This is a genomic window from Bradyrhizobium sp. WSM4872, assembly GCF_055811715.1.
Window position 1 is genome coordinate 1 of the sequence record NZ_JBVVPT010000020.1, and the last position, 112,466, is coordinate 112,466.

General features: G+C 63.9%; 103 protein-coding genes and 2 pseudogenes (1 of these 105 running past the window's edge). 49 read left to right on the forward strand and 56 right to left on the reverse strand.

All coding sequences use genetic code 11. The features are described from left to right. Nucleotides 1–151: 151 nt before the first annotated feature. The 9 genes from AC0L3C_RS24000 to AC0L3C_RS24040 form a co-directional block, all read right to left on the reverse strand. Nucleotides 152–1,303, reverse strand: a complete 1,152-nt coding sequence (locus AC0L3C_RS24000) for an ABC transporter substrate-binding protein (RefSeq protein ID WP_473264499.1) — start codon at nt 1,301–1,303, stop codon at nt 152–154. A 78-nt stretch (nt 1,304–1,381) separates the two neighbouring features. Beyond that, nucleotides 1,382–1,813, reverse strand: a complete 432-nt coding sequence (locus tag AC0L3C_RS24005) for an acyl-CoA thioesterase (protein ID WP_473279425.1) — start codon at nt 1,811–1,813, stop codon at nt 1,382–1,384. A 10-nt stretch (nt 1,814–1,823) separates the two neighbouring features. Beyond that, complete coding sequence (locus AC0L3C_RS24010; RefSeq protein WP_473264500.1) at nt 1,824–2,585, reverse strand: SDR family NAD(P)-dependent oxidoreductase; 762 nt, start codon at nt 2,583–2,585, stop codon at nt 1,824–1,826. A gap of 26 nt (nt 2,586–2,611) precedes the next feature. Further along, nucleotides 2,612–4,498, reverse strand: a complete 1,887-nt coding sequence (locus AC0L3C_RS24015; RefSeq protein ID WP_473409130.1) for a feruloyl-CoA synthase — start codon at nt 4,496–4,498, stop codon at nt 2,612–2,614. Continuing rightward, nucleotides 4,495–5,304 carry a crotonase/enoyl-CoA hydratase family protein gene (locus AC0L3C_RS24020; protein ID WP_007605285.1) on the reverse strand — a complete coding sequence of 270 codons (810 nt, stop codon included), beginning with the start codon at nt 5,302–5,304 and terminating at the stop codon, nt 4,495–4,497. Before AC0L3C_RS24020 ends, AC0L3C_RS24015 begins: the two co-directional genes overlap by 4 nt. A gap of 258 nt (nt 5,305–5,562) precedes the next feature. Further along, nucleotides 5,563–6,024, reverse strand: coding sequence for a DUF3237 domain-containing protein (locus AC0L3C_RS24025; RefSeq protein WP_473264502.1), 462 nt, complete (start codon nt 6,022–6,024; stop codon nt 5,563–5,565). A gap of 12 nt (nt 6,025–6,036) precedes the next feature. Then, nucleotides 6,037–7,356: a TRAP transporter large permease gene (locus tag AC0L3C_RS24030; RefSeq protein WP_473264503.1), complete on the reverse strand. Its 1,320-nt coding sequence runs from the start codon at nt 7,354–7,356 to the stop codon at nt 6,037–6,039. 2 nt (nt 7,357–7,358) lie between these two features. Next, nucleotides 7,359–7,868 carry a TRAP transporter small permease gene (locus tag AC0L3C_RS24035; protein WP_007599673.1) on the reverse strand — a complete coding sequence of 170 codons (510 nt, stop codon included), beginning with the start codon at nt 7,866–7,868 and terminating at the stop codon, nt 7,359–7,361. 222 nt (nt 7,869–8,090) lie between these two features. Beyond that, the gene (locus AC0L3C_RS24040; protein ID WP_473264504.1) at nt 8,091–9,107 is read right to left on the reverse strand and encodes a TRAP transporter substrate-binding protein; all 1,017 of its coding nucleotides are present in this window, start codon (nt 9,105–9,107) and stop codon (nt 8,091–8,093) included. 215 nt (nt 9,108–9,322) lie between these two features. Between AC0L3C_RS24040 and pobA the strand changes: the two genes are divergently transcribed. Together pobA and AC0L3C_RS24050 are read left to right on the forward strand one after the other, a co-directional pair. Further along, the gene (pobA, locus tag AC0L3C_RS24045) at nt 9,323–10,492 is read left to right on the forward strand and encodes a 4-hydroxybenzoate 3-monooxygenase (RefSeq protein WP_473264505.1); all 1,170 of its coding nucleotides are present in this window, start codon (nt 9,323–9,325) and stop codon (nt 10,490–10,492) included. A 220-nt stretch (nt 10,493–10,712) separates the two neighbouring features. Continuing rightward, nucleotides 10,713–11,132 (forward strand): PaaI family thioesterase, encoded by a 420-nt coding sequence (locus AC0L3C_RS24050; RefSeq protein WP_007599679.1) that lies wholly within the window; start codon nt 10,713–10,715, stop codon nt 11,130–11,132. Nucleotides 11,133–11,137: 5 nt separating this feature from the next. Here AC0L3C_RS24050 and AC0L3C_RS24055 read toward each other — a convergent pair whose 3' ends face one another. Continuing rightward, the gene (locus AC0L3C_RS24055) at nt 11,138–12,022 is read right to left on the reverse strand and encodes a LysR family transcriptional regulator (protein ID WP_473409131.1); all 885 of its coding nucleotides are present in this window, start codon (nt 12,020–12,022) and stop codon (nt 11,138–11,140) included. 120 nt (nt 12,023–12,142) lie between these two features. Here AC0L3C_RS24055 and AC0L3C_RS24060 point away from each other — a divergent pair. Both AC0L3C_RS24060 and AC0L3C_RS24065 read left to right on the forward strand, forming a co-directional pair. Next, a pseudogene (locus AC0L3C_RS24060) lies at nt 12,143–12,754 on the forward strand (pyridoxamine 5'-phosphate oxidase family protein); the annotation flags it as partial. A gap of 136 nt (nt 12,755–12,890) precedes the next feature. Beyond that, complete coding sequence (locus tag AC0L3C_RS24065) at nt 12,891–14,594, forward strand: AIPR family protein (protein WP_473409132.1); 1,704 nt, start codon at nt 12,891–12,893, stop codon at nt 14,592–14,594. A 132-nt stretch (nt 14,595–14,726) separates the two neighbouring features. On the opposite strand, the gene AC0L3C_RS24070 is transcribed toward AC0L3C_RS24065, so the two are convergent. From AC0L3C_RS24070 to AC0L3C_RS24080, 3 genes are read right to left on the reverse strand one after another with little or no spacing between them, the layout of a single operon-like run. After that, nucleotides 14,727–15,458 carry an ABC transporter ATP-binding protein gene (locus AC0L3C_RS24070; protein ID WP_473409133.1) on the reverse strand — a complete coding sequence of 244 codons (732 nt, stop codon included), beginning with the start codon at nt 15,456–15,458 and terminating at the stop codon, nt 14,727–14,729. Continuing rightward, nucleotides 15,455–17,224: a branched-chain amino acid ABC transporter ATP-binding protein/permease gene (locus AC0L3C_RS24075; protein WP_473409134.1), complete on the reverse strand. Its 1,770-nt coding sequence runs from the start codon at nt 17,222–17,224 to the stop codon at nt 15,455–15,457. The genes AC0L3C_RS24070 and AC0L3C_RS24075 overlap by 4 nt, the downstream gene beginning before the upstream one ends. Nucleotides 17,225–17,231: 7 nt before the next feature. Then, a complete protein-coding gene (locus tag AC0L3C_RS24080; protein WP_473264514.1) occupies nt 17,232–18,272 on the reverse strand; it encodes a branched-chain amino acid ABC transporter permease in 1,041 nt (346 codons plus the stop codon). Between the two features lie 176 nt (nt 18,273–18,448). Between AC0L3C_RS24080 and AC0L3C_RS24085 the strand changes: the two genes are divergently transcribed. Next, complete coding sequence (locus tag AC0L3C_RS24085) at nt 18,449–18,970, forward strand: MarR family winged helix-turn-helix transcriptional regulator (RefSeq protein ID WP_473264515.1); 522 nt, start codon at nt 18,449–18,451, stop codon at nt 18,968–18,970. Nucleotides 18,971–19,027: 57 nt separating this feature from the next. Here AC0L3C_RS24085 and AC0L3C_RS24090 read toward each other — a convergent pair whose 3' ends face one another. From AC0L3C_RS24090 to AC0L3C_RS24135, 10 genes are all read right to left on the reverse strand, one after another. Continuing rightward, the gene (locus tag AC0L3C_RS24090; RefSeq protein ID WP_473409135.1) at nt 19,028–21,124 is read right to left on the reverse strand and encodes a putative bifunctional diguanylate cyclase/phosphodiesterase; all 2,097 of its coding nucleotides are present in this window, start codon (nt 21,122–21,124) and stop codon (nt 19,028–19,030) included. 219 nt (nt 21,125–21,343) lie between these two features. Continuing rightward, nucleotides 21,344–22,627: a glycerate kinase type-2 family protein gene (locus AC0L3C_RS24095; protein ID WP_473409136.1), complete on the reverse strand. Its 1,284-nt coding sequence runs from the start codon at nt 22,625–22,627 to the stop codon at nt 21,344–21,346. A 196-nt stretch (nt 22,628–22,823) separates the two neighbouring features. After that, entirely contained in the window at nt 22,824–24,053 is a 1,230-nt protein-coding gene (locus AC0L3C_RS24100; RefSeq protein WP_007599704.1) for an ABC transporter substrate-binding protein, read from the reverse strand. A gap of 239 nt (nt 24,054–24,292) precedes the next feature. Then, nucleotides 24,293–25,519, reverse strand: a complete 1,227-nt coding sequence (locus AC0L3C_RS24105; RefSeq protein WP_473264520.1) for an ABC transporter substrate-binding protein — start codon at nt 25,517–25,519, stop codon at nt 24,293–24,295. A gap of 120 nt (nt 25,520–25,639) precedes the next feature. Next, nucleotides 25,640–26,875 carry an ABC transporter substrate-binding protein gene (locus AC0L3C_RS24110; RefSeq protein WP_473279411.1) on the reverse strand — a complete coding sequence of 412 codons (1,236 nt, stop codon included), beginning with the start codon at nt 26,873–26,875 and terminating at the stop codon, nt 25,640–25,642. 31 nt (nt 26,876–26,906) lie between these two features. Continuing rightward, a complete protein-coding gene (locus tag AC0L3C_RS24115; RefSeq protein ID WP_473264522.1) occupies nt 26,907–27,923 on the reverse strand; it encodes a branched-chain amino acid ABC transporter permease in 1,017 nt (338 codons plus the stop codon). 2 nt (nt 27,924–27,925) lie between these two features. Next, the gene (locus AC0L3C_RS24120) at nt 27,926–28,804 is read right to left on the reverse strand and encodes a branched-chain amino acid ABC transporter permease (RefSeq protein ID WP_007599708.1); all 879 of its coding nucleotides are present in this window, start codon (nt 28,802–28,804) and stop codon (nt 27,926–27,928) included. 11 nt (nt 28,805–28,815) lie between these two features. Beyond that, on the reverse strand, nt 28,816–29,529 hold the full coding sequence (locus AC0L3C_RS24125) for an ABC transporter ATP-binding protein (protein ID WP_007599709.1): 714 nt from the start codon (nt 29,527–29,529) through the stop codon (nt 28,816–28,818). Further along, the gene (locus AC0L3C_RS24130) at nt 29,526–30,323 is read right to left on the reverse strand and encodes an ABC transporter ATP-binding protein (protein WP_473264524.1); all 798 of its coding nucleotides are present in this window, start codon (nt 30,321–30,323) and stop codon (nt 29,526–29,528) included. Before AC0L3C_RS24130 ends, AC0L3C_RS24125 begins: the two co-directional genes overlap by 4 nt. Before the next feature lie 66 nt (nt 30,324–30,389). Continuing rightward, on the reverse strand, nt 30,390–31,256 hold the full coding sequence (locus AC0L3C_RS24135) for an IclR family transcriptional regulator (protein ID WP_473409172.1): 867 nt from the start codon (nt 31,254–31,256) through the stop codon (nt 30,390–30,392). Nucleotides 31,257–31,384: 128 nt separating this feature from the next. Between AC0L3C_RS24135 and AC0L3C_RS24140 the strand changes: the two genes are divergently transcribed. The 6 genes from AC0L3C_RS24140 (at nt 31,385) to AC0L3C_RS24165 (ending at nt 39,407) form a co-directional block, all read left to right on the forward strand. Then, nucleotides 31,385–33,481: a 3-hydroxyacyl-CoA dehydrogenase NAD-binding domain-containing protein gene (locus AC0L3C_RS24140; RefSeq protein WP_473279409.1), complete on the forward strand. Its 2,097-nt coding sequence runs from the start codon at nt 31,385–31,387 to the stop codon at nt 33,479–33,481. Between the two features lie 198 nt (nt 33,482–33,679). Next, entirely contained in the window at nt 33,680–35,374 is a 1,695-nt protein-coding gene (gene pimA, locus AC0L3C_RS24145; protein ID WP_473409137.1) for a dicarboxylate--CoA ligase PimA, read from the forward strand. Beyond that, the gene (locus AC0L3C_RS24150) at nt 35,371–35,853 is read left to right on the forward strand and encodes a thiolase family protein (RefSeq protein WP_473409138.1); all 483 of its coding nucleotides are present in this window, start codon (nt 35,371–35,373) and stop codon (nt 35,851–35,853) included. Before pimA ends, AC0L3C_RS24150 begins: the two co-directional genes overlap by 4 nt. A gap of 153 nt (nt 35,854–36,006) precedes the next feature. Further along, nucleotides 36,007–37,197: a pimeloyl-CoA dehydrogenase large subunit gene (gene pimC, locus AC0L3C_RS24155; protein ID WP_473409139.1), complete on the forward strand. Its 1,191-nt coding sequence runs from the start codon at nt 36,007–36,009 to the stop codon at nt 37,195–37,197. A 132-nt stretch (nt 37,198–37,329) separates the two neighbouring features. Further along, the gene (gene pimD / locus AC0L3C_RS24160; protein WP_473409140.1) at nt 37,330–38,472 is read left to right on the forward strand and encodes a pimeloyl-CoA dehydrogenase small subunit; all 1,143 of its coding nucleotides are present in this window, start codon (nt 37,330–37,332) and stop codon (nt 38,470–38,472) included. A gap of 161 nt (nt 38,473–38,633) precedes the next feature. Further along, the gene (locus AC0L3C_RS24165; protein WP_473264530.1) at nt 38,634–39,407 is read left to right on the forward strand and encodes an SDR family NAD(P)-dependent oxidoreductase; all 774 of its coding nucleotides are present in this window, start codon (nt 38,634–38,636) and stop codon (nt 39,405–39,407) included. 14 nt (nt 39,408–39,421) lie between these two features. Here the strand turns inward: AC0L3C_RS24165 and AC0L3C_RS24170 are convergent, their stop codons facing one another. Further along, entirely contained in the window at nt 39,422–40,315 is an 894-nt protein-coding gene (locus AC0L3C_RS24170; RefSeq protein WP_473409141.1) for a hypothetical protein, read from the reverse strand. After that, a complete protein-coding gene (locus AC0L3C_RS24175) occupies nt 40,300–41,676 on the reverse strand; it encodes an MBOAT family O-acyltransferase (protein ID WP_473409142.1) in 1,377 nt (458 codons plus the stop codon). Before AC0L3C_RS24175 ends, AC0L3C_RS24170 begins: the two co-directional genes overlap by 16 nt. Before the next feature lie 183 nt (nt 41,677–41,859). Here AC0L3C_RS24175 and glpK point away from each other — a divergent pair, with 183 nt between their 5' ends. Beyond that, on the forward strand, nt 41,860–43,365 hold the full coding sequence (gene glpK, locus AC0L3C_RS24180; protein ID WP_473264535.1) for a glycerol kinase GlpK: 1,506 nt from the start codon (nt 41,860–41,862) through the stop codon (nt 43,363–43,365). 266 nt (nt 43,366–43,631) lie between these two features. Beyond that, complete coding sequence (locus AC0L3C_RS24185; protein ID WP_473409143.1) at nt 43,632–44,225, forward strand: GNAT family N-acetyltransferase; 594 nt, start codon at nt 43,632–43,634, stop codon at nt 44,223–44,225. 193 nt (nt 44,226–44,418) lie between these two features. Here AC0L3C_RS24185 and AC0L3C_RS24190 read toward each other — a convergent pair. Next, a pseudogene (locus AC0L3C_RS24190) lies at nt 44,419–44,624 on the reverse strand (threonine/serine dehydratase); the annotation flags it as partial. A 153-nt stretch (nt 44,625–44,777) separates the two neighbouring features. On the opposite strand from AC0L3C_RS24190, the gene AC0L3C_RS24195 reads away from it, so the two are divergent. After that, complete coding sequence (locus tag AC0L3C_RS24195; protein WP_473409144.1) at nt 44,778–45,407, forward strand: glutathione S-transferase family protein; 630 nt, start codon at nt 44,778–44,780, stop codon at nt 45,405–45,407. Between the two features lie 261 nt (nt 45,408–45,668). Here AC0L3C_RS24195 and AC0L3C_RS24200 read toward each other — a convergent pair whose 3' ends face one another. From AC0L3C_RS24200 to metF, 3 genes are all read right to left on the reverse strand, one after another. Then, the gene (locus AC0L3C_RS24200) at nt 45,669–46,676 is read right to left on the reverse strand and encodes a DUF3592 domain-containing protein (RefSeq protein WP_473279398.1); all 1,008 of its coding nucleotides are present in this window, start codon (nt 46,674–46,676) and stop codon (nt 45,669–45,671) included. 428 nt (nt 46,677–47,104) lie between these two features. Next, nucleotides 47,105–50,968 (reverse strand): methionine synthase, encoded by a 3,864-nt coding sequence (metH, locus tag AC0L3C_RS24205; protein ID WP_473409145.1) that lies wholly within the window; start codon nt 50,966–50,968, stop codon nt 47,105–47,107. Between the two features lie 6 nt (nt 50,969–50,974). Further along, complete coding sequence (gene metF / locus AC0L3C_RS24210) at nt 50,975–51,895, reverse strand: methylenetetrahydrofolate reductase [NAD(P)H] (protein WP_473409146.1); 921 nt, start codon at nt 51,893–51,895, stop codon at nt 50,975–50,977. 392 nt (nt 51,896–52,287) lie between these two features. On the opposite strand from metF, the gene AC0L3C_RS24215 reads away from it, so the two are divergent. Further along, nucleotides 52,288–53,301, forward strand: coding sequence for an LLM class flavin-dependent oxidoreductase (locus tag AC0L3C_RS24215; RefSeq protein ID WP_473409147.1), 1,014 nt, complete (start codon nt 52,288–52,290; stop codon nt 53,299–53,301). 69 nt (nt 53,302–53,370) lie between these two features. On the opposite strand, the gene AC0L3C_RS24220 is transcribed toward AC0L3C_RS24215, so the two are convergent. Further along, nucleotides 53,371–54,216, reverse strand: a complete 846-nt coding sequence (locus AC0L3C_RS24220) for a prephenate dehydratase (RefSeq protein ID WP_473409148.1) — start codon at nt 54,214–54,216, stop codon at nt 53,371–53,373. A 21-nt stretch (nt 54,217–54,237) separates the two neighbouring features. Next, a complete protein-coding gene (locus AC0L3C_RS24225) occupies nt 54,238–54,978 on the reverse strand; it encodes a 3-deoxy-manno-octulosonate cytidylyltransferase (RefSeq protein ID WP_473264543.1) in 741 nt (246 codons plus the stop codon). Nucleotides 54,979–55,196: 218 nt separating this feature from the next. Between AC0L3C_RS24225 and AC0L3C_RS24230 the strand changes: the two genes are divergently transcribed. The 6 genes from AC0L3C_RS24230 to AC0L3C_RS24255 all read left to right on the forward strand — a co-directional run bounded on the left by AC0L3C_RS24230 (nt 55,197) and on the right by AC0L3C_RS24255 (nt 63,686). Then, nucleotides 55,197–55,751 carry a c-type cytochrome gene (locus AC0L3C_RS24230; protein ID WP_007599749.1) on the forward strand — a complete coding sequence of 185 codons (555 nt, stop codon included), beginning with the start codon at nt 55,197–55,199 and terminating at the stop codon, nt 55,749–55,751. 209 nt (nt 55,752–55,960) lie between these two features. Next, on the forward strand, nt 55,961–57,862 hold the full coding sequence (locus AC0L3C_RS24235; RefSeq protein WP_473409149.1) for an extracellular solute-binding protein: 1,902 nt from the start codon (nt 55,961–55,963) through the stop codon (nt 57,860–57,862). 14 nt (nt 57,863–57,876) lie between these two features. Then, a complete protein-coding gene (locus AC0L3C_RS24240; protein WP_473409150.1) occupies nt 57,877–59,757 on the forward strand; it encodes an extracellular solute-binding protein in 1,881 nt (626 codons plus the stop codon). Beyond that, nucleotides 59,754–60,863, forward strand: a complete 1,110-nt coding sequence (locus AC0L3C_RS24245) for a microcin C ABC transporter permease YejB (protein ID WP_473264547.1) — start codon at nt 59,754–59,756, stop codon at nt 60,861–60,863. Before AC0L3C_RS24240 ends, AC0L3C_RS24245 begins: the two co-directional genes overlap by 4 nt. Next, entirely contained in the window at nt 60,863–62,044 is a 1,182-nt protein-coding gene (locus AC0L3C_RS24250; RefSeq protein ID WP_473264548.1) for an ABC transporter permease, read from the forward strand. Before AC0L3C_RS24245 ends, AC0L3C_RS24250 begins: the two co-directional genes overlap by 1 nt. Before the next feature lie 4 nt (nt 62,045–62,048). Further along, complete coding sequence (locus AC0L3C_RS24255; protein ID WP_473409151.1) at nt 62,049–63,686, forward strand: ABC transporter ATP-binding protein; 1,638 nt, start codon at nt 62,049–62,051, stop codon at nt 63,684–63,686. Nucleotides 63,687–63,692: 6 nt separating this feature from the next. On the opposite strand, the gene AC0L3C_RS24260 is transcribed toward AC0L3C_RS24255, so the two are convergent. Further along, entirely contained in the window at nt 63,693–64,547 is an 855-nt protein-coding gene (locus AC0L3C_RS24260) for a C40 family peptidase (protein WP_473409152.1), read from the reverse strand. Next, complete coding sequence (locus AC0L3C_RS24265; protein ID WP_473409153.1) at nt 64,540–65,913, reverse strand: leucyl aminopeptidase family protein; 1,374 nt, start codon at nt 65,911–65,913, stop codon at nt 64,540–64,542. Before AC0L3C_RS24265 ends, AC0L3C_RS24260 begins: the two co-directional genes overlap by 8 nt. Nucleotides 65,914–66,107: 194 nt before the next feature. Between AC0L3C_RS24265 and AC0L3C_RS24270 the strand changes: the two genes are divergently transcribed. From AC0L3C_RS24270 to AC0L3C_RS24280, 3 genes are all read left to right on the forward strand, one after another. Further along, nucleotides 66,108–66,311 carry a hypothetical protein gene (locus AC0L3C_RS24270; RefSeq protein WP_018454690.1) on the forward strand — a complete coding sequence of 68 codons (204 nt, stop codon included), beginning with the start codon at nt 66,108–66,110 and terminating at the stop codon, nt 66,309–66,311. A gap of 267 nt (nt 66,312–66,578) precedes the next feature. Then, nucleotides 66,579–67,049: a metallophosphoesterase family protein gene (locus AC0L3C_RS24275; protein WP_473409154.1), complete on the forward strand. Its 471-nt coding sequence runs from the start codon at nt 66,579–66,581 to the stop codon at nt 67,047–67,049. After that, complete coding sequence (locus AC0L3C_RS24280) at nt 67,025–67,210, forward strand: hypothetical protein (RefSeq protein ID WP_473409156.1); 186 nt, start codon at nt 67,025–67,027, stop codon at nt 67,208–67,210. Before AC0L3C_RS24275 ends, AC0L3C_RS24280 begins: the two co-directional genes overlap by 25 nt. Before the next feature lie 331 nt (nt 67,211–67,541). Here AC0L3C_RS24280 and AC0L3C_RS24285 read toward each other — a convergent pair whose 3' ends face one another. After that, on the reverse strand, nt 67,542–67,736 hold the full coding sequence (locus tag AC0L3C_RS24285) for a hypothetical protein (protein ID WP_473409157.1): 195 nt from the start codon (nt 67,734–67,736) through the stop codon (nt 67,542–67,544). 55 nt (nt 67,737–67,791) lie between these two features. On the opposite strand from AC0L3C_RS24285, the gene AC0L3C_RS24290 reads away from it, so the two are divergent. Next, nucleotides 67,792–68,010, forward strand: coding sequence for a hypothetical protein (locus AC0L3C_RS24290; protein ID WP_473409158.1), 219 nt, complete (start codon nt 67,792–67,794; stop codon nt 68,008–68,010). A 201-nt stretch (nt 68,011–68,211) separates the two neighbouring features. Then, a complete protein-coding gene (locus AC0L3C_RS24295; protein WP_473279474.1) occupies nt 68,212–68,961 on the forward strand; it encodes a tetratricopeptide repeat protein in 750 nt (249 codons plus the stop codon). Between the two features lie 60 nt (nt 68,962–69,021). Here the strand turns inward: AC0L3C_RS24295 and AC0L3C_RS24300 are convergent, their stop codons facing one another. The 10 genes from AC0L3C_RS24300 to AC0L3C_RS24345 form a co-directional block, all read right to left on the reverse strand. After that, on the reverse strand, nt 69,022–69,996 hold the full coding sequence (locus AC0L3C_RS24300; RefSeq protein ID WP_473264558.1) for a type II secretion system F family protein: 975 nt from the start codon (nt 69,994–69,996) through the stop codon (nt 69,022–69,024). A 10-nt stretch (nt 69,997–70,006) separates the two neighbouring features. Beyond that, nucleotides 70,007–70,984, reverse strand: coding sequence for a type II secretion system F family protein (locus tag AC0L3C_RS24305; protein WP_473409159.1), 978 nt, complete (start codon nt 70,982–70,984; stop codon nt 70,007–70,009). A gap of 16 nt (nt 70,985–71,000) precedes the next feature. Continuing rightward, the gene (locus tag AC0L3C_RS24310; RefSeq protein ID WP_473264559.1) at nt 71,001–72,464 is read right to left on the reverse strand and encodes a CpaF family protein; all 1,464 of its coding nucleotides are present in this window, start codon (nt 72,462–72,464) and stop codon (nt 71,001–71,003) included. Nucleotides 72,465–72,485: 21 nt separating this feature from the next. After that, nucleotides 72,486–73,754 carry a CpaE/TadZ family protein gene (locus tag AC0L3C_RS24315; RefSeq protein WP_007605389.1) on the reverse strand — a complete coding sequence of 423 codons (1,269 nt, stop codon included), beginning with the start codon at nt 73,752–73,754 and terminating at the stop codon, nt 72,486–72,488. Next, nucleotides 73,751–74,488, reverse strand: a complete 738-nt coding sequence (locus AC0L3C_RS24320; RefSeq protein WP_473264560.1) for a CpaD family pilus assembly protein — start codon at nt 74,486–74,488, stop codon at nt 73,751–73,753. The genes AC0L3C_RS24315 and AC0L3C_RS24320 overlap by 4 nt, the downstream gene beginning before the upstream one ends. Nucleotides 74,489–74,505: 17 nt before the next feature. Next, the gene (locus AC0L3C_RS24325; RefSeq protein WP_473264611.1) at nt 74,506–75,981 is read right to left on the reverse strand and encodes a type II and III secretion system protein family protein; all 1,476 of its coding nucleotides are present in this window, start codon (nt 75,979–75,981) and stop codon (nt 74,506–74,508) included. A gap of 11 nt (nt 75,982–75,992) precedes the next feature. Continuing rightward, the gene (gene cpaB / locus AC0L3C_RS24330; protein ID WP_473264561.1) at nt 75,993–76,790 is read right to left on the reverse strand and encodes a Flp pilus assembly protein CpaB; all 798 of its coding nucleotides are present in this window, start codon (nt 76,788–76,790) and stop codon (nt 75,993–75,995) included. Nucleotides 76,791–76,918: 128 nt separating this feature from the next. Further along, entirely contained in the window at nt 76,919–77,443 is a 525-nt protein-coding gene (locus tag AC0L3C_RS24335) for an A24 family peptidase (protein WP_473264562.1), read from the reverse strand. A gap of 116 nt (nt 77,444–77,559) precedes the next feature. Beyond that, a complete protein-coding gene (locus tag AC0L3C_RS24340) occupies nt 77,560–77,706 on the reverse strand; it encodes a hypothetical protein (RefSeq protein WP_473264564.1) in 147 nt (48 codons plus the stop codon). Nucleotides 77,707–77,773: 67 nt separating this feature from the next. Continuing rightward, entirely contained in the window at nt 77,774–77,938 is a 165-nt protein-coding gene (locus AC0L3C_RS24345) for a Flp family type IVb pilin (protein WP_007599783.1), read from the reverse strand. A gap of 258 nt (nt 77,939–78,196) precedes the next feature. Between AC0L3C_RS24345 and AC0L3C_RS24350 the strand changes: the two genes are divergently transcribed. The 4 genes from AC0L3C_RS24350 (at nt 78,197) to AC0L3C_RS24365 (ending at nt 81,172) form a co-directional block, all read left to right on the forward strand. Then, nucleotides 78,197–79,024, forward strand: a complete 828-nt coding sequence (locus AC0L3C_RS24350) for a sterol desaturase family protein (protein ID WP_473264565.1) — start codon at nt 78,197–78,199, stop codon at nt 79,022–79,024. A 153-nt stretch (nt 79,025–79,177) separates the two neighbouring features. Beyond that, the gene (locus AC0L3C_RS24355; protein WP_473264566.1) at nt 79,178–79,672 is read left to right on the forward strand and encodes a pilus assembly protein N-terminal domain-containing protein; all 495 of its coding nucleotides are present in this window, start codon (nt 79,178–79,180) and stop codon (nt 79,670–79,672) included. 289 nt (nt 79,673–79,961) lie between these two features. Next, complete coding sequence (locus AC0L3C_RS24360; protein ID WP_473264568.1) at nt 79,962–80,534, forward strand: TadE/TadG family type IV pilus assembly protein; 573 nt, start codon at nt 79,962–79,964, stop codon at nt 80,532–80,534. A 23-nt stretch (nt 80,535–80,557) separates the two neighbouring features. Further along, nucleotides 80,558–81,172 (forward strand): TadE/TadG family type IV pilus assembly protein, encoded by a 615-nt coding sequence (locus tag AC0L3C_RS24365; RefSeq protein WP_473264569.1) that lies wholly within the window; start codon nt 80,558–80,560, stop codon nt 81,170–81,172. Nucleotides 81,173–81,271: 99 nt separating this feature from the next. Here the strand turns inward: AC0L3C_RS24365 and AC0L3C_RS24370 are convergent, their stop codons facing one another. The 3 genes from AC0L3C_RS24370 to AC0L3C_RS24380 all read right to left on the reverse strand — a co-directional run bounded on the left by AC0L3C_RS24370 (nt 81,272) and on the right by AC0L3C_RS24380 (nt 83,606). Then, nucleotides 81,272–81,484 (reverse strand): cold-shock protein, encoded by a 213-nt coding sequence (locus tag AC0L3C_RS24370; protein ID WP_007599788.1) that lies wholly within the window; start codon nt 81,482–81,484, stop codon nt 81,272–81,274. A 269-nt stretch (nt 81,485–81,753) separates the two neighbouring features. Next, the gene (gene infA / locus AC0L3C_RS24375) at nt 81,754–82,041 is read right to left on the reverse strand and encodes a translation initiation factor IF-1 (RefSeq protein WP_007599789.1); all 288 of its coding nucleotides are present in this window, start codon (nt 82,039–82,041) and stop codon (nt 81,754–81,756) included. Nucleotides 82,042–82,064: 23 nt separating this feature from the next. After that, nucleotides 82,065–83,606: a DEAD/DEAH box helicase gene (locus AC0L3C_RS24380; protein WP_473264570.1), complete on the reverse strand. Its 1,542-nt coding sequence runs from the start codon at nt 83,604–83,606 to the stop codon at nt 82,065–82,067. 480 nt (nt 83,607–84,086) lie between these two features. On the opposite strand from AC0L3C_RS24380, the gene urtA reads away from it, so the two are divergent. The 15 genes from urtA (at nt 84,087) to AC0L3C_RS24455 (ending at nt 98,104) form a co-directional block, all read left to right on the forward strand. After that, nucleotides 84,087–85,409 (forward strand): urea ABC transporter substrate-binding protein, encoded by a 1,323-nt coding sequence (gene urtA / locus AC0L3C_RS24385; protein ID WP_007599797.1) that lies wholly within the window; start codon nt 84,087–84,089, stop codon nt 85,407–85,409. Nucleotides 85,410–85,493: 84 nt separating this feature from the next. Continuing rightward, complete coding sequence (urtB, locus tag AC0L3C_RS24390) at nt 85,494–87,101, forward strand: urea ABC transporter permease subunit UrtB (RefSeq protein ID WP_473279383.1); 1,608 nt, start codon at nt 85,494–85,496, stop codon at nt 87,099–87,101. Then, a complete protein-coding gene (gene urtC, locus AC0L3C_RS24395; protein WP_473264572.1) occupies nt 87,098–88,276 on the forward strand; it encodes an urea ABC transporter permease subunit UrtC in 1,179 nt (392 codons plus the stop codon). Before urtB ends, urtC begins: the two co-directional genes overlap by 4 nt. Next, nucleotides 88,273–89,034: an urea ABC transporter ATP-binding protein UrtD gene (gene urtD / locus AC0L3C_RS24400; protein WP_473264573.1), complete on the forward strand. Its 762-nt coding sequence runs from the start codon at nt 88,273–88,275 to the stop codon at nt 89,032–89,034. Before urtC ends, urtD begins: the two co-directional genes overlap by 4 nt. A gap of 3 nt (nt 89,035–89,037) precedes the next feature. After that, entirely contained in the window at nt 89,038–89,733 is a 696-nt protein-coding gene (gene urtE / locus AC0L3C_RS24405) for an urea ABC transporter ATP-binding subunit UrtE (RefSeq protein WP_473264576.1), read from the forward strand. Between the two features lie 31 nt (nt 89,734–89,764). Next, the gene (locus AC0L3C_RS24410) at nt 89,765–90,595 is read left to right on the forward strand and encodes an urease accessory protein UreD (protein WP_473264577.1); all 831 of its coding nucleotides are present in this window, start codon (nt 89,765–89,767) and stop codon (nt 90,593–90,595) included. A gap of 24 nt (nt 90,596–90,619) precedes the next feature. Continuing rightward, entirely contained in the window at nt 90,620–90,922 is a 303-nt protein-coding gene (locus AC0L3C_RS24415; protein ID WP_473264578.1) for an urease subunit gamma, read from the forward strand. A 9-nt stretch (nt 90,923–90,931) separates the two neighbouring features. Further along, complete coding sequence (locus tag AC0L3C_RS24420) at nt 90,932–91,237, forward strand: urease subunit beta (RefSeq protein WP_007599812.1); 306 nt, start codon at nt 90,932–90,934, stop codon at nt 91,235–91,237. 57 nt (nt 91,238–91,294) lie between these two features. Then, nucleotides 91,295–91,834 carry an HD domain-containing protein gene (locus AC0L3C_RS24425; RefSeq protein WP_473264579.1) on the forward strand — a complete coding sequence of 180 codons (540 nt, stop codon included), beginning with the start codon at nt 91,295–91,297 and terminating at the stop codon, nt 91,832–91,834. A 37-nt stretch (nt 91,835–91,871) separates the two neighbouring features. Then, the gene (gene ureC, locus AC0L3C_RS24430) at nt 91,872–93,587 is read left to right on the forward strand and encodes an urease subunit alpha (protein ID WP_473264580.1); all 1,716 of its coding nucleotides are present in this window, start codon (nt 91,872–91,874) and stop codon (nt 93,585–93,587) included. 140 nt (nt 93,588–93,727) lie between these two features. Further along, nucleotides 93,728–94,027, forward strand: a complete 300-nt coding sequence (locus tag AC0L3C_RS24435; protein WP_007599815.1) for a putative quinol monooxygenase — start codon at nt 93,728–93,730, stop codon at nt 94,025–94,027. 15 nt (nt 94,028–94,042) lie between these two features. After that, a complete protein-coding gene (locus tag AC0L3C_RS24440) occupies nt 94,043–94,666 on the forward strand; it encodes an urease accessory protein UreE (RefSeq protein ID WP_473279381.1) in 624 nt (207 codons plus the stop codon). Next, entirely contained in the window at nt 94,647–95,375 is a 729-nt protein-coding gene (locus AC0L3C_RS24445) for an urease accessory protein UreF (protein WP_473279473.1), read from the forward strand. Before AC0L3C_RS24440 ends, AC0L3C_RS24445 begins: the two co-directional genes overlap by 20 nt. Nucleotides 95,376–95,526: 151 nt before the next feature. Then, nucleotides 95,527–96,150 carry an urease accessory protein UreG gene (gene ureG, locus AC0L3C_RS24450; protein ID WP_473409160.1) on the forward strand — a complete coding sequence of 208 codons (624 nt, stop codon included), beginning with the start codon at nt 95,527–95,529 and terminating at the stop codon, nt 96,148–96,150. A gap of 295 nt (nt 96,151–96,445) precedes the next feature. Then, a complete protein-coding gene (locus tag AC0L3C_RS24455) occupies nt 96,446–98,104 on the forward strand; it encodes a CHASE domain-containing protein (protein WP_473264583.1) in 1,659 nt (552 codons plus the stop codon). A gap of 28 nt (nt 98,105–98,132) precedes the next feature. On the opposite strand, the gene AC0L3C_RS24460 is transcribed toward AC0L3C_RS24455, so the two are convergent. The 5 genes from AC0L3C_RS24460 to AC0L3C_RS24480 all read right to left on the reverse strand — a co-directional run bounded on the left by AC0L3C_RS24460 (nt 98,133) and on the right by AC0L3C_RS24480 (nt 102,254). Continuing rightward, nucleotides 98,133–98,741 carry a TetR/AcrR family transcriptional regulator gene (locus AC0L3C_RS24460; protein ID WP_473279472.1) on the reverse strand — a complete coding sequence of 203 codons (609 nt, stop codon included), beginning with the start codon at nt 98,739–98,741 and terminating at the stop codon, nt 98,133–98,135. Between the two features lie 88 nt (nt 98,742–98,829). Continuing rightward, nucleotides 98,830–99,972 (reverse strand): OpgC domain-containing protein, encoded by a 1,143-nt coding sequence (locus tag AC0L3C_RS24465; protein WP_473264584.1) that lies wholly within the window; start codon nt 99,970–99,972, stop codon nt 98,830–98,832. Between the two features lie 187 nt (nt 99,973–100,159). Then, a complete protein-coding gene (locus tag AC0L3C_RS24470; RefSeq protein ID WP_473279379.1) occupies nt 100,160–100,615 on the reverse strand; it encodes a hypothetical protein in 456 nt (151 codons plus the stop codon). 76 nt (nt 100,616–100,691) lie between these two features. Next, nucleotides 100,692–101,063, reverse strand: coding sequence for an ElaB/YgaM/YqjD family protein (locus tag AC0L3C_RS24475; protein ID WP_473264586.1), 372 nt, complete (start codon nt 101,061–101,063; stop codon nt 100,692–100,694). A 78-nt stretch (nt 101,064–101,141) separates the two neighbouring features. Continuing rightward, the gene (locus tag AC0L3C_RS24480; protein ID WP_473279378.1) at nt 101,142–102,254 is read right to left on the reverse strand and encodes an AI-2E family transporter; all 1,113 of its coding nucleotides are present in this window, start codon (nt 102,252–102,254) and stop codon (nt 101,142–101,144) included. A gap of 209 nt (nt 102,255–102,463) precedes the next feature. Here AC0L3C_RS24480 and AC0L3C_RS24485 point away from each other — a divergent pair, with 209 nt between their 5' ends. Together AC0L3C_RS24485 and AC0L3C_RS24490 are read left to right on the forward strand one after the other, a co-directional pair. Further along, nucleotides 102,464–103,267, forward strand: a complete 804-nt coding sequence (locus AC0L3C_RS24485) for a L,D-transpeptidase (RefSeq protein ID WP_473264589.1) — start codon at nt 102,464–102,466, stop codon at nt 103,265–103,267. Between the two features lie 15 nt (nt 103,268–103,282). Beyond that, nucleotides 103,283–103,936: a DUF2865 domain-containing protein gene (locus AC0L3C_RS24490; RefSeq protein ID WP_473409161.1), complete on the forward strand. Its 654-nt coding sequence runs from the start codon at nt 103,283–103,285 to the stop codon at nt 103,934–103,936. A 160-nt stretch (nt 103,937–104,096) separates the two neighbouring features. On the opposite strand, the gene AC0L3C_RS24495 is transcribed toward AC0L3C_RS24490, so the two are convergent. Continuing rightward, nucleotides 104,097–106,190: a methyl-accepting chemotaxis protein gene (locus tag AC0L3C_RS24495; protein ID WP_473409162.1), complete on the reverse strand. Its 2,094-nt coding sequence runs from the start codon at nt 106,188–106,190 to the stop codon at nt 104,097–104,099. A 272-nt stretch (nt 106,191–106,462) separates the two neighbouring features. On the opposite strand from AC0L3C_RS24495, the gene AC0L3C_RS24500 reads away from it, so the two are divergent. After that, nucleotides 106,463–106,618, forward strand: a complete 156-nt coding sequence (locus AC0L3C_RS24500; protein ID WP_007599832.1) for a Thivi_2564 family membrane protein — start codon at nt 106,463–106,465, stop codon at nt 106,616–106,618. Nucleotides 106,619–106,783: 165 nt separating this feature from the next. On the opposite strand, the gene AC0L3C_RS24505 is transcribed toward AC0L3C_RS24500, so the two are convergent. The 3 genes from AC0L3C_RS24505 to cysD all read right to left on the reverse strand — a co-directional run bounded on the left by AC0L3C_RS24505 (nt 106,784) and on the right by cysD (nt 111,973). Then, nucleotides 106,784–108,949 carry a malate synthase G gene (locus tag AC0L3C_RS24505; protein WP_473264592.1) on the reverse strand — a complete coding sequence of 722 codons (2,166 nt, stop codon included), beginning with the start codon at nt 108,947–108,949 and terminating at the stop codon, nt 106,784–106,786. A gap of 293 nt (nt 108,950–109,242) precedes the next feature. Then, nucleotides 109,243–111,159: an adenylyl-sulfate kinase gene (gene cysC / locus AC0L3C_RS24510; protein ID WP_473264593.1), complete on the reverse strand. Its 1,917-nt coding sequence runs from the start codon at nt 111,157–111,159 to the stop codon at nt 109,243–109,245. Between the two features lie 19 nt (nt 111,160–111,178). Continuing rightward, nucleotides 111,179–111,973, reverse strand: coding sequence for a sulfate adenylyltransferase subunit CysD (gene cysD, locus AC0L3C_RS24515; protein WP_026232781.1), 795 nt, complete (start codon nt 111,971–111,973; stop codon nt 111,179–111,181). A gap of 245 nt (nt 111,974–112,218) precedes the next feature. On the opposite strand from cysD, the gene cysG reads away from it, so the two are divergent. Next, nucleotides 112,219–112,466, forward strand: the start of a protein-coding gene (gene cysG / locus AC0L3C_RS24520) for a siroheme synthase CysG (protein ID WP_473409163.1). It continues 1,177 nt past the right edge of the window; only the first 248 of its 1,425 coding nucleotides appear in the window; its start codon is at nt 112,219–112,221; its stop codon lies beyond the right edge, outside the window.

Below are 112,466 nucleotides of genomic sequence, written 5' to 3' on the forward strand. Positions count from 1 at the left end.
TCCCTGCCCCTCCCCCACAAGGGGGAAGGGAACGGAGAGAGTGCTGCTGCTGGCCGAACTCTATTTGACGCCACGCTCGCCAATCACAAACCCAAAACAAAAGAGCCGGCCCATCGGGCCGGCTCTCGTCGTCTCAATCCTGCCGCTGCGTCTATTTCACCAGCACGTACTTGCCGTTCTTCACGGTGAGGAGGATGCGCGAGCGGTCGTCGAGGCCGTAGCGATCCTTTTCGGTGAAATTGTAGACGCCCTGGCTGGCGGCTAGCTCCTTCTCCGACAGCAGCGCCTGGCGAATCGCCTCGCGGAATTCCGGCGTGCCGGGCTTCGCCGTCTTGAGTGCCGCCGGGATGACGCGCTTGAGGATCTCGAAGGCGTCGTAGGAATGGCCGGCGAACTGGCTGCGGCTGCTCGGCCCGTATTTGCCTTCATAGGCGGCGTTGAGCGCGAGGCCGGGCTTCTTGGTGGCGGCCTCGTCCGGCTGGTCTTCCGGATCCATCACGGGACCGGCGGCCATCAACACGCCCTCGGCGGCCTTACCCGCGATGCGGATGAAGTCCATGCTGGCGGCACCATGGGTCTGGTAGATCAGGCCTTGGTAGCCACGTTCCCGCAGCTCGGTCTGCGGCAGTGCGGCCGCAGTGCCGGAAGCGCCGATCAGGATGGCGTCCGGATTGGCGGCGACGAGCTTGAGCACTTGACCGGTCACCGACGTGTCGGGGCGAGCGAAGCGCTCCTCGTCGGCGATGGTCATTCCCATCGGCACGCCCTGGGCCTTGAAGTCGTTGAACCAGAGGTCGCCATAGGAGTCGGAATAGCCGATATAGCCGACCGTCTTCACGCCCTTCGACTTCATGTGCTCGTAGAGCACCTTGCCCATGATCGGAATCGGCTGCGGCATCGCCACCGACCACTTCATGCGCTCCGGCGTGATCGGGAAGGGCGCCAGGCCGAAATGTGGAATGCCGACTTCGTTGGCGACGTTGGACACCGCGATGGTCGGCGGCGTCAGCGCCGAGCCCATGATGATATCGGCCTTGGATTCGGTCACGAAGCGGCGGGCGTTGGTGGTCGCAGTGGTGGGATCGCCGCCGTCGTCGAGCACGATCACCTTCAGCGGCACGCCGCCGATCTCCTTCGGCACGAACTCCAGCGCATTGCGCTCGGGAATGCCCAGCGCTGCGCCCGGGCCGGTCGTGGTCGTGGTGATGCCGATGGTGATCTCGGCGGTCTGGGCCAGCGCGGGCACGGCCGGCAGCGCAAGCGCGGCCGCGGTCACGGCGGCAGTCAGGTAAAAGCGTTTCATCTATTCCTCCCTTTATGTGTTTCTTTGAAAGCAGAAATCGGGGGGTAATTCAGCCCCCTCTTTTGGTGATGTGGCGATTTAGCTTCGGGCCTCGCTCCCGGTGAATTTGGCTACCATTTCCGCGGGAAATGGTGCCGATTTCAGTTTGTCGGGGTTAACGGGGTCGCGGCCGACAAGGACGCGGGTCTCGAAACCCTCGATCGCCAGCGCCTCGCCCTTGTAGACGTTGTGCTTCACCTCGAAGCTCGAGCGCTTGATGCTCTCGACCTTCGTTTCGATGGTGATCCAGTCGCCGTAAGTCGAGGGGATGTAGAACTTGGCACGGGTGTCGACCATGGGAATGCCGACCAGGCCGTATTTGCGGACCAGGTCCTGCTTTGAGAAGCCGGCGACTTCGAACAGGGTCGACGTCGAATCGTCGAACATCGCGAAATAGCGCGGGTAATAGACGATGTTGGCGGGGTCGCAGTCACCCCACTGGATCTGGACGTCGCGCCGGTTCACGAACATATGTCGCGCCCTATTTCGGCGCCATGCGCAGCGAGCCGTCGAGGCGCACCACTTCGCCGTTGAGGTAGGAATTCTCGACCATGTGCAGGGCGAGTGCCGCGAACTCGTCGGCGTGGCCGAGCCGGCGCGGGAACGGGATTGCGGCGGCTAGCGAGTCCTGGGCTTCCTGCGGCAGGTTGGCGAGCAGCGGGGTGAGGAACAGGCCGGGCGCGATCGTCAGCACGCGGACGCCGAACTGCGCCAGCTCGCGCGCGATCGGCAGCGTCATGCCGACGATGCCGCCCTTCGAGGCCGAATAGGCCGATTGCCCGATCTGGCCGTCATAAGCGGCAACGGAAGCCGTGTTGATGATGACGCCGCGCTCGCCGGTGGCCTGCGGCTCGAGCTTGGACATCTCGTTTGCGGCAAGGCGGAGCATGTTGAAGGTGCCGATCAGGTTGACCTTGATCACCTTGTCGAAATCCGCGAGCGCCATCGGGCCGTCGCGGCCGACGACGCGCTTGGCAACGCCGATGCCGGCGCAATTGACCAGCACGCGCGCAGGTCCATGGGACTTCGTCGCCTGGGCGATCGCAGCCTCAGCGGAAGCCGCATCGGAAACATCGCAGGTCACGGCGACGCCCTTGATCTCGGCGGCCACGGTTTCCGCGAGCTTGGCATTGAGATCGAACACCGCGACCCTGGCGCCCTGCGCCGCCAGCTTTCGCGCGGTCGCCGCGCCCAGTCCCGACGCGCCGCCCGTGACGATGACAGCCTGATCCTTCAACAACATGGCGTTCTCCCTGGTGCGACGTTTTCTTACCCGACCGATATCACACGGTCCGATGGATTGGCAGCGTAGAGCTCCTCGATCAGCAGGCTGCGATGCTCGAGCACCGCGCGCTGGTTGATCGAGCCCTTGTCGGTGACCTCGCCCTTGTCGATCGAGAGTGGCGTGTCCAAGAGGATCGCGCGCGTGATCCGCGTCGAGGATCCGGTGGCCGCGCCGAGAAAGCGGGTCAGCCGTTCGCGAAAGGCCTCGCGCACCAACCGGTCGCGGGTCGCGACGACGAGGTCGTCGGTCGGCAGCGTCGGGTTGATCAGCCGGCAGCCGTCGAGATCGAGCACGACGAGCGCGGAGACCTCGTCACGGTTGATGCCGGCGATGACGACGTCGCGCACCAGCGGTGCGCAGGCCGCAACGAAGCGCGCGCGCAACGGGCCGACGCTGACCCAGGTGCCGCTGCCGAGCTTGAAATCCTCACCGATGCGGCCGTCGAAATCGAAGCCGCTATTGAGATCATCGGGATCGACGGGCTTGAGTGCATCGCCGAGCTTGTAGAAGCCTTCTTCGTCGAACGAACTTGCGGTGATGTCGGGCTGGCGCCAGTAGCCGGGCATCACGTTCGGCCCCTTGCAACGAACTTCCATCTTGCCGTTGTTCGGCACCAGCTTGGCGTCGTTGCCGGATACGGGAAGCCCGACATGGCCGGAGCGGCTGGTCCGCGGGTTGACCGACATGAAGAACGGCGCGGTCTCGGTTGCACCGAGGCCGGTCAGCATCGGCACGCGGTAGCCTTTTTCCTTCACCGCGAGCTCGTCGAGGCTGTTCCAGACGAACGGCGACAGGGCCGCGCCCGAGAAGAACATCGCGTGCAGCCGGTCGAAGAATTTTGCGCGCAGCCCTTGGTCGTCGCGCAGATAAGGCAGCAGCGACTCGTAGCCCTTGGGCACGTTGAAATAGACCGTCGGCGAAATCTCCTGGAGATTGCGCACGGTCTCCTCGATGCCTCCCGGCACCGGCTTGCCGGCGTCGAGATACATCGAGCCGCCATTGTAAAGCGTCAGCCCGATGTTGTGGTTGCCGCCAAAAGTGTGATTCCAGGGCAGCCAGTCGATGATGACGGGCGGCTCGTCCTTGAGGAAGGCGAGCGTCTCGCGCAGCATCACCTGGTTGGCGCAGATCATGCGCTGGGTGTTGATGACCGCCTTGGGGTTGCCGGTCGAGCCCGAGGTCAGCAGGAATTTCGCGATGGTGTCGGGGCCGATCTTGCCGTGGACCTCGTCCAGATCGCCGCGGATTGGCGTTGCCATGAGGTCGGCGAGCAAGGTGACGTCGCGGCCCGGCACATGGCCGTAGGACGCGGCGATCTCGGTGCCGAGCGAGACGTTGGCCGCGAGCGCGTCGGCGAACTTGTCGGCGTCCTCGGCGAAGACGAGGCCGGGCGTCAGCAGCTTCATCAGGTAGGAGAGTTTGCCGTAATCCTTGGATACCAGCGAATAGGCCGGCGACACCGGGCAGAACGGAATGCCGGCATAGAACGCGCCGAACGCCAGCAATGCGTGGTCGATCGAATTGCCGGAGAGGATGACGACCGGCCGCTCCGCCGACAGCCCGCGCGCAATGAGCCCTGAGGCGATGTGCCGGCTCGCGGCGAGCAGCTCGGCATAGCTGATCTTGCGCCAGAAGCGGCCACCTTCGCGCTCGGCCATGAAGACGCGATCCGGCGTCGCGCTCGCCCAGTGATGCAGGCGGTCGGTGATGCGGGCCGGATAGTCGCCGAGCGGCTGTTGGGGCCGCAGGTAAATCGTGCCGTCGTCGCGCCGCTCGATGTTGACGACGGGATCGCCGAACGAAATGGGCCGCAGCGGGGAAGTGCTCGCGCCGCGCTCCATGCTGGAAGAGGACGACGGCTGCGCGCTCATGATTTCGGCTTCACCTTTGCGGTCTTGTGTTCGAGGAACTCGCGGATCCTGCGCTTGGCTTCCTTGTCGCTCTGCGCCACCGTTGCCATCAGCGATTCCATCAACAGGCCGGTCTGCGGATTGGCCTCCGCGATCATCGGCAGTGCCTGCAGGACGGCGAAATTCGTCAGCGGCGCGTTGGAGGCGACCTTGGTCGCAAGCTCCATCGCCTTGCCGAGGCCGTTGCCGGCTTCCGTGACATATTGCGCAAAGCCGTAGGAGGTGCCTTCGGTCGCGGAATAGACGCGGCCGGTCAGCATCATGTCCATCATTCTGGCAACGCCGATCAGCCGCGGCAGGCGCACCGAACCGCCGCCACCGACGAAGATGCCGCGCTGCCCCTCCGGCAGCGCGAAATAGGTCGAGGGCTCGGCGACACGGATATGGGCCGCGCAGGCGAGCTCCAGTCCGCCGCCGATCACGGCGCCCCTGAGCGCCGCGATCACGGGCACGCGGCTGTACTGGATACGGTCGAACACCCGGTGCCACATCTGGGAATGGAGAAGGCCGCCGGTGGCGTCATGGTCGGTCAGTTCGGAAAGATCGAGACCGCTGGAGAAGTGGTCGCCGATGCCGTGGATGACGACCGCGCCGATATCCTCGGGCAGGGACGCAAAACACTCGCCGATTTCCAGGATGATGCCGTCGTTGAGCGCATTGCGCTTGGCCGGCCGATTCAGGCCGACGGTCAAAACCCGGTCCGCCCGCTCGATCTTCAAAAGCCCGGAGGCGCCCGCGTCAGCGGTCTCGGCGTTTCCCTGTGTCATTTGCGTCCTTGTCAGAATAGTTATGTTGTATAACGAATTCCGGGGGAGTCAACAAGGGGCTGGGCGCCTCTTGGGCCAGTCAGGCGGGCAAAAGGCGCCTTCCGAACGCGGTGTCGTCCCGGCGAAGGCCGGGATCCATAACCACAGGGAGAAGTTTGGCGAAGACAAGTCGTTCGGTACTCCGACTATCCGCGATCGACAGATCACGCGGTATGGGTCCCGGCCTTCGCCGGAACGACGCGAAGGGCACTGAAGCGTTCACATCACCTGATGCACGTCGATCACCACGCGATCCGCATGCCGCGCTGCTGAACCGACGAAGATGTGCTCCATCAGCCAGCGATACTTCTCATGCCCGGTCTCGAACTTCGGCACGGTGCGGAAATAGATCAGCTTCGGGTCCACCGGCTCGCCGCGCTTGAGTTTTTGCAACAGCTCGACCGGGCCGAAGCGCATGCCCTTGTTCTCGACATAGACGATAGCACCGTCGTCGGTTTCGAACGCGTACTTCGCTTCGAGATCGATCAGCTCATTCGGGCGGATGGTCTGGAAGTCCGCGCCGAACGGCAGCACCTTGCCGGTGATCGCGCCCGTCACCTCGCCGCCGATGATCGGGATGATGCGGCGAATGCCGATGCCGGTCTCGCCGGCGGTGACGACGTCGCCGATGCGTGCGGTAACGGTAAAGACGTATCTGGTTTCCAGCGTCGGCGTGGTCATCGCTTCACCTCATCAATGCGCCATCATCCGCGTCGGCAGCCATGTCGCCAGCAGCGGGAAGGCGATCAGGATCACCAGGCGCACCAGGTCTGTCGCCACGAACGGGATCACGCCCCTGAAGATGGTGGAGAAGGAGACGTCCTTCACCACGCTCTTGATGACAAAGACGTTCATGCCCACCGGCGGATGGATCAGGCCGAGCTCGACCGTCATGACGATGATGACGCCGAACCAGATCGGGTCGAAACCGAGATGCATGATCACGGGGAAGATGATCGGCACGGTGAGGATGATCATCGCCATGGCGTCCATCAGGCAGCCGAGCACGAGATACATCACCATGATCAGCGCCAGCACGCCGTAGGGGCCGAGGCCGAGGCCGGTGAGGAATTCCGTCACCTTCTGCGGGGTCTGCGTCACCGTGAGGAAATAGCCGAAGATCAAGGCGCCGATCAGCACGGTGAACACGGCGGCCGCCGTGCGCGTGGCCTGGAGCAACGAGGCCAGAATCTTCTCGCGGTCGAGCCGGCCGGTCGCCACGCCGATGATGAAGGCGCCGGCAGCGCCGACGCCGCCCGCTTCCGTCGGCGTGAAGCGCGGCAAATAGGGCAGGCCGTAAAGGCCGCCGATCACGAACACGAACAGCAGCACCGGCGCCCAGATGTCCTTCAGGCCGGCGAAGCGCTCGCGCCACGGCAGCACTTGGCCCTTGGGCAAAAAGTCGGGCCGGAAATAGCCGATCAGGAAGATCGTGATCATGTACATGGTCATCGCCAGGATGCCCGGGATGATGCCGGCGATGAACAGCTTGCCGATGTCCTGCTCGGTGATGATGCCGTAGACGGCGAGCACGGTGGACGGCGGCAGCATCGCGCCCAGCGTGCCGCCGGCCGCGATCACGCCGGTCGCAAACGATTGCGGATAGCCGAAGCGGCGCATCTCGGGGTAAGCGACCGCGGAGAAGGTCGCTGCGGTTGCGACCGAAGAGCCGCAGATCGCGGCAAAGCCGCCGCAGGCACCGACGGTGGCGATGCCGAGCCCGCCGCGCAAATGGCCGACAAAGCCGTTGGCGGCGCGGAACAGCTCGCGGCTCATGCCGGAATTGCTGACGAAGGAGCCCATCAGAAGAAACATCGGAATGACGCCGAAGGTGTAGTCGGTCACCGTGCGCATCGAGGTCTGGCCGACCAGCTTCAGCGCCGGCGTGGCGCCGACGAGATAGGAGAAGCCGGAGACGCCGACAAGGCCCATGGCCATGCCGACCGGCACGCGCAGCAGCATCAGGGCAAACAGGGAAACAAAGCCGATAACGGCGACGGCATCGGTGCTCATGATCACTCCGTCGCCTTCAGCTTGGGGTCGTGCATTTCTTCGGGATGGAAGATCAACCGGTAGGTGCGGATCGCGATCAGGAGCACGGCCGAGACGTCGCCGATCCAGGCGATCGCGAAGAACGGCCAGGTCGGCATGTGCATGTCGAAGGTCTGGACGTTGTCGTTGTAGGTGCCGCGCACCTTGTCGAACAGCGTCCAGGTCTGCACCGTCACCACGAACAGCAGCACCAGTGTCGCGAACACGTCGATCCAGCGCTGGTAGCGCGGCCCGACATTGCCCCAGACCAAATCGACCGTGATGTGGGTGCCGCGATAGGAGGTCGCGGCGATGCCCCAGAAGATGAGGATGCCGAGCAGCATGCGGCCGATGTCGAAGCTATCCGGGATCGCGTAGTTCAGCGTGTTGCGCAGCAGCACCGACAGGAAGATGTCGAGCGCGACGATGCCGACGAAAGCCGCGGCGATCCATTCGATCGAATCGATAACGCGATCCATCCAGCTGCGCTTCATGGAGTGGTCCTAAGTGATGTCATTCTCGTTCCCGACCCGGCTGCTGCTCTTCGCCTCTCCCCGCGTGCGGGGAGAGGCCGCATCGCATCGTAGATGCGATGCGGGTGAGGGGGACTCTCCACGAGTCCATCTCTCACTATTTTTGCGGAAGCAGCCCCTCACCCCAACCCTCTCCCCGTAAGGACGGGGAGAGGGGGAGGAGAGACCGATCGCGTCGCAGCGTCACTCCGCCAGCGCGTTGTACTTCTTCAGCGACGCCTTCAGCTCGCTAAGCGCCGCGTCCGGATCCGCGCCGGCCTTCTTCGCGCCGTCAGTCCAGGTCTTCACCAGCGGCTCGGCGGCCTTCTTCCAGGCGGCGGTCTGCTCGGGCGTCAGCTTGTAGACCTCGTGGCTGGACTCCGCCTTGACCTTGTCGATGCCGGCATCCTCGAACTTGCCCCAATGCTCGCCGACCACACCGGCCATCTCGACCGTGCAATTCTTGTCGATCGCGGCCTTCTGCTTGTCGGACATCGCGTTGTACTTGTCCTTGTTCATGACGAACACGAACGTCGTGGTGTAGAGCGGCGCCTCCATGTCGTATTTGGTCACCTTGTCGATGCCGAACAGCACCAGCGATCCCCAGGGGAAGGTGACGCCGTCGGCGACGCCGCGCTCGATGATGTCGCGCACTTCCGGCGCGGAGGATTGCACATTGGTGCCGCCCAACGAGGTGACGAAATTCGCCATGGTGGCGTGGGCGGGGCGGATCTTGAGGCCCTTCACGTCCTCCGGCATTACGATCTTCTTGGTGCGGGAGTGAAAGGAGGAGGGCGAATGGACGAAGGCGAGGCAGTATTTGACGTCCTTCATCTCCTTCTCGGCGTATTTGCGATACCAGGCGTCCAGCCCCATCGAGCCGCCCTTGGCGTCCGAGATCAGGAACGGCAGCTCGCCGGCGCCGATGATCGGGAAACGGCCGGGCTGGTAGCCGGGATTGACGTAGGTGACGTCGGCGATGCCGTCGCGCGCCATGTCGTAATGGTCGAAGGCCTTGCCCATCTGCTGGGCCGGGAACACCTTGCCCTTGATGGTGCCGCCGGAATCCTTCTCGACCGCGGCTGCCCAGTCCTCGAGCGATTTCTGCAGCGGATGCGAGGCCGGCACCCAGTGCGAGATCTTCAAATCGAAGGTCTTGTCCTGCGCGAACGCAGGGCTCACGCTTGCGGCCAGCAGCAACGCCAGACAGGCTTTCCTCATCACGCGTCTCTCCCTCTTTTGACGGCGGGCTTCGATGGCCCGGTCTCGTTAATTAACATGTTATCTAATTGGCCGGCGCGTTCAAGCCGGAACTGGCGCGGCGTGCCGCCGCGCACTCCCCTTTTGCCCAACCGTTATATGATATAATTATCGTGCGCGGACGGCTGCGACAAGCGAGCCGCGACGAAAGCCTACAGGATCGGGAGGAGCAAGTATTGCGGACAAAAGTCGCAATCATCGGGGCCGGGCCGGCTGGATTGTTGCTTGGGCAACTGCTGCACCGTTACGGCATCGACAATGTCATTCTGGAGCGGCAGAGCCCGGACTATGTGCTCGGCCGCATCCGTGCCGGGCTGCTGGAGGAGGGGACTGTCGGGCTGCTCGACCAGATCGGCGCCGGCGCGCGGGCGCATGCCGAAGGCCTGGTGCATGAAGGGATCGAGCTCGCCTTCTCGGGGCGCCGGCACCGCATCGACATGAAGGCTGCGACCGGCAAGACGGTCATGATCTACGGCCAGACCGAGGTCACGCTCGACCTGATGAATGCGCGCAACGCCGCCGGTCTCACCTCGGTCTACGAGGCCAGGGACGTGCAGCCGCATGATTTCGACGGCAGTCACCCGCGCGTAACCTACGTGAAGGATGGCGTCACCCACACCATCGATTGCGATTTTATCGCCGGCTGCGACGGCTTTCACGGCGTCAGCCGCGCCAGCGTTCCGGCTTCGGCGATCGAGGAGTTCGAGCGCATCTATCCGTTCGGCTGGCTCGGCATCCTCTCCGAGACGCCGCCGGTCAGCCACGAGTTGATCTATTCCAACCACGCCCGCGGCTTTGCGCTCTGCACCATGCGTTCGACCAAACGCAGCCGTTACTATGTACAGTGTGCGCTCGACGACCATGTCGACCAATGGCCCGACGACCGCTTCTGGGACGAGCTCAAGCGCCGCCTCGACCAGGACGCCGCCGATAGCCTGATCACGGGACCCTCGATCGAGAAGAGCATTGCGCCGCTGCGCAGCTTCGTCGCCGAGCCGATGCGCTTCGGCAGGATGTTTCTGTGCGGCGATGCCGCCCATATCGTGCCGCCGACCGGCGCCAAGGGGCTGAACCTGGCCGCGAGCGACGCGCATTATCTGTCGAGCGCGTTCCGCGAGTTCTACGATGAAAAATCCAGCGCCGGCATTGACGGCTATTCGGCGAAGGCACTGGCGCGGGTCTGGAAGGCCGTGCGCTTCTCCTGGTGGATGACCTCGATGCTGCACAAATTCCCCGACACCGGCACGATCGGCGCGCGCATCCAGCTCGCCGAGCTCGACTATGTCACGCAGTCGCAGGCCGCGATGACATCGCTGTCGGAGAATTATGTGGGGCTGCCGTTTTAGGACGGAGCCGTAGGGTGGGTAAAGCGAAGCGTGCCCACCACCGTAGTCTTTCGCGCGAGATGGTGGGCACGGCGCTGCGCACCTTTGCCCACCCCCACGAGTGCTCGCGTCGGCGCCACTCCTTTCAAACACCCGCGCAAATGCCGTTTAAAACTTTGTAGGTGATGCAACCGTCACGTCCCTCGCGTTCAATGGTCGCAGCCACCAATGCGAGACAGACATGACCAGCACCGACATTCCCGCCGGCTTCGAGCCGCATTTCCGCAAAGCCCCGCTCACCGACCCCTGGGAGCCGCTTTACTCCAGGAAGACCGACAACGGCGTCACCGTGGGATTGCGGCTGGCAACACCGCACACCAACGCGCGCGGGCTGATCCATGGCGGCCTGATCGCGGCGCTGGCCGATGCCGCCATGGGCTATAGCTGCGCGCAGGCGACGGGCTGGACCACCTCGTTGGTGACGATCTCGCTGTCGGTCGACTATGTCGGCGCCGGCGAGATCGGCCAATGGCTCGCTGTCGAGGGCGAGGCGATCAAGACCGGGAGCACGATCTGCTTCGCGCAGTGCCTCGCGAAGGCCGACGGCGCCGTGATCGCGCGCGCCAGCGGCACCTTTCGCGTCGTGCCGAAGAAGGGGTGAGGGCGTCACCCGAATTTCCACTCCGCGGTCTCCACCACGAGATCGACGAAGGCGCGCACCTTGGCGGAGAGCAGGCGCGAGGTCGGGTACACGATGTGGATCGGCAGCGCCGGCTGCTCGTATTTCGCCAACACGATTCTGAGCCGCCCGCGCCGCAAGCCTTCGGCGGCCTGATAGGCCAGCACCCGGGTCACGCCGCCGCCGGCCTCGGCATATTGCAGGGCGGCGTCGGCGCTGTTGCTGGCGAAGCGGGGATTCGGCGCCACCTCGATGTCGCGGCCGTTCTGCACGAAGCGCCAGTTCGCGGATGGACCGAAGGCGATGGTCTCGTGTGTAAGCAGTGCCTCCGGCGTCTTCGGCTCGCCGTGGCGCTTGAGATAGCCTGGCGTCGCCACCACGATCCGCCGCATCTCGCCGACCTGGCGCGCGACGAGGGAGGAGTCGGCGAGATGGCCGATCCGCACCGCGACGTCGACGGCATCTTCCACGAGATTGACGAGGTTGTCCGACAGACGCAATTCGCAGGCGACCTCGGGATAGCGCTTGAGGTAGGCGGTCATGACAGGCCCGACATGGAGCCGACCGAAGCCGACCGGCGCCGACACCACCAGCCGCCCGCTCGGCCGGTTGCGCTCCTCCCGTGCCGAGCCGTCGGCTTCCTCGACATCGGCGAGGATGCGACGCGCACGCTCCAGATAACGCGTGCCGACGTCGGTCAGGGTCACTTGGCGGGTGGTCCGCTGCAACAGCCGCGCGCCGAGATGCTCCTCCAGCGCCGCGATCAGCCGCGTTACCGCGGAGGGCGACAGCCGCAGCTTTCGTGCCGCCGGCGCGAAGCCGCGCAAATCGGCGACGGTGACGAAAACATGCATGGCTTCAAGGCGGTCCATGGCATTATTGCATATAACGCAATGATGAAGTGTCAAGTGGCCTGATTGTTTTAGCCGGCGGGAGGTCCATCTTAGGTCGCGAAGACGCAAGGACGCGCCGGGATTTCAGGAGATGGTCCGATGACGGCAACTCACACCTACGCCAGCGACGTGGCATTCACGCCGGCGGTGAAGTCGATCCAGACCCGAAAGGGATCACGCGAAGGCTATGCGCATGCCGAGCAGCGCGGCTGGCGCACCGAGGTCGATGAAAACCTCGCGGCGTTCCTTACCGACGCCAACAGTTTTTATCTCGCCACGGCCTCGGCCGACGGCCAGCCCTACATCCAGCATCGTGGCGGCCCGAAGGGCTTCTTGAAGGTGCTGGACAAGCAAACGCTGGCTTTCACTGACTATGCCGGCAATCGTCAATATATCACCCAGGGAAACCTGTCCGAAAATCCCAAGGCCTACATCTTCGTGATGGACTACGCCCATCGCCGCCGGGTGAAGATCTGGGGCGAGGCGCGGGTGGTCGAGGACGACGAGGCGCTGACGACATCGCTGATGCCGAAAGGCTATCGCGCGCGGCCGGAGCAGGTGATCCTGTTCAAGATCGAAGCGTGGGACACAAACTGCCCGCAGCACATCCCGCAGAAGTTCGATGCTGGCGATGTGGCCGCGGCGTTGGCGGCAAGGGATACGAGGATTGCGGAGCTGGAGGCGGAGGTCGCGGCGCTGAAGGGGAGAAGGCGGCTGGAGTGTCGTAACGAGCCGCTCGCCTACCCTCCCCTGGAGAGGAGTTATAATTTTGTTGCACTGGATGAAGTGCTATCTTCCCCACAACGCAGGGTGGCAATCGCCGCCAATGACCAGGGGAAACCGTCCGATGAGCCAGTTGGAAATTAGAGCGCTTGAGACTCACTTTGAGGGCTTCAAACAAGACCGTTATCCGGCCTTACCCGTGTCTGAGGCGTTTGAGCGATTTACGACTGTACAAATCCTCAAGGACGAGGACCTAAACGACGACGAACTCGAGTCGGGGATTCTGGGAGGCGGCGACGATGGCGGCATCGATGGGATGTACTTCTTTGTAAACAGGAATCTCGTTCAAGATGAAGCCGACCTGCCAACTGACGCGATTTCAGCGCGCCTCGTTATCGTGCAGGCTAAGTATGAAAGCGGATTTGGAGAGAATGCGATTGTAAAAATGGAGGCGTTTGCTCGCGATTTGCTTGATTACTCTCGGAACGTGGATGGCATGACTTATCTCAGCGCTGGCGTTCGCGACACAATTCGCAACTTTCGCACCAGCTACGACAAAATCTTGGGCAAGAAGCACTCTATGGCGGTTGCGTTTGCGTATGCCAGCAAGAGTGACCAACTACCAAATCCTAAAGTCGTCTTGCGCGTAGAGAATCTAAAGGCATACGTGCGCGATCAGATTTCCTATGCCAAGTTTGAGTTTGAATTCTGGGATTGCCGCAGGCTGTTGATAGCCGCGCGACGCAGTCCAGCTACGACTGAAACCATCGACTATGTGAAAGAGTTTACGACTAACGACGGATCAGCGGTCTGTCTGGTCAAGCTCGGGAGCTTGGCCTCCCTGCTGCGGGACGAAAACGGCGAGATTCGTCGCCCGCTATTGGAGCCAAACGTTAGGGATTACCAGGGCGAGAAGAATCCAACGAACACTGCAATTCGCGAAACTCTCGGTGAGCAGAACCAACCCGAATTCTGGTGGCTGAACAATGGCGTTACCGTTCTTGCGAAGAACTGTGCGGTTACAGGCGGTAAGCTAATTGTTGAGCGTCCAGAAGTGGTAAATGGATTGCAGACTTCCTACGAGATTTTTCAACATTTTAAGAGCCAGCCCGATAAGGCTGATAATCGCACTGTTCTGATCCGCGTGATTGTTCCTCCTAACGAACAGATGCGGACAAAAATCATTCGAGCAACAAACTTGCAGACACCCACTAGCGACGTTTCGTTGCACGCAACAGACCCCATACACTTCGACATTGAGGAAAAATTGCGCCTTTATCAACTCTTCTATGAACGTCGGAAGGGTGAATACCGCGAGGCGAAAAAGCCCGCAGACTCGATTATCAGCATGCAAACGCTAGCGCGGGCTGTCATTGCAGTTGTGCTTCAGCAACCGAATAACGCATACGCAACACCATCGCGCGTACTCAAAAACAAGAACAGCTTTGGTCAGATTTTCAACCATGCATACAATCGCGATCTTTATGTTGTCTGCATGCTGATCCAGAGACAGGTTGAAAAGTATCTGGTCGCGCGCGGCGCTGAACTGAAAGATGTCCGGTCTATTATACGCTACTACGTAACGATGGCGGTGATTTGCACATTGCTAAATAAAATTGACCCTCCCACCGACAAGGAGTTGGCCGACTTACTTCCAACGGCGCAGAAGGGGGTTGGCGAGAAGGTGCTTGAAGAAAACACCGACCTCGTTTTGAAGGTCTATGAGAAGGAGGGCGGTACTGAGACTATCGCCAAGGGACCTGAGATGACCGCAACTCTCAAAAAATGGATAGGAGACAAGTTCACTGGTCAGGGAGTGTTCGCGTGAGGCCGGATGATAAAGATCAGTATGACGAAGGACAGGCGGCGTAGGGCCGCGATGAGGTAATCCGCCGCATGGCGAACATCCCACCGCAGCCGAAAACTATTCCTCAACCCTCCCCTCCAGAGGAGGGTAAGATCACAACCCGCTCGCGGCTTCGTGCTGGAAGCCGAGATAGCTGGCGGCAACGCGCTCGTTTGCCGCGATGTCGCTGGCCTTGCCACTGAGCACGAACTCGCCGAGCTCCATGACATAGGCCTGATCCGCGATCTTGAGCGCGGCCTGCGCGTTCTGCTCGACCAGCAGCACGGAGACGCCGGCGGCGCGCAGTTCGGTGACGATGCGGAAAATGTCGGCGACGATGATCGGGGCGAGGCCGAGGCTCGGCTCGTCCAGCATCAGAAGCTTGGGCTCGCCCATCAGTGCGCGGCCCATCGCGAGCATCTGCTGCTCGCCCCCGGAGAGCGTGCCGGCGAGCTGCTTGCGCCGCTCCTTGAGCCGCGGAAACAGCGTGTAGACCCGCTCCACCGAGGTTTTCGCCTTGCTTCTCTCGATGCGGAAGGCCCCCAACTCGAGATTGTCCTCGACATTCATGGTCACGAACAATTCGCGGTGCTCGGGAACGAGGCCAAGTCCCATGGCGACGCGGTCCTCGATGTCGAGCCGCGACAGATCCTGACCTGCGAATGAAACGCGCCCCTTCAGCGGCAAGATGCCCATGATGGCGGAGAGCAGCGTGGTCTTGCCGGCGCCGTTGGCGCCTACGATGGTGACGATCTGGTTCTGGCCAACTTCGAGCGAGACCGAGCGCACGGCCTCGACCTTGCCATAGGCGACATGGGCGTCGGCGACGGACAACAGCGCGCTCATGCCGCCACTCCGAGATAGGCCTTGATCACTTCGGGATTGGTCTTGATCGTGGCCGGCGTTCCTTCCGCGATCTTGGTGCCGAAATCGAGCACCACGATGCGGTCGGCAAGGTTCATGACGAAGCCCATGTCGTGCTCGACCAGCAAGACGCTCATGCCGCCGTCGCGCAGCTCCCGCAGCAGGCTCGCGAGCCGCTGCTTCTCCATGTGGCGCAGGCCGGCGGCCGGCTCGTCGAGCAGCAGCAGCATCGGATCGACGCACAACGCACGAGCGATCTCGACGATCCGTTGCTGTCCCAGCGAGAGCGAGCCCGCGAGCTGATGCATCTGCTCGCCCAGTCCGACGCGCTCGATCTGGCGAGCGGCTTCGGCGAGCAGCTTTGCCTCATCAGTGCGGTCGAGCCGCAGCATCGAGGAGATCGGCCCGGAATGGCCGCGCAGATGCGCGCCGATTGCGACGTTTTCCAGCACGGTCATGTCAGGCACCAGCTTGACGTGCTGGAAGGTGCGGGAGATGCCGAGCTTGACGATCTCCTGCGGCGGCGCCCTGTCCACCTTGTTGCCGAGCACGGAGATCGAGCCCGAGCTGGCCGACAGCACGCCGGTGATCAGGTTGAAGGTGGTGCTCTTGCCTGCGCCGTTGGGGCCGATCAGCGCGACGATCTCGCGAGCCTGAACGTCGAAGGAGACGTTGTTCACCGCGACCACGCCGCCAAATTGCTTCCGCGCCTTCTCGACCTGAAGCAGGACGCTGGATTGGCCGGGGGAGCGGGTGCGCTGCTCCAGTTTCAACGAAGTGTCCGGCTTCTTGCCATTGGTGCGCTGGGGCAGGAACGACATCAGCCAGGGCCAGACGCCGCCGGGTGCGAGCTGGAGCAGCGCCACCAGCATGATGCCGAACACGATGGTTTCGACCTGGCCGGAGCCGGGCAGGATCAGCGGCAGGTAACTCTGCAGCACTTCCTTCAGGACCACGACGAGCGCTGCGCCCAGGACACCGCCCCAGACATAGCCGGCGCCGCCGACCACGGCGATGAAGAGATACTCGATGCCGGCCTGAGCACCGAACGGCGTCGGGTTCACCGCGCGCTGAAGATGGGCGTAGAGCCAGCCGGAGAGGCCGGCGAGCACGGCGGCATGGATGAACACCAGCATTTTTGCCCGCGGCGTGTGCACGCCGAACGCCTCGGCCGCGACATGGCCGCGCCGGAGCGCGCGGATGGCGCGGCCGGTGCGGGAGTCCAGCAGGTTCATCGTGAGCAGCGCCGAGAGGATCACGGCGACCCAGATCGCGTAGTAGATAGAGCCGGGGGAGAGCATTTTGAACGAGCCGATCGACAGCGGCGGGATCGCCGAGATGCCGTCGTTTCTTCCCAAAAATTCCAGCTTGCTGAAGAGATAGAACAAGCCGAGTCCCCAGGCCAGCGTGCCGAGCGGCAGATAGTGGCCGGAGAGACGGACGGTGACGAGGCCGAGCAGCACCGCCAGCAATCCGCTGACCACCAGCGACAGCGGCAGTGTCAGCCAGGGCGACATGCCGTAGGCCGTCGACAGCACCGCGGTGGTGTAGGCGCCGAAGCCGACAAAGGCCGCTTGTCCAAACGAGGTCAGGCCGCCGACGCCGGTGAGCAACACGAGACCCATCGCGACGAGGGCCGCGAGGCCGATATTGTCGAGCAGCACGATCCAGAACGGGGGCATGCCCGGAACAAACGGGATCGCCGCCATGACAGCTGCGAAGATGAGGATGGGGAGCCGGCTCTGCATCTTGGCGTCAGTCCTTTTCTTCCTCGACCGCAGGCGCCGCGAGCGAGCGCAGCAGCAGCACGGGAATCAAGAGCATGAAAACGATCACCTCCTTGTAGTTGGAGGCATAGAAGGACGAGAACGCCTCGACGATGCCGACGACCAGCGCCGCGACGGCGGTGAGGGGATAGCTGACAAGCCCGCCGATGATGGCGGCGACAAAGCCCTTGAGGCCGATCAGGAAGCCGGAGTCGTAATAGAGCGTCGTGATCGGCACGATCATGATGCCCGACAGTGCGCCGATGACGGACGCCAGCAGGAAGGCGATCTGCCCGGACAGCGTGGTGCGGATGCCGACGAGCCGGGCACCGAGCCGGTTCACGGCGGTCGCGCGCAGCGCCTTGCCGTAAAGTGTCAGCCCGAAGAACAGCCACAGCCCGACGATGAAGGCGATGGTAATGCCATAGACCGTGATGCTCTGGCCTGTGAAGCGCAGCGCGCCGGCGGTGAAAGAGCCGGACAGCACGGCAGGTCCGCGCTGGCCTTCGGCGCCGAAGAACAAAAGGCCCAAACCCTGAAGTGCGAGGTGGACGCCCACCGAGGCGATCAGCAGCACCAGCACCGAAGTGTGCGCCAGCGGCTGGAATGCGATGCGGTAGAGAAACAGGCCGATCATCGCCACGATCGCCAGCGACAGCGCGATGCAGACCGCAACCGGCGGCTTCTGAGCGGCGTAGTAGACGGTCAGCGCCAGCACGACGGCCGGCAGCACGATGTTGGTCAGGATGCTGCGCAGGACCAGGCGCCCGTGCAACGCCTTGCGCGCGGCGAACAGGTCGAACGCGAAGGCGCCAATGCCGAGGGCGAGCGCGAGTTTCGCGGTCCCTGGCATCTGGCCCGCGGCCAGCGAGGCATAGGTCAGCGCGCCATAGGTGACGAATTCGCCTTGGGGGATGAGGATGACGCGGGTGACGGCGAACACCAGCACCAGCGCCAGGCCGAGCAGCGCATAGATCGCGCCATTGGTAATGCCGTCCTGCAGCAGGAACAGCATGATGGTGGTATTCAAGACCGGACGCTCCCCCTCAAAGATTCAGGACCGGTCCCCTGATTATGGTGGACGGTCCGCTCACAGCCATTGAACAGCGCTGACGATATTTGATATGGTCCATAACAATTATCAAATATAACATCAAGAGTGGCGAACGATCCTCCCGAACTTAACGGGATTGCGAGCATGAGGCGATGACCGTTTCCAAAACCGCTGAAAAGTCCTCTGAAAAACCCGCCGAGACCGCCAAGGGCCGCAAGGACGCGCCCGACGGGCCTGGCGAAGCCCTCCAGCTCGGCGAGCTCTCGGAGCAGCTCGGCTATGTCCTGAAGCGGGCACAGCTCAAGGTGTTCGAGAATTTCCTCCGCTGCGTGGCCTCGCTCCAGCTCACGCCGGCGCAGTTCTCCGTGCTGCTGCTGGTCGAGAAAAACCCCGGCCGTAACCAGACCGAGATCGCCTCCACCCTCGGTATCCTGCGCCCGAACTTCGTCGCCATGCTCGACAATCTCGAGAGCCGCGACCTTTGCGCGCGGATCCGCTCCACCAACGACCGCCGCTCGCACATCCTGGTGCTGACCGACAAGGGCAAGGCCGTGCTGGCCCGCGCCAAGAAGCTCGTCGCCACCAAGCACGAGGCCCGGCTGAACGAGCTGCTCGGGCCGTCCAACCGCGAAGCCCTGCTCGGGATGCTCTCGAAGATCGCCAACGAGTTTTGACGCTTTCATTGCCCCGGCGACCGGGCATCAAATCCTGAATCGCGGGCGAGCTGGCGGTTACGCCGCAGCGAACCGGTCGGGCATGGCAGGTGTTTTCGCCGACAGGAAGCGGCGCTCGATTTCCAGGGCGGGCAAGGGAGGGCTGAACAGATAGCCCTGCATTTCCGTGCAGCCCTCCGCTGCGATCCGGTCCCGTTGCTCCGCGGTCTCCACCCCCTCCGCCGTCGTCGTCATGCCCATTCCGCGCGCCAGTGCCGCCACCGCCCGCACGATGCTGAGGGATGCCGCATTGTTTTCCACGCCGCTGACGAAAGACCGGTCGATCTTGATCTTGTCGAAGGGGAAGCATTGCAGATAGGTCAGTGACGAATAGCCGGTGCCGAAATCGTCCATGGCAACCTTGATGCCCAGCGCGCGAAGCTGGTGCAGGGTCGTCAGCGTCCCGTTCCCGTCCTGCAGCAGAACGCTTTCCGTGATTTCGATCTCCAGCCGCCGCGGATCGAGGCCGGAGGCCGCCAGCGCGCCGACGATCACCTCCGTCAGGCCCGGCTGGCGGAATTGCACCGCCGAGATGTTGACGGCGACGTGCAGATGGTCCGGCCACCGGCTTGCAGTGGCACAGGCCTGCCGGATCACCCATTCGCCGATCGGCACGATCAGGCCGATCTCTTCCGCAAGCGGGATAAAGCTGTTCGGCGCGACCAGTCCGCGCCCTGGATGTCGCCAACGGATCAAGGCTTCGAAGCCGCTGATGTCGCCGCCGTCGGTCTTCACGACCGGCTGGTAGTGCAGTTCGAACTCGCCGGCGGCAAGTCCGTTGCGCAGGTCCTGCTCCAGCGCGCGACGGCTTTGGGCCGCTTCGCCCATGGCCGGTTCGAAGAAGCAGTGCATGCCGCGGCCGTCGCTTTTGGCGCGATACAGTGCCAGATCGGCATTGTGCAGGAGTTGCTCGGGCGTCGAGCCGTCGCCGGGCGCGATGGCGATTCCGATGCTCGCGCCCACAAGAGCCTGATGTCCGTCGAGCCCGAACGGAGCACTCAGGGTGCTGACAACATCACGCGCCAGCGTATCCGCTTCGCTCGAATCGGAAATCGGCAATTGGAGGATGACGAATTCATCGCCACCCATGCGCGCGATCGTATCGCTGTCGCGGGCGAGCTGCTTGAGGCGGCGGCTGACATCCTGCAGCAGCATGTCGCCGGCCTGGTGGCCCAGGGTGTCGTTGATGGCCTTGAACTTGTCGAGATCGATGTGGTGGATCGCGAACATCCCGCCCTGTGCGAGCGCCTGCTTGAGGCGCTGACCGAGCAGGGCGCGATTGGCGAGATCCGTCAGCGCGTCGTGGTGCGCCATATGCGCGATCTGCAATTCCGCCTTGCGCTGCTCGGTGATGTCTTCGTGGGTCGCGACCCATCCGAGATCGGGCATCGGTCGGTGCCTGATCTTGAAGGTTCGCCCGTTCCGCATCTCGACGATGCTGTCCATGGCCTCGGCCGACGTGGCGACATCGGTCCGCCATGTGGCGTATTCCTCCCGCGTCATCGCCGGCACGCTGCCGGCTTCGAAGCGCAGGTCGAGGATCTCCTGGAGCGGCGTGCCCGGACGAACGCGGTCGGGCGGCAGGCCGTACATTTCGATATAATGCGTGTTGCAGACCAGCAGCCGATGGTCGGCGCTGAAGAAGCAAAGTCCCTGCGACATGTTGTTGATCGCAATGTCGAACTGAAAATTACGTTCCTGTAGCCGCGCACTGAGCTCTTCGCGCTCTGTAATGTCCTCGTGCGTCGCCATGCCGCCGCCGTCGGGCAGGGGATGGATAGTGTAGGCGATGATTCGTCCGTCGGCGAACTGCTGGACCGTCTGCTCGCTGACGACCGAACCCTCGGTGCGGGCACGGACATAGGCGCCGGCTTCTCCGCCGACGTTCAGGCCCAGTTTGAGCCGATGCTCGATCAGGTCCTTGATCGGCGTGCCCGGGTGCACCTGGTCGGGCGAGAGCGCGTACATCTCGCGGTAGCGCGGATTGCAGAAAATGACCCTGCGGTCACTGCCAAAGAGGATGATCCCGAGCCACAGATTATTGGCGGCGCACTTGAGCAGCTCGCCGAGCACGAGCGGATCAATGCTTGCGACCTCCTGATCACTTTCCGCCATGCACGTTGCCCCCGGGACGACGCGATTAGAGCAGGCGGTGGTGAATGAGCCCAACAATTCGCCCAATTTGGGACATGTTCCTGAAACTGCGGCGAACGCGAGGTTAAGGGCGGCGATGCCCGCCCGTGGAAAAGAGGAAGCCGGCGAGAATTCAGAGATCGTTAACCATGCCGTCCCGCGAACCGCACGTGGCGCCGGCGGGACGGCGATGCCGCCGGATCAGTCGACCAGGATCACCCTGATATCGTTCACATTGGTCAGCGTGGGACCCGGCAGCAACAGGTCGCCCGTCGCCTCGAAGAACGCCGTCGCGTCGTTGTTGTCGAGATAGACCTGCGGCTGCAGCCCCTGCGCCGCCATCTTCGCGAACGTCGCCGCGTCAACCAGCGCGCCGGCGGGGTCGGTGGGATTGCCGGCACCGCCATCGGCGCCGTCGGTGTCGCCAGCGAGCGCGGAGATGTCAGGCGTGCCCTTCAAGAGGCCGGCGAGCGCCAGCGCATATTCCTGGTTCGGGCCGCCGCGGCCATTGCCGCGCACGGTGACCGTGAGCTCGCCGCCGGAGAGGATCGCGACGCGCTTGCCCTGCGCGCGAGCCTGAAGCGCCAGCCTGGCGTGATCGGCGGCAATTTCGCGGGCTTCGCCTTCGAGGTCGGCGCCGAGATCGATCGTCTCGTAACCGGCCTCATGCGCCAGCTTCACCGCAGCGTCGAGCGATTGCTTCGGACGCGCGATCAATTCGAAATGCGCGCGCGCGAACGCGGCATCACCGGGCTTGCAGCTCTCGTTGGCGGGGTCGTCCAGCGCGCGGCGGACGGCATCGTCGATGTCGAGCTTGTACCTGGCGACGATCGCGCGCGCATCATTGAGCGTGGTCGGATCAGGCACGGTCGGACCGGAGGCGATCGCGGAGGGGTCGTCATGCGGCACGTCGGAGATCGCAAGCGTCACGATCTCGGCGGCATTCTTGCCCGCGCGCGCCAGCCGGCCGCCCTTGATCCGCGACAGATGCTTGCGCACGACATTCATCTCGCCGATCGGCGCGCCGGAGCGGAGCAGCGCCTTGTTGACCGCCTGCTTCTGCGCGAAGCTGATGCCGTTGACGGGCGCGATCCAGTTCGCCGAGCCGCCGCCGGTGAGCAGCACCAGGAGCAAATCGTCTGGCCTAGCCTCGGCCGCGAGCGCGAGCGTATCGGCCGCGCCCTTCAGGCCGGCTTCGTCAGGCACGGGATGACCGGCCTCGACCACGCGGATGCGGCGGGTCGGTACGCCGTAGCCGTGACGCGTGGTGGCGATGCCGACGAGGCGCTCCGGGGCGAGCCCGAGCGTGTCGAGATAATGCCGCTCGGCGGCGGCGGCCATCGCGGCCGCGCCCTTGCCGGCGGCGAGGCAGATCACGCGTCCCCTTGGCGCGGGCCGCAGGTGCGGCGCCAGAATCGTGCTCGGATGAGCGGCGGCAACGGCGGCGTCGTAGAGCGCACGGAGCAGGGGGCGTCGGTCGGTCATGACGAAAGGCCTTGAGCGGACAGAAAAGACTGGCGGCAAACGCGCGCCGCTCACCTGCCTACCGCATCATGCGCCAAAGCGTAAGCCGGCTTTGCCGTCATTCGATTGTGCAATCGCGTGATCATAATCGCTGCGCAAGCAAAAACCCCCTGCGCGGCCAGCGCAGGGGGTTTTCATCGTCGCGGGTATCAGGCGGCTAGCCGCCGACGTCGGCGCTGATCACGTCGCCGAACAGCTCCCACTTGTCGCCCTTGAACTTCTCGAGCTGGAGCTGGCTGATCGGCGCGAAGTCGGTCGGGGAGGTGTTGATCTGCACGCCCGGCAGCAGCACTTCGGTGCGGAAGTTCTTCAGGCTGGCGGCCTGCTTCATGACGTTCGCGCGCGTGAGATCGTCACCGCACTGCTTGAGCACTTGGACCAGGGTCTGCGCCACGCCATAGCCGACGATGGTGCCGTGGTCGAGCTTGTCGCCGTCGGGAAAGTACTTGTTCATGAACGCAACGAAGTCTTTCATGCCGGGGTCGCTGTTCCACGCCGGATCCGAAATGTCCTTCAGGTAGTCGGCGGAGATGATGTCCTGCGAGTTCTCGAACCCGGCGGGCTTGAGCACGCTGCCGACGGAGGCCGAGACGTTGTTGAGGAAGTGCAGCGGCTTCCAGCCGATCTCGGCATTCTTCTTGATCGCCTGCGCCGCGAATTTCGGCGTCGTGATGTTCATGAAGACGTCGGCGCCCGTCGACTTCAGCTTGACGATGTGGTTGTCGATGGTCGGCTCGGAGGTCTCATAGCTCTCCTCCATGACGATCATCGACGCAGCCTTGGCGCCGAGGCCGTCCTTCAGGCCCTTGAGATAATCCTTGCCGTAATCGTCGTTCTGGAACAGCACGGCGATCTTGGCATCCGGCTTGTTCTTGAGCAGCCATTTCGCGTAGATCTGCGTCTCGCTCTGGTAGTTGGGCTGCCAGCCCATGGTCCAGGGGAAATCCTTCGGGTCATTCCACTTGGTGGCGCCGGTGGCGACGAACAGCTGCGGCACCTTCTTCGAGTTCATGTATTTGTGGATCGCCGAGTTCGGCGGCGTGCCGAGCGAGTTGAAGATAAACAGCACCTCGTCGCTCTCGACCAGCTTGCGCGCCTGCTCCACCGTCTTCGGCGGCGAGTAAGCGTCGTCATAGGAGATGAAGTTGATCTTGCGGCCGTTGATGCCGCCTTCGTCGTTGATCTTCTTGAAATAGGCGGCTTCGGTCCGCCCGATGATGCCGTAGGCGGAGGCCGGTCCGCTGTAGGGCATGATGTTGCCGATCTTGATCTCGGTATCGGTCGCGCCGGTATCGTATTTCTTCTGGGCCGATGCCGTGGAGGCCGAGGCCGCAATGAGCGCGAGCGCAAGTGACGCGGCCGCAAGTTTGCCGGTGACAGCGGGCATTCCTATCTCCCTATTTTCTTGGTGTGTGTGCGTCCCTTTTCTTGTGTTGCTCGTTTTTGGTGACGCGGCCGCAATTCAATACGATTTACCTGATGCCTACAACAGAAAGCCCCTGCGGCGGGGTCGCAGGGGCTGCTTCTTTAGTAGTCAGGGACGGGCGTGCGTTCGTGTGCGACTGCGAGAAGGTGCATCCGTCTGAGTTGATGAACCCATCGGGAGCGAGTTTGAGTTGCGCGGCTTCAGTGGCCGAGCTCGCTCGAGATGACGTCGCCGAACAGCTCCCATTTCCGGCCCTTGAACCGCATCATCTGGAGCTGCTCGATCGGGGCGAAATTATCGGCCGCGGTGTTGATCTTGATGCCGGGCAACAGGGTGTCGGGCTCGAAATCCTTCAGGCTTGCCGCCTGCTTCATGACGTTCTCGCGGGTGAGATCGTCGCCGCACATCTGCAGCACCTTCACCATGGTTTGGGCTGCGGCGTAGCCGAACACTACGCCGGCATCGAGCTTGTTGGCCTTGGGATCGTATTTGGCGAGGAAGTTGTAGAACTTCTTCATGCCGTCATCGGCATTCCATTGCGGGTCGGAGCCGTCCTTGGTGTAGCTCGCCGACAGGATGCCTTGCGAGATCTCGAGCCCGGCCGGCTCGAGCACGCCGCCGACCGAGGCCGAGACGTTGGAGATGATGTGGACCGGATGCCAACCGATCTCGGCCGCCTTCTTGATCGCTTGCGCTGCAAATTTCGGCGTGGTGATGCTGACGAAGATGTCGGCGCCGGAGGCTTTCAATTTCACGACGTGCTCGTCAATTGCCGGCTCCGAAGTGTCGTAGCCGTCTTCCAGCACGATCATCGAGGCCTTTGGCCCAAGGCCGTCCTTCAGCCCCTTGAGATAGTCCTTGCCGAAATCGTCGTTCTGATAGAGCACGCCGATCCTGCCGTCCGGCTTCTCCTTCATGATGTACTTGGCGTAGATGCGCGCCTCGCTGGCGTAGCTCGGCTGCCAGCCCATGGTCCAGGGATATTGCTTTGGATCGTTCCACTTCGAAGCGCCGCTCGCCACGAACAATTGCGGCACCTTCTTCTCGTTCATGTATTTGCGAATGGCGCCGTTGGTGGAGGTGCCGAGCGAGCCGAAGATCAGCAGCACCCCGTCGCTCTCGACCAGCTTGCGGGCCTGCTCCACCGTCTTCGGCGGCGAATAGCCGTCGTCGTAGGAGATGAACTTGATCTTGCGGCCGCCGATGCCGCCCTCGGCATTGATCTTGTTGAAATAGGCTTCCTCGGCCTTGCCGATCGCCGCATAGGCGGAGGCCGGGCCGCTATAGGGCATGATGTTGCCGATCTTGATCTCGGTATCGGAGGCGCCGCTGTCGTATTTCTTTTGCGCCAGTGCCGGGCTGCCCATCGCAGTGCACAACGCGAGTGCGGCCAGAACGCCCGCAACCTGAAATCGAACGGCAGTCATCTTTCTCCACCCGGAACGGATCGCCGCCGCATTGAACAAGATTGATGCGGGACGTCAACAAAAAGCCCCCGCGATCGTCCGCGGGGGCTTCTCGATGTGTCGGACTATTGCGTCAGGGTGTCACTCGGTGGCGATGTCGCCGCTGATGATCTCGCCGAAGAGTTCCCACTTCTCGCCCTTGAAGCGCTGCATCTGAAGCTGCGCGATCGGGGCGAAGTCGGTGGGTCCGGTGTTGATCTTGACGCCGGGCAGCAAGGTGTCCGGTGCAAAATCCTTCAACGAGGCCGCCTGCTTCATGATGTTGGCCCGGGTCAGATCGTCGCCGCACATCTCCAGGACCTTGGCGAGCGTCGACGCGGCGCCGTAGCCGTAGACCATGCTGGTGTCGGACTTGTCGGCACCCGGCATGTACTTGTCGACGAACTCGTTCCACTTCTTCATGCCGGGGTCGTTGGCCCACTGCGGGTCCGTGGAGTCCTTGGCATAGGCGGCCGACAGCACGCCCTGCGCGGCCTCGAAGCCGGCCGGCTTCATCACGCTGCCGACCGAGATCGACACGTTGGTGAGGATCTGCAGCGGCTTCCAGCTCAGCTCGGCGGTCTTCTTGATGGTCTGGGCCGCGAACTTCGGCGTCGCGTAGATCAGCAGGACGTCGGGATTGGCCGCCTTGATCTTGACGATGTGACCGTCGATCGAGGGCTCGGACACCTCGTAGCTTTCTTCCATGATGATCATGGACGCGCCCTTGGCGCCCAGGCCGTCCTTGGTGCCCTTGAGGTAGTCTTTGCCGAAATCGTCGTTCTGATAAAGGATCGCGACCTTGGCGTCCGGCTTCTCCTTCAACAGCCATTTCGCGTAGATCTGCGCTTCGCTCTGGTAGGAGGGCTGCCAGCCCATGGTCCAGGGGAAGTTCTTCGGGTCGTTCCACTTGGTGGCGCCGGTGGCGACGAACAGCTGCGGGATCTTCTTGGCGTTCAAATACTTCTGGATCGCGCTGTTCGAGGGCGTGCCCAGCGGGTTGAACACGACGATCACCTCGTCGCTCTCGACCAGCTTGCGGACCTGCTCGACGGCCTTCGGCGGCGAATAGCCGTCGTCATAGGTGACGAAGTTGATCTTGCGGCCGTTGATGCCGCCCTTGTCGTTGATCATCTTGAAATAGGCTTCTTCGGTCTTGCCGATGATGCCATAGGCCGAGGCCGGACCGCTGTACGGCATGATGTTGCCGATCTTGATCTCGGTATCGGATGCGCCGGTGTCGTATTTCTTCTGGGCGAATGCGGCGCCGGAGGTGAGAGTGATGACCGCCGTTGCCGTTACCAGCGCAGCGGTTCGCAGTGTTCTTTCAAAAAGCAATTCGGGTCTCCTTGGCTTAATCAACGGGTTGTCAGTTCTTTCTGAGCCGGCCGACGAGTTGCTGGCCCATGATCGCGATCTGCCTCGCGCCGTGCGGCACGAGATAGATGACGGCGAACAGGAGTACGCCGAATACGGCGCCGGAGAGGCCCTTGGAGATGCCCTCCGCCATGTTCGGCACGAAGATGATGAAGGCTGCGCCGACGAACGAGCCGGGCAGCCAGCCGACGCCACCGACGACCATGCCGAGGAACAGCGAGATCGCCAGCGTGATCGTGTAGCTGTCGGGCGCGACGAACTGCACGGCGATGGCGCCAAGCGAGCCGGCAACGCCGGTGATGCCGGCGGACACGCCGAAGGCCAGCGTCTTGTACAGTGCGACGTTGACGCCCATCGAGGAGGCCGCGATCTCGTTGTCGCGGATCGCCATGAAGGCGCGGCCCGAGCGGGAGCGCAGCAGATTGACCGAGAAGATGTAGATCGCGAGCACGACGGCGAGCGAGAAGTAGTAGAGCCACGTGTCCTGCGACATCGGCAGCCCGAACGGCGCGTCGGGCTTGGTGACGACGAGGCCCTGCACGCCGCCCGTCCAGTGCTCGAGGAAGTTCAGCTTCAGCAGCTGCGGCATCGCGGTGGCAAGCGCAAAGGTCGCGAGCGCGAGATAGACGCCCGACAGCCGCAGCGCCGGCTTGCCGAACAGGTAGCCGAATGCGAAGCAGACCGCCGCGGAAACCGGAATTGTCAGCGCATAGTTGACGTTGAAGTACTCCATCAGCACCGCCGACGTATAAGCGCCCACGGCGTAGAAGGCGCTCTGGCCCAGCGAGAACTGGCCGGAGCCGCCCGTCAGGATGTTCAAGGCCAGCACCGCGAGCCCGTAGATCAGGAGCATCGTCATCTGGAAGATGATGAAGTTCTTGACGAACACCGGCACGACCAACAGCACCGCCAGCACCAACAGGGAGGTGCCCGTGCCCAGCGTCATCGCCCGCTTCGGAACCGCCTCGACGGCCGGGGCTTCCGTGACGACGTCTTCTGCAGCGCTCATGATCAAACTCGCTTGACGATTTGCCGGCCGAACAGGCCAGCGGGTTTGACGACCAGGACGGAAATGATCAGCGCGAGCGCGATCGGGAGCTTCAGCTCGTTGCCGACGCCGGGAATGTAGGTGCCGGCGAGGTTTTCGAAGACACCGACCAGGAAGCCGCCGACCACGGCGCCGAACGGGCTGGTCAGTCCGCCGAGCACCGCCGCGGCGAAGCCGTAGATCAGCACGCCGCCCATCATGTTGGGCTCGAGGAACACGACCGGTGCGATCAGCATGCCGGCGATCGCACCGATCGCGGACGCCATGCCCCAGCCCAGCGCGATCATCCAGCTGGTGTTGATGCCGACCAGCCGGGCCGATTCAGGCACGGAGGCGGCCGCGCGCATGGCGAGGCCGATCTTGGTGTACTGGAAGAAGAAGTAGAGGCCGAGCAGCAGCAGCACCGTGACGCCGATCATGCCGGCCTGGTGGGTCGAGATCAGCTGGCTGCCGAGGAACGGCGAGGAGCCGAACGGGGTCGGATACTGCTTGATGGTGAAGTCCCAGATCAGGCCGGCGGAGGAGTTGATGATCGCGAACAGCGCGATGAAGCCGGCGACGTTGGTCAGCACCGGCGCCTTGGCGAGCGGCTTGAACAGGATGCGCTCGATCGCGATGCCGCCGACGAAGGACAATGCCAGCGTGATCACGAAGGCGGCCCAATAGGGGATGCCCCATTGCATCAGCTGCCAGGAGATGAAGGTCGAGAACATCGCCATCTCGCCCTGCGCGAAGTTGAGATGGTCGATCGCCTGGTAGATCATGACCACGGCGAGCGCCATGCAGGCGTAGATCGCGCCCGTGGCGATGCCGGCCAGCACTTGGTTGGTGAACAGCTCCATCTGCCGGCTCCTCAGTAACCCAGATAGGATTTGCGGATTTCTTCGTTGTTCGCGATGTCCTTGGCGTTGCCCGACATCACGATGCGTCCGGTCTCGATCACATAGGCCTGGTCGGCGAGCTCGAGCGCGAGCTGGGCGTTCTGCTCGACCACCAGGATCGACACCTTGTCCTCGCGATTGATCTTGCCGAGGATGCCGAACAGGTCGCGCACGACCAGCGGCGCCAGGCCGAACGAAGGTTCGTCCAGCAGCATCAGCCGCGGCCGCAGCATCAGGGCGCGGGCGACCGCGAGCATCTGCTGCTCGCCGCCCGAGAGCGTGCCGGCCTGCTGGGTATGGCGCTGCTTGAGCACCGGGAAATGCGCATACATGCGCTCGATGTCGGAGACGATGCCGGCGCTGTCCTTGCGGGTGATGGCGCCGAGCTGGAGGTTTTCCTCCACCGTCATGGTGGTGAAGGTGCCGCGGCCCTGCGGCACATGGGCGATGCCGAACCGCACGATGCTTTCGGTGGAGCGGTTGTTCAGCGGCTTGCCGTCGAACTCGATGCCGCCGGTCGAGCGCACCATGTTGCAGATCGCGCGCAGCGTGGTGGTCTTGCCGGCGCCGTTGGCCCCGAGCAGCGTGGTCAGCGATCCCTCGCTAAGCGAGAAGGACAGGCCGTGGAGCGCCTGGACCTGGCCGTAATAGGCGCGCAGGTCCTTGACGTTGAGCAGTGTCGTCATTGGTCCTTGCTCCCGAGATAGGCCTTGATGACGTCGGGATCCGCCTGCACCTGGGCGGGCGTGCCTTCCGCGAGCTTCTTGCCGAAATTCAGCGCGACGACGTGGTCGGCGATCGACATCACGAGGCCCATGTGATGCTCGACCAGCAGCACGGTCATGTGGCGTTCGTCGCGGATACGGCGGATGAGGTCGCCGAGCACGTAGACTTCCTCGTGGTTGAGGCCGCCGGCGGGCTCGTCGAGCAGCAGGATCTTCGGATCGGCAGCGAGCGCGCGCGCCAGCTCGACGCGCTTCTGCGTGCCGAACGGCAGGCCCGACACGACGGTGTGGGCGACGTCCTCGAGGTCGAGATAGGCGAGTATCTCATGCACCTTCTTGTTGACGTCGCTCTCGCTGCGGCGAACCCAGGCCAGCCGCAGCGAGTCGCTGATGATGTCGCTGGAGGTGCGGGCATGGGTGCCGACGCGGACATTGTCCATCACCGACAAGTTCGGAAACAGCGCCACGTTCTGGAAGGTGCGGCCGATGCCGATCTCCGCGATCCGGTGCGGCGGGCGCGTCAGGATGCTCGCGCCCTCCATCAGGATGTCGCCGGACGACGGCTGGTACAGCCGCGAGAGGCAGTTGAAGAGCGTGGTCTTGCCGGCGCCGTTGGGGCCGATCAAACCGAGGATCTGGCCCTTGTGCATGTCAAAGGACACGCCGTTGAGCGCAATGATGCCGCCGAACACGACGCTGACGTCGCGAACCGCGAGCAGGGGCGATGTCCCCTGCGCGAGCTGTGCCTGCGTCATCTCGTCTCGCCCACTCTGTTCGGTGAGCGAAGGAGCGATGTGAACCACTCCCGATGATGACAAAGGCTATCTGATCCCCTCGGCCACACGCGCAACTTTCCCTCCTGATTTCAGCTTTTTGCTGACGTCTTTTTTGGAATGCGGCATCAGACCCCCAAGTGCCGCTTCGATGTTCCTTACCATCGCAAGCAGACGCGGTCCAATGTCGTTGATCAAACGCTCTTCCGTGAAGCGGAATGCCGGCGCGCCGCAATTGAATGCGTAAGGGCCGGTTCCGTCGTTGAGCCTGAGCGCGACGCCGGCGGCGCCGATGTCGTCGTGCCAGTCGCCGACCGAAATCGCAAATCCGTATTTCGCGACGATCTCGCCGGAACGTTCCAGCCCGTCGCGCATCTTGGGCCAACGGCTGCCGTAATGTTCGCGCAAGACACGAGACAGTTCCGCCCGATCGTTTTCCTCCAGCGCCCAGAAATAGGCGCGCCCCATCGCGCTGGTTGCAATCGGCACGCGGGAGCCGACGTCAAGTTGAACGCCGACCGTCTCGCTGCCGCGGCTTTGCCCGAAATAGATCATGCTGTGACGGTCGCGGCCGCCGACAGCAACGGCTCCGCCGGTCGCGCGCATCATTTCCTCGCGGAACGGTTCGGACAAATGCCGAACGCCGAGATTGGATAACGCGGCGTAGCCGAGCGCCATCGCGGCTGGCGCAAGCTGATATTTCTCGAAGCGGGGAACCGGCGTCAGATAGCCGAGCTTGGTCAAGGTATAGGTCAGCCGCGAAACCGTCGGCTTGGGCAAGTTGGTACGGGCTGCGATTTCCTGATTGCCAAGAAGTCCGTCGCTGGGCTGGAATGCGCGCAATACGTCTAGTCCGCGGGAAAGCGCGACGACGAAATTCCGATCGGTCGCGGTCTTCTTTCCTGTACGCTTCATCCCGGATCTGCTTCTTGCGCGGAGTCGTTGACAAGCCACGTGCTTCAAAATAACCCTGCCGTCAAGATGCGGAATTAAATTCCGCAGTGCGAAATTGAACAAAAGTTACCCCACCAAGGAGGGACACCGTGAGCGAAGTGGTCAAGCTTGAGCGTCATGACGAAGTCGGGATCGTCACGGTCGACAGCCCTCCGGTCAACGCGCTGAGCGCCGCGGTTCGCGGCGGAATTCTGGAATGCATCAAGGCCGCGGTCGCCGATCCCGCCATCAAGGGCATCGTGCTGACCTGTGCCGGCCGGACCTTCATCGCAGGCGCCGACATCACTGAATTCGGCAAGCCGCCGAAGGCACCCGGCCTTAACGATGTGCTTTCCGAGATCGAGAATTCACCAAAGCCGGTCGTGGCCGCGATCCACGGCACCGCGCTCGGCGGCGGCCTCGAGGTCGCGCTCGCCTGTCATTTCCGCGTCGCGGTGAAGGAAGCCAAGCTCGGCCTGCCCGAGGTGAAGCTCGGCCTGCTGCCGGGCGCCGGCGGCACCCAGCGCCTGCCGCGCGCGGTCGGACCGGAGCTCGCGGTCAAGATGATCGTCGGCGGTGATCCGATCGGTGCGGCGGAAGCGCTGAAGAACGGCCTGATCGAGGAGATCGTCGAGGGCCCGGCCGCCGGAGGCGAAGCCTTCGTACGAAAGTTGCTGGCTGAAAAGCGTCCGCTGCGCCGCCTGCGTGACGACGACTCCAAGATCGCGGCGGCCAAGGCCGATCGCTCGATCTTCACCAATGCGGTTGCCGCCATGACCAAGAAGGCGCGCGGCCTGGAAGCGCCGTTCGCGGCGGCCGACGCCGTCGGCTACGCCATCGACCTGCCGTTCGACGAGGGCCTCAAGAAGGAGCGCGAGGGCTTCCTGAAGCTCGTCGCCAGCGATCAGTCCAAGGCGCAGCGTTATGCCTTCTTCGCCGAGCGCGAGGCCAGCAAGATCGCCGGCGTTCCTGAAGGGACCAAGCCGCGGCCCGTGAACCGCGTCGCCATCCTCGGCGCCGGCACGATGGGCGGCGGCATCGCGATGTCCTTTGCCAATGCCGGCGTTCCCGTCACCCTGATCGAGACCGGCGAGGAGCAGCTCAAGCGCGGCATGGGCATCATGCAGAAGAACTGGGAAGCGACCGCGGCGCGCGGGGGCATCCCGGCGGATGCGCCCGCCAAGCGCATGGCGCTGATCAACGGCGTCGTGGGCATCGAGAACGTCGGCGATGCCGACCTCGTCATCGAAGCCGTGTTCGAGACCATGGCAGTGAAGAAGGAAGTGTTCGGCAAGCTCGACCAATACGTCAAGCCGGGCGCCGTGCTCGCCTCCAACACCTCCTACCTGAACATCGACGAGATCGCGAAGTCGACCAAGCGTCCGCAGGACGTGCTCGGCATGCACTTCTTCTCGCCCGCCAACGTCATGAAACTGTGTGAGATCGTGCGCGCCGACAAGACCGCGCCGGATGCCCTCGTGACCGCGGTCAACATCGCACGGAAAATCGCAAAAGTGCCGGCCGTGGTCGGCGTCTGCGACGGCTTTGTCGGCAACCGCATGCTGGCCCAGCGCGGCAAGCAGTCGGAGAAGTTGCTGTTCGAAGGTGCCTTGCCCCAGCAGGTCGACGCCGTCGTGACGAAATTCGGCATGCCGATGGGGCCGTTCGCGATGGGTGACCTCGCCGGCCTCGACATCGGCTGGCGCTCGCGCAAGGACCGCGGCATCAAGTCGGAGATCGCGGACGCGCTCTGCGAAGCCGGCCGCTTCGGCCAGAAGACCGGCAAGGGCTATTACAAATACGAAGCCGGCTCCCGTTCGGCGCTACCGGATCCGGAAGTCGAGAAGCTGATCGACGAGACCCTGCTTCGTTTGGGCCGCAAGAAGCGCGTCGTCAGCGACGACGAGATCCTCGAACGCATGATGTATCCGATGATCAACGAGGGCGCGAAGATCCTGGAAGAAGGTATCGCCGCGCGCCCGTCCGATATCGACGTGGTCTGGCTCTATGGCTATGGCTGGCCGATCTACCGCGGCGGCCCGATGTTCTGGGCCGACACCGTCGGCCTCAAGCACATCGCCGATCGACTCTCCTTCTATGCGAAGGAGACCAATGACCCCAGCCTCGAGCCCGCGCCACTGCTGAAGAAGCTCGCGGAGGAGGGCAAGACCTTCGCCTCGCTCGCGGCGGGCTCGAAAGCGGCGTGATGGTATTGGGGTGGCTGTGATGTCTCGCCCCGAGCAACGCTCTCTCCGTTCCCTCCCCCCTTGTGGGGGAGGGTCAGGGAGGGGGGTAGCCCCGGGCGCCGGCGCTTGTGGCCACCGCCTTCCCCAACCCTTCCCCACAAGGGGGAAGGGAGCCCGTCTGTCCGTGCCCGCCTCACGTTTGCAGAGTAACGACCCTTAATGACCCATCCCGGCGAACAGTTTTATCCCGAGGGCGTGCGCTGGGACGACACCATCGTCCAGGGCACGCTGCCTGACCTGCTGGCAAAAGCCGCCGCGGAGTACGGCCCACGCACCGCGCTGGAATTCCGGGATCGTCCGATCACCTACACCGAACTCGCCGCGATGGCGGAGCGTGCGGCTGCCGCGTTCCTGCGCGCCGGCTGCGGCAAGAACACTTCCATCGCCCTGTTCCTCGGCAACACGCCCGATCATCCCGTCAATTTCTTCGGCGCACTGAAGGCAGGCGCCCGTGTCGCGCATCTGTCGCCGCTCGACGGCGAGATCGCGCTGACGCACAAGGTCTCCGATTCCGGTTCGCGCCTGCTCGTCACCACCAACCTCGCGGCGCTGCTGCCGACCGCGCTGAAATTCCTGGAGAAGGGCCTGATCGATCGCCTGGTCGTCTGCGAGGACGACAACTGGGGCAAGGTCGGCACACCGCAGGCTGCGATCCCCAGCGATCCCCGGATCGTCACCTTCAAGGCATTTGTCGAGGGCGCAACCGCGCCGGCAGAGTGGCCGCAAGTGAACGCCGACGATGTCGCGCTGCTGCAATATACCGGCGGCACCACCGGCCTGCCCAAAGGCGCGATGCTGACCCACGGCAACCTCACCTCGGCCGTGTCGATCTACGACGTCTGGGGCAAGCCGTCGCGCGCGACGCGCGGCGACGTCGTCGAGCGCGTGATCTGCGTGCTGCCACTGTTCCACATTTATGCGCTCACTGTCGTGCTGCTGTCCTCGCTCAGCCGCGGCTATCTGATCTCGCTGCATCAGCGTTTTGACGTCGAAGCGGTGATGCGCGACATCGAAATCAAGCGCGCGACTTATTTCCCCGGCGTGCCGACGATGTGGATCGCGATCGCCGCGCTCCCAGATCTCGACAAGCGCGACTTCTCCTCGCTCGCCACCATCGGCTCCGGCGGTGCGCCGCTGCCGGTGGAGGTCGCAAATTTCTTCGAACGCAAGGTCGGCAAGAAGCTCCGCAGCGGCTGGGGCATGACCGAGACCTGCTCGCCCGGCACCGGCCATCCGCCCACCGGTCCCGACAAGCCGGGCTCGATCGGCCTGATGCTGCCCGGCATCGAACTCGACGTCGTCGCGCTGGACGATCCGAGACGCGTATTGCCGCCGGGCGAAGTCGGCGAGATCCGGATCAAGGGCCCGAACGTCACCAGGGGCTACTGGAACAGGCCCGAGGGGTCCGCGGAGGCCTTCGTCGACGGCCGCTTCGTCACCGGCGACATCGGCTATGTCGACACCGACGGCTATTTCTTCCTGGTCGACCGCAAGAAGGACATGATTATCTCCGGCGGCTTCAACGTCTACCCGCAGATGATCGAGCAGGCGATCTACACCCTACCAGGCGTGCACGAGGTGATCGTGCTCGGCATTCCCGACTCCTATCGCGGCGAGGCCGCAAAAGCCTTCATCAAGCTCAGGCCCGGCGCAAATCCGTTCTCGCTCGACGAACTGCGCGCGCAGCTCGCCGGCAAGCTCGGCAAGCACGAATTGCCGGCGGAGGTCGACTTCGTCGACGATCTGCCGCGCACGCCGGTCGGAAAGCTGTCGCGCCATGAGTTGCGCCAGCAGCAGAAACCATCACAATCCGCCCAACTTGCCACCCGACTTGCATCAGGAGATCGCTCTTGACCGACGCCGTCATCGTTTCCACCGCTCGCACCCCGATTGGCAAGGCCTATCGCGGCGCGCTCAACGCCACCGAGGGCGCAACCCTGCTCGGCCACGCCATCGGCGAAGCCGTCGCGCGCGCCAAGGTCGACCCCAAGGAGGTCGAGGACGTCGTGATGGGCGCTGCGCTGCAACAGGGCGCGACCGGCGGCAACATCGCGCGCAAGGCGCTGCTCCGTGCCGGTCTCCCCGTCACCGTCGCCGGCACCACCATCGACCGGCAATGCGCCTCGGGCCTGCAGGCGATCGCGCTCGCCGCACGTTCGGTGATTTTCGACGGCGTCGAGATCGCGGTGGGCCATCCCTACGGCATGTCGGGCGCGCGTCTCACCGGCCACGCTCTGATCGAAGGCCGCCGCCGCAAGGCGAAGTACGCGGTCGTCACCATGTGCGTCGGTGGCGGCATGGGCGCGGCGGGGCTTTTCGAGGTGTTGCAGTAGTTCTGGTCCAGTAGCCGTCGTCCCGGCGAAAGCCGGGACCCATACTCCGCAGCAGGAGTTTGGCGCACGAACAACAATGGCCTTCGCAAGACAACGAAGGTCGGTGGTTATGGGTCCCGGCCTTCGCCGGGACGACATTCACAGGAGGATCCGATGGATCTCGCATTCACGAAAGAAGAGCAGGCGTTTCGCGAGGAAGTGCGATCATTCTTCCGCGACAACGTGCCGCCGGATACGCGGCGCAAGCTGGTCGAGGGCCGCCACCTCTCGAAGGACGAGATGGTGACGTGGTGGCGCATCCTCAACAAGAAGGGCTGGGGCGTCAGCCACTGGCCCAAGCAATATGGCGGCACCGGCTGGACCTCCGTGCAGCACTACATCTTCAACGAGGAGCTGCAGTCCTACCCGGCGCCGCAGCCGCTCGCCTTCGGCGTCAGCATGGTCGGCCCCGTCATCTACACCTTCGGCAATGAAGAGCAGAAGAAGCAGTATCTGCCCCGCATCGCCAATGTCGACGATTGGTGGTGCCAGGGCTTCTCCGAGCCCGGCTCCGGCTCCGACCTCGCCTCGCTCAAGACCAAGGCCGAGCGCAAGGGCGACAAATGGATCATCAACGGCCAGAAGACCTGGACCACGCTCGCCCAGCACGCCGACATGATCTTCTGCCTCTGCCGCACCGACCCCTCCGCCAAGAAGCAGATGGGCATCTCCTTCATCGTGTTCTCGATGAAGTCCAAGGGCGTCACTGTGCGCCCGATCCAGACCATCGACGGCGGCGCCGAGGTCAACGAGGTGTTCTTCGACGACGTCGAAGTGCCCATCGAGAACCTGATCGGCGAGGAGAACAAGGGCTGGGACTACGCGAAATTCCTGCTCGGCAATGAGCGCACCGGGATTGCCCGGGTCGGCGTCTCCAAGGAGCGGCTCCGCCGCATCCGCGATCTCGCCGGCAAGGTCGAATCCGGCGGCAAGCCGATCATCCAGGACGCGGGCTTCCGCGACAAGCTCGCGGCCTGCGAGATCGAGCTCAAGGCGCTCGAGCTGACGCAGCTCCGCGTCGTCGCCGACGAAGGCAAGCATGGCAAGGGCAAGCCCAATCCGGCATCCTCCGTGCTGAAGATCAAGGGCTCCGAGATTCAGCAGACCACCACCGAGCTGCTGATGGAAGTGATCGGCCCGTTCGCGGCACCCTACGATGTCCACGGCGATGACGGCTCGAACGAAGCCATGGACTGGACCGCCCAGATCGCGCCGAGCTACTTCAACAACCGCAAGGTCTCGATCTACGGCGGCTCCAACGAGATCCAGCGCAACATCATCGCCAAGGCGGTGCTGGGGCTTTGATCGTACACTATCAACACGCACTCACCGTCATGGCCGGGCTTGACCCGGCCATCCACGCCTAGCGCTACGAAAGAACGTGGATGCCCGGCACAAGGCCGGGCATGACGACATCGATACCGGAGAGCAAAGAACATGGATTTTGATCTGAACGAGGAGCAACGGCTTCTCAAGGAAAGCATCGACGGCCTCTTGACCGATTCCTACGATTTCGAGAGCCGCAAGAAGTACATGAAGGAGAAGGGCGGCTGGAGCAAAACCGTCTGGGGCAAGCTCGCCGAGCAGGGCCTGCTCGGTCTGCCCTTCGCGGAGGCCGATGGCGGCTTTGGCGGCGGCGGCGTCGAGACCATGATCGTGATGGAGGCGCTCGGCAAGGCGCTGGTGCTCGAGCCTTATCTCGCAACCGTCGTGATCGGCGGCGGCTTCCTGCGCCATGCGGGCAGCGATGCGCAGAAGGCCGCGCATGTGCCCGGCATCGTCGACGGCAGCAAGACGCTCGCCTTTGCCCAGCTCGAGAAGAACTCGCGCTACGATCTCTTCGACGTCACCACGACGGCGAAGAAGAAGGGCGACGGTTGGGTCATCGACGGCGAGAAGTTCGTCGTGCTCAACGGCGAGAACGCCGACACCCTCATCGTGACCGCGCGCACCAAGGGCGAGCGCCGCGACAAGAGCGGCATCGGTTTGTTCCTGGTGCCGGCCGACGCCAAGGGCGTCGCCAAGAAGTCGTACCCGACCCAGGACGGCCTGCATGCCGCCGACATCACCTTCACCGGCGTCGAAATCGGTGCCGATGCGGCGCTCGGCAATCCCGACGAATCGCTCGCGCTGATCGAGCGTGTGGTCGACGAAGCTCGCATCGCGCTTTGCGCCGAAGCGGTCGGCCTGATGGACGAGTCGCTGAAGACCACGGTCGAGTACATTAAGACGCGCAAGCAGTTCGGCGTGCCGATCGGTTCGTTCCAGTCGCTGCAGCACCGCGCCTCCGACATGTTCGTCGCCGCCGAGCAGGCGCGATCGATGTCGATGTTCGCGACCATGGCTGCTGATTTCGAGGACGCCAAGGAGCGCAGCAACGCCGTTGCGGCGGCCAAGGTGCAGATCGGCAAATCGCTGAAGTTCGTCGGACAGCAGGCGATCCAGCTCCACGGCGGCATCGGCATGACCATGGAGGCGAAGATCGGCCACTATTTCAAACGCCTGACCATGATTGAGAACTCGTTCGGTGACACCGACTACCACCAGCGCCGCGTGGCGGATGGTGGCGGGTTGATCTGAACTGAGCCGGCCACACGAAGACTGTCATGCCCCGGCTTGACCGGGGCATCCAGTACTCCGCGGCGGCTGTTCGTTCACACAGCTTCAGCCGCGGCGTACGGGATCGCCCGGTCAAGCCGGGCGATGACACCGAACAAGTGGACGCAGGGACCCCGACACCAATGAAAAACACCCCGTTCGATCTCACCGGCAAGGTCGCCGTGGTCACCGGCTCCAGCCGCGGCATCGGCCGCTCCTCCGCCGAGCTGCTCGCAAAACTCGGCGCCAAAGTGGTGGTCTCCTCGCGCAAGGCCGACGCGTGCCAGGAGGTCGTCGATGGCATCAAGGCGGCCGGTGGTGACGCCACCGTCATCCCCTGCAACATCGCGCGCAAGCAGGAGGTCGAGGCGCTGATCGCGGGCGCGACCAAGCATTACGGCAAGATCGACATCCTGGTCTGCAACGCCGCCGTCAACCCGTATTACGGCCCGCTGCTCGACATCACCGACGAAGCCTTCGACAAGATCATGGGCAGCAACGTCAAGAGCAACATCTGGCTCTCCGCGCTGGCGATCCCGCAGATGGCCGAGCGCGGCAACGGCTCCGTCGTCATCATCTCCTCGATCGGCGGCCTGCGCGGTTCGACCGTGATCGGCGCCTACGGCATCTCGAAAGCCGCCGACTTCGCGCTGTGTCGTTCGCTCGCCGGCGAATGGGGCCCGAAAGGCGTCCGCGTCAACTGCATCGCGCCCGGCCTGGTCAAGACCGACTTCGCCCGCGCGCTGTGGGAAGACGAAGCGAATCTGAAGCGCCGCACCGCCACCACGCCGCTTCGCCGCATCGGCGAACCCGACGAAATCGCGGGCGCAGTCGCCTACCTCGCCTCGGATGCGTCGAGCTTCATGACCGGACAGACCATCGTCATCGACGGGGGCGTGACCACGGCGGCGCCGTAGTCGCCGCTCGTCCGCTACGGGCGGCGCTCGGCCAAGGTGCGTTCGATGGCGCTTTCGATGGCGCGGACGACGATCAGGGCCGAACGTTCGTCGAGATGCACGCCGTCGTCCCAACGCAGCTCGCGTCGCGGCGGATCGATCGGCAGCCAAAGCGCGCGATCCGGGAAGGCTTCGTTGACGATCTCGTTGGTGATCCGGACCATGCGGGAGCCTTCGATCTCCGGCGCAAACGGAACGTGGATCAGAAACACGCGGGTGCCGCGCCGCTGCAGCTCGTCGATGAGCTGCCTGACGCGGACCACATTCGCGCGTACCGGCACGGTCGGGTCAGCTTCGTTCATCTGCTCCAGCGCACGGTCGAGATAGACCTTGTTGTCGAACGTGCCCGGCGGCTGGCTGAGCAGGCGATCCCGCTCGGCGCGCGCCCGGGCGGGATCGGGTTCACCGTGCTTCCACGTTTCATAGCCCGCGACCGCTGTTCGCACCGGGCGCAACAGCAGCGCTTCCGTGCCCGCGCCGCCGGAAAATTTCTCGATCAGCGCGCTGTCCGACTCGCGCGTCAGGACATTCGTCTCGATCAGCACGATCTTCGGCGGGTTCGGCCGGTTCGCGACGATCTCGAGACCTGTCACCGGCGAGCCGCCCGCCAACGAAAGATTGCGGACGCGCGGCGGCGAGAAATACTCCTCCTTGAGGCGCCAGGCGACCGAGCTGCCGACCACCACGACTTCAGGCGTGGGATCCCGCACATAGCGGTTGAGACTGATCAGGCTGCCGCCGCGGGTCGTGACCGCCGGCTGCTGCAGGGCCGAGCCGAAGCGCGCCGTCGTGAAGGCGCAGGCCAGCAGCAGCGCGGCTGCAGCCGCCGCGCACTTGATCAGCCATGAAAGCGTTAAATTCTGCTGCATGTCAGAACTGGAAGTAGATGAAGGTGCTGTCGGGCCCCGCCTCGAGACAGGCGAGCGCCGCGAGCGCGCCATAGAGATACGGCTCCCATCGCCGCAACCGGCCTTCGACCAGCGCGCCGATGCCGACATGCTGGATGATAACCGGCAAGGCATAGAGCAAAGCGAGGTTGGTGAACAGTTTTGGCGGATTGGGCGTGTCCGTCGCGATGAACATTCCCTTGAGGTAGCTGAGCGCGTGGTCGAAGTTCGGCAGCTTGAAGAAGATCCAGAGCATCGTGACGCAGAAGAAACACGATGCCCATCCGGATCACCCGCACCGCCGGGCTTCGATCGCCCAGGAGCTTCAGGAACGGTCGTTCGATCACGAGCAGGATTCCGTGCGCCATGCCCCACAGGGCGTAGCTCAGGCTGGCACCATGCCAGAGTCCACCAAGCGTCATCACGATCATGAGGTTGAGGCAGGTTCGAGCCGGTCCATGACGGTTGCCGCCGAGCGGAATGTACAAATAGGTCTTGAGCCAGCTCGACAACGAGATGTGCCAACGTGTCCAGAACTCCGAGAACGAGGTCGAGATGTAGGGCAGGTTGAAGTTCACGGGCAGGCGATAGCCGAACAGCAGGCCGAGGCCGAGCGCGATCGCCGAGTAGCCGAAGAAGTCGGCGTAGATCTGGTAGCTGTAGAGGAACACCAGCAGCCAGCGGTCCTGCGTGCGCAGCGTCTCGTAGAGCGGGAAGTCCATATAGGACGTCATCTCGTTGAGATTGTTCGCCACATACAGCTTGAAGAAATAGCCGACCAGGATCCATTTCGCGGCCTCGACGAAGGCAACGTCACCGATCCGCTTGGGAACGATCTGCGGCATGAACTGGGCCGCGCGCGTGATCGGGCCGGACACCAGCTGCGGAAAGAAGATGATGTAGAGGAACACCTCGCGCAAGCGCACGGTGCGCTTCTCGCGCATCAGGTCGACCAGCAGGCTGATGTTGTGGAACACGAAGAACGAGATGCCGATCGGCAGCGGCAGCCGCAGCAGGAAGTCGATCGGCGCGGTGCCGGTGAGATGGGTCGCGGCGGCGTCAACGAACAGGAACTTGTATTTGAAGAACGCCAGCAGGCCGAGATTGAAGACGATGCCGGCCGGCATCCAGAAAGTTCGATTATCGAACGCAAGCACCAGGCAGAGATGGGTGCCGAGCACCGCGACGAGCAGCAGCGGCAGCAGCTCCGGCTGGCCGAAGCCATAGAAGAACACGCTTGCGAGGACGAGCAACGGGACCTGGAAGCCGCGCAGGGAAGGCAGGTAATAGACGCCGAACACGATCGCGACGAAGATGCCGAACTGAAAAGAAGTGAAGGTCATGCCGCCCCATTTGCCCGCCCGGCATGTAGCATTTTCGCATTCTCTGTCCTAGCCCCTCCGCACGCCTCGCTTGCCCAGACGAGCGCGGCGGGCTTGACCTTCCGCCTCCAATCCGCTCCTTTTTGGGCCGACACAATCATCCCCTCAGGGACAACGTCAAAGACAACGCCAAGGTTTGCTTCCATGTCTTTCGTCCTCGCCATCGACCAGGGCACCACCTCCTCGCGCGCGATCGTGTTTCGCGGCGACATTTCCATTGCGGCGAAGGCGCAGGCCGAGTTTCCGCAGCATTTCCCCGCCTCGGGCTGGGTCGAGCACGAGCCTGAGGACATCTGGACCTCGACCGTGACGGTCTGCCGCGACGCGATCGCGCAGGCCGGCATCAGCGCAAAGGACATCGCCGCGATCGGGATCACCAACCAGCGCGAGACCACCGTGGTGTGGGACCGCGCGACCGGGCAGGCCGTGCACCGCGCCATCGTCTGGCAGGACCGCCGCACCGCCGACATCTGCGCCAAGCTGAAAGCCGACGGCCGCGAGCCCGTGATCTCGCAGAAGACCGGCCTGATCATCGATCCCTATTTCTCCGGCACCAAGGTCGCCTGGATTCTCGACCACGTCCCCGGCGCACGGGCGCGCGCCGCCCGCGGCGAGCTGATGTTCGGCACCGTCGATTGCTATCTGCTGTGGCGCCTCACCGGCGGCAAGGTGCATGCCACCGACGCCACCAACGCCTCGCGCACGCTGCTGTTCAACATCCACACCGGCGAGTGGGACGACGAGCTCTTGGAGATCATCGGCGTGCCGCGCTCGATGCTGCCCGAGGTGAAGGATTCCTCCGCCCGTTTCGGCGAGAGCACGCCGGACCTGTTCGGCGGCGCGATTGCGATCTCCGGCATCGCCGGCGACCAGCAGGCCGCGACCATCGGCCAGGCCTGCTTCCGCCCGGGCATGATGAAGTCGACCTACGGCACCGGCTGCTTCGCCCTGCTCAACACCGGCACCACGCCCGTGGCCTCGAAGAACAAGCTGCTCACCACCATCGCCTACCAGCTCGGCGGCAAGCGCACCTACGCGCTCGAAGGCTCGATCTTCGTCGCAGGCAGCGCGGTGCAATGGCTGCGCGACGGCCTCGGCATCATCAAGCATGCCGCCGAGACTGGACCTCTTGCTGATCAGTCCGACTCGATGCAGAGCGTCTATCTCGTCCCGGCCTTCGTCGGCATGGGCGCGCCGTACTGGAATCCGCGCGTGCGCGGCGCGCTGTTCGGCCTCACCCGCAACACCGGCCCGGCCGAGCTTGCCCATGCGGCGCTCGAAAGCGTCTGCTACCAGACGTTTGACCTCTGGGCCGCGATGCGCGCCGACTGGCCAAGCTCGGAAACCGCAAGCGTCGTGCTCCGCGTCGATGGCGGCATGACCGCATCCGACTGGACCATGCAGCGCCTCGCCGACCTGCTCGACGCGCCCGTCGATCGCCCCGTGATCCAGGAGACGACGGCACTGGGCGCCGCCTATCTCGCGGGCCTCCAGGCCGGCGTCTATCCCGAGCCGACGAAGTTCGCCGACAACTGGCGCCTCGAGCATCGCTTCAAGCCGAACATGAGCCAGGCCACGCGCGAGCGGAAGCTCGCGGGCTGGGCGAGGGCGGTGAAGGGCGTGCTGGCAAGCGACGAGGGCGAGGGTTAGGCCGGTCTCGTAGCCCGGATGGAGCGCAGCGAAATCCGGGGGTCTCCAGAAGCGACTACCCTGACGCCGCGGTGAATGAGGCGTATCCACAAACTCCGCCGTCGTCCTGGCGAAAGCCAGGACCCATAACCACCGAGCTAAGTTGCCTTGGACCGCTGGTCGCCCCAACCTGCCGCAACCGCGACCAGCTGTGGTATTGGGTCCTGGCTTTCGCCAGGACGACACGGAAGGTGTGGCCGGCGTTCAGCTTCAAAGGGACGCATCCCATGATCCTCCCCGACGGCTATTCCGACGTTCCCGCCGGCAAGATCGCTGCCGTCGTCACGCATCTCGAGATGACCGCGCGCCCGGCGCTGCGTGACGATCCTCCCGGCGCCTGGACCCTTCGCAAGGTCGATACCCCCGCGCTTCATTGGTATAGCGACCTCCATCGCCGCGTGGGCGAAGAGTGGTTGTGGTTCTCGCGCGCGCGCATGAACGACGCCGAGCTCGCCGCAATCGTCCACGCACCGGGCATCGAGGTCTATGCGCTTGGCGTGGATGGCCACGATGAAAGCCTGCTGGAGCTGGACTTTCGCGAGGCCGGCCAGTGCGAGCTCGTGTATTTCGGTGTCACCGCGAAACTGATCGGCAGCGGTGCCGCCCGCTTTATGATGAACCGCGCGCTTGAGGTCGCATGGTCACACGATCTGTCCCGCGTCTGGGTGCACACCTGCACCTTCGATCATCCGTCGGCCGTCGCATTCTACCAGCGCTCAGGCTTCCGTGCATTTCGGCGCCAGATCGAGGTCGCCGACGACCCGCGTCTCAATGGCACCGCGCCGCGGACGGCGGCAAAGCATGTGCCGATTATCGGCTAGTGCGCAGCTGCCTCCCCACCCTCATTGCGAGGAGCCCTTGCGACGAAGCAATCCAGACTGTCTCCGCCGAGAGATCCTGGATTGCTTCGCTGTGCTCGCAATGACGGAGTGCCGGCATCACGACCCTCGTTAGCCGTTGAAATTCACCGCATTGGTGTTGGCGCCGCAAACCAGCACCGTGACCCGCTCGCCGCTGGCGCAACAGCAGATTGGCAAAGGCACCGCGCGCCTTGAACGATCCGGAATGCTGCAACAGCTCGAGCTTGAAAATGACCGGTGCGGACGGCAGGCCAAAATCAGCGAGATCGGCTGGACGAGCGGCGTGCGCCGTATGTGCGGGCGGATGACGGCCTCAGTCGCCGCGATCCGCTCCCGATTGATGTCCATTGTTGCTGTCATGATACCGTCCTTGACAGCGCATCCGGCGGACGCTGTCGCGGTGCCGTTGCATCCGGCGCAATGCTCCACTTCCGTGATTTTGCTTGCGCCACTGCGGCCTTGCCGTGGAAACTGATTGGCCCTGCCTTGTCCAAAGCCAGAAGAGCGCAAAACATGTTCCTGATCGGCCAATATGATTCCCCCTTTGTCCGCCGTGTCGCGATCGCGCTGCGGCTTTACGGCCTCGCCTTCGAGCACAAGCCGTGGTCGACCTTCGGCGATGCCGAGAAGATCGCGCCCTATAACCCGCTGCGACGCGTGCCGACGCTGGTGCTCGACGACGGCGAGGCGCTGATCGAGAGCACGGTCATCCTCGATTATCTCGACGAGTTGGTCGGGCCGGAGAAGGCGATGCTGCCGCGCTCCGGCGCCGAGCGCCGGCGTCATTTGCGCATCTGCGCGCTCGCCTCCGGTCTCGGCGACAAGGCGGTGAGCCTGCTCTACGAGCGCGTGTTGCGGAAGGAGCAGCTTGCGCTGTGGGTGCAGCGTTGCGAAGCGCAGATCGCGGACGTGCTGAAAGCGCTGGAGGCCGAGCGCGCCAAGGTGACCACGCCGTACTGGTTAGGTGATCGCATCGGTCACGCCGACATCGCGGTGGCCTGCGTCGTCCGCTTCACCCGCGAGGCGCACCCTCAATTGTTCGAGCCGTCGCGGTATCCGGCGCTGTCGGCGCATGCCGCCGCTTGCGAGGCGCTGGCGCCGTTCAAGGAGATCGTGCAGCCGCTGGCACCGCCGAAGGGGTGAGCCGTTTTCAGGCTCTCCCGCAATTGCAGGGGATTTCACGAGGACGGCGCGGCTTGCTCCGGGCGATGCGAAGCATCGTCCCGCGCGCGGCGGGTGAGGGCTCTCACCACACGGGGGACATCCTCCGTAATTCTCGACAACGCCAACGCGGAGACCCCCCACCCCAGCCCTCCCCGCAAGTGGGAGAGGGAGCCCACTGCCGATGCTGTTGCATCGTGCACGCCATATGCGATCGTGCTGCGCAGGCGAGGAGAAGCGTCGCTACGCAAACCCGATTTTGATCAGGATCATCAGGAACAGGCCGCCGACGACCGCGCAGACCGCGGCACCGATCAGCGGCCCCAGCGCGCCTTTCCGGCTTGCGGGCTCCAGCACAGCCTGCCCCGGCTGGTCCGGATCGTAATAGACCTGGACGCTCTTCCCGGGCCGATATTTCGCCGCGGCCTCTTCGGCGACCTCGCGCAGGCCGGAGATCATGGTGCCGTTCCAATCGACTTCGGTGCCGATGAAGTCGCGCTTGCCGACCCTGTAGGCGTAGCGCAGGTCGACCTGATAGCGGTGGACGAGCTTTGACGTCGTCGGTCGATTGTCGTGCTCGGTCTTCTCTTCGATGATTTCCTCGATCACGTCGCAATGGATGACCCTGCCCGACGCGGTCGGCCAGCGCAGGCTGGCGCTCGCCAGCCGGCGCGTCCGGACATAATCGGCGGCGAGGAACACCCCGCCCACGAGCACGATGATCGGCACCGCGAACGCGAATAGCGGGACGCCCTTGTCGGCGTAGAGCACGTGGCCTGCGAACGAATGCGCGGTCAGGGTGGCGGCGATGATGCCGAACACCATTGTGAACGCCACCAGTGCCGCGACGTTCTGCGCGGCGGCGGGCTCCAGCAGCGCCTCGGTCGGCTGCTTGGGATCGACATGGACGTCGACATGGGCGCCGACCGGATAACGTCCGGTCAGTTTTGCGGCCAGGACCCTCGTGGTGATGACGGTGCCGCCGACAAAGACCTTGTCGCCTTCCAGCTCCTGGCCGCCGGCCTGATAGCGGTAGCGGATGATGGGCTTGGCGTCGTTCCGGTCGTCCGAGGAATGCGCCGCCGGCTGGTCGACCCGCGAGACCGTGATGATGCCCTCGACCTTGTCCCAGCTCCGCGCCGCCACCATCCGGCCGCGCATGCGGACCAGGTTGAACAGCGTCAATCCAAACAGCAGCACGGCGATGCCGGCGGCAATCTGGGTCCACATCAATTGTTGGGCGTTCAGCATCCGATTCCCCTGCGCTTCGGCGGCGACCGGCATTGGTCGCAGCGAACACGCGTTGCGTTCGATGCTGCGCGTTGCCCGGCACACGCCGGGCGTTGCTTCACCAATGTCGTCCTGGCGAAAGCCAGGACCCATGACCCCAGCGGGTCATTTGGCGAGGATTGGTCGTTCGGGAGTGCCAGCGATGGTCACCGATGGACGCGGTATGAATCCTGGCTTTCGCCAGGACGACATCGAACGTCTGGCATGCGCCCATGATCGCGGCGGACGGGGCAGCGAGTATCAAACGGACACGGTCGGCGATGATGGAATGTTACAGGTGTTTTGCCCGACGCCGCAAGCAATTTCGGTTAGGCCGAATTTATCGTGCTTTTTCAACCCCATGCCTACTGTGCATGGGGTTGATTTCTCGTTTTGTGTTTGGAGGGCGCCTAGCCCGCGCCCGCGCGCTTCTTCTGCCAGACCAGGTGCACGGCGCAGGTGCAGCCCGGCGGATGCGAGGCAAGCTCCTCCGACGTTTCGTCGTTGGCCGGTGTTGCCACGAAGGTCGCCTTGTCGCTCGCGCTCTCTCGCGCCGGGATGTAGTTCAGGATCGGTGCGAGCCAGCGCTCGGTCTCGGCGACGCTCATGCCCTTGCGCGCGGCATAATCCTCGACCTGATCGCGCTCGATCTTGCCAACGCCGAAATAATAGCTCTCGGCATTCGCGAGATAGAGCCCCGACACGGAAGAGCCCGGCCACATCGCAAAGCTCTCGGTCAGCTTCACGCCGGCAGTGTTCTCGGCGTCGAGCAGGTCGAACAGCGTGGCCTTCTCGGTGTGATCGGGCTGCGCGGGATAGCCGGGGGCGGGACGGATGCCCTGGTATTTTTCGAGGATCAGATCGTCGGTCGAGAGCGCCTCATCCGGCGCATAGGCCCAGAACTCGCGGCGGACGCGGGCATGCATGCGCTCGGCGAAGGCCTCCGCAAGGCGGTCGGCCAGCGCCTTGCACAGGATCGAGGAGTAGTCGTCATTGGCCATCTTGAAGCGGTCGGCGACCACATCCTCGCCGATGCCGGCGGTGACGACGAACCCGCCGACATAATCGGGCACGCCGGTGCCTACAGGCGCGACGAAGTCGGACAGCGCCGCGTTGAAACGGCCCTCGCGCTTCTCGAGCTGCTGGCGCAGCGTGTGCAGCGTCGCGATCGTCCTGGTCCGGCTCTCGTCGGCATAGAGCACGATGTCGTCGCCCTGCGCATTGGCCGGCCAGAAGCCGACGGTGGCTCGCGCGCGGAACCATTTCTCCTTGACGATCAGGTCGAGCATCTTGCGCGCGTCCTCGTAGAGCGAGCGCGCGACTTCGCCGACCTTGGCATCGTCGAGGATGGCGGGGAAGCGCCCGGCGAGCTCCCAGGTCTGGAAGAACGGCGTCCAGTCGATATAGGGCACCAGCTCGGCGAGATCGTAGTCGTCAAAGCTCCTGGTGCCGAGGAAGGTCGGCTTCACCGGTTTGTTCGCGGCAAAGTCGACCGGCACGCGGTTGGCGCGGGCGGTCGCCAGCTTCAGCCGCTTCTTGTCGGCCTGGGCGCGCATATGCGCATCCGAGATCTTTGCGTATTCGGCCCGGACTTCGGCGGCATAGGCCTCGCGCCTCTCGGGCGACAACAGAGCAGATGCAACACCCACCGCGCGACTGGCGTCGTTGACATGCACCACGGGGCCGGCGCGATAGCTCGGGTCGATCTTCACCGCCGTATGCACGCGGCTCGTGGTGGCGCCGCCGATCAGCAGCGGCAGCTTGAGGCCTTCGCGCTGCAATTCGCCGGCGAAGAATGCCATCTCGTCGAGCGAGGGCGTGATCAGGCCGGACAGCCCGACGATGTCGGCCTTCTCCGCCTTCACGGTCTCGACGATCTTGGCCGCGGGCACCATGACGCCGAGGTCGATCACGTCGTAGTTGTTGCACTGGAGCACGATGCCGACGATGTTCTTGCCGATGTCGTGGACGTCGCCCTTGACGGTCGCGAGCACGATCTTGCCGGCGGACGAGGAGCCTTCCGTGCCGATGCCGTTGGCGAGGTTGCGCGCCTTCTCCTCTTCCATGAACGGCATCAGCCAGGCGACAGCCTGCTTCATCACGCGTGCCGACTTCACCACCTGCGGCAGGAACATCTTGCCGTCGCCGAAGAGATCGCCGACCACGTTCATGCCCGCCATCAGCGGTCCCTCGATCACGTCGAGCGGCCGCTTCGAAGCCTTGCGGGCCTCCTCGGTATCCTGCTCGATGAACTCGGTGATCCCATGCACCAGCGAATGCGACAGCCGCTTCGCCACCGGCCATTCGCGCCAGGCGAGATCGGCTTCCTTGGTCTGGGTCTTGTTACCGCGGAATCTTTCCGCTAGCGCCAGCAGACGCTCGGACGCACCGGGGTCGCGGTTGAGGATGACGTCCTCGCACACCTGGCGCAATTCGGGATCGATGTCGTCATAGACGATCATCTGCCCGGCATTGACGATGCCCATGTCCATGCCGGCCTTGATGGCGTGATACAGGAACACCGAGTGCATGGCCTCTCGCACCGGCTCGTTGCCGCGGAACGAGAACGACAAATTGGATACACCACCGGAAATGTGCGCGCCCGGCAGGTTCTTGCGTATCCAGCGCGTCGCCTCGATGAAGTCGACGCCGTAATTGTTGTGTTCCTCGATGCCGGTTGCGATCGCGAAAATATTCGGATCGAAGATGATGTCTTCCGGCGGGAAGCCGACGCGGTTCACCAAAATGTCGTAGGCGCGCTTGCAGATCTCGGTCTTGCGGGCGAACGTGTCGGCCTGGCCGACCTCGTCGAACGCCATCACCACGACGGCCGCGCCGTGGCGGCGGGCGATCTTGGCCTCGTGAATGAACTTGTCCTCGCCTTCCTTCATCGAGATCGAATTGACGACGGGCTTGCCCTGCACGCATTTCAGGCCGGCCTCGATCACGGAGAATTTCGAGCTGTCGACCATCACGGGTACGCGGGCGATGTCGGGCTCGGCGGCGACGAGGTTGAGGAAGGTCACCATCGCGGCTTCCGAGTCCAGGAGACCCTCGTCCATGTTGACGTCGATGATCTGCGCGCCGTTCTCGACCTGGTCGCGCGCGACCTGCAACGCGGCGGTGTAGTCGCCGGCGGTGACCAGCTTGCGGAAGCGGGCGGAGCCGGTGACGTTGGTGCGCTCGCCGACGTTCACGAAAGGAATGGCGTCGGTCAGGATGAACGGCTCGAGGCCGGAGAGCCGCAGGCGAGGTTCGATCTCCGGCACGATGCGCGGCTTGTGCGGCGCGACCGCAGCCGCAATCGCCGCGATATGGTCCGGCGTGGTGCCGCAGCAGCCGCCGACGATGTTGACGAGGCCATCGCGGGCGAACTCTCCAACCAGGCGCGCCATGTATTCCGGCGTCTCGTCATATTGGCCGAACTCGTTGGGCAGGCCGGCATTGGGATAGGCACAAACAAGCGTATCGGCGACGCGGCCGATGTCGGCGATATGCGCGCGCAGATCTTCCGCGCCGAGCGCGCAGTTGAAGCCGATGGTGACGGGCTTCGCATGCTGTACCGAATGCCAGAACGCTTCCGGCAACTGGCCGGACAGCAGGCGGCCGGACTTGTCGGTGATGGTGCCCGACACCATCACGGGCATGTCGATGCCGCGCTCCTCGGTGATCTCGGCGATCGCGTAGAGCGCAGCCTTGGCGTTCAGCGTGTCGAAGATGGTCTCGACCAGCAGCAGATCGACGCCGCCGTCGAGCATGCCGTTGATCTGCTCGCCATAGGATTTGCGCAGATCGTCGAACGTGACGGCGCGGTAGCCGGGATTGGACACGTCGGGCGAGATCGAGGCGGTGCGGTTGGTCGGTCCGATCGCGCCGGCCACGAAGCGCGGCTTGCCGTCCTCGGCCTCGACGCGGCGTGCGGCGTTGCCGGCGAGGCGGGCGCCTTCGCGCGCCATCTCATAGACGATGTCGGCGAGATCGTAATCGGCCTGGGCAATCGAGGTCGTGGAGAAGGTGTTGGTGGCGACGATGTCGGCGCCGGCACGCAAATAGGCGGCGTGGATGTCCTCGATCGCCTGCGGCTGGGTCAGGATCAGGAGGTCGTTGTTGCCGCGCAAATCGCGATGGAAGGTCTTGAAGCGCTCGCCGCGGAAGGCGGCCTCGTCGAACTGGAGGTTCTGGATCATCGTGCCCATGGCGCCGTCGAGCACGAGAATGCGCTCGCGCGCGGCGTCGAGCAGGGCGGTTCGCTTGGGAGAAGTGGATACGATCATGGTGTCTCAAGCCGCCTTCTGCGCGCTCTTGGCGCGGATGCCGAGCAAATGGCTGATCGCGAACACGAGATCGGCGCGGTTCATGGTGTAGAAATGGAAGGTGTCGACGCCGTGCTTGGCGAGCTTCTGCACCTGGCCCGCGGCGACCGTCGCCGCCACCAGCTTGCGGGTCTCGGCGTCTTCATCGAGGCCCTCGAACTTCGCGGCGATCCAGTCCGGCACGGAGGTGCCGTTGCGGGTGACGAAATTGCGAGCCTGCTTGAAATTATGCATGGGCATGATGCCCGGCACGATCGGGATGTTGATCCCCCGCGCGCGCACGCGGTCGAGATAACGGAAGTAGAGGTCGTTATCAAAGAACACCTGCGTGATCGCGCGGGTCGCGCCCGCATCGACCTTGGCCTGCAGCGTGTCGATGTCATCATCGAAGTCGCGCGCCTCGGGGTGCTTCTCGGGGTACGCCGAGACCGACACTTCGATATCGCCGTGCCGCTTCTTGATGCCGGCGACGAGGTCGGCGGAACTCTGGTAGCCGTCGGGATGGCTGGAATAGGCCGTGCCGATGCCGCCGGCGGGATCGCCGCGCAAGGCCACGATGTGGCGGACGCCGACCTCGTGATAGCGGTCGACGATCTCGTCGATCTCCCCGCGCGAGGCGCCGACGCAGGTCAGGTGCGCGGCCGGCAGCAGCGCGGTCTCCTTGAGGATGCGCGCGATGGTCGAATGGGTCCGCTCACGGGTCGAGCCGCCGGCGCCATAGGTCACCGAGACGAATTTCGGGTCGAGCGGGGCCAGCCGGTTGATGGTATCCCAGAGATTGCGCTCCATATCTTCCGTCTTGGGCGGAAAGAACTCGAATGAGATCGCAGGCCGCTTCAGGTACCCGTCTTGCCCGTTGGTATGGGCAGGCGTCGTCACGTCAGTCATGGGCACCACTCACTCCAAGGGCTCGCCGAGTCGTTGGCGGTTCGGCGGTCAGGTCTAGATTGGGAGAGGCTAAGATAAGCCAAAACGGCCGCACTCGACAGCCCATCAGAGATGGGAAATTGCCCACTTTCTGCACATCGATTAAAAATCGTGTGAGGTCAGAGGTCGAGGTGGGAAGACGATCTAGGATAAATCATATGTTACATCAGTTAGATAACAGAAGATGGAGACTTGTTCGGTGCAAATTTGTCCGTGGGCAATATGAAAGTCATACTATCAGCGCGGTAACTGTCCCAACGCCGCGGTGAAGTCGCGCGAGGCGGCGGCCTGCACGTCAGACCTGCGCGCCCTGCCCATTGCCGCTGCGCCGCCCTCCGCTACGTTAGCGCGCCATGATCCCGCTCTCAGTCCTCGACCTCTCCGTCGTCACAACTGGCACAAAGCCCGCCGCGGCGCTGCGCAACAGCATCGACCTGGCGCGCCATGTCGACGGGCTCGGCTATGTCCGCTACTGGCTCGCCGAACATCACAACCTCGCCTCCGTCGCGAGTCCTGCGCCCGACGTGATGATCGGGCAGATCGCGGCGGTGACCAAGCACATCCGCGTCGGCTCCGGTGGTGTGATGCTGCCCAATCACGCACCATTGGTCGTAGCCGAGCGCTTCAAGATGCTGGAGGCGTTGTTTCCCGGCCGTATCGATCTCGGCCTCGGCCGCGCGCCCGGCACTGACGGCGCTACGGCCTATGCGCTGCGCAGCCGGCTCGACCGCCGCGAAGGCGACGATTTCCTCGAGCGGCTGCACGAATTGATCCTGTGGCAGACCCGGGAATTCCCCTCGGGCCATCCCTACCACAACGTCGTCGCGATGCCCGACGATACGCCGTTGCCGCCGATCTGGCTGCTCGGCTCCAGCGATTATTCGTCGGAGCTCGCCGCGCAAGTCGGCATGGGCTTCGCATTCGCCCATCATTTTGCGTCCCACGATGCGATCGACGCGATGGTGCATTATCGCAATCGTTTTCAGCCCTCGGCCTGGAGTGCGAGCCCGCGCGCGATCCTCGCGGTCGCCGTCATTACGGCCGACACGGATGAGGAAGCCGAAAAGCTCGCCGCGTCTTTCGACCTCAACCGCCTGCGCCGCGACCGCGGCCAGTATCTTCCGTTGCCGAGCGTCGAAGAAGCGCTGGCCTATCCCTATACGGATTCGGAGCGCATCTCGATCCGGCGCAACCGCTCGCGCCTGTTCGTTGGTAACCCGGCGACCGTGCAGGAGACGCTTCAGCCGCTGATCGATGCGAGCAAGCCGGACGAGTTGATGGTGATCACCGCCGTGTACGATCAAGAGGCGCGCAAGAAATCGTATTCGCTGCTGGCAGAGGCGTTCGGGCTTAAAGCGGTCGGATAAGGCTCTCACGCCCCTGCGCTGAGCAGCGTCTCGATCCCGGCTCGCGCTTCGCGCGTCCGGGACACAAAACTACTCCATCGTCGCGCGGAACGGATGCCCCGGATACACGCCGACGATGCGGAATTCGCGCGAGAAGAATTTCAGCTCCTCGATCGCGAACGCGAGACCCTTGTCTTCGGGGTGGCCGTCGACGTCGGCGTAAAACTGGGTAGCGAAGAAATTGCCGTCGACCATGTAGCTCTCGAGCTTGGTCATGTTGACGCCGTTGGTGGCAAAGCCACCGAGCGCCTTGTAGAGCGCGGCCGGCAAATTGCGCACCCGGAATACAAAAGTCGTGACCAGCGGATCGGAGCCCTGTGCGGCCCATTTCGGTTCGCGCGCGAGCACCACGAAGCGCGTGGTGTTGTGGGCCTCGTCCTCGATGTCCTCCGCCAAAATGTCGAGGCCGTAGATCTGCGCAGCCAGGCGCGAGGCGATCGCGGCGACGGACCTGTCGTTACGCTCGGAAATGTCGCGGGCGCTGCCGGCGGTATCGGCGTGCACGATCGGCTTGATGCCAAGCTTGCGAATGATGCGCCGGCATTGGCCGAGCGCGTGCACATGGCTCTCGACGCTCTTGATGTCTTCGAGCCGGGTGCCCTTCACCGCCATCAGCTGATGCCGGACCGGCAGAAACCATTCGCCGATGATGAAGAGGCCGGAGGCCGGCAGCAAATGATGGATGTCGGCGACGCGGCCCGCGACCGAATTCTCGATCGGGATCATGCCGAGGTCGGCTTCGCCCGACGAGATCGCCGACAAGGCGTCCTCGAAGGTGGCGCAGGGAATCGGCTCGGCGTCGGGATAGGCCTCGACGATGGCGATGTGGGAATTGGCGCCAGGCTCGCCCTGGAATGCGATTTTCAGCTTGCTCATGCTCGGCCTTGTAACAGCGGCTCAGGATTTGGAAAGGATGCTGCGGGCGGTTTCCAGGTCCGCCGGCGTGTCGACCCCGCGGGGCACGGTATCGACAATGGTGAAGTCGATGCGCATTCCGGCCTCGAGCGCCCGGAGCTGCTCGAGCTTCTCCTGCAATTCCAGCGGCGAAGGCGGAAGCCGGACGTAGCGCTCCAGCGCGGCGCGGCGATAGGCGTAGAGGCCGATATGGTGGTAACGGGGCCCATCGCCGGTCGGCGCGGTTGCGCGGGTGAAATAAAGTGCGCGCATGCGCCTGCCACCGAGCGAGGTCCCGATCGCCTTCACGACGCTCGGCGCGAGGTCCTCCTCCTCGGTGTGGATCTGCGAAGCCAGCGTTGCGATGTCCACGACGGGGTCTTGCAGCGGCGGCAACACCTCGCGGATGTTGTCGATCGTGATGGTCGGGAAATCGCCCTGCAGATTGACCACGATCTCGGCCTTGCCGTCCGGATCGAGCTTTTGCATGGCCTCGTGGATGCGGTCGGAGCCGGACGGGTGCTCCGCGCGGGTCATCACGGCCTCGCCGCCATGGGCGGTCACGACGGACGCGATCTCCGCGGTGTCGGTTGCGACCGCCACCCGGCCTATCCCGGCCGCCTCCGCGCGGCGCATCACGTGCACGATCATCGGCTGCCCCGCGATATCGGCGAGCGGCTTGCCGGGCAGGCGGGTGGCGGCCATGCGGGCTGGAATCAGCACCAGGATGCGGGGATCGATCATCGTTCAAGGGCCTGGAAACGGGGCGTTTTCCGCGCCGAGAAATGGGGTGGGGACGGGCGTGAAGCCCGCTCGCTTATACGGGTTGCCAGACCCCGGGCAAACCGATATCTCAATGGCAAAACTCGGGGAAACAGTAAGGAACGTTGATTCTCCGAGGCTCGTCCTGGCGGCCGCATTGGGCCGCTCGATCCTTCTTGCGGTGTGGGGCCTGGCCGGAAATGGACTCTTTCGAACTAAACAAGATTCTCGGTGCCGTGCTCGGCACCTGTCTCCTTCTGCTGGTGACAAGCTTCACCGCCCAGGCGTTGTTCTCGCCCAAGATGCCGGAAAAGCCGGGCTTCGAGATCGCAGTGAAGGAAGACGCCGGCCACGGCAAGGAAGGCGGCGCTGCCCCCGCGGCCGCCGAGCCGATCGAAAAACTGCTCCAGACCGCCTCGGTCGAGAAGGGCGCCGCCGCCGCCAAGAAGTGCGGCGCCTGCCATACCTTCGAGAAGGGCGGCCCGAACCGTGTCGGTCCGAACCTCTACGGCGTGGTCGGCGACCATGTTGGCGAGGGCCGCGGCGGCTTCAACTTCTCGGCCGCGATGAAGGCCAAGGGCGGCACCTGGGACTTCGATGCGCTCAACAAGTTCATCGCCAATCCCAAGGCGGCTGTCCCGGGCACCGCGATGGGCTTTGCAGGCATCCCGAAGGATAGCGAGCGGGCCGACGTGATCGCTTACCTGAACAGCCTTTCCGACAGCCCGAAGCCGCTGCCCACCGCGGCCAAGTAAGGCCTATCGACTTCGATCTTAGTACGCGGCCAGGCTGAAAAGCCTGGCCGTTTGCTTATCCGGGCCTCGCGGCGTTGTTATCGGGGCGTTTGGCCGCAGCGATCGGCCAGCCGGCCTTCCAAGATGAGGAAAAAGCAACATATTCCGTCGAAACCTCGCCTATATTGGGACCTTAAAGGAGTAGCCTCCTTCAAGACAGGAATGTTGATTTGGCCCTTACCCGACGCGATCTCCTGCTCACTGGTACCGCTGCCGCAGCGCTCCCCGCCCTTGGTTCCGTAGGGGGCCTTCCTGGCGTCGGCGTGGCACGCGCGCAATCCGCCAGCGAGCCCACCTGGCGGCACGCGCTGTCGCTGTTCGGACAGGTGAAGTACCCCGCGGACTTCAAGCGCTTCGACTATGTCAATCCGGAAGCGCCCAAGGGCGGCGTCGCGCGCCAGATCGCCGTCGGCACATTCGACAATTTCAACATCGTCGTCTCCGGTGTGAAGGGGCAAGTCGCCGGTGCCGTGGCATTCATCTACGAATCCCTCACGACGGCCTCGCTCGACGAAGTCTCGACCGAATATGGCGCACTGGCCGAGGCCGTCAGCCATCCGGATGATTTCTCTTTCGTGACTTACCGCTTGCGACCGCAAGCCAAATGGCATGACGGCAAGCCTGTTACCGCGGACGACGTGATCTTCTCGCTCGATTCCTTCAAAAAGCATCACCCGATGTACTCGGCCTATTACAGCCATGTGGTGAAAGCCGAGAAGGTCGGCGAGCGCGAGGTGAAGTTCGTGTTCGACGCACCGGGCAACCGGGAACTTCCGCAGATCGTCGGGCAGCTCACGGTCCTGCCGAAGCATTGGTGGGAGGGCACGGACGCGCAGGGCCGCAAGCGCGATGTCTCCGCCACCACGCTCGAAGTGCCACTGGGTTCCGGCCCCTATCGAGTCAAGGAATTCGTTGCCGGGCGGTCGATCGCGCTGGAGCGAGTCAAGGATTATTGGGGGCGCGACCTCGCCGCCAATGTGGGCCGAAATAATTTCGACGAGCTGCGCTACGAGTATTTCCGCGACGCCACCGTGGCGATCGAGGCGTTCAAGGCCGATCAGGTCGATTGGCGCACCGAGAACAGCGCGAAGAACTGGGCGACAGCCTACGACTTCCCGGCGGTCACCGAAAAGCGCGTGATCCTCGAGGAGTTCGCCAATCGCAGCTCGGGCGTCATGCAGGCCTTCGTGCCCAACCTGCGCCGCGCCAAGTTCAAAGATGCGCGCGTGCGACGCGCGCTCAACTACGCGTTCGACTTCGAGGAGATGAACAAGCAGATCTTCTACGGCCAGTACAAGCGCATCAGCAGCTATTTCGACGGGATCGATGAGCTGATGGCGACCGGGCTGCCGCAGGGTAAGGAGCTCGAGATCCTCGAGACGGTCCGCGCCGAGGTCCCGCCCGAAGTCTTCACGACGGCCTATACCAATCCAGTCGGCGGCCGTCCGGAAGCCGTGCGCGACAATCTTCGCGAAGCGCTGCGCCTGTTCAAGGAAGCCGGCTATGAGGTGCGCGACCGCAAGCTTGTCGACGTCAAGACCGGCACCCAGTTCTCCCTGGAATTGCTGAACTCGGATCCGAGCTTCGAGCGAATCACGCTGTTCTACAAGCCCTCGCTGGAACGGCTCGGCATTGCCGTCAGCGTGCGGACAGTCGATCCGACCCAATACGAGAACAGGACGCGCGAGTGGGATTTCGACATCGTCACCAACTCCTGGGGCGAGTCGCAGTCACCGGGCAACGAGCAGCGCGAATTCTGGTCGTCGAAGACGGCCGACATCGCGGGTTCACGCAATATTACCGGCATCAAGAATCCGGCGGTCGACAAGCTGATCGAGCGGGTGATCTACGCCAAGGGGCGCGACGATCTCGTCGCGGCAACCAAGGCACTCGACCGCGTGCTGTTGTGGAATCACTACGTCGTGCCGCAGTGGACTTATACGAAGGTGCGCACCGCGCGCTGGGATCGTTTCGGCCGGCCGGCGGAATTGCCTAAATACGGCCAGTCCGGCTTCCCGTTCATCTGGTGGTACGACGCGGACAAGGCGGCGCGGATCGCAAAGAAGTCGTGAGGGACATTTCTCGCATGGCGCAGCTTTCACGCCGGCATGTGCTGGCCCTGGGTGCCGGTGGCGCGTTCAGCGCCGTCTGGCTCCGGGGCGCGACAGCGTCCGAGATGCCCGCCGAGGCCCACGGCATGTCGGCCTTCGGCGACCTCAAATATCCCGCCGACTTCAATCACTTCGACTACGTCAATGTCGACGCGCCGAAGGGCGGTACCTTCTCGCTGATCCCGTCGGTGCGCGCCTACAACCAGTCCTACCAGACCTTCAACTCGCTCAATGCCTTCATCCTCAAAGGCGATGGCGCGCAGGGCATGGACATGACCTTTGCGCCGCTGATGGTGCGAGCCAATGACGAACCGGACGGGATGTATGGGCTTGCCGCCAAGTCTGTAACTATATCGGCAGACAGGCTGGTCTATCGCTTCAGCATGCGGTCCGAGGCGAAATTCCATGACGGCACCAAGCTCACTGCTCACGATGCGGCGTTTTCGCTGACGTCGCTGAAGACGAAAGGCCATCCGCTGATCATCGTGCAGATGCGCGACATGGTCAGCGCGGAAGCCGTTGACGATGCAACACTTGTTGTGACCTTCGCCAAGGGACGCGCGCGCGACGTGCCGCTCTATGTGGCGAGCCTGCCGATCTTCTCGAAAGCCTACTATGCCTCCCGTCCGTTCGATGAAACGTCGCTTGATATTCCGTTGGGTTCGGGCCCGTACAAGGTCGGAAAGTTCGAGGTCAACCGCTACATCGAGTTCGAGCGGGTGAAGGACTGGTGGGCTGCCGATCTGCCCCCCTGTCGTGGCAGCTACAATTTCGACGTCGTGCGCTACGAATTCTACCGCGACCGGGATGTCGCCTTCGAAGGTTTTACCGGCAAGAACTATCTCTACCGCGAGGAGTTCACCTCTCGCATCTGGGCGACGCGCTATGACTTCCCTGCGGTGAAGGACGGTCGCGTCAAGATGGAAGTCGTGCCCGACGACACGCCGTCTGGCGCGCAAGGGTGGTTCATCAACACGCGGCGCGACAAGTTCAGGGATCCTCGCGTGCGTGAGGCACTGATCGACGCCTTCGACTTCGAGTGGACCAACAAGACCATCATGTACGGTGCTTATGCCCGCACGGTGTCGCCATTTCAGAACTCGGACCTCATGGCGAGCGACGGGCCTCCGCCGCCGGAAGAGCTGAAGCTGCTGGAGCCGTTTCGCGGTCAGGTTCCCAACGAGGTGTTCGTCGCGCCGTTCACGCCGCCGGTCTCGGACGGCTCGGGGCAGGACCGCAGCCTGTTGCGCAAGGCGCAGCAACTGCTCAGCGACGCCGGCCTGCCGATCAAGGACGGCAAGCGGGTGCTGCCGAACGGTGAGATATTCAGGATCGAGTTCCTGCTGGACGAGCCTTCGTTTCAGCCCCACCATGCGCCCTACATCAAGAATCTCGCGACGCTCGGCATCGAAGCGAGCGTGCGCCTCGTCGATGCCGTGCAACACAAGGCGCGCCAGGAAGATTTCGACTTCGACATCACGATCCAGCGCTTCAGCATGTCGGCAACGCCGGGCGACGCCATGCGCGCGTTCTTTTCCTCGCAGGTCGCGGCAACGAAGGGCTCGTACAATCTCGCGGGCGTCGCCAGCCCGGCGATCGATGCCATGATCGAGAAGATCATGGCGGCCGACAACCGCGAGGATTTGACCGTCGCCTGCCGCGCCTTCGATCGCCTGTTCCGCGCCGGCCGTTATTGGGTGCCGCAATGGTATAACAAGACGCACCGGCTTGCTTATTGGGACCAATTCGGCCGTCCGCAGAAGCTGCCGCGTTATGCCAACGGCGTCGGCGCCCCCGACATCTGGTGGTACGATGGCGGCAAGGCCGCCAAGCTCGAGCAGGCGAAACAGCCATGAGCGCCTATATCGCCCGCCGCATCCTGCTGATGATCCCGACCTTGCTCGGGATCCTCTTCGTCTCCTTCATCGTCGTGCAGTTCGCGCCGGGCGGGCCGGTCGAGCGCGTGATCGCGCAGCTCTCGGGCGCCGATACCGGCGGGACCTCGCGCATCTCGGGCGGCAGCGACTTTGCGCAGCGCGCCCCTGGGCAGCTAGGGGCCGGTGGTGACGCCATCAACTCGAAATATCGCGGCGCGCAAGGCCTCGATCCCGATTTCATCAAGAAGCTGGAAGTGCAGTTCGGCTTCGACAAGCCGGCCCCGGAGCGCTTCGCGCTGATGGTCTGGAATTTCGCCCGCTTCGATTTCGGCAAGAGCTATTTTCGCGACGTCAGCGTCCTGCAGCTCGTCAAGGAGAAGTTGCCGGTCTCGATCTCGCTCGGCATCTGGCTGACGCTGCTCACCTACCTGATCTCAATTCCGCTCGGCATCCGCAAGGCGGTCAGGGACGGGACGCGCTTCGACACCTGGACGTCGAGCGTGCTCGTGCTCGGCTATGCCATACCCGGCTTCCTGTTCGCGATCCTCCTGATCATCCTGTTTGCCGGCGGTTCGTTCTTCAACTGGTTCCCGCTACGCGGACTGACATCAGACGGCTGGTCGCAGTTTCCGTGGTACTGGAAGATCATCGATTACTTCTGGCATTTGGCGCTGCCGCTGATTGCCATGGGGCTTGGCGCGTTCACCACCATGACGTTCCTGACCAAGAACTCGTTTTTGGACGAGATCCGCAAGCAATACGTGATGACCGCGCGCGCGAAGGGCTGCAGCGAGAATCGGGTGCTCTATGGTCACGTCTTCCGCAACGCGATGCTGATCGTCATCGCCGGCTTTCCCAGCACCTTCATTCACGCCTTCTTCTCGGGCTCGCTTCTGATCGAGACCATCTTCTCGCTGGACGGGCTGGGGCTGCTCAGTTTCGAGAGCGTTCTCAACCGCGACTACCCCGTGGTGTTCGGCACGCTCTTCATCTTTTCGCTCGTCGGCCTCGTGATCAACCTGATCTCTGACCTGACCTATATGTGGATCGATCCGCGGATCGATTTCGAGGCGCGGGAGGTCTGATGACGCTGGCCGCCCCCACCACGCCGATCGAAACCACTGCGAAGTCGCCGCTCGGCAATGCCGTGCCGATCACGCGCAAACCGTTCGTGCCATCGCCGCTCAACAGGCGCCGCTGGCAGAATTTCAAGGCGAACCGGCGCGGCTATTGGTCGTTCTGGATCTTCCTGATCCTGTTTGTGGTGTCGCTGTTCGCCGAGCTGATCGCCAATGATCGGCCATTCCTGATCAAATATGATGGCCACCTCTATTGGCCGTCCGTCGTCACCTATTCGGAAACCACTTTCGGCGGCGACTTCGAAACGGCAGCCGACTATCGCGATCCCTATCTGCAGAAGTTGATCAGGGACAAGGGCGGCAGCATCGTCTGGCCGCTGATCCGCTATTCCTACGATACCCACAATCTCGATCTTCCGACGCCGGCGCCGTCGAAGCCGACCTGGATGCTGACGGAAGCGCAATGCAAGCCTGTCGTCGAAAAGAAAGGCCTCAAGAGCTGCCGCGATCTCGAATACAACTGGCTCGGCACCGACGATCAGGGTCGCGACGTGGTGGCGCGGCTGATCTACGGCTTCCGCATCTCGGTGCTGTTCGGCCTCTGCCTGACCATCGTCTCCTCCGTCGTCGGCATCGCGGCCGGCGCGGTGCAGGGCTATTTCGGCGGCTGGATCGACCTGTTATTCCAGCGTTTCATCGAGATATGGACTGCGATCCCTTCGCTCTATCTGCTGCTGATCCTGTCCTCGGTGCTCGTGCCCGGCTTCTTCGTGCTTCTCGGCATCCTGCTGCTGTTTTCCTGGGTGTCGCTGGTCGGACTCGTGCGCGCGGAATTTCTGCGTGGGCGCAATTTCGAGTATATCCAGGCGGCGCGGGCGCTCGGCGTGTCGAACAAGGTCATCATGTTCCGGCATCTGTTGCCGAACGCGATGGTCGCGACGATGACGTTCCTGCCGTTCATCGTGTCGAGTTCGGTGATGACGCTGACGGCGCTCGATTTCCTCGGGTTCGGACTGCCGCCCGGCTCGCCGTCGCTCGGCGAGCTGCTGTCGCAGGGCAAGTCCAACGTGCAGGCGCCCTGGCTCGGCTTCTCAGGCTTCTTCTCGGTCGCAATCATGCTTTCGCTCTTGATTTTCATCGGCGAGGCCGTGCGCGACGCGTTCGATCCGCGCAAGACGTTCAGGTAAGCCAATGGACGCGATCAACCAACCCCTGCTCAGCGTGCGCGAGCTCTCGGTGGCCTTCCACCAGGGTGGCGCCACCACGCTCGCGGTCGACAAGGTCTCGTTCCAGATCAGGCGCGGCGAGTGCGTGGCGCTGGTCGGCGAGTCCGGCTCCGGCAAGTCGGTCAGCGCGCTCTCGATCCTCAAGCTCTTGCCCTATCCGAACGCCTCGCATCCCTCGGGCAGCATCCGCTTCAAGGGACAGGAACTGATCGACCGGTCGGAGCAGGAGATGCGGGTGATTCGCGGCAGCGACATCTCCATCATCTTCCAGGAGCCGATGACCTCGCTCAACCCCCTGCACACGATCGAGGCGCAGATCGGCGAAATCATCCAGCTGCACAATCCGACCAGCAATGCCGAGGCGCGCAGGCGGACCCTGGAACTGCTGACGCAGGTCGGCATTCCCGAGCCTGAAACGCGGCTGAAGAGCTATCCGCACCAGCTCTCCGGCGGCCAGCGCCAGCGCGTGATGATCGCGATGGCGCTCGCCAACGAGCCGGACCTGCTGATCGCGGACGAGCCGACGACGGCGCTCGACGTCACCGTGCAGGCGCAGATTCTGACGCTGCTTGCGGAGATCCGCGGCCGGCTCGGCATGAGCCTGCTCTTCATCACCCACGATCTCGGCATCGTGCGTCGCATCGCCGACCAGGTCTGTGTCATGAAAGGCGGCGAGATCGTCGAGCAGGGGCCGGTCGAGCAGGTCTTCAAGAGCCCGAAGCATCCCTATACGCGCGACCTGCTCGCCGCGGAACCGAAGCCCGATCCAGCGCCGCCGCAGCCGGATGCGCCGGTGGTGATGTCGGCCGACGACCTGAAAGTCTGGTTCCCGATCAAGCGCGGGTTGATGCGCAAGACGGTCGGCCACATCAAGGCGGTCGACGGTGTCAGCATCGCCGTGCGCAAGGGCGAGACGCTCGGCGTCGTCGGCGAGTCCGGCTCGGGCAAGACCACGCTGGGGCTCGCATTGCTGCGATTGATCTCCTCGAACGGACGCATCGTGTTCCTGGGAAAGGATATCCAGGGCCTGCGCTTCAAGGAGATGCGGCCGTTCCGGCGCGACATGCAGATCGTGTTCCAGGATCCGTTCGGCTCGCTCAGCCCGCGCATGTCGGTCGCCGACATCGTCGCCGAAGGCCTCACCGTGCATCAGCCGCAGCTCTCGCGCGGCGAGCGTGAGGAGCGCGTCGTCAAGGCGCTCGAGGACGTCGGACTGAAGCCGGATACCCGCCACCGTTATCCGCATGAATTCTCCGGCGGCCAGCGCCAGCGCATCAGCATCGCGCGGGCGGTGGTGCTGGAGCCGGATTTCGTCGTGCTTGACGAGCCGACCAGTGCGCTCGACATGCTGATTCAGGCGCAAATGGTCGATCTGCTGCGTGAACTGCAGCGCCGCCGCGATCTCACCTACATGTTCATCTCGCACGATCTGCGCGTCGTCGCCTCGCTTGCCAGCCATCTGATCGTGATGCGTGGCGGCAAGGTGGTTGAGGAAGGCCAGGCCGCCGAGCTCTTCAAGAACCCAAAGACGGATTACACGCGCGCGCTGTTTGCGGCGGCGTTCCGGCTGGAGACGGCGGGGAACGGGTCGGCGGCGACGTAGCCTCCGTCAGAGCCGCTTGATCGCGGTGACCTCGCTGCCGGCTTGCTTAATCCGTGCAATCGCCGGCTCGATCGGCTCGACCACCGTCGCCATGTGATGCGCATTGGCGTGAACCATGGTGCTGCCATTGCGGACGATGGCGACATGCCCCTTCCAGAAAATGAGATCGCCGCGCAGCAAGCTGCTCTGCTCATGCGGCTCCAGCGCGCGACCGAGGCCGGCCTGCTGCATGTCGCTGTCGCGCGGGCAGCCGATGCCCGCTGATGTCAGCGAGACCTGGACGAGGCCGGAGCAATCGACGCCGAGGCTGCTCTTGCCACCCCAGAGATAGGGTGTGCCGACGAAACGCTCGGCGACTGCGACGAAATCCGACTCACGATGATCAAGCGGGGTGAGATGGGCCTTGGGCAGATATTGTCCGTCGCGTGTCACGGCGAAGCTGCCGTCCTCGCGTGCAACCGCGATCTTCGATCCCATCACCAGCGTGTCCGCCGGCGGCAGCTTGATCGAGGGACCGGGGAAGGCAAAGGTTCGTAGCGCACTGACCATGTGGGTCGGCGCGGCCGCGGGCTTCATCAGCGCTGCATCCGGCAGCCAGCCGACATAGCCGTCAAGGGAGAGCTGACCCCACGCCCAGCCTTCGCCGTTGCGGTCGTAGATCGTGACGCGCTCGCCGCAGAACGCTTGCGTCATCAGCATCGCATTCGGCGACGGCTGTTCGCGCACGGGCGCGATCGCCTCGATTATCTCGAATTCCTCGCCCGTGACGAAGCGATCCGCCTGCACCTTGCCTTCGAGATACTTTGCGGCAAGGTCGCCGCGCGCCGGTGTCAGCCTCGAATCGAGTCCCGGATCACGCATAGCGCTCGCTCAGCAATGTGTAGATCGCGCGCGCGGCCTGGCACTCGCCGCCCTCGGGGCGTGCGGGCTTCGCCGACGGCGTCCAGCCGTAGATGTCGACATGCAGCCAGCTCCTGGCGTGCTCGACGAAGCGTTGCAGGAACAGCGCGCAGATGATCGAGCCGGCAAAGCCGCCGGATGGTGCGTTGGTGATGGTGGCCGTCTTGGAGTCCAGCCACGCATCGTAAGGCGGCCACAGCGGCATGCGCCACAACGGATCGTTCTCGCTCACCGCGCATCGTGCGACGTCGTCGGCAAGCGTCTCATCACTGGTGTAAAACGGCGGTAAATCCGGCCCCAGCGCGACGCGTGCCGCTCCGGTCAACGTGCCGAGATCGATCAGCAGGTCCGGCTTTTCCTCGTCCGCAAGCGCCAGCGCGTCGGCGAGCACCAGCCGCCCCTCCGCGTCCGTATTGCCGATCTCGACCGTGATACCCTTGCGCGAGGTGAAGATGTCGAGCGGGCGGAAGGCATTGCCCGCGACCGCGTTCTCCACGGCCGGTATCAGCACACGCAGCCGCACCTTCAGCTTCGCATCCATCACCATGCGCGCCAGCGCCAGCACGTTGGCGGCGCCTCCCATGTCCTTCTTCATGATCAGCATGCCGCTCGACGGCTTCAGGTCGAGCCCACCGGTGTCGAAGCAGACGCCCTTTCCGACCAGCGTCACCTTGGGATGAGCCGGGTCGCCCCAGCCCATGTCGATCAGCCGCGGCGCGCGGTCCGAGGCCATCCCGACGGCGTGGATCAGCGGAAAATTCGTCTTCAAGTCGTCACCGATGGTGCAGGCAAAGCTTGCGCCGAATTCGGCGGCGAGATCCTTCGCGGTTGCGGCCAGCTCCTCCGGCCCCATGTCGTTGGCCGGCGTGTTGATGAGGTCGCGCGCCAGCATCGCGGCGTCCGCGATGCGGTTGATCTCGGTCGCGTCGACGCCGTCCGGCGGCACGAGCCGGACCTCGGGGCGATCGGCCTTGCGGTACCGGGCGAAGCGGTAGCTGCCGAGCGCGAAGGCGAGTGCGGCGAGCCGTGCATGGTGCGGCGCATTGGCGAAGCGATAAATGCCCGGCGGCAGCAGGCCGGGCAGGGCGCCCGGTCGGAACAGGTCGCGCGATCTTGCACCCTCGTCCTCGAGTCCGAACAGCACTTGCGCGATCGCGCCATCGGGCGCGGGCAGCGCGAGATAGCCGCCCGGCTTTGCGGTAAAGGCGCTCGCAGTGGCGAACTGGCGTTGCACCGCGGGTAGCCGCCCGGCGACCTGATCCCAGCTCGACTTGGTGACGAAGGTGATCGGAATGGCGGTAGTCGACGTCTCGAAGACAGAAGGCATTGGCGGGTCCGGATCGTCAGATCGAGCGGGTCATACGAACGGACGAGATTTCGCAGAGTTTTGCCGCCGCTGCAATCCGCTTTGCTGCCATCGTTCAGTGATCCGCTACTCGCAGCAAAGGGGCTATGCTAGGTTCCGGCAACGGCCGTCGGTGCGAAGACCTCCGACGACAAAGCCGGCTGGGAGGAAATGCAATGGAATTTGTGTGGAGCGTGGTCACATTCATCGGCCAGGCGGTGGAGGCGATTTTTGGCTATGTCGAGCATCATCATTGGATATTCGCGTTCCTTGCCGGTGGTTACGTCTTCTATCTCCACGACCGCTCCGTTCACGCGCGGTTCGATGCTTTAGACAAGCGCATTGACGAAATCCGCAAGCGGCTCGCCATCGAATATTGATCGGGTGAGCGAAACCATCATCGGGAAGGCTCCGTATCTCATGCTGAGAGCTGCCGTTCACGCGAGCAGCCGCAGGGCTTTTCTAGCGTTGCGGTTGTGGCATTATTGGCCAATATTTTAGATTGTGTCGTGCGGTTCTGCACGTGCCGAGAGTCTATTCTTACCCCAGCTCATCTCGTCGCGGGCTGATACCGGACTGAACCTTATCGTCGAAGGCATTTCTCTCATCGTTTGCGCGGCGCGGCATTCGCAAATAAGCGACGCAAAATGGATAGATCGTTCGTCATCGTACGGATTTCCGACCTGCATCTGGACGGGTCGGGTCGGCTGCTTGCGACGATCGAGACGCTCAATGCCGCAATTCGCGAGAGGATGGCGGACTTCGCGGGCATTCCCGATCGCATCCTGCTGATCACCGGCGATATCGTGGACGACCCGACGCCGCCTGCGCTCGAGGAAGCGCTCGCCGTCATTGCGTCCTTCCGGCAGACTGGGCTGTTCACCGACATCCAGGCAATTGCCGGCAATCACGACGTCAAGCGACCGAGCCAGCGTGCAGGCCGCCACGACGTCTATGATTACCTGCATTTGCCGCAGACCTCGAAGAGCGTCTACTACCGTCAGGCCGGCCTCGATCTGGTGCTGCTGGATTCGACCGCGCGAGCCTCACGACGCTCGCGAGCGGCAACGTCGACCAGAGCGCCTATAGCGCCATGGTTTCGGATTCCGCGCGGCTGAGCGTCGAACTCGCGGGCAGCCTCGGGTCGGGCGGCCGCGCCGATTATGCCGAACCGGCGGAAAACCTCGTGCGCGTTCTGGCGCTGCACCATCATCCACTGCCGCAGGCGACCGGAGAAGGAAACCGGTTTCTCGGCGTACCCGACGAGCCGCTGATGTAGCTCGCCGCGCCCGCGACCTTCCTCGAAGCGGCGACATCGCTCAACGTCGATCTGGTTCTGCACGGACACCGACATGTCGAAGGGCTGACGCGCTATTCGATTCCCGACCCGCGCGCCACGTCGAGCGAGAGCGATGAAGCATTCTGGCGCACGATCTACGTCTTGTCCTGTCCGTCATCGACCGGGCAGGCCGGTGACGACGCCGGCTTCAACGTCATCCATTTTCGGGCCGATGTCCCACCTGATGTCCCATGGCGGCCGCACCGAGTTTCGCTTCGCGATCGCCCGCTACTCACGTCCGCGCAAGGATGGTGTCTTCAGGCCGCTCGATTCAAACCTGCCGCACGGCGTCGTCGGGCTGCCGGCCGGGCGGGATCTTTCCCGAGATCCGGCCATCCAGTCGGGCATCGAGATCGACGTATGCACGACGCTGAAACGGGATCAGGTCGCGGCATTCGCCCGCCGGCTCCTGCTGCGCGGCGCCTTCTATGCCGATGGCGAGGTGGACTGGGCCGATTTGCTCCACGTCTATCTCGCGACCTCTCACGCCTGGGAGGATCTCGAAAGCAAGTTCTCGAGATATGCACGACGAGTTTCAGCTCGACGAGCTCCGCGCGAGGCGTCTGGTCAATCGGGACGATCTTCTGCGCGAATTGCCGAGGGTCGTGCGCCCGGGCATCGATGTCGAGATCGAGACGCGGCAACGACTGCAATTGCTGCGGGACCTCAACGAGCAGGCGAAGACGCTCGGCCTCGATCCGGGTCTCGGCGGCGAGATGCCGCCGCGGACGCCGCAGTGACGGCGCGGGTCGGGAGCATTAACCGGCCGTTAGGGTTAACAGTCTATTGCTGGCGCGTTCGGCTCGATCAATCGGCTCGAGAGTCATAGCGTCATGCGTCAACGGTTCAGTCGTGAACGGTTCAGTCTTGGACGGCTCAGCCTTGGAAGGCTCAGCCTTGGACGGCTTCTTGCGTCCACGTCGCTGGTGGCGGCGGTGGCCATGGGCCTCGGCGGCTGCACGGCGATGTCGAAACTCTCCGACGTTACCGGCTCGGTCGGGCCGCGGGCGGAAGCCGCTCCCACCGATCCCGCGCGGGCTGCCGAAGTCTATGGCGAGCGCTATCGTGCCAATCCCAAGGACGCCGACGCGGCGCTCGCCTACGGCCAAGCGCTACGCGCCAACGGCCAGCGCGCCCAAGCCGCCGCCGTGCTCGAGCAGGCGACCATCGCCAATCCCGGCAACAAGGCGCTGATGGCCCAATACGGCCGCGCGCTCTCCGACAACGGCAATTTCCAGCAAGCCTTCGACGTGCTGTCGAAGGCGCATTCGCCCGATAACCCGGATTGGCGCCTGCTCTCGGTGCAGGGTACCGCGCTCGATCAGATGGGCCGTCACGAGGAAGCGCGCTCCTATTATGCGAGTGCCCTCAAGATCGCGCCTGGCGATCCCGGCGTGCTCTCCAATCTCGGCCTGTCCTACATGTTGTCGAGAGATCTGCCGAAGGCCGAAGACGCGCTGCGGCAAGCCTATGCCTCGCCGCACGCAAGCGCGCGGGTGCGGCAGAATCTCGGTCTGGTCGTCGGTCTCCAGGGCCGCTTCGCCGAAGCCGAGACCATCGTGAAGGCGGACCTACCGCCCGACCAGGCTGCGGCCAATGTCGCCTATCTCAAGGAAATGCTGACCCGCAGCGACGTCAGGCGGGGTGCGCCGAAGCGGACCCCGGTCGCCTCGCTCGGCCAGTCCGACTGATCAGACGTGATCTTCCAATCTTGAGGGTAGCCGCGGACCGTATGCGGTCCACGGCTAATGTCATTGCATCTCGGTGACCTTGATGCCGGTCGGTCCGAGAATGACGACGAACAGCACCGGCAGGAAGAACAGGATCATCGGTACCGTCAGCTTCGGCGGCAGTGCAGCTGCCTTCTTCTCGGCTTCGTTCATGCGCATGTCGCGGTTTTCCTGCGCCATCACCCGCAAGGAGTGGCCGAGCGGGGTGCCGTAACGCTCCGCCTGCTGGAGCGCGAGACATACCGACTTGACGCCCTCGAGTCCGGTGCGCCGCGCGAGGTTCTCGTAGGCGACCTTGCGATCCTGCAAATAGGACAGCTCGGCCGTGGTCAGGGTGAACTCCTCGGACAGCGCGATCGACTGGCTCACGATTTCGACCGCGACCTTCCGGAACGCCATTTCGACTGACATGCCGGATTCGATGCAGATCAGGAGCAGGTCGAGCGCATCGGGAAAGGCGCGCTTGATCGAGAGTTGGCGCTTGGAGATCGCGTTCCTGAGGAACAGCATAGGGGCCTGAAGTCCGAGATAGGCCGCACCGACGCAGATGCCGATCTTGATCGGCATCGACTGCTGCATATGCGCGATCAGGAACACGTAGACGACCGAACCGACGAACAGCACGATCGGGGCAACCAGGCGGGCAAACAGGAAGGTGATGTAGGGCGCCTGGCCTCGATAGCCCGCCATGATGAGCTTGTCCCGCGCAGCTTCCTGCGCGAGCCATTTGGTCAGGTTGAAGTCATCGACGACCTTCGAGACGAGCTGCTTCGGCGTCTGACGCAGCGAGACTTTTTCACTCTTGTGGAGGCGCTCGCGCTCGCGCTGCCGAATGCGCTCACGTTCGTTCGCCACCGCCTTCATGCGCTTGGAAAGGCCTTCGCCGGCGAACAGCGGCATCACCAGTGTATAAACGGTGGCACTGGCGGCAATGGCCGCCAGCAGCATCGTCATGAAGTGGACGTCGTGAAGTTTCGCAACGAGGAACTCTACCATTGAGGCACCATCAGAAGTCGAAATTGATCATCTTCTTCATCACCATGATGCCGATCGACATCCAGACGACGCAGCCGACCAGCATGAGCTGGCCGGTGGGATGAGTCCAAAGCATCGAGATGTATCCCGGCGTCGTGAGGTAGACGAGGAACATCACGATCGGCGGCAGCGAGCCGATGATGCCGGCCGAGGCCTTGGCTTCCATCGACATCGCCTGGATCTTCTCTTTCATCTTCTTGCGGTCGCGCAGCACTTTGGAGAGGTTACCGAGCGCTTCGGAGAGGTTGCCGCCCGATTTCTGCTGGATCGAGATGACGATGCCGAAGAAATTGGCCTCGGGCAGCGGCATGCGATCGTAGAGTCGCGTGCAGGCCTCGCCGAGCGGCATGCCGATCGCCTGCGTCTCGATGATGGACAGAAATTCGGAGCGCAGCGGCTCTGGCGCGTCGGCGGCGACGACCTTGATCGATTCGAACAGCGGCAGGCCCGCCTTGATGCCGCGGACGATCACGTCGACAGCGTCGGGCAGCGCCTTCAGGAATTTGGCCTCGCGGCGCTTCTTCAGGAACCCGAGCGCCCAGCGGGGCAGACCCAAGCCGCCGGCAAAGGCGAAGCCGGCGGCACCGAGCAGGCCACCGCCGACGAACAAGGCGACTGCAAACAGCACGCCCGCCACGACGGCGGACACGATCCAGAATTTCTGCGGCGTCCAGTCGAGGCCGGCCTGCGACAGGCGAACACTGAGCGGTACGCTCTTCTCCTGCTGGCGCCGCGCCTCGAGATCCTTGAGCGAGGTTTCGACCTGCTCGCGCCGCGAGCGCTGCGTCTTCTCGGCCGCGCGGGCCGTGGGCGCCTCGGCCCGCGAGATCGAGGCGCGGCGGCTCTCGGCCTTCCGTTCCCCGGACAGCATTGGATAAAGGAAGACCCAGGCGAGGCCGCCGACGGTGGCGGTGGCAAGGAAGGCGAGGGCAAGGACTTGCATGTTCATGGCTGCGCTGACCTGCTCACGTCGGGGGCGCCACTTCCGCGGCGTCTAGCGCCGCGGCAAGGCGCTTCTCTTCGCCGTAATAGCGGGCGCGTTCCCAGAATTTCGGGCGGCCGATTCCGGTCGACCGGTGCCGGCCGATGATCTTGCCGTTGGCGTCCTCGCCGACCATGTCGTAGAGGAAGACGTCCTGGGTGATAATGGTGTCGCCTTCCATGCCCATCACTTCGGTGATGTGGGTGATGCGGCGTGAACCGTCGCGCAGGCGTGCGGCCTGGACGATGACGTCGATCGAGGCGCAGATCATCTCGCGGATGGTGCGTGAAGGCAGGGAGAAGCCGCCCATCGTGATCATGGATTCGCAGCGCGATAGCGCCTCGCGGGGATTGTTGGCGTGCAGCGTGCCCATCGACCCGTCATGGCCGGTATTCATGGCCTGGAGCAGGTCGAACGCCTCGGGTCCGCGGACTTCGCCGACGATGATGCGCTCGGGACGCATACGCAGGCAGTTGCGCACCAGCTCGCGCATGGTGACCTGGCCCTCGCCCTCGATGTTGGGCGGGCGGGTTTCCAGTCGCACCACGTGCGGCTGCTGGAGCTGGAGTTCGGCGGCGTCTTCGCAGGTGATGACGCGCTCGTCGTGTTCGATGTAGTTGGTCAGGCAGTTGAGCAACGTGGTCTTGCCCGAGCCGGTACCACCGGAGATCAGCACGTTGCAGCGAACGCGGCCGATGATCTGGAGGATTTCCGCGCCCTCCGGCGAGATTGCGCCGAACTTGACGAGCTGATCGAGCGTCAGCTTGTCCTTCTTGAACTTGCGGATCGTGAGCGTGGGGCCGTCGATCGACAGCGGCGGCACGATGGCGTTGACGCGGGAGCCGTCGGCCAGGCGCGCGTCGCAGATCGGCGAGGATTCGTCGACGCGTCGGCCGACCTGGCTGACGATACGCTGGCAGATGTTGAGGAGCTGCTGATTGTCGCGGAAGCGGATACCGGTGCGTTGGATCTTGCCGGCAACCTCGATATAGACGGTGTCGGCGCCGTTGACCATGATGTCGGCAATATCGTCGCGCGACAACAGCGGCTCCAGCGGACCGTAGCCGAGGACGTCGTTGCAGATGTCGTCGAGCAGCTCTTCCTGCTCGGCGATCGACATCACGATGTTCTTGATCGCGATGATCTCGTTGACGATGTCCCGGATTTCCTCGCGCGCGGACTCCGAATCGAGCTTGGCGAGCTGGGCGAGATCGATGGCCTCGATCAGCGCGCCGAAGATGGTCGCCTTGACCTCGTAATAATTGTCCGAGCGGCGGGCTTCCATGGTCGGCGCAGGCCTCGCCGGGGCGAGCGGCGGCGAGGAGACTGCCGGCGGCGGCGGCACGCGCGACACGGCGGGCGCCGGAGCCTGGGCAGGCTCTGGCGACACGGCACCGGGCTTCGGGGCCCGGGTGTCGGCGTCTGTTCCGCTACGCTTACCGAACACTTAAAAACTCCATGCGGCGACCTATTTTCCCCGCAACTTGTCAATCAGGGGTGAAAGCAGAGACGACTTTTGCTTCTTCGTTTCGCTGCGGCCGGTCAGGCGCTGGGCGATCTGAAGGAACATCTCGATCGACTTATGGTTGGCCGAGATCTCCGCGATCATCTGGCCGTTATTGGCCGCCGAGCCGAAGATCTGCGGCTCGAACGGGATCGAGACGACCGGCTGGCTCTCGATCGCCTTGGCGAACTCCGCCGCGGCGATTTCGGGCCGTTTCGGCACGCCGACCTGGTTCAGGCAGTAGAGCGGCGGCCGGTCGTTGGGGCGCGCGGCCTTCAGGAGATCGAACATGTTCTTGGTGTTGCGCAAATTGGCGAGGTCGGGCGCCGCCACGATCAGGATGTCGTCCGCTCCGATCAGGGCGCGTTTGGTCCAGCCCGACCATTGGTGCGGAACGTCGAGCACGATGCAAGGCATGGTGGAGCGCAGCGTGTCGAACACGGCATCGAAGGCGTCGGCGCCGAAATCATAGACCCGGTCGAGCGTCGCCGGCGCCGCCAGCAGGCTGAGGTGGTCGGTGCATTTCGACAGCAGGCGGTCGATGAAGGCGGTATCGACGCGATCGGGCGAGAACACGGCATCGGCAATACCCTGCGGCGGATCCTGGTTATAGTCGAGCCCGGCAGTGCCGAAGGCGAGGTCGAGGTCGGCGACGACCGCGTCCATCGCGAGATCGCGGGCGATCGCCCAGGCGACGTTGTGGGAAATGGTTGACGCGCCGACGCCGCCCTTGGCGCCGACCACGGCGATGATACGGCCGACGGCCTTGGCTTCCGGCGCCGAGAACAGGTTGCAGATCGAGCGCACGACGTCGATCGCGCCGACCGGCGCGAGCACGTAGTCGCTGACGCCGCGGCGCACCAGCTCGCGGTAGAGCATGACGTCGTTGATGCGGCCGATCACGACCACGCGGGTGCCGGCGTCGCAGACGGTCGCGAGATGGTCGAGCCCGCCCAGGAGGTCGTTGCGGCCGTCGCTTTCGAGCACGATCACGTTCGGCGTGGGTGCCGAGCGGTAGGCTTCCACCGCAGCCGCCATACCGCCCATCTGGATCTTCAGATGGGCCTTGCCGAGACGGCGATCTTCGCCGGCCGACTGCACGGCGGCCGCCGTTTCCACGGTCTCGCAGAAAGCCTGGACGGAAACGCGGGGCGCAGGCGCAATATGCTCCTCGACCGGCGGGAGCGATGCCTCGGACTGTTCTTCTTGGGGCTGGCGAGCGTAGCTGATCATTTGCCGGTGTCGCTGAGTTTGGCCCTGTCGGCCTCAGGATAGGCGACCGCCGTCGGCATTCCCTTGCGATACTTCTCGAACGCGGCGGTGCGCCGCGGCGTGTAGGACGGCGTTTCGGGCCGCGGCTGCTCGAGATCCGACGGATTGTCGACCATCGCCGCAAGGTTGCGCTGATAAGCGCAGCCGTAATTGTAATAGTCCTTGTTCTCGAACCAGCTCTTGTTCTTCATCGAAGGGCCGATGTCTTCCGGCCACAGGCCGCAGGGACCCGCGACCGCGGCGATCTTGGAATAGGTGAGCCGGATCGGCGGCAGGAATCGCTTGTCTTCCGGTTGGTAAGAGCGGGCGCTGATACCGCGCGGCGGAACGCCCGCCGCCGACAGCATTGCCTGGATTTCGCGCATGGTGTCCGCGACCGGACGCGCGTTGGGCGTGCCGGACGGTACGTCGATCCGGATCGCGCCGGTGCCTTCGTGCATCCAGGCCGACGCGACGCCCATCACGTCGGCGCGCTGGGCCGCGGTCAAGCCGCCGCGGGCGTGGCCGACGAAGACGACGATGGAGCGATTCTGCTCCTCGATCGCGATCGGATGGCGCTGCTTGTAGTCGTCGGGAATGGAGGCCGTGACCGCTTCGTCGTGCTGGCAACCGCCAAGGGCGAGCGCCATGCCGACGAGCGCGCCGCCGAGGTGGATGGCGCGTCTGCGAATCTGGGGTGGTCTAGTGATCTTCATGAAGTCCCCGTTCCGCCTCAGTCGGTGATGAAGCCGTAGGTGCCGCGGTAGTTCTTGGTCGGTTCGGTCCGGCCGGGCACGCCGTAGATGCGGTTGATGTTGCCGAGCAGCTCGGCCTGCGGATCCGCGGGCGCGGAGAAGCCATCATCCGGCCGCGACAGATCCTTTTGTGCAACTGCGCGAACGATGTAGGGCGTCACGATCACGACCAGCTCGCTCGCGTTGTTGACGAAGTCGCGGCTACGGAACAGCGTGCCGAGGACTGGGAGCTGCATCAGACCCGGCAGTCCGCTGACCGCCTGCTTGGTCTGCTGCTGGATCAGGCCGGCCATCGCCATCGCGCCGCCTGAGGGAATTTCCAGCGACGTTTCTGCGCGGCGGGTCTTGATCGAGGGCACCGTGAGCGAGTTGACCGAGGTCGAGGTCACGGCCTGGGACAGCGTGATCGCGTTTTCGTTCGAGAGCTCGGACACCTCGGTCATCACCCGCAGGCTGATCTTGCCTTCGGTGAGAACGACGGGGGTGAAGTTGAGCGAGATGCCGAACTTCTTGAAGCTGATCTGGGTGGTACAGACGTGCGTGGTGGGGTCGCACGCATAGCCCGCAGGCACCGGGAATTCACCGCCGGCGATGAACGTTGCCGATTCACCGGAGATCGCGGTCAGGTTCGGTTCGGCCAGCGTTCGGATCACGCCCGCGGTCTCCATCGCACGCAGCGTGGCCTGCACCGACGGGGCCCCGCCGAACTTCGTGGTCAGGTTATTGCCGTCGACGAGGTTGTGGCCGAGAGCCGTGAACGGATTGGAGTTGCTGAAGCTGACGACCGAGGTGCCGTAGCTGAGGTTGGCGGTGAGGTCGATTCCGAGCTGCTTGACGATGCTGCGCTGCACTTCGGCGACAGTCACCTTGAGCATGACCTGGTCGCGGCCGCGGACCACGATCGAGTTCACGACCTTCTCGGGGCCGCCCGCGAGGCGCACGGCGAGGTCGTTGGCCTGCTGGGCTTCGGCTGGATTCGCGGCCGAGCCGGTCAAGATGATACCGTCGCCTAGCCCGTCGATCTGGATGTCCGAGTTCGGCAGGACCTGTTTCAGCGCGGCCCGCACGCCGTTGAGGTCGCGCTTGACCGCGATGTCATAGGCCGCGATCTGCTGGCCGGCGGAATCGAAGAACACGATGTTGGTCTGCCCGATCGAGGCGCCGATGATGTAGGCGCGCTGCGCCGAGCGGACGACTGCATTGGCGATCTTAGGATCGGCGACAAGCACGTCCTTGATGTCGCGCGGAAGGTCGATCACGATCGACTTGCCGATGCCGAGCGAGAGGAATCGCGCGTTCATCTGACCGTCGGCCGCAGCCTGCGCCACCGGGCGATAGTCGGCGGCGACCACAGGGGTCAGCACCGGGTTGAGCGCGAGCGCGACGGCGGCCGAAAACGACAGGGCGCGGACCACAGGGGTTCGCATCGTCGCCAAATTCGCCCTGCATTTCATGTCGACAGTCCTCATCGTGCCTTCGCCGTCGAGCTTGGGATACCGTACCGAATGATCGAGATGCCATCGCGCTTCTGCGTGGAATCATCGAGCGTGATCTCGCTCAGCTTGACGTCGACGATGCTGCGCAACGCGAGCGACAGCGTGCCGCTCTGACGTGCGGAGGAGAGCGTCGCAGTCTGCGCGGGATTGAGCTCGAGGGTGACGGTCTTGCCAACCACCGCGTTCTGGCCGTCCTTCTCCTTGGGAGCCTGGTCGATGGCCAGGACGCGGATATTGGCCAGGATGATCTCGGACGTGATGACATCAGGAGCGCCGCTGCTCTGGTCCGGGTTCTTGAGACGGCGCGTCAGAAGCACGTCGACGCGATCGTTGGGGAGGATGAAGCCGCCTGCGCCGGTTTCTGGCGAGATCTCGGTCGAGATCGCCCGCATGCCGGTGGGCAGGATTGCCGCCATGAAGCCGGAGCCTTCGGCCTTGACCAGCTTCTGGTCGCGGATCGGCTCACCCTGGATGAAGGGGGATCGTGCGATCGAGCCGGTGACCTGGGTTACCCCCTCGGGGCGCTCGTTGCGGCGGATGAAGGTGGTGCTGGCGGTCGCGGACGGCCAAGTCTGCCATTGCACGTCTTCCGGCTTGACGGTCTGGCCGAGGCCGATGTCGTTCTTGGCGACCAGGACGTCGACGGTGGGAAGCTGCGCGACTGGAGCCGGAGGCGGTGCAGAATTGTCCGAACCGCTCGCCAGATACGCGGCGACACCGCCGGCGCAGATGGCGACCGTCAGGACGACAATGCGTGCCCTATTCATACGCTTCACTTTCCAACAAACGCCGCGACGCTGACGCCGCCGTAATCGGCAGTTGACCAGCTATTCGTCAAAGCATGGTTAATGAGGCGTATCTAAATCGCCTTAACGCCGGGTTGACCCCGATGCGCTCAGCGCAATGCGAGGTGAGCGAGATCGATCGCCTTCACCCATTCGGTCTCCGGGTAGACCATCAGCGCGCTCAGTGCGAGCGCGATGCCGTAGGGAATGCCGCTCTCCTTGGCGTGCAGTCGCGCCAGCCAGGTCTGGCCGGCCAGCCCGTAAGGCAGCGGCCACTGCCGGAACTGGAGCAGGAGCAGCGTCAGCGCCCCGCCAATCAGCGAGGCGTAGAGCAGGAAGTTCATCAGCTGTGGGAACCCGAACCAGAGTGCGACGGAGGCCGCTACCTTGGCATCGCCGCCGCCAACCCAGCCCATCGCAAAACAGGAGAAGGCCACGACCAGGACGAGCGCGCCGGCCCCGACATGGCTCAGCATGTCGTAAGGTGCCATGCCACCGGCGAGAGCGAGCGCGAAAAAGCCGGCGACCAGCGCCAGCGATACGCGGTTCGAGATTGTCATCGTGAAGAGATCGCTCGCGGCGGCAAACGCCATCAGGGCCGGGAAGAGCAGAAGGCGCGCAAGGTCGAGGATCATGGGCTGCGTCTTGAGGTTTGCCGCGGAGCTGGCGTCGCCGGATTCTAGCCGGCAGTGCTAAACAAACCGAAAACGGCGGCAGCGGTCCCGATGGGCGGAACCAGCCGAAGGCGTGCTCACCAGAGGAACGCGATGCGTGCGGCGAGCGCGACCGTTGCAAGCAGCAGGGCCAGACAGACCCAGTAAGCCGGCGAGCCGGTCTGCGCGGCCTCCGCCGCGTTTGCCGCGACTGCGGCATCGGTTCTGTACTTGCTGAACGCCACTGGAACTCGCCGTCTGAAAAACAAAGGCCCCGGAGACCCGGGGCTTTTGCCGTCGTTCGTCGATGGCTTACTTCAGCGAGCTGCTGATCGAGGTGAACTTGGCGTTCAGCGTGGTGCCGAGATTGTTGACGACGGTGATGATGGCCAGCGCGATGCCGGCGGCGATCAGACCGTATTCGATGGCGGTGGCGCCGGATTCATCTTTCGCGAAACGCGCAATCAGGTTCTTCATGAACAAAACTCCATCTGGTGGGATCGCCTCGTTCGGCGTGTGCTTGACGCAACGACCATGAGATCCGAGCTCTTTCGGGAGAGTTAATTCGATCGGGCAAACCCGCTTGCCGCCGGCCAGAGTGAATTTCGCCTTAAGGCAGCCAGCTGCAATTCGTTCCGGTTCCGGTTGTGCAGCAGGCTCAGCACCGGCTTCACCGTCCCTTAAATTTGGGGGAGTACGCGTAGGCGGGACCAGCAATTCGCAAGAGAGGCGACAATGTCGAGCCTGCCCATGGAAATCGCCCTGATGCTCGGCGAGACCATCGCGAAGGTGATCCCCACGACCTTCGCGCTCGCGGTGGTCTTCACCGTGCTCGAGCATGTCTGGGCCTGCAATCCCGGCGTGCCCTGGTGGCGCAAGCGAGAGATCGTCACGGACATCTGCTACTGGTTTGTCGTTCCGGTGTTCGCACGCGTCATGCGGATCAGCCTTCTGATCGTCGGTGCGAGCTTCGTCTTCAACATCCATGATGCCGACGGGCTCATCGCCTTCTACGACAATGGCCACGGCCCGCTGGCGCTATTGCCGCTCTGGGTCCAGGCCATGCTGTTCCTGGTGCTGTCTGATTTCATGCTGTACTGGCTGCACCGGCTGTTCCACGGCGGCGGGTTCTGGAAGTACCACGCGATCCATCACTCCTCGGAGGAGATCAGCTGGATTTCTGCGGCCCGCTTCCATCCCGTCAATCTCGTGCTCGGTACCATCGCGGTTGACGTCGTGCTTCTGATGGCCGGCATTTCGCCGAACGCCATGGTCTGGCTCGCCCCGTTCACGACCTTCCATTCGGCCTTCGTGCACGCCAACCTGAACTGGACCTTCGGGCCGTTCAAATATGTGCTGGCGACGCCGGTGTTCCACCGTTGGCACCACACCGCGCTAGCAGAGGGCGGCGACACCAATTTTGCCGGCACGTTCCCGATCTGGGACTTGCTGTTCGGCACTTTCCGCATGCCCGAGGGGCAACTGCCGCAGGATTACGGCAAGGATGAAGCCACCATGCCGAAGGAAATCGGAGGGCAGCTTGCCTATCCGTTCCGCCGCTAGGTTCTCGAGGGCCGCGAAACGCCAGTCCGTTCAAACAATAGTCGGCGAATTTGCGGAACGTTCACGAATTGCGGGCAGGTTAGCCGGGTCGGGCACCGGCTCGGCTGTTATCTGATCGCTTCTGCCGGTTTGTGACGTCCCGGGGGTAAGAGTATGCGTAAACAATTGCTGCGCCGTCATGCGCGCGTCTGTCTTCTGGTTGCAGCCGCGGTGCTGGCATCGCCGGCTGCCGTCGTTGCCGAGTCCGCCGATACCATCGCCGTCAATGTCGACCAGGCCAAGCTGGTGCGGTTGCCTGGCAAGGTGGCAACTATCGTGGTCGGCAATCCCCTGATCGCCGACGTCACGCTCCAGCCCGGCGGCATGATCGTCGTCACGGGAAAGGGCTATGGCGCCACTAATTTCATCGCGCTCGACCGGGGCGGCGAGATCCTGGTCGACCGCCAGATCCAGGTCGAAGGTCCGACCGATCGGCTCGTTACCGTCTATCGCGGCATCGAGCGCGAGTCCTATAGCTGCGCGCCGCTTTGCCAGCGCCGCGTGACGCTCGGCGACAGCGACACCTACTTCAACAGCGCGATGAGCCAGGCCGGTTCGTTGAGCAGCTCGGCCAGCGGCAGTGCCGGTGCGGGTGCCAAGACGAATTGACCAAGACGAACTGACCAAGACGAACTGACCAAGACCAGCCAGCGAGTTTGATTTGCGGGTTTGGCGGGGCAAGGATCGTCCCCACCCGGCGCACGCGCGCGAGTCTCACTCTCCGTGTCCTCGTCTCCATGCCCTCGTCTGCATGTCCTCGCCGCCATGGCCTGGGTCGTTTGCGGTTAACCCGCCCTTAACGGCCCGGGCCGCCGGGTGCGGATCGCCTGAAACACTTAAACAATCAGTTTCCGCTATTGAACATGGCAGATGATTGCTGCTGCTGCTGGGGAATTTGATGCCTTCGCCTGCACCTACGAGATTCACGCTCCTCGCCATGCTGCGTCGGTTTCGCGTCAGCCGCCGCGGCTCCGCAGCCGTCGAGTTCGCGCTCGTCGCGCCGATGTTCTTCGCGTTGCTGTTCGCCATCATCGAGTCGGCGCTGATGTTCTTGGCGAGCCAGGTGCTCGAGAGTGCCTCGCAGAATTCTGCGCGCGTGCTGCTGACCGGGCAGGCGCAAGGCGGCACGCTAACGGCCTGCGCGGTCTCCGGCGTCAGCACACCCTGCTCGCAAACCACGTTCAAGGCTTACGTCTGCAGCCAGATCCCGGCTCTGTTTGATTGCAGCAAGCTCTACGTCGACGTCGTGAGTACAAACTCGTTCGGAGCGCTAAGCCTCACCAATTATGGCAATTCCTGCAGCTTCAATCCAACCGGCGTGCAGTACAGTGCCGGGGCCGCCAACCAGGTCGTCGTGGTGCGGCTGTTCTATCAGTGGCCGCTCTTCGTCACTGGCCTTGGCTTCAACATGGGCTGCGGCAACAAGCGGCTGCTGATTGCGACCGCGGCCTTCAAGAATGAACCCTTCTGAGACAGATGGACCCGAGCGGACAGATGCAGGCGATCGCGAATATCTGGAGGAATGCCCGTAGCTCCGTGCGCGACTTCGTCGCCGACAGGCGTGCGATTGCGGCGACCGAGTTCGCGGTCATCGTGCCGCTAATGCTGGTGATGTTCTTCGGGACCGTCGAGTTTTCATCGGCCGTCGCGATCAATCGCAAAGTCACAATGATTGCACGGACTCTGTCCGACTTGACGTCGCAGTCGACGGGGGTCGACGATCCTGCCATGCAGGACACGTTCACGGCAAGCATATCGATGATCATGCCGTACGACGCTACCCTCGTGAACGGCACGGTCCTTCAGATCCAAATCGACTCAAGCAAAGTCGCCAAGATTCAATGGAGCAAGTCCGCCACCATTGCGAACGGGGCGACGCAGGCCACGCTGACGGCTCCGCCTCCGACTCTGACACCTGGTACCACGGTCACCTCGATGATTCCGCCAACGCTCTTGATCGCGTCCACCTACCTCATTTTCAGCCAGGCGAGCTACGTGTACACACCTTCTGTCAAGTTCGTCCTGAAGTCGGGCATCACGCTGAGCGATGTCTCCTACACGCGGCCGCGCCAGGTCACCTGCGTTCGTTACAACAATGCAGCGTGTTGAGATCTGCGAGCAAATAGCGGGATGAAAAAGGCCGGGCATCGCGCCCGGCCTTTTTGTTATTTGTTCGCTCGAGCCGATCGGGGCCCGTAAGCGGTAGGCTCAGCCGGCGGAGCGAAGGTTGTCCGCTGCCGACTTGCCGGAACGGCGGTCGGCCACGATCTCGTACGAGATCTTCTGACCTTCGCGCAGCGTGCCGAGGCCTGCACGCTCCACAGCACTGATGTGAACGAACACGTCTTGGCCGCCATCGTCGGGCTGGATGAAGCCGAAGCCTTTGGTCGCGTTAAACCACTTCACGGTTCCCATGCTCATGGGGGTAGTCCCTTCTCAGATAACACAATGTCAGAGCCCGCTTGCGCGGACAGGTTAGATCGAATTTTTGGAAGGGTCGTCAGCGTGTCTGAACCGGCTGTACCGGTGGATGCTAATGTCGTCCGGCCGAAAATCGATTAATTCATTTTATTGGAAACAGACCCCCAAAACAATGCTGACGTGCACGATTTTTTGATCCGCCGTGATGCTCACGGCGGATCAGCATACAGGTCGGAATTTCGGGTCTGCGCTCGCGCGCTGAGCCCCGACTAGCGGCGGCGGAACTGCCCGCCACGCTGCCCGGGACGCGGAGGTCCGCCCATCCCGCTCGGACGTTCGTCCTTGTGGCGGAAAATCAGCCGGCCCTTTTCGAGGTCATAGGGCGACATCTCCACCGTCACGCGGTCGCCCGCCAGAGTCTTGATGCGGTTCTTCTTCATCTTGCCGGCGGTGTAGGCGACGATCTCGTGTCCGGCGTCGAGCTGCACGCGGTAGCGCGCGTCGGGGAGGATTTCGGTGACCAGTCCTTCGAACTGGATCAGCTCTTCCTTAGCCATGAATTTCTCCAGGTCGTGGACGGCTAGTGCGAATGGGGTTTGCGGTTCGGTTGGCCATTCGGCCGACTCTCGCGGCGTAAAAAGGCAACGCCTTGTATCCCATCAGACGCTCCGGCGCTATGCGCGGAACGCTGTTCCGGACGGCCGTTTGGCGAAGAATGCGCCTTGCCTCCGGAGCGGCCGCGAGGAGCTGCCTTCGGGCCGCTGCCGGGCCTTCCGTCGCCCTGCTTGGCGGCACTGTGGTGGCGCCCGTCCGCATGCCTTTCGTCGGCACGTCGAGCGTCACCGTGGCGTCCCTCACCATGCCTTGCGCCTTGCTGACGCTGGCCCGGACGGCCCGGCCGACCCTGTCGTTGCTGCTGCGGGGGAGGGCCCGCATCGCGGCGCCCGGCGTCGGTGCGGCGATCCTCACGCGGCAGCGCCACTTTGATCAGCCGCTCGATGTCGCGGAGATAGCTGAGTTCCTCGCCGCCTGCGACCAGCGAGATCGCGGTGCCCTCGGCACCCGCGCGCGCGGTGCGGCCGATGCGATGCACATAGGTCTCCGGCACGTTGGGCAGGTCGAAATTGATGACATGGGTGATGCCGTCGACATCGATGCCGCGCGCGGCGATATCGGTGGCGACCAGCGTGCGGATTTCACCGGTGCGGAACTGGGCAAGCGTCCGTTCGCGATGGTTCTGCGACTTGTTGCCGTGGATGGCGCTGGCGGGTATGCCGGCCTTCTCGAGCGTCTTCACCACTTTGTCTGCGCCGTGCTTCGTGCGGGTGAAAACCAGTGCGCGATTGACCTGCTCCTGCTTCAACAGCTGGGCGAGGAACGCCGGCTTGGCGGAGAAATCGACCTGAATGATCCGCTGCTGGATGCGCTCCACGGTCGAGGAGACCGGGGTTACTGCGACGCGGGCGGGGTCGCGCAGCATGGCGTCGGCCAGCTCGGCGATGTCCTTCGGCATGGTGGCCGAGAAGAACAGCGTCTGCCGCTTGATCGGCAGCTTGGCGACGATTTTGCGGATGTCGTTGATGAAGCCCATGTCGAGCATGCGGTCGGCTTCGTCGAGCACGAGGAATTCGACGCTGCCAAGCTTCAGTCCGTTGCTCTGCACGAGGTCGAGCAAACGGCCGGGGGTGGCGACCAGCACCTCGACGCCCTGCATCAGCGAGCGGACCTGACGGCCCATCGGCACGCCGCCGATGGCGAGGGTCGAGGACAGGCGGATGTGGCGGCCATAAGCGTTGAAGCTGTCAAGGATCTGGCCGGACAGTTCGCGGGTCGGCGACAGCACCAGGACGCGGGCCGTCTTCGGCTGCGGCTTGATGCGATTCTCGAGCAGGCGGTGCAGGATCGGCAGCGCGAAGGACGCAGTCTTGCCGGTTCCGGTTTGGGCGATGCCGACGACGTCGCGGCCGGTCAGCGCGGTCGGAATCGTCTGGGCCTGGATGGGGGTGGGGGTGACGTAGTTCTCTTCGGTGAGAGCACGGGCGATGGGCTCGGCGAGGCCGAAATCCTGAAACGAAGTCAAAAGATGGGTTCTTTCCATGTCAAAAGCGGGCGCCCGGCGCATTCGGCGCGGCGCGCGCAAAAGGGTGTCGAGAGGGACACCTGCGTGTTTGGGGTGTCGGATGGCTTGATGGGATGGGGCAAGCCAGACGCCCGTAAGGGCTTAAGAACACGCGGCTCGCAACGGTCGCCTGATTCGCAAGAGACCTCAGCCCCCATATGGAACATTGAGGCGGCGCTTTCAAGGCACGCCCCACACAAACGGCGATCGCGGTGCAGAAATAGTTATGCCGGAAATTTAGCCAGAGGGAGAAATTTGCTCAGAAAATAACCTGCCTGCCGCATTCGCATACATTTGAATTGCTCAATGTTTAGGCGGTACCGTCGTGGCGACACTTCGTTTTCCGTCTATTTCTTCAACACACTCAAGTGCTTAGTAGGTGTCAAATCCATGGCACGGTTCTTGCGAATCCGTTAATCGCAGGCGGCCGTTGGGGCCGTTTCGCAGCGTTTTTCACGTCTGCGTCAGGGAGATGAGACACTCATGCATAGCAAATCCACTCACGATATAGCGGCGCCATTTAGCCGCCGTGGCGTTCTCGCCGCGACCGCCGGACTGATGCTTGGTCTGGCTTCCATTTCTGGTGCGAAGGCCGCGGACGACACCATCAAGGTCGGCGTACTTCATTCCCTCTCCGGCACCATGGCCATCAGCGAGACCACGCTGAAGGACACTATCCTCTTCCTGATCGACGAGCAGAACAAGAAGGGCGGCGTCAACGGCAAGAAGCTCGAAGCCGTCGTCGTCGATCCCGCTTCCAACTGGCCGCTGTTCGCCGAGAAGGCGCGCGAGCTCATCACCAAGGACAAGGTCTCGGTCGTGTTCGGCTGCTGGACCTCGGTGTCACGCAAGTCGGTGCTCCCGGTGTTCAAGGAGCTGAACAGTATCCTGTTCTACCCCGTGCAGTACGAGGGCGAGGAGAGCGAGCGCAACGTGTTCTACACCGGCGCCGCGCCGAACCAGCAGGCGATCCCCGCCGTCGACTATCTGATGAAGGACGAGAAGGTGAAGCGCTGGGTGCTCGCGGGCACTGACTACGTCTATCCGCGCACCACCAACAAGATCCTGGAAGCCTATCTGAAGTCCAAAGGTGTCGCCCAGGAAGACATCATGATCAACTACACGCCGTTCGGTCATTCCGATTGGCAGACGATCGTAGCCGACATCAAGAAGTTCGGCTCGGCCGGCAAGAAGACCGCAGTGGTCTCGACCATCAACGGCGACGCCAACGTTCCCTTCTACAAGGAGCTCGGCAACCAGGGCATCAAGGCGAAGGACATTCCGGTCGTCGCGTTCTCGGTGGGTGAGGAAGAACTCGCCGGCATCGACACCAAGCCGCTGCTCGGCCATCTCGCCGCCTGGAACTACTTCCAGTCGATCAAGTCGCCGGAGAACGAGAAGTTCATCAAGGCGTGGCAGACCTACACCAAGAATCCGAAGCGCGTGACCAACGATCCGATGGAAGCGCACGTGATCGGCTTCGACATGTGGGTCAAGGCGGTCGAGAAGGTGAAGTCGACCGATCCGGACAAGGTGATCGATGCGCTCCCGGGCATCGAAGCCAAGAACCTGACCGGCGGCACCTCCAAGATGCTTCCGAACCATCACATCACCAAGCCGGTGTTCATTGGCGAAATCAAAGCCAACGGCCAGTTCGACGTGGTGTGGAAGACCCCGGGTCTTGTCGCGGGCGACGCCTGGTCGAAGGAGCTCGACGGTTCCAAGGACCTGGTCGGCGACTGGGTCGGCAAGAAGTGCGGTAACTTCAACACCAAGACCAACAAGTGCCTCGGTTCGGGCTCCTGATCCGGATCTGACGCTCCATTGCACGATCGGAGAAGGCGGCGATCCCGCCGCCTTCTCCACCCTTTTCTGCCGGGGTCTTTCACAGTGCCAGCCAATTTGTCCGCCCGCCTCTGTTCGCTCGTGCTCTCGTTGTTCCTGATCGCGTTCGCAATGCCGGCCTTGGCCGGCCCGTTCGAGGATGCGGTCGCAAAATTCGCCAACGACGATTATTCCGACACGGAAGAGGCGATCGGCGTGGTCGCAAGCAGCGGCAATACGCTGGCCTTTCCGATCATCAGCGCGCTCCAGGACGGCCGCCTCATGGCCGATCCTGACAGCAAGAAGGTTTACGTCACCGGCACCGACGGCAAGTCGATCGATGCCGCGACCGGTCAGGCCGTGGCCAGCGTGCCCGACAGTGCGAGCGCGGTCCGCCTCAACAACCGCCTGCGCCGCAGCGTCGATGCCGCGATCGGCAGCCTGACGCTGCAGTCACCCGATATCGGAGCACGTCTTCAGGCCGCGCAATCCGTCTTCAAGTCGCATGAGGAGACATCGCTCGAAGCCGTCGATGGCGCGCTCGCCAAGGAAACCAACCGATCCGTCAAGGCTGCGCTGGGCGACGCCCGCGCGGCGATCCTGTTGTTCAAGCCTGATGCCACCGAGATCGAGAAGCTCGAAGCCGTTGCCACCATCAAGGCGCGCGGTGACCAGGAGGCGATGGCGCTGCTGACGGGCATGGGCGACCAGCCGGCCTCGGTGACCAAGGCTGCTGCGAGCGCAATCGGCTCGATCCAGAGTTCGCTCGCGGTCTGGTCGATGGTGCAGAATGCCTGGTATGGCCTTTCGCTCGGTTCGGTGCTGCTGCTTGCCGCAATCGGCCTTGCCATCACTTTCGGCGTGATGGGCGTCATCAACATGGCCCATGGCGAGATGGTGATGATCGGGGCCTACACCACCTTCGTGGTGCAGGAGGTGATCCGCACCCGTTATCCCGGCCTGTTCGACTATTCGCTGCTGATCGCGGTGCCGCTTGCCTTCCTGGTGGCGGGCGCGCTCGGCGTCGTGATCGAGCGCAGCATCATCCGCTTTCTCTATGGCCGTCCGCTGGAGACGCTGCTGGCGACCTGGGGCCTGTCGCTGGTGCTCCAGCAGGCGGTGCGCACCATGTTCGGCCCGACCAACCGCGAGGTCGGCAACCCCTCCTGGATGAGCGGCGCGTTCGAGCTCGGCCAGATCACCATTACCTATAACCGGCTCTGGATCCTGGTCTTCACGCTCGCGGTGTTCGTCATTCTGCTCGCGATGCTGCGCTACACGGCGCTCGGGCTGGAGATGCGCGCGGTGACGCAGAACCGCCGCATGGCGGCCTCGATGGGCATCGCGACTTCGCGCGTCGACGCGCTCACCTTCGGCCTCGGCTCGGGCATTGCCGGCATCGCCGGTGTGGCGCTGTCGCAGATCGACAATGTCAGCCCCAATCTCGGCCAGAGCTACATCATCGACAGCTTCATGGTCGTGGTGTTCGGCGGCGTCGGCAATCTCTGGGGCACGCTGGTCGGCGCCTTCACGCTCGGCATCGCCAATAAATTCCTGGAGCCGGTCGCCGGCGCCGTGCTCGGCAAGATCGCCATCCTCGTTCTCATCATCCTGTTCATTCAAAAGCGGCCGCGCGGCCTGTTCGCGCTCAAGGGCCGTGCGGTGGAAGCATGACCCCTCACATGCTGACGCGATCGCTGGACCGCGGCGCCACGATCTTCCTTGCCGTCGTCGTGGCCTGCGGCATCCTCATCCCGCTCTCCAACCTGCTGCTGCCCGCGGGCTCGTTCCTGCAGGTGCCGACCTATCTCGTCGCGCTCTGGGGCAAATATGTCTGCTACGCCATCCTGGCGCTCTCGATCGACCTGATCTGGGGCTATTGCGGCATCCTCTCGCTCGGCCACGGTGCCTTCTTCGCGCTCGGTGGCTACGCGATGGGCATGTACCTGATGCGGCAGATCGGCAGCCGCGGCGTCTACGGCAACCCGATCCTGCCCGACTTCATGGTGTTCCTGAACTATTCGAAGCTGCCCTGGTACTGGTACGGCTTCGACATGTTCTGGTTTGCCGCGCTGATGGTGCTGATCGTGCCGGGGCTGCTCGCCTTCTGCTTCGGCTGGCTCGCCTTCCGCTCCCGCGTCACGGGAGTGTATCTGTCGATCATCACCCAGGCGATGACCTATGCACTGCTGCTTGCCTTCTTCCGCAACGATTTCGGCTTCGGCGGCAACAACGGCATGACCGACTTCAAGGACATTTTGGGGTTCAACGTGCAGGCCGAGGGCACGCGTGCTGCGCTGTTCGCGCTGAGCTGCCTGGCGCTGATCGCCGGCTTCCTGATCTGCCGCGCCATCGTCTCGTCCAAGCTCGGCAAGGTGCTGATCGCGGTGCGCGATGCGGAATCGCGCACGCGCTTCCTCGGCTACCGCGTCGAATCCTACAAGCTGTTCGTGTTCACGGTGTCGGCCTGCATGGCCGGCGTCGCCGGCGCGCTCTATGTGCCGCAGGTCGGCATCATCAACCCGAGCGAATTCGCACCGGGCAATTCGATCGAGGCGGTAATCTGGGTAGCGGTCGGCGGCCGCGGTACGCTGGTCGGCGCTGCGCTCGGTGCCGTCGTCGTCAACTACGCAAAGACGTTCTTCACCTCCGGCATGCTCGCGCCCTACTGGCTGTTCATGTTGGGTGCCATGTTCATCCTGGTAACGCTGCTGCTGCCCAAGGGCATCGTGGGCACTTTCAACGCCTGGTGGGACTCGTCGAAGGAAAGGCGCGACGCCGCGACCGTTGCGAGTGCCGCGGCCGAAGACGGCGTCGCCGAACCCAAAATGGCGGAGGAGGTGCAATGAACGTCATGGACACCCGCGCGACCTCCGCAATGCTGTATCTCGACGGCGTGCACGTCTCGTTCGACGGCTTCCACGCCATCAACAACCTCTCGCTGACGCTCGAGCCCGGCGAGATGCGCGCCATCATCGGCCCGAACGGCGCCGGCAAGACCACGATGATGGACATCATCACCGGCAAGACCAAGCCCGATGAAGGCACCGTGCTGTTCGACGGCGTCACCGATCTGACGCGGCTGGACGAAACCCGTATCGCCGAGCTCGGCATCGGCCGTAAATTCCAGAAGCCGACCGTGTTCGAGAGCCAGACCGTGCAGGACAATTTGCTGCTCGCGCTCAATGTCGACCACAGCGTCAAGGGTACGCTGTTCTGGCGCGGCAGCCGGGCGGAGTCCGAGCAGATCGACAAGGTGCTGGAGACGATCCGCCTCACCGATGCCCGCCACCGTCTCGCCGGCAGCCTCAGCCACGGCCAGAAGCAGTGGCTCGAGATCGGAATGCTGCTGGCGCAGGATCCGAAACTGCTCCTCGTCGACGAGCCCGTTGCTGGCATGACCGACGTCGAGACGCATCTCACCGCCGAGCTGCTCAAGGAAATCAACAAGACCCACACCGTGATGGTGGTCGAGCACGACATGACGTTCGTGCGCGAGCTCGGCGTCAAGGTCACTTGCCTGCACGAGGGTACCGTGCTCGCTGAAGGCACCATCGACCAGGTCTCGTCCAACGAGCGGGTCATCGAAGTGTATTTGGGGCGGTGAGCGATGCTTGAGGTCAAGGACATCAACCTGTTCTACGGCGCGGCGCAGGCGCTGCGCGGCGTGTCGATCGCGGCCGAGCCCGGCAAGGTCACCTGTGTGCTCGGGCGCAACGGCGTCGGCAAGACCTCGCTCCTGCGCGCCATGGTCGGGCAGTACCCGATTTCCTCGGGCGCGATCGTGCTCGACGGCAGCGATATCACCGGCCTGAAGCCCTATGAGCGTGCGCGCAAGGGCATCGGCTTCGTGCCGCAGGGGCGCGAGATATTTCCGCTTCTGACCGTCGAGGAAAATCTCAAGACCGGCTTCGGCCCGCTCAAGCGCGAGGACAAGCACATTCCGGACGACGTGTACTCACTGTTCCCGGTGCTGCAATCCATGCTCGGCCGGCGCGGCGGCGACCTCTCCGGCGGTCAGCAGCAACAGCTCGCGATCGGGCGCGCGCTGGTGATGCGACCAAAGCTGCTGCTGCTCGACGAGCCGACGGAGGGCATCCAGCCCTCGATCATCAAGGACATCGGCCGAGCCATCTCGTACCTGCGCAACCTCGGCAACATCGCCATCGTGCTGGTCGAACAATATCTCGACTTTGCCTGCGAACTCGGCGACAGTTTTGCGGTGATGGATCGCGGCGCGGTGAAGTTCACCTGCGACCGCTCCAATCTCGACGCGAGCGAAATCAGCCGCCAGATGGCGCTGTAGGCCATTCTGCCGCGACCGGCTGGGGAGGCGGATGCGCAGCGACGTTTCAGCGACATCTTCAGTGTTCGACGCCAACCGGGCCCGCGGCGCGGTGCGCTTCGAGGTCCACGCGCGCGACGGTGTGACGCGTCGCGGGATCTTGCATGAGTCCGGCTCCCTGCGCGTACGCTTCCCTTCGCCGGAGGACGAAGGGCTCTCCGGCGTGTTCGTCAACACCGCCGGCGGTGTCGCCGGCGGCGATCGCTTCGACATCGAGATCGCGGCCGCGGATCGTGCGAAGCTGACGCTGACCACGGCGGCCGCGGAAAAGGTCTACCGCGCGCCAGGGCAGGCGGCGGAGCTCAATATAGCGCTGAAGGTTGCTGCAGGCGCGCATCTCGGCTGGCTGCCGCAGGAGACGATCCTGTTCAACCGGGCGCGCGTGCAGCGCCGCTTCGACATAGACCTCGATGCGACTGCCTCGCTCCTGCTGTGCGAGATCGTGGTGTTCGGCCGTACCGCGATGGGCGAACGGATGGAGCAGGGCGAGTTCGTCGACCGCTGGCGGCTGCGTCGCGGGGGCAAGCTAGTATTCGCCGAGACCGTCAGGCTCGACGGCAATATCGGCGCAAAGCTTGCGCGATCGGCGGTGGCCAAGGGCGGCGCTGCGATCGGCACGGCGCTGATCGTGCCCGGCGACGAGGCCCTGATCGAGCGTCTCCGCGAGGTCTCGGAATCCTTCGCCGGCGAGGTCGGGATATCCGCCTGGAATGGCTTTGCAATGGCGCGGTTCTGTGCCCAAGATGCGGCGCGGTTGCGCGGCGACATGATGGCCGTATTGGCGCGCACCGGTGCGGCGCTGCCGCGGCTCTGGCTGAATTGACGAAGTGAACGGAAGAGATTTCGTATGAACCTGTCTCCGCGCGAAAAGGACAAGCTTCTGATCTCGATGGCGGCGATCGTGGCCCGCCGCCGGCTGGATCGCGGCGTCAAGCTCAACCATCCGGAGGCGATCGCGCTCATCTCCGATTTCATCCTCGAAGGCGCACGGGACGGCCGCACCGTCGCCGAGTTGATGCAATCGGGTGCGCAGGTTCTCACCCGCGAGCAGGTGATGCCGGGCATTCCCGAGATGATCCACGACATCCAGGTCGAGGCGACCTTTCCGGACGGGACCAAGCTCGTCACTGTGCACGAGCCGATCAGGTAGGAGAGAAGCATGATCCCCGGCGAACTCTTCATCCAGGACGGCGAGATCGAGCTCAATGCCGGCCGCAAGACCGTGACGCTGACGGTCGCCAACACCGGCGACCGCCCGATCCAGGTCGGCTCGCACTATCATTTCTTCGAGACCAACCCGGCGCTGAAGTTCGATCGCAAGAAAGCCCGCGGCATGCGCCTCGACATCGCCGCCGGCACCGCGGTCCGCTTCGAGCCGGGCCAGACCCGCGACGTCCAGCTCGTCGCGGTGGCAGGCAAGAAGACCATCTACGGCTTCCGCGGCGACGTGATGGGGAAGCTGTGAAATCCACAGGAACGAGCGTGGCGCGCCACGGTTGAGGCGAAAACGGAGGACTTTGCCATGCTGTCACCTGTCCGCCTCGTCTCCGAAGCCGCCGAACTCGCCGCGCGCCGCCACAACGGCATGGCGCGCAAGGGCCGCGGTCATGAGCCTTACATCAACCACCTCGCCGAGGTCGCGAACCTGCTTGCGATCGCGACCGACGGCGCCGACGCCGAACTCGTTGCCGCCGGCTGGCTGCATGATGCGATCGAGGACACCGACACCACGCGCGAGGAGCTCGTGCAAAAATTCTCCGACCGTGTCGCGTCGCTTGTCGAGGAATGCACCGACGATATGAGCCTGCCGAAGCCGGAGCGGCGGCGGCGCCAGGTGCTCGACGCACCGGAAAAATCGGATGGCGCCAGGCTGATCAAGATCGCCGACAAGATCAGCAATATCGGCGCGCGCGTGCATTCCGATCCGACGGCCGAGGAACGTGACGACCTGGTCGATTACACCGACTGGGCCGAGCAGGTTGTCGCCGGTTGCCGCGGCGGCAACTCTTGGCTCGATACGACATTCGACGACATGGTGCTCACAGCGAGGACCTCGCTGTGAACACCGATCCAGAATTCAAACGCAAACGGGGCTTGTGATGTCCGTCAAAATAAAGCGTTCCGTCTATGCCGACATGTTCGGCCCGACCACCGGCGACAAGGTGCGGCTGGCCGACACCGACCTCATCATCGAGGTCGAGAAGGATTTCACCACCTACGGCGAGGAAGTGAAGTTCGGCGGCGGCAAGGTGATCCGCGACGGCATGGGGCAGTCGCAGGTCACCAACAAGCAGGGCGCGGCCGACACCGTCATCACCAATGCGCTGATCGTCGATCATTGGGGCATCGTGAAGGCCGACGTCGCGATCAAGGACGGTATGATCGCCGGCATCGGCAAGGCCGGCAATCCCGACATCCAGCCGGGTGTCACCATCATCATCGGCCCCGGCACCGACGTGATCGCGGGTGAAGGCAAGATCCTCACCGCCGGCGGCTTCGACAGCCACATCCATTTCATCTGCCCGCAGCAGATCGAGCACGCGCTGATGTCGGGCGTCACCTCGATGCTGGGGGGCGGCACCGGTCCCTCGCATGGTACGTTCGCCACCACCTGCACGCCGGGGCCTTGGCACATGGGGCGGATGATCCAGTCGTTCGACGCCTTCCCGGTCAATCTCGGCATCTCCGGCAAGGGCAACGCCTCGCGGCCCGCCGCGCTGGTCGAGATGATCAAGGCCGGCGCCTGTGCGCTGAAGCTGCACGAGGACTGGGGCACCACGCCGGCTGCGATCGACACCTGCCTGTCGGTCGCCGACGACTACGACATCCAGGTGATGATCCACACCGACACGCTCAACGAATCCGGCTTCGTCGAGGATACGATCAAGGCGTTCAAAGGCCGCACGATCCACGCCTTCCACACCGAGGGCGCCGGCGGCGGTCATGCCCCTGATATCATCAAGGTCGCAGGGCTGAAGAACGTGCTGCCGTCCTCGACCAACCCGACGCGGCCCTTCACGCGCAACACCATCGACGAGCATCTGGACATGCTGATGGTGTGCCACCACCTCGATCCCTCGATCGCGGAAGATCTGGCGTTCGCCGAAAGCCGCATCCGCAAGGAGACCATCGCGGCCGAGGACATCCTGCATGATCTCGGCGCGCTCTCCATGATCTCCTCGGACTCCCAGGCCATGGGCCGCCTCGGCGAGGTCATCATCCGGACCTGGCAGACCGCCGACAAGATGAAGAAGCAGCGCGGGTCGCTGCCGCAGGACAAGGGCAAGGACAACGACAATTTCCGCGTCAAGCGCTACATTGCCAAATACACGATCAATCCCGCGATCGCGCATGGCGTTTCGAAGCTGATCGGCTCGGTCGAGAAGGGCAAGCTCGCCGATCTCGTGCTGTGGTCGCCGGCCTTCTTCGGTGTCAAGCCGGACTGCGTCGTCAAGGGCGGCATGATCGTCGCGGCTCCCATGGGCGATCCCAACGCCTCGATCCCGACCCCGCAGCCGGTGCATTACCAGCCGATGTTCGGCGCCTTCGGCAAGGCGATGACCGCGTCCTCCGTGGTGTTCACCTCGAAGGCCGCGATCACCGGCGGCCTCGCGCGCAAGCTCGGCATCGACAAGAAGCTCTATGCGGTCCAGAACACCCGCGGCAGGATCTCGAAGAAGAGCATGATCCACAACGACGCCACGCCCAATATCGAGGTCGATCCGGAGACCTATGAGGTCCGTGCCGACGGCGAGCTTTTGACCTGCGCCCCCGCCGAGGTGCTGCCGATGGCGCAGCGATATTTCATGTACTGAAATAGCGCCTCAACGCATGTCCCAGGACCATGTCGTGGTCGCATATCGGAGACAGCTTTTCCGGTTTTGCGTTCGATCCCGCCTGGTCTAAGGTCCCGCCGGGTATCTGAAGCCCAGAAGAAAAGCCGGGAGGATTTCTCGTGATCTATGTCGTCGCCACCTTGACCATCAAGCCTGAAACGCGCGCCGAATTCATTGCAGCCGCCACCGCCTGCATCAAGGAGACGCGGAAAGAGCCCGGCAATATCGCCTATGATCTGCATGAGAGCGTCACCGATCCCGCCAAGATGGTGTTCGTGGAGCAGTGGGAGAATGCCGAGGCGCTGGTGCCGCATCGCGCCATGGAGCACATGAAGACGTTCGGCCGCGTTGCGGTGAAGTGTTTTACGGCGCCGCCAAAGATCGAAGTGATCACGCCCGAGAAGGTCGAGACACGGTAACGGGGTAAAAAGCGCATGATCCGGGCGACGCAGGTCAGGGGACAACACCGTTTCGCGGAAGCGCCGGCGGATACGGTCGTGCTCGATTTCGACGATCGACACCGCCGCCGCATGGCGATGACGGGAACGCGGGGGCTCGAGTTCCTGCTCGACCTGGAGAATGCCGTCGCACTGCGCGGCGGCGATGCGCTGGTGTTGGAGGACGGCCGGCTGGTCGAGGTGGTCGCAGCGCCCGAGCCGCTGCTCGAGATCCGCGGCCACGATCCGCACCACCTTATTCGCGTCGGCTGGCATCTCGGCAATCGCCACCTGCCGACGCAGATCATGGCCAAGGGCCTGCGCATCCGCCGCGACCACGTCATCGCAGCCATGGTGAAGGGCCTCGGCGCGCGCGTGATCGAGATCGAGGCGCCGTTCGATCCCGAGGGCGGCGCCTATGCCGATGCCGGTCGTGCGCATGGACATGACGACCACGCGCATCACGATCATGACCATGATGATCATCATGATCATCATGGTCATGATCACCACCATGATCATGCCGCACATGGCGACGGTCACGATCACCATCACCACGACGAGCATTGCGATCACCCCGACCATCACCATGGCCACAAGCATGCTCATGACCACAAATGAGCCGGTCGCGGCCCGCGACCTCGCGGAGCGCGAGGCGGCGGCGCTGTACCGGCTGATGACCTGGCTGTCACCCGCGTTTCCCGTCGGCGGCTTTTCCTACTCCAGCGGCATCGAATGGGCGGTCGAGGCCGGCGACATCACCGAGACCGCGTCGCTGGCGGACTGGCTCGACGCGATGCTTCGCGATGGCTCCGGCTTCTGCGATGCGACGTTTCTGGTCCACGCCTATCGCGCCACTGAAGCGGGCGAGGGCGACACCTTGAGCGATATCGCCGAGCTCGCCGCGGCCTTCGTGCCGTCGCGCGAGCGGCAGCTGGAGACGACGTCGCAGGGCCGTGCCTTTATCGATATCGCCCGCGCCGCGTGGGATGCCGACGGGCTGGACGGCATGGTTGCGGCATGCCGCACGCCGCTGGTCTATCCCGTTGCTGTTGGCGTGGTCGCCGCGGTGCACGGCGTGCCGCTGGGGCCGACGCTGCACGCCTTCCTGCATGCGCTGGTCTCGAACTGGATCTCCGCGGCCAGCCGGCTCATTCCGCTCGGCCAGACCGACAGCCAGCGCGTGTTGGTGAGGCTGGAAGCCGCGGTTGCCGCGACGGCGAATCGTGCGCTGGGTGCGATGTTGGACCATCTCGGTGGCGCGACGTTTCGCGCCGACCTCGCCAGCCTGCGGCACGAGACGCAATATACGCGGCTGTTCAGATCTTGAGCACGAGCCTCACTCCGTCGTCCCGGCGAAGGCCGGGACCCATAAGCACGAATCTTTGTGGGGATGGAGGGATGTGGCCACAGCCCGCCACATCAACTGAGTTCGGTGGCTATGGGTCCCGGCCTTCGCCGGGACGACATTAGGAGAGAGCATGTCGAAATCTCACGGCCCCTTGCGTGTCGGCATCGGCGGTCCGGTCGGATCGGGCAAGACCGCGCTGATGGACCTGCTCTGCAAGACCATGCGCGAGCGCTACGACATCGCCGCGATCACCAACGACATCTACACCAAATGGGATGCGGAATTCCTCGTGCGCTCGGGCTCGCTGACGCCGGATCGCATTGCCGGAGTCGAGACCGGCGGCTGCCCGCACACCGCGATCCGCGAGGACGCCTCGATGAATCTCGCCGCGGTGGCGGATATGCGCGCCAAGTTTCCGGGGCTCGATCTCGTGCTGATCGAATCCGGCGGTGATAACCTCGCTGCCACTTTTTCCCCGGAGCTCGCCGATCTCACCGTTTACGTCATCGACGTGGCGGCCGGCGACAAGATCCCGTCCAAGGGCGGGCCAGGCATCACCCGGTCCGACCTCCTTGTGATCAACAAGATCGACCTGGCGCCCTATGTCGGCGCCTCCCTGGAAAAGATGGAGACGGACGCCAGGCGCATGCGGGGCGAGCGGCCGTTCGTCATGACCAACCTGAAGAAGAGCCAGGGGCTGGACCGCATCATCGGCTTCATTGAGGCCAAAGGCGGCTTGAAACGGGCCGGCTGACCGGCGCGACGACCTAACGCAGGCGTTTCCCCCGTTAACGCGTTGGGCAGAGCCGTGTCCGCGGAACAAATTTCGGTCACGGCAATTGATTACCTCCGGTGCCCGGAGCAAATCCACCCGGCCCGACCATCGGCGGGCCGATTTAAGCTTCTCAGGCGACCAAGTTGCGTACCGATGCCTCCTCCTTCATTATCCCGGCCATTGGGGTCCACCCTGTTTCGGCACGTGCCCGTTCGAGCGGCGTCCATATGCTCCGTGTTTATTGCCGACCTCCAGCTTTCGCCTGAGTAGTCGCGTGGTCCGGCTGGGTTTCATCATCGGCTTCATTGCTCTTCTCGGAGCCCTGCTCTCCGGGCTTGCGGCTTATCGCGTCCACGACCAGGAGCTGGCGCTGGACCGGATCGCGCTGGCGCGCGCGATCGATGTCCATGCAAGCCTGGTCCAGGACCGGCTCACCGAGCGCGAACTGCTCGCGCGGGTTGCCTCCGGCCTGTTCCGGGCGCCGTCGGTGCTCAAGCCTAACATGCTCGAGCCGCTGCGCTCGGCCATCTACGCCTTCAAGACCGATTTCGTGGTGGCGGGCTGGGTCGCCCGCCTGAAGCCGAACGAGCTTGCCGCAGCGCAGGCCGCCATCGCGAGCGCCGGCTTCCCCAATCCGCGAATCCGCAGCTATGACGACAAGCCGATCGATCCGGCAGGTGTTACCCAGCCGATCGACGTGCTGATGGATCTCGAGCCGCGCAGCAACGAGACCAAAGGGCTGCCCGGCCGCAGTTACGACCAGGACCAGGTGCGCGGCGCCATGCTGGCGCGCGCCAGAGTGGAGAAGAGGTCGGTTGCCTCGGAACCGGTTGCCCTCCTGCGTAGCGGCGGCCCGATCGGCATCATTGTGGCCGCTCCCGTCATCCCAGAGGGCGCGACGGAGCCGGCGGGCTTCATCACATTTTCCTACGAGCTTTCCTCCCTGATGCTGACCAACGACGACATGTCGTTGTTCGCGGTCGCGTTGAAGGATCCGCGCCGCGAGGGTGGTGAGCTCGTCGCCAACGATCAAGGCGTGGTCTCGGCCCGCACGACGGCGGCCGATGGGCCGGCCCCGTCGGCGACGCGCACGGTGAGCTTCGGTGGTCGCGACTGGCAGCTCGGCTATTACGCCAAGACCAATTCGGCGCGCCGCGCCGAGCAGACTGCGATCATCGTGGCGGCAATCGGCCTTGCGATCACCGCGATGGTGTGCGGCCTGTTCGGCTATGTCGCCTACAACAATTTGCGGCTCAGCCGGGAAATCCAGGTCAGAATCGGCTTCGAGCGCCGGCTGACGGCTGTCATCGACGAGCTCAACCACCGGGTCAAAAACATCCTGGCGGTGATCCAGTCGATCGTGACCCGTACGCTGCGCCATGGCTCCGACATCGATGTCGCGCGCGAGCTCCTGATCGGTCGCATCCATGCCATGTCCAACGTCGTCTCGTTGCTCAGCGAGAGCCAGTGGCAGGGCGTCAAGCTGAAGGGCCTGTTCGAGGCGCGCGCCATCCCGCATGCCGACCGCATCGCCGTTACCGGTCCTGACATCGCAGTCAGCGCGCGCGCGGCGCAGAGCCTGTCGCTGCTGTTCTTCGAGCTCGCCTCGCACTCCGACGAGGGCCTATCGCTGGTCGGCAAGCATCCGCACATCACTGCCAATTGGACGGTGACCAACGAGGGGGCCGGCGAGGTCTTCTATTTCCGCTGGGAGGAGTTCAACACCAGCGAAGCGACGCGCCGCCCCGATTCCGATTTCGGCCTGATCCTGCTCGACCGCGTCGCGCCCGAGGCGCTCGGCGGCACCGCCAAGCGCTATTTCACCGACGTCTCCTATGTCTACGAGCTGACCGCGCCGATGGAGACGGTAGAGGACATGACCGAGCGCGACCGTACCGACAAGCTGTCAGCACCGATCCGGCCGGCGCGGTAATTCGAGGCTGGAGTTCGCTCGAAAACGCCTAGCTCTTCGGCCGCAGCACGAGGTCAACCAGAGTCCGCGCGTAGGCCGGCGTGATCGGCGCGATGCCGAAGACGTAGCGGTAGAACAGGCCGCCATAGATCGCGTCGTAGAGATCCTGGGGCGGAGCTTCCGCCAGAATGCTGCCGTCGCTCTGGCCCGCGGCGATCATCTCGATCAGCGCGTCGCGCCGGAATTGCAGATAACGGGCGTAGAACAGCTCCGCCGAGCCGGTCTTGGAGATGCATTCGGAGATGACGGCGAGCTGGACTTTGCCGAACTCGCCCTGGAGCGCTTCGGCATAGGCCGCGGCATGGCGGCGTGCGCGCGCGGCGGGGCTGCCCGAGCTTGCAGGCGGCAGCGGCAGCATCTGCGCGGCATGGTGAAGGAAAGCGTCGATCAGCAAGGCTTCGCGGGACGGCCACCATTTGTAGATCGTCATCTTGGAGACGCTGGAGTGGCGTGCGATCGCGTCGATGGTGGTGGCGGCAAGCCCGGTGGTGGCCATCAGCGCATAGGCGCTTTGGAGAATGGCGTTGGTGGTCTCGATCGACCTTGGCCGGCCGCGCCGGGGCGCGCTGTCGGCTCCCTCACTCCCGCCATTCGCCATCACCACGCCCGGCCTCCTCGCGCAATCCGCTGCCGCTCCGCATAGCCCAGCCGTAATGGCCGGCCTAGCGGAATCGGAAGGTGCGGGGTTAGGCCTGCTGCCGCAAGGCCGCGGGCAGGTCCTGCCGCTTCGACCAGGCGATGTAATATGCGACCGCGGCCATCGCCGCGAAGCCCGCCAGACTCACGGCGATCTGCATCACCACCAGATTCGCGCCGGTAATCAGGATGAGATGGCCAGCAAGTGACAGGAACACGCCGACGCAGAACACCGCGAGCCACTCCTCGCCGCATCGGATGACCGCCCGTAGCGATCTCCATTGCAGGCCGGGATGATCGGCCGGGACGAGATGTGTAGCGATGAAAGCGAGCGCGAGGAAGTGGACCACGCGATAGGGTGCGAGGTTTTCCTTGTCGGTCGGCGTGATATTGTCCAGCACGATGTCCGGCAGGTAGGCGGCAAGCGCCGGCGAGTGGCGCATCAGCGTGATCGCCAGTGCGAATACGAGATAGGCGCCCGCAAGCACGCGCAGCCAGGACAAGCCGTGCAGCGCGCGGCCCGACGCACCCGTCACGGCAAACCAGCCGCCCAGCACCATCAGCATCTGCCAGCAGAACGGGTTGAAGGTCCACTCCTGGTCCGGATAGACCCGGAAATTCCAGTCGAACCAGCGCGCCGCAACGTAGAGCGCGACCGATGCCGCAAGCGTCAGGTTCGGCCGCCGCAACAGCCCCCACAGCGCGAACGGAAAGAAGGCCATCAGCGGGATCATCAGCTGCAACAGGTCGAGATTCAGCGGCTCCTCCTGGAGCACGAGGCCACGCACCAGGATGCGCAGCGGGTGCTCGAGAATTCCCGATATGTTGTATTCGTGGATGATCTCGGGCGCCATCGATTGCGAGGCGACATAGGCGATGGTGTCGATATAGATCACGAACAGCACGACATAGGCGGCATACAGCCGCCAGACGCGGCGAAAGATGCGCGTCGCCGCGACGACGTAGCCGCGCTCCAGTGCGATCCTGCCGTGAATAATCGCGACGCCATAGCCCACCACGAACACGAACAAGTCTGCGGCGCCGCTGAAGCCGAAGTTGCGCAGCGTCAGCAAATTGACGACGTTGTTCGGGATGTGGTCGACGAAAACCGACCAGTTGGCGATACCGAGCGTCAAATAGAGCCGGGGGTCATGATGGAATGCGGCGAGGTTCGCCTGGACGGACGGTTTCATCGAGAAAATGGCTTTTGGAATCAGGGGCGCTGCTTTTAGCGGCAACCGCCTGCCTGTCCGAGTAGCGTTTGCGTGATGGCGCAGGCAAACGGCCGGACGGCGCCAAATCTGACGCCGGGCCGCCGGTACCTATTCGATAGATGCGTTCGCGCGACTTCTGACGAAATATTCTAACCCGCGGTAGCTGCTACTCGGCAGGTTCGGCCGAGGCCTCGTCGGGTGCGCCGGCGCGGCTCGCCATGATTCCGAGCGCGACGCCGCCGATCGCCAGGATCGGCAACAGCCGCTTGATCCCGACGGCGCGAACGATCTGGAGTCCGGTGGCGAGCAGCATGGGGTCCGCGAGCATGTTCGAGGCCGCCGACTTCGTGGCGCGCTCGGCTACGATATGAGCTTGCTTGCGCAGCTGCCGTTTGTAGACCCAATAGCTTACCGCCGCGGTCAGGGTCAGCAGAAAGAAAATGCCTGCACCGGCGAGGCAGGCCTGCACCGGACCATATTTGTTGAGCACCGAAATGAATGCCGCCGCGCACAGGAAGCAGGTGGTGATGAAGAGCGCGAACGCCGCGCCTGCTGCCAGCGAGGTCAGCCGCACGGTGGTGCCGGTGGATGCACTGATCCCGTCGATGATGCGCTGAAACATGGTCTTGCTCCTCAGATCCCCACAAGCCGGCACCGGCGGCGCCGCTGCGCCACCGTCTCGATACAAGTTCGCGACCTCAGCGGCGCCAGGCCGCGCCGATCAGGAAGCCGATGCCGAGCGCGAGCCCGACGGTCGCGAGCGGCCGCTGGCTGATCGCGTCCTCCAGCGTCTCCTCGATCGAGCCGTAGGCCTCCTGTGCGGCGTCCATCATCGCGCTGCCGCGCTCCGACATGTCGTCGATCGCGGAATCCACGTTCTCGCGCGCCTGGCGATAGCCGCGGCGGGCCTGCTTGCCGGAGGAGTTGGCAAAAGTATTGAGCGCGTCGGTGATCTGATCGGTGAGGGCGGCGATATCGCTTTTCACGGCTGCTACATCCTTCTCGAGGCGTTCTCGGGTGGCTTTGTCGGTCCAGTCTCTCATCCCGGCTTCGGCGTTGGTGGTGGACATCAGGGGCTCCGAGCTGTTGACGGTTGAGACAGCCGGGAAACGTTTCGTCGTCGGGTAAGTTCCGTTCACGGAAACCGCTCAGTCCTGCGGGAGCTGCGGCGAATCCTGCGGCAACAGATGCTCCTTCAGGATCAGGGCGACGATCAGCAGCGGCGACGACAGGAACGCGCCCATCGGGCCCCACAGCCAGGTCCAGAACGCCAGCGCCAGCAGCACCGCCAGCGCATTGAGCGCCAGCCGCCGGCCGATGATGGTGGGCGTAACGAAATGTCCCTCCAGGAAGGTGATGCCGCCAAAGGCGAGCGCCGCCATCAGGCCGCCGCTGACGGTCGGGAAGGTGACCAGTCCCACCACGACCAGAATGGCGAACATGGCGACCGGTCCGATGATCGGAATGAAATTGAGGGTGGCCGCGAGCGCGCCGAGGCCAGCCGGATTGGGCATTCCGGTGAGGGCGCAAACGAGGCCGGCGGCGACGCCGACGCCGACATTGATGAGGGTCACGGTCAAGAGATAGTTGCCGAGATGGACCTCGATCTCGTTGAGGATGCGAAGGGTGCGCAGCCGTGCCTCATGATCGCTGAAGGTCATGATCATCGCCCGTCGCAGGTCTCGCCAGCTGGCGATGAACAGGATCAGGGTGACGAAGAACAGCAGGAATTCGGTAAAGGTCGGTGACAGGAATTCGATCGTCGGCTGCACCCAGTCGAACTTCGGCATCTGGAAGCTTGGCAATCCCTCCGAGCCGCCGAGCATCATCTGCAGCTCTCGCCACAGCGCCAGCGGCCGGTCGAACACGTGGACTTTGTCTTTCAACTGCGCGCCGAGTTCGGGCAGGCGCGAGCTCCATTCCATCGCTGGCGAAGCAATGAGCGCTACGATGAACCCGACTACGGCGGTCACCGCGAACACGATCAGCGCGGCCGCGAGGCTCCGCGGCACTTTCCGTTTCTCCAGGAAGGTCGCTGCCGGCGAGAGCATCGTGCCGGTGACGAACGCCATCACGACCGGCAGGAAGAACGCCTTGCCGACATAGAGCACCGCGACGATGGCGATGAGGAGCAGTCCGGCGAGCGAGAGGGCGACGAGTTCGGTGCGGCGGATCACCGGCGGAAGTTCGCCGTGGCTCTCGGGAAGCGGAGTGCCTTCGCCGTTGCCGGAAGTCATACGTTCACTGGGAAGGACGCGCACAATACCTCTCCGGCACGGAGTCTTCGGTCCGCGCGCCCATGACGAGGGGAGAACGTCCAAGCACCCTCCGGGTTCCATCGCGGCTTCGTGAAGAAATGCTCGCTTGACTGTGACGTCGCTGCTGCATCGCTGCGCGGAACTTGTATCGGCTCGGCCGCGTTGATCGACACAGCGCATCACCCAGATGCGGGCATTCAACGGGGCAGCACATGACAAAGTTCTCTGCAGTCCGACGCCGCTTATCGCCGCGCCGCATCACCGCATTCGCCTTCGCAACCGCTTTGCTGGCAGTGCCGTTTGGCGCCGCAAGCGCACAGACGCTGGGCTACACCTATCCGCAGGATCAGGCCTACCCGCAGGGCCAGGGCTATTCGCAGGGCTATGCGAGCCCAGGCTATGCGAACCAAGGCTACGCAAGCCAAAACGCGCAGGCCGCCGACGAGGATGCCGCGCTACCCGATCGCCTGCGCAAGCAGATTGTCAGTTTCGACCGCAGCGAGCCGGCCGGTACCATCGTCATCGATACCAACAATACTTATCTCTACTACGTACTCGGCCAAGGCCGCGCCATCCGTTATGGCGTCGGCGTCGGGCGCGAAGGTTTCACCTGGTCGGGTGTGCAGAGCGTCAGCCGCAAGGCGGAGTGGCCGGACTGGCATCCGCCGGCCCAGATGATCGCGCGCCAACCCTATCTGCCTCGCTTCGTCGCTGGTGGCCCCGGCAATCCGCTCGGCGCGCGTGCGATGTATCTCGGATCGAGCGAATACCGCATCCATGGCACCAACGATCCCACGACGATCGGCAAGTTCGTTTCGTCCGGCTGCATCCGCATGACCAATGAGGACGTCACCGACCTGTTCAACCGCGTCAATGTCGGTGCAAAGGTCGTTGTGCTGCCGAAGAACGCGCCGCTGATGGCAAAAGGCGGGGATTCCGTGCGCAAGCGTCCGGCTGTGACGGCGCTGCCCTCGGGCCGGCAGGCGCTGAACATTTCGAATTCCGCCGTGAACTAAGTTGAGTGAGGTCACATGAAGAGACGTTCGATCGGCAAACTCGCCGGTGGCGTGGCGGCATTCGTCGCCGTTGCCTCCTTCGGCCTCGCGCTTACGCCATCTGCCCATGCGGAGGACTTTTTCTCGGCCCTGTTCGGCGGCTTCCGCGGGCGGGCGGCGCCCGAGATCCGCATGCCGTTCCAGACCGATGACGCGCCGCGCTACGACACGCCGCGCCAGCGGGCCTCCTATGGCGGCGGCACGGCCTATTGCGTGCGCGGCTGCGACGGACGGTATTTCCCGGCGCAGGGAAACGATTCCGAGAGCAAGGCGCAATCCTGCAAGAGCTTCTGCCCGGCCTCGGAGACCTCCCTGGTCTACGGTGGCAACATCGACGACGCGACGACGAACAAGGGGAAATCCTATTCCGACCTGCCGAACGCGTTCCGCTATCGCAATGAGATTGTCGCAGGCTGCACCTGCAACGGCAAGGATCCGGTCGGGCTCGCTCAGGTCAAGGTCGACGACGATCCCACCTTGCGCAAGGGGGACATCGTTGCGGGCGCCGACGGCTTGGTGGTCGCCAGCCGCAGTGCCAACGACCGCCGCGGCGTCGCGATGAATTTCTCCCCGCTGCCCGATTCGGTGCGCGCAAGATTCCGCCAGGTGCCGGTGGTGGCGAAGGAGTAGCGTCAACGTCGTCCTGGCGGAAGCCAGGACCCATTGCCCCAAATGCCGGTCTTGCCCCCACACGGCTGACCACCGGCCTGCCCCTTGCAGAGTGCGGTGGCTATGGGTCCTGGCTTTCGCCAGGACGACACCGAAGCCTGTGTGGCTCTAGATACCCGCCCTATGCCGCGCGGATCTTGCCGAGGAAGTCGCTGACCTCATGGCCGAGCTGGCGGCTTTGGTTCTCCAGCATCTCGGAGGCGTGCTTCACGTTGTCGGCGGCAGCGGCAGCAGCGTCCGCATCGGATTTGACGCCGGTGATGTTGTCCGAGACGTTCTTGGTGCCCTGCGCCGCAAACTGGGTGCTGCGGGTGATTTCTTGCGTGGCCGCTCCCTGCTCCTGCACGGCGGCGGCGATTGCGGTTGCGACCTCGTTCACTTCGCCGATGATGCCGCCGATGGTCTGGATCGCGCTGATGGCGTCGCCCGCGACCTTCTGGATGTCGGCGATCTGCTCGGAGATCTCCTCGGTCGCCTTGGCCGTCTGGCTCGCCAGCGACTTCACCTCGGAGGCGACCACGGCAAAGCCGCGACCGGCTTCGCCGGCGCGGGCCGCCTCGATCGTGGCGTTGAGCGCGAGCAAATTGGTCTGCTGCGCAATGGTGTTGATCAGACCGACGACCTCGCCGATGCGGCCGGCCGATTTCTGAAGTCCCTGCACCGTGCCGTCGGTCTCGCGCGCCTGGGTCACGGCGCGGCTGGCGATGCCTGCGGCATGCGCGGCCTGCTGGCTGATGTCGTTGATCGAGGCGCTGAGCTCTTCCGCGGCGGCGGCGACGCTGTCGACGCTCATAGAGGCGTCATTGGAGGCCTTGCCTGCGACCTGCACGCGGTCGTTGGTCTGCCGCGACACCGCGGAGAGATCGCCCGAGGTCTTGCGCATTTCGCCGGAGGCTTCGCTCAATTCGCCGAGCGTCTTGCGCACCGCGCCCTCGAACTCGCCGACATAGGTCTCGACCGCGCGCTGGCGCGCGGAGGCGCCCGCATTGCGTTCGCGCTCCTGCGCCTCGATCGTGAGCTTCTCGTTGGCCTGCTGCTTGAAGGTCTCCAGCGCGCCGGCAAGCGCGCCGATCTCGTCGTTGCGATCGAGATAGCCGCTGTCGACGGCAAGGTCGCCGCCAGCGACCTTCAGCATGGCGTCCCGAATGGTGTTGAGCGGAGTGATGACGCGGCGGCTGACCAGCATGATCGCGCCGACGGCAAGCCCCACGGCGAGCGCCAGCAGCGTCAGCTGCACGATCAGTGCGCGCTGTGCGGTGCCGCGCTGCTCCTGCGTGTGGATCTTGGCAGCATCGAGCGCACCTTCTGCCACTGCGACCGCACTCGCCATGCGGCCGACCGTGAGCGGGCTCCATTGGTTCGCCGTCATCTCGGGCTTCTCACCCTTGACCAGCGCGTCCGCGAGACGGTCGCGCAAGGCCAGATATTGCGGCTCGAAATAGGAGGTCTTGGCGGAGGCCATCGCGGAGGCGAGCCCCGCCGGCAACTGCACGCCGGACGTCGACAACTCCAGCGCCTTCCACATCGCGCTCGTGCCGCCGACATGTTGGGTATAGGCGTAGCGGCCTTCCGGCGTGACCTTGCCGGCGGCAAGCCCGGTCGAGACGATCAGCGACGCCTCGCCCGCGGTGTTGCGGAGCAACCAGGCGTTCTGCTTGATCGACAGGAGCTGGTCGATCGTGGCGTCCAGGTGATTGACCGTGGCTGCCAACGTGTTCGAGAGCTTGTCGAGCGTGTCGAGCAGGCCCTGCGTCGTCTCCATGTATTCCTTGGGCAGGCCGGCGCGGCGGTGGTCCTTCGGCTTGGCCACATCCTCCCAGAACTGCTTCTGCTCTTCGGTCAGCAATTTGAATAGACGCGCGAGCTCCGGCACCAGCGTACCCGATTGCGGAAAGTCCATGGCCGGCAGCAGCTCGATCGCGCGCGCCATGGCAGGCATTTGGGCATCGCGCAGGGCGCGCAGATATTTCTCGATCTCGCCGTCCATCGGCTCGGTCGCGTTCAGGAGGCGGACCGTGGTCGAGCGATCGGTGCGCAGATTGTGCATCGCCTTGAACAGATCGGCGGATGTGACGGCGATCTGCGAGATGCGGTTGGCGGTCTTCAGGCGATCCCAGGACTCGTAGGCGGTGAGCGAGAGTGCGATCACCACGCAGATCGATGTGATCGCGATCACCGCCTTCAGCAGCGCGGATACGGTCAGACGATTCAGCATCGAAGTCCCCAATTCCCATTACAAAGTTCGTGAAGTCGCCCCCGGCAACATCGGAAAAAGGGGCACGCAAGACCAGGCAATCGCATGCCGTTTGTGGCTCAGGGCCCAAACGGCGACTGCATCTGAAAGGAAAAGGGTAAAGTTTTAGGCAGGCCGACTGACGGTAGAAGTACGGAATTACTAGAAGTTGCAGAGGGTTGCCTCAATGGAACCGGCACGAGAGTTGTGCGTTAAGAGAGCGTCAGCAACTGCCTAAAAGGGGGGTCCTAGCAATGTTGGTCGGCGTCCTCGTCACCTTTCTCGTCGTCATTCTCGTACTTTACCTCATCAACATGCTGCCGATGGACGGCCGCGCCAAGCAGATCGCGCGGGTGGTCGTCATCATCATCGGCATCGTCTCGCTGCTGAAATATCTGGCAGTATTCTAGCCCGCTTCGTAGCCCGGGTGGAGCGCAGCGCAATCCGGGTCTTGCCCCAAGCGATAGCGGCCCCGGATTACGCTTCGCTCCATCCGGGCTACTGCGCGAACAAAAAAGCCCCGGCGCGAGCCGGGGCTTTCGGTGTTGACTGGCTGGGCTCAGCCGGTCGCCTTTTCAGCCAGCCGCTTTGGCCTCGCGGCGGCGGGCGGTGAGGATGTATTCGGTGTAGCCGTTGGGCTGCTCGCGCCCCTTGAAGATGAGGTCGCTCGCCGCCCTGAAGGCCGTGCCGTCGAAGGCGGGCGCCATCGGCTTGTAGACGGGATCGCCGGCGTTCTGCTTGTCGACCACGACCGCCATGCGCTTGAGCGATTCCATCACCTGCGCCTCGGTGATGACGCCCTGGTGCAGCCAGTTGGCCAAGTGCTGGCTGGAAATGCGCAGGGTGGCACGGTCTTCCATCAGGCCGACGTCGTGGATGTCAGGCACCTTGGAGCAGCCGACGCCCTGGTCGATCCAGCGCACGACATAGCCCAGGATGCCCTGGCAGTTGTTGTCGATCTCCTGCTTGACGTCGTCGGGCGCCCAGTTCGACTTCGACACCGGGATGGTGAGGATGTCCTCGAGCTTTGCGCGCGGGCCGGCCTTGGCGAGCTCTTGCTGGCGCGCGGCGACGTGGACCTGGTGGTAGTGCAGCGCGTGCAGCGTCGCGGCGGTCGGCGAGGGCACCCAGGCGGTGGTGGCACCGGCCTGCGGATGGGCGAGCTTCTGCGCCAGCATGTCCGCCATCTTGTCCGGCGCGGCCCACATGCCCTTGCCGATCTGGGCATGGCCGGGCAGGCCACAGATCAGGCCCATGTCGACATTCCAGTCCTCATAGGCCTTGATCCAGGCCTGCGCCTTCATCTCGTTCTTGCGGATCATCGGACCCGCCTCCATCGAGGTGTGGATCTCGTCGCCGGTGCGGTCGAGGAAGCCGGTGTTGATGAACATGATGCGCTTGGAGGCGCGCTGGATGCAGGCCTTGAGGTTGACGGTGGTGCGCCGCTCCTCGTCCATGATGCCGACCTTGAGCGTGTTCTCGGGCAGCGACAGCATCTTTTCGACGCGATCGAAGATCTCGCAGGTCAGCGACACCTCGTCGGGGCCGTGCATCTTCGGCTTGACGATATAGGCAGATCCGGTGCGGCTGTTCTTGACGTTGGAGTTGCCTTTCAAGTCATGCACGGCAAGAAGTCCGGAGACGGCGGCGTCGAGCAGGCCTTCCGGAATCTCCTCGCCCTTGTCGTCCAGCACCGCGTCGGTGAACATGTGGTGACCGCAATTGCGCATCAGCAGCAGGCTGCGGCCGTGCAATTTCACTTCGCCCTTGCCGTCAGGCGTCTTGTAGCTGCGGTCGGCATTGAGCGAGCGCGTCAGCGTCTTGCCGCCCTTCTCGAAATCGGCCGACAGCGTGCCGTTCATCAGGCCGAGCGTGTTGCGATAGACCAGCACCTTGTCCTCGGCATCGACGGCCGCGACCGAGTCTTCCATGTCGAGAATCGTGGAGACCGCGGACTCCATGACCATGTCCGCGACGCCGGCCGGATCGTCCTTGCCAATCGCGCTGCTGCGGTCGATCTTCACCTCGACATGCAGGCCGTTGTTGGCGAGCAGCACCGCGCTCGGTGCGGCCGCATCGCCCTGGAAGCCTGCGAATTGCGCGGCGTTCTTCAGCGCGGTGGCATTGCCGCTCTTCAGCTTCACCGCGAGCTGGCCCGCGACCACGCTATAGGCGGTGACGTCGGTGTGACTGCCGGTCGCCAGCGGCACCGCGGCATCGAGGAACGCTTTCGCTTTTGCGATGACCTTGTCGCCGCGTGCCTTGTTGTAGCCCTTGCCGCTCTCGGACGGATCGTGCGGGATCGCGTCGGTGCCGTAGAAGGCGTCATAGAGCGAGCCCCAGCGCGCATTCGCCGCGTTCAGCGCATAGCGTGCGTTGGTCAGGGGCACGACGAGCTGAGGGCCGCAGATCGTGCCGATCTCCTCGTCCACATTGGCGGTCTCGACCGTCTGCGTCGCCGGCTCCGGGACCAGATAGCCGATCTCCTTCAGGAAGGCGGTATAGGCGTTGAGGTCGAACGCCTTGCCCTTGTTGGCGCGGTGCCAGTCGTCGATCTTGGCCTGCAGCGTGTCGCGCTCCGCCAGCAGCGCGCGGTTCTTCGGGCCCAGCTCCTTGATGATGGCGGCGAGCCCGGCCCAGAACGCATCCGGCGCGATTCCCGTCTTCGGGGCCGCTTCCTTGGCGATGAAATCGAACAGGACGGGAGCGATCTTCAATCCGTGGGCGTCGACGCGTTTCATGATGGGCTTTCTCGTTGGAAATGGCTGTTTTTGGCTGCTTTTGATCCGACAGCAGCAAAATGCGCTCCAAGGAGCGGCTTTCAGGGCCCTATTAGCCCCAAAATCGGGGCCGTGAGAAGGCCCCCAAAAGTTGTCAAAATGTCAAGGCGGGGTGGGCGGCCGACGCACGGTGTCATTCCCCGCGAAGGCGGGGAATCCAGTACGCCGCGGCCTCTCGGCTGAATCACTGCTCTCGGTGGAATACTGGGTCGCCCGGTCAAGCCGGGCGACGACAGCGGGGCAGCAGCCCGGCTTCAAATATTCGCGGCGAGGTCCACGAGTTCGTCGAACAGCACGCCGGTCGTCTTGAGCATCTGTTCGATCTCGTCCGCCGCCTCGGCGACCGTCCGCGTCGAGGTATCGATCACGAGCTCAGCGGCTTGCGGCGTCTCGTAGTCGTTGAGAATGCCGGTGAACGACGCGAGCGTGCCGGCGCGGGCCTTCTTGTAGTGGCCCTTGGGGTCGCGCTCCTCGCAGATTCCCGCCGGCGTCGCGACGTGGATCTCGCGGAACGAAGTGTCGGCGATGCGGCGCGCGGTGGCGCGGTCCTCGCGGGCGGGCGAGACGGCGGCGACAATCGCGATGTGGCCGTTGCGGGCGAGATGCGTCGCGACTTCGGCGAGACGCCGGATGTTCTCGCTGCGATCAGCGGCCGAGAAGCCGAGATCGCTGTTGAGCCCGGCACGCAGCGTGTCGCCGTCGAGCAGGATCGGCGAGCCGCCATTGCTGAACAGCCGCCGCTCCAACGCTTTTGCGAGCGTCGACTTGCCGGAGGCGGGGAGGCCGGTGAGCCAGATCACGGCGCCGTTGTGACGATAGCGCGCGGAGCGTTCGTCGGGCCGCAGCGCCGATTCCACCGGCACGATGTCGACGGGCAGGGCGCGCTGGCCGGCATCGACCGACAGCACCAGACCGCCGCCGGCGATGCGCCCGGACACTTCGATCACGAGACGGCCGGTGCGCGGATTTTCCGTGTAGGGGTCGGTGGCAATCGGATTCGAAAGGGAAATGTCGATCTCGCCGACATGGTTGCGCCCGATCGCCTTGTTCTCGACGCTCGACAGCTCGCCGGGATCGACCGCCTTCTCGATTGCGACGACGGTGGCGCGGCTTTCCTTCGGTCCGCAGCGAACCAGGAGCTGGTCGCCCTTGGCCAGCGGCTTGTCGTGCAGCCAGAATATCCGCGCGCGCAGCCGTCGCGTCTCGCGCGGCGCGCTGCTGGTATGCGCGATGATATCGCCACGTTCGAGGAACAGCTCGCGGTCGAGCGTGATGCCGACCGAGCGGCCCGCACCCTGTCGGCCCGCGACCGGCGTCACCGGCCAGCTCTCGACCGTCTTGATCCTGGCGATCTTGCCGGCGGGCATGATCACGATTTCGTCGCCGGCAACCAGGCTGCCGGATTCGATCCGGCCCGCGACGATGCGGCGGTCGTCGAACTTGTAGATCGCCTGCACCGGCAGGCGCAGCGCCAAGGCTTCCAGCGGCCGCGCCGGCTCGAGCCTGTCGAGCGCTTCGACCACGGTGGGACCCTTGTACCAGCCAATGCGGTCGGTGCGCTCGGCGACGCCGTCACCGTCGCGGGCGGAAATCGGGATCACGGCCGTGGGCTTCACGCCAAGGCTCTGCAGATGCGCCGAGATCTCGTCGCTGATCGCCTTGAAGCGCTCGGCGGCGAAGTCGACGCGGTCCATCTTGTTGACGACGATCGCGACCTGCTTCACGCCGAGCAGATGCAGGAGATAGCCGTGCCGCCTCGTCTGGTCGCGCACGCCTTCAAGCGCGTCGATGATCAGCACCGCGCCGTCGGCCTGCGAGGCGCCGGTGATCATGTTGCGCAGGAATTCCGCGTGGCCGGGTGCGTCGATCAGCACGATGTCGCGCGAATTGGTGCGGAAGCGGATCTGCGTGGTGTCGATGGTGATGCCCTGGTCGCGCTCGGTCTGGAGTGCGTCGAGCAGGAACGACCATTCGAACGGCATACCGCGCCGCGCGCTGACGGCCTTGAGCATGTCGAGCTTGCCGTCGGGCAGGCTGCCGGTCTCGTGCAGCAGGCGGCCGACCAGCGTCGACTTGCCATGGTCGACATGGCCGACGATGACGATGCGGACCTGCGGACGCGTGGTGCCGTTCGGTGTGGCGGGCGATGCGGGGGTGACGATCATGTTCATACGACGCTCGCGTCCTTGATCAGAGATAGCCGGCGACGCGCAGGCGCTCGAAAGCGTCCTCGGTCTCGTGGTCGAGCGCGCGGCCGGAACGTTCCGGCACCTTGGTCTGCTCGAGCTCGATCAGGATCTCGTCGATAGTCGACGCGTTTGAGGCGACCGGGTTGGTGATGTCCTGATCACCCAGCGAGCGATAGCGCTTGCCGTTTTGCGACAGATACAGCGGGATGATCGGGATGTTCTCGCGCTTGGTGTAGGCCCAGATATCTGACTCGGTCCAATGCAGGATCGGATGAATGCGCAAATGCGCGCCTTGCGGCGGCGAGGCGTTGAAGTGATCCCAGAATTCCGGCGGCTGGTCACGCACGTCCCAATTGCCTTCGAGCCCACGCGGCGAGAACACGCGCTCCTTGGCGCGCGTCGCCTCCTCGTCGCGGCGAATGCCGGCGATCAGACCGTCGAAACCGTATTTGGCGAGTGCCATCTTGAGGCCCTCGGTCTTGCGCGCGGCGGAACGGGCGGCGGGCGGCAGCGTTGGGTCGACGGCATCAATCGGCGGGCAGGGCTCGACGCGCAGATCGAGATCCCATTCCTTGCCGTAGTGATCGCGGAAGCGATACATCTCCGGAAATTTCTTGCCGGTGTCGACATGGAGGGCCGGAAACGGCAGGCGGCCGAAGAACGCCTTGCGCGCCAGCCAGATCATGACGTTGGAGTCCTTGCCGAGCGACCACAGCAGGGCGATCTTCTTGAGGCGGCCGAAGGCTTCGCGGAAGATGTAGATGCTCTGGGCCTCGAGCTGGTCGAGATGGTCCATGCTCGGGGCAAGGTCAGCAGAAAATTCTTGCGTGTGCGCGCGCTCGGCCGCGGCCGGGCTGCTCAGCCCGCCAGCAGGGGAATTGTCCTTGAGAAGATGCATCTCTGCCACTTTGCGTTTGGAGGCGAAAATTCTATAGTTGCGGTGCAAGAGAGAAGAAAAAATTTTCTCTTTGCGCGCTCGAAACGACACATATATAGAAAATAATTCCAGTCAACCCCGGATGTGGGGGAAGCGAGTATCGTATGCGGTTCTTGCCCGTGTTCCTCGATCTCAAGGCCGGTCCGGTGGTCCTCATCGGCGCGGGTGAGCTTTTGCGCGCCAAGCTGCGCGTGCTCACTGCGGCCGGTGCGCGCATTCGCGTGCATGCGATCGACGGCAATCAGGACCTGGGTCTGAGCTCCGAGGACGCCGCGCGTATCGACATTGCGGCGGCCGATCCGCTGACCGCCGATCTCTCGGGAATCATCGCGGTCGTTTGCGCCGGCGCAGG

Excerpts from the sequence above, each read along its gene's own strand:
- AC0L3C_RS24000 (WP_473264499.1), bottom strand. The coding sequence starts at position 1,303 with ATGAAACGCTTTTACCTGACTGCCGCCGTGACCGCGGCCGCGCTTGCG.
- AC0L3C_RS24005 (WP_473279425.1), bottom strand. The coding sequence starts at position 1,813 with ATGTTCGTGAACCGGCGCGACGTCCAGATCCAGTGGGGTGACTGCGAC.
- AC0L3C_RS24010 (WP_473264500.1), bottom strand. The coding sequence starts at position 2,585 with ATGTTGTTGAAGGATCAGGCTGTCATCGTCACGGGCGGCGCGTCGGGA.
- AC0L3C_RS24015 (WP_473409130.1), bottom strand. The coding sequence starts at position 4,498 with ATGAGCGCGCAGCCGTCGTCCTCTTCCAGCATGGAGCGCGGCGCGAGC.
- AC0L3C_RS24020 (WP_007605285.1), bottom strand. The coding sequence starts at position 5,304 with ATGACACAGGGAAACGCCGAGACCGCTGACGCGGGCGCCTCCGGGCTT.
- AC0L3C_RS24025 (WP_473264502.1), bottom strand. The coding sequence starts at position 6,024 with ATGACCACGCCGACGCTGGAAACCAGATACGTCTTTACCGTTACCGCA.
- AC0L3C_RS24030 (WP_473264503.1), bottom strand. The coding sequence starts at position 7,356 with ATGAGCACCGATGCCGTCGCCGTTATCGGCTTTGTTTCCCTGTTTGCC.
- AC0L3C_RS24035 (WP_007599673.1), bottom strand. The coding sequence starts at position 7,868 with ATGAAGCGCAGCTGGATGGATCGCGTTATCGATTCGATCGAATGGATC.
- AC0L3C_RS24040 (WP_473264504.1), bottom strand. The coding sequence starts at position 9,107 with ATGAGGAAAGCCTGTCTGGCGTTGCTGCTGGCCGCAAGCGTGAGCCCT.
- AC0L3C_RS24050 (WP_007599679.1), top strand. The coding sequence starts at position 10,713 with ATGACCAGCACCGACATTCCCGCCGGCTTCGAGCCGCATTTCCGCAAA.
- AC0L3C_RS24055 (WP_473409131.1), bottom strand. The coding sequence starts at position 12,022 with ATGGACCGCCTTGAAGCCATGCATGTTTTCGTCACCGTCGCCGATTTG.
- AC0L3C_RS24065 (WP_473409132.1), top strand. The coding sequence starts at position 12,891 with ATGAGCCAGTTGGAAATTAGAGCGCTTGAGACTCACTTTGAGGGCTTC.
- AC0L3C_RS24070 (WP_473409133.1), bottom strand. The coding sequence starts at position 15,458 with ATGAGCGCGCTGTTGTCCGTCGCCGACGCCCATGTCGCCTATGGCAAG.
- AC0L3C_RS24075 (WP_473409134.1), bottom strand. The coding sequence starts at position 17,224 with ATGCAGAGCCGGCTCCCCATCCTCATCTTCGCAGCTGTCATGGCGGCG.
- AC0L3C_RS24085 (WP_473264515.1), top strand. The coding sequence starts at position 18,449 with ATGACCGTTTCCAAAACCGCTGAAAAGTCCTCTGAAAAACCCGCCGAG.
- AC0L3C_RS24090 (WP_473409135.1), bottom strand. The coding sequence starts at position 21,124 with ATGGCGGAAAGTGATCAGGAGGTCGCAAGCATTGATCCGCTCGTGCTC.
- AC0L3C_RS24095 (WP_473409136.1), bottom strand. The coding sequence starts at position 22,627 with ATGACCGACCGACGCCCCCTGCTCCGTGCGCTCTACGACGCCGCCGTT.
- AC0L3C_RS24100 (WP_007599704.1), bottom strand. The coding sequence starts at position 24,053 with ATGCCCGCTGTCACCGGCAAACTTGCGGCCGCGTCACTTGCGCTCGCG.
- AC0L3C_RS24105 (WP_473264520.1), bottom strand. The coding sequence starts at position 25,519 with ATGACTGCCGTTCGATTTCAGGTTGCGGGCGTTCTGGCCGCACTCGCG.
- AC0L3C_RS24115 (WP_473264522.1), bottom strand. The coding sequence starts at position 27,923 with ATGAGCGCTGCAGAAGACGTCGTCACGGAAGCCCCGGCCGTCGAGGCG.
- AC0L3C_RS24120 (WP_007599708.1), bottom strand. The coding sequence starts at position 28,804 with ATGGAGCTGTTCACCAACCAAGTGCTGGCCGGCATCGCCACGGGCGCG.
- AC0L3C_RS24125 (WP_007599709.1), bottom strand. The coding sequence starts at position 29,529 with ATGACGACACTGCTCAACGTCAAGGACCTGCGCGCCTATTACGGCCAG.
- AC0L3C_RS24130 (WP_473264524.1), bottom strand. The coding sequence starts at position 30,323 with ATGACGCAGGCACAGCTCGCGCAGGGGACATCGCCCCTGCTCGCGGTT.
- AC0L3C_RS24135 (WP_473409172.1), bottom strand. The coding sequence starts at position 31,256 with ATGAAGCGTACAGGAAAGAAGACCGCGACCGATCGGAATTTCGTCGTC.
- pimA (WP_473409137.1), top strand. The coding sequence starts at position 33,680 with ATGACCCATCCCGGCGAACAGTTTTATCCCGAGGGCGTGCGCTGGGAC.
- pimC (WP_473409139.1), top strand. The coding sequence starts at position 36,007 with ATGGATCTCGCATTCACGAAAGAAGAGCAGGCGTTTCGCGAGGAAGTG.
- pimD (WP_473409140.1), top strand. The coding sequence starts at position 37,330 with ATGGATTTTGATCTGAACGAGGAGCAACGGCTTCTCAAGGAAAGCATC.
- AC0L3C_RS24165 (WP_473264530.1), top strand. The coding sequence starts at position 38,634 with ATGAAAAACACCCCGTTCGATCTCACCGGCAAGGTCGCCGTGGTCACC.
- AC0L3C_RS24170 (WP_473409141.1), bottom strand. The coding sequence starts at position 40,315 with ATGCAGCAGAATTTAACGCTTTCATGGCTGATCAAGTGCGCGGCGGCT.
- AC0L3C_RS24175 (WP_473409142.1), bottom strand. The coding sequence starts at position 41,676 with ATGACCTTCACTTCTTTTCAGTTCGGCATCTTCGTCGCGATCGTGTTC.
- glpK (WP_473264535.1), top strand. The coding sequence starts at position 41,860 with ATGTCTTTCGTCCTCGCCATCGACCAGGGCACCACCTCCTCGCGCGCG.
- AC0L3C_RS24185 (WP_473409143.1), top strand. The coding sequence starts at position 43,632 with ATGATCCTCCCCGACGGCTATTCCGACGTTCCCGCCGGCAAGATCGCT.
- AC0L3C_RS24195 (WP_473409144.1), top strand. The coding sequence starts at position 44,778 with ATGTTCCTGATCGGCCAATATGATTCCCCCTTTGTCCGCCGTGTCGCG.
- AC0L3C_RS24200 (WP_473279398.1), bottom strand. The coding sequence starts at position 46,676 with ATGCTGAACGCCCAACAATTGATGTGGACCCAGATTGCCGCCGGCATC.
- metH (WP_473409145.1), bottom strand. The coding sequence starts at position 50,968 with ATGATCGTATCCACTTCTCCCAAGCGAACCGCCCTGCTCGACGCCGCG.
- metF (WP_473409146.1), bottom strand. The coding sequence starts at position 51,895 with ATGACTGACGTGACGACGCCTGCCCATACCAACGGGCAAGACGGGTAC.
- AC0L3C_RS24215 (WP_473409147.1), top strand. The coding sequence starts at position 52,288 with ATGATCCCGCTCTCAGTCCTCGACCTCTCCGTCGTCACAACTGGCACA.
- AC0L3C_RS24220 (WP_473409148.1), bottom strand. The coding sequence starts at position 54,216 with ATGAGCAAGCTGAAAATCGCATTCCAGGGCGAGCCTGGCGCCAATTCC.
- AC0L3C_RS24225 (WP_473264543.1), bottom strand. The coding sequence starts at position 54,978 with ATGATCGATCCCCGCATCCTGGTGCTGATTCCAGCCCGCATGGCCGCC.
- AC0L3C_RS24230 (WP_007599749.1), top strand. The coding sequence starts at position 55,197 with ATGGACTCTTTCGAACTAAACAAGATTCTCGGTGCCGTGCTCGGCACC.
- AC0L3C_RS24240 (WP_473409150.1), top strand. The coding sequence starts at position 57,877 with ATGGCGCAGCTTTCACGCCGGCATGTGCTGGCCCTGGGTGCCGGTGGC.
- AC0L3C_RS24245 (WP_473264547.1), top strand. The coding sequence starts at position 59,754 with ATGAGCGCCTATATCGCCCGCCGCATCCTGCTGATGATCCCGACCTTG.
- AC0L3C_RS24250 (WP_473264548.1), top strand. The coding sequence starts at position 60,863 with ATGACGCTGGCCGCCCCCACCACGCCGATCGAAACCACTGCGAAGTCG.
- AC0L3C_RS24255 (WP_473409151.1), top strand. The coding sequence starts at position 62,049 with ATGGACGCGATCAACCAACCCCTGCTCAGCGTGCGCGAGCTCTCGGTG.
- AC0L3C_RS24260 (WP_473409152.1), bottom strand. The coding sequence starts at position 64,547 with ATGCGTGATCCGGGACTCGATTCGAGGCTGACACCGGCGCGCGGCGAC.
- AC0L3C_RS24265 (WP_473409153.1), bottom strand. The coding sequence starts at position 65,913 with ATGCCTTCTGTCTTCGAGACGTCGACTACCGCCATTCCGATCACCTTC.
- AC0L3C_RS24270 (WP_018454690.1), top strand. The coding sequence starts at position 66,108 with ATGGAATTTGTGTGGAGCGTGGTCACATTCATCGGCCAGGCGGTGGAG.
- AC0L3C_RS24275 (WP_473409154.1), top strand. The coding sequence starts at position 66,579 with ATGGATAGATCGTTCGTCATCGTACGGATTTCCGACCTGCATCTGGAC.
- AC0L3C_RS24280 (WP_473409156.1), top strand. The coding sequence starts at position 67,025 with ATGGTTTCGGATTCCGCGCGGCTGAGCGTCGAACTCGCGGGCAGCCTC.
- AC0L3C_RS24290 (WP_473409158.1), top strand. The coding sequence starts at position 67,792 with ATGCACGACGAGTTTCAGCTCGACGAGCTCCGCGCGAGGCGTCTGGTC.
- AC0L3C_RS24295 (WP_473279474.1), top strand. The coding sequence starts at position 68,212 with ATGGGCCTCGGCGGCTGCACGGCGATGTCGAAACTCTCCGACGTTACC.
- AC0L3C_RS24300 (WP_473264558.1), bottom strand. The coding sequence starts at position 69,996 with ATGGTAGAGTTCCTCGTTGCGAAACTTCACGACGTCCACTTCATGACG.
- AC0L3C_RS24305 (WP_473409159.1), bottom strand. The coding sequence starts at position 70,984 with ATGAACATGCAAGTCCTTGCCCTCGCCTTCCTTGCCACCGCCACCGTC.
- AC0L3C_RS24315 (WP_007605389.1), bottom strand. The coding sequence starts at position 73,754 with ATGATCAGCTACGCTCGCCAGCCCCAAGAAGAACAGTCCGAGGCATCG.
- AC0L3C_RS24320 (WP_473264560.1), bottom strand. The coding sequence starts at position 74,488 with ATGAAGATCACTAGACCACCCCAGATTCGCAGACGCGCCATCCACCTC.
- AC0L3C_RS24325 (WP_473264611.1), bottom strand. The coding sequence starts at position 75,981 with ATGAAATGCAGGGCGAATTTGGCGACGATGCGAACCCCTGTGGTCCGC.
- cpaB (WP_473264561.1), bottom strand. The coding sequence starts at position 76,790 with ATGAATAGGGCACGCATTGTCGTCCTGACGGTCGCCATCTGCGCCGGC.
- AC0L3C_RS24335 (WP_473264562.1), bottom strand. The coding sequence starts at position 77,443 with ATGATCCTCGACCTTGCGCGCCTTCTGCTCTTCCCGGCCCTGATGGCG.
- AC0L3C_RS24345 (WP_007599783.1), bottom strand. The coding sequence starts at position 77,938 with ATGAAGAACCTGATTGCGCGTTTCGCGAAAGATGAATCCGGCGCCACC.
- AC0L3C_RS24350 (WP_473264565.1), top strand. The coding sequence starts at position 78,197 with ATGTCGAGCCTGCCCATGGAAATCGCCCTGATGCTCGGCGAGACCATC.
- AC0L3C_RS24355 (WP_473264566.1), top strand. The coding sequence starts at position 79,178 with ATGCGTAAACAATTGCTGCGCCGTCATGCGCGCGTCTGTCTTCTGGTT.
- AC0L3C_RS24360 (WP_473264568.1), top strand. The coding sequence starts at position 79,962 with ATGCCTTCGCCTGCACCTACGAGATTCACGCTCCTCGCCATGCTGCGT.
- AC0L3C_RS24365 (WP_473264569.1), top strand. The coding sequence starts at position 80,558 with ATGCAGGCGATCGCGAATATCTGGAGGAATGCCCGTAGCTCCGTGCGC.
- AC0L3C_RS24370 (WP_007599788.1), bottom strand. The coding sequence starts at position 81,484 with ATGAGCATGGGAACCGTGAAGTGGTTTAACGCGACCAAAGGCTTCGGC.
- infA (WP_007599789.1), bottom strand. The coding sequence starts at position 82,041 with ATGGCTAAGGAAGAGCTGATCCAGTTCGAAGGACTGGTCACCGAAATC.
- AC0L3C_RS24380 (WP_473264570.1), bottom strand. The coding sequence starts at position 83,606 with ATGCGCCGGGCGCCCGCTTTTGACATGGAAAGAACCCATCTTTTGACT.
- urtA (WP_007599797.1), top strand. The coding sequence starts at position 84,087 with ATGCATAGCAAATCCACTCACGATATAGCGGCGCCATTTAGCCGCCGT.
- urtC (WP_473264572.1), top strand. The coding sequence starts at position 87,098 with ATGACCCCTCACATGCTGACGCGATCGCTGGACCGCGGCGCCACGATC.
- urtD (WP_473264573.1), top strand. The coding sequence starts at position 88,273 with ATGAACGTCATGGACACCCGCGCGACCTCCGCAATGCTGTATCTCGAC.
- urtE (WP_473264576.1), top strand. The coding sequence starts at position 89,038 with ATGCTTGAGGTCAAGGACATCAACCTGTTCTACGGCGCGGCGCAGGCG.
- AC0L3C_RS24410 (WP_473264577.1), top strand. The coding sequence starts at position 89,765 with ATGCGCAGCGACGTTTCAGCGACATCTTCAGTGTTCGACGCCAACCGG.
- AC0L3C_RS24415 (WP_473264578.1), top strand. The coding sequence starts at position 90,620 with ATGAACCTGTCTCCGCGCGAAAAGGACAAGCTTCTGATCTCGATGGCG.
- AC0L3C_RS24420 (WP_007599812.1), top strand. The coding sequence starts at position 90,932 with ATGATCCCCGGCGAACTCTTCATCCAGGACGGCGAGATCGAGCTCAAT.
- AC0L3C_RS24425 (WP_473264579.1), top strand. The coding sequence starts at position 91,295 with ATGCTGTCACCTGTCCGCCTCGTCTCCGAAGCCGCCGAACTCGCCGCG.
- ureC (WP_473264580.1), top strand. The coding sequence starts at position 91,872 with ATGTCCGTCAAAATAAAGCGTTCCGTCTATGCCGACATGTTCGGCCCG.
- AC0L3C_RS24440 (WP_473279381.1), top strand. The coding sequence starts at position 94,043 with ATGATCCGGGCGACGCAGGTCAGGGGACAACACCGTTTCGCGGAAGCG.
- AC0L3C_RS24445 (WP_473279473.1), top strand. The coding sequence starts at position 94,647 with ATGCTCATGACCACAAATGAGCCGGTCGCGGCCCGCGACCTCGCGGAG.
- ureG (WP_473409160.1), top strand. The coding sequence starts at position 95,527 with ATGTCGAAATCTCACGGCCCCTTGCGTGTCGGCATCGGCGGTCCGGTC.
- AC0L3C_RS24460 (WP_473279472.1), bottom strand. The coding sequence starts at position 98,741 with ATGGCGAATGGCGGGAGTGAGGGAGCCGACAGCGCGCCCCGGCGCGGC.
- AC0L3C_RS24465 (WP_473264584.1), bottom strand. The coding sequence starts at position 99,972 with ATGAAACCGTCCGTCCAGGCGAACCTCGCCGCATTCCATCATGACCCC.
- AC0L3C_RS24470 (WP_473279379.1), bottom strand. The coding sequence starts at position 100,615 with ATGTTTCAGCGCATCATCGACGGGATCAGTGCATCCACCGGCACCACC.
- AC0L3C_RS24475 (WP_473264586.1), bottom strand. The coding sequence starts at position 101,063 with ATGTCCACCACCAACGCCGAAGCCGGGATGAGAGACTGGACCGACAAA.
- AC0L3C_RS24485 (WP_473264589.1), top strand. The coding sequence starts at position 102,464 with ATGACAAAGTTCTCTGCAGTCCGACGCCGCTTATCGCCGCGCCGCATC.
- AC0L3C_RS24490 (WP_473409161.1), top strand. The coding sequence starts at position 103,283 with ATGAAGAGACGTTCGATCGGCAAACTCGCCGGTGGCGTGGCGGCATTC.
- AC0L3C_RS24495 (WP_473409162.1), bottom strand. The coding sequence starts at position 106,190 with ATGCTGAATCGTCTGACCGTATCCGCGCTGCTGAAGGCGGTGATCGCG.
- AC0L3C_RS24500 (WP_007599832.1), top strand. The coding sequence starts at position 106,463 with ATGTTGGTCGGCGTCCTCGTCACCTTTCTCGTCGTCATTCTCGTACTT.
- AC0L3C_RS24505 (WP_473264592.1), bottom strand. The coding sequence starts at position 108,949 with ATGAAACGCGTCGACGCCCACGGATTGAAGATCGCTCCCGTCCTGTTC.
- cysC (WP_473264593.1), bottom strand. The coding sequence starts at position 111,159 with ATGAACATGATCGTCACCCCCGCATCGCCCGCCACACCGAACGGCACC.
- cysD (WP_026232781.1), bottom strand. The coding sequence starts at position 111,973 with ATGGACCATCTCGACCAGCTCGAGGCCCAGAGCATCTACATCTTCCGC.